The 115343-nt window shown below is 61.7% G+C and carries 116 protein-coding genes, 1 pseudogene and 1 riboswitch (2 of these 118 running past the window's edge); of the genes and pseudogenes, 48 read left to right on the top strand and 69 right to left on the bottom strand.

Features of this window, described 5'->3' with window-relative positions; all coding sequences use genetic code 11:
* Positions 1-439 carry the 5' portion of an FAD-dependent thymidylate synthase gene (gene thyX, locus QMK32_RS14360; RefSeq protein ID WP_283475709.1) on the bottom strand. Its footprint begins 314 nt before the window's first position, so only the first 439 of its 753 coding nucleotides appear in the window; its start codon is at positions 437-439; its stop codon lies beyond the left edge, outside the window.
* A 99-nt stretch (positions 440-538) separates the two neighbouring features.
* Here thyX and QMK32_RS14355 point away from each other — a divergent pair, with 99 nt between their 5' ends.
* On the top strand, positions 539-1012 hold the full coding sequence (locus tag QMK32_RS14355) for a hypothetical protein (protein ID WP_283475708.1): 474 nt from the start codon (positions 539-541) through the stop codon (positions 1010-1012).
* Positions 1013-1014: 2 nt separating this feature from the next.
* On the opposite strand, the gene zwf is transcribed toward QMK32_RS14355, so the two are convergent.
* The 4 genes and pseudogenes from zwf to QMK32_RS14335 all read right to left on the bottom strand — a co-directional run.
* Positions 1015-2469, bottom strand: coding sequence for a glucose-6-phosphate dehydrogenase (gene zwf / locus QMK32_RS14350; RefSeq protein WP_283475707.1), 1455 nt, complete (start codon positions 2467-2469; stop codon positions 1015-1017).
* 53 nt (positions 2470-2522) lie between these two features.
* A complete protein-coding gene (locus QMK32_RS14345) occupies positions 2523-3743 on the bottom strand; it encodes a winged helix-turn-helix domain-containing protein (RefSeq protein WP_283475706.1) in 1221 nt (406 codons plus the stop codon).
* Between the two features lie 36 nt (positions 3744-3779).
* Complete coding sequence (locus tag QMK32_RS14340) at positions 3780-4691, bottom strand: alpha/beta hydrolase (protein WP_283475705.1); 912 nt, start codon at positions 4689-4691, stop codon at positions 3780-3782.
* 191 nt (positions 4692-4882) lie between these two features.
* Positions 4883-5794, bottom strand: a pseudogene (locus QMK32_RS14335) (IS1595 family transposase); the annotation flags it as partial.
* A 297-nt stretch (positions 5795-6091) separates the two neighbouring features.
* Between QMK32_RS14335 and QMK32_RS14330 the strand changes: the two are divergent.
* Both QMK32_RS14330 and QMK32_RS14325 read left to right on the top strand, forming a co-directional pair.
* Positions 6092-6355, top strand: coding sequence for a hypothetical protein (locus QMK32_RS14330; RefSeq protein ID WP_283475704.1), 264 nt, complete (start codon positions 6092-6094; stop codon positions 6353-6355).
* 32 nt (positions 6356-6387) lie between these two features.
* On the top strand, positions 6388-7683 hold the full coding sequence (locus QMK32_RS14325) for an HNH endonuclease signature motif containing protein (RefSeq protein ID WP_502943610.1): 1296 nt from the start codon (positions 6388-6390) through the stop codon (positions 7681-7683).
* Between the two features lie 11 nt (positions 7684-7694).
* Here QMK32_RS14325 and QMK32_RS14320 read toward each other — a convergent pair whose 3' ends face one another.
* Genes QMK32_RS14320 through dapB form a run of 3 tightly spaced genes read right to left on the bottom strand, consistent with a single transcriptional unit; the run spans position 7695 to position 9380 of the window.
* Positions 7695-8147 (bottom strand): flavodoxin family protein, encoded by a 453-nt coding sequence (locus QMK32_RS14320; protein WP_283475702.1) that lies wholly within the window; start codon positions 8145-8147, stop codon positions 7695-7697.
* Positions 8144-8611 (bottom strand): tetratricopeptide repeat protein, encoded by a 468-nt coding sequence (locus QMK32_RS14315; RefSeq protein WP_283475701.1) that lies wholly within the window; start codon positions 8609-8611, stop codon positions 8144-8146. Before QMK32_RS14315 ends, QMK32_RS14320 begins: the two co-directional genes overlap by 4 nt.
* Before the next feature lie 10 nt (positions 8612-8621).
* Positions 8622-9380: a 4-hydroxy-tetrahydrodipicolinate reductase gene (dapB, locus tag QMK32_RS14310; protein ID WP_283475700.1), complete on the bottom strand. Its 759-nt coding sequence runs from the start codon at positions 9378-9380 to the stop codon at positions 8622-8624.
* Positions 9381-9536: 156 nt separating this feature from the next.
* Here dapB and QMK32_RS14305 point away from each other — a divergent pair, with 156 nt between their 5' ends.
* Positions 9537-10328, top strand: coding sequence for an ABC transporter ATP-binding protein (locus QMK32_RS14305; protein WP_442972332.1), 792 nt, complete (start codon positions 9537-9539; stop codon positions 10326-10328).
* Here the strand turns inward: QMK32_RS14305 and QMK32_RS14300 are convergent.
* Together QMK32_RS14300 and QMK32_RS14295 are read right to left on the bottom strand one after the other, a co-directional pair.
* The gene (locus QMK32_RS14300) at positions 10309-11421 is read right to left on the bottom strand and encodes a zinc-binding dehydrogenase (RefSeq protein WP_283475699.1); all 1113 of its coding nucleotides are present in this window, start codon (positions 11419-11421) and stop codon (positions 10309-10311) included. The two genes, QMK32_RS14305 and QMK32_RS14300, sit on opposite strands and share 20 nt — an antisense overlap.
* A gap of 25 nt (positions 11422-11446) precedes the next feature.
* Complete coding sequence (locus QMK32_RS14295; protein WP_283475698.1) at positions 11447-14125, bottom strand: MGH1-like glycoside hydrolase domain-containing protein; 2679 nt, start codon at positions 14123-14125, stop codon at positions 11447-11449.
* A 104-nt stretch (positions 14126-14229) separates the two neighbouring features.
* Here QMK32_RS14295 and QMK32_RS14290 point away from each other — a divergent pair, with 104 nt between their 5' ends.
* The gene (locus tag QMK32_RS14290) at positions 14230-14775 is read left to right on the top strand and encodes a dihydrofolate reductase family protein (RefSeq protein WP_283475697.1); all 546 of its coding nucleotides are present in this window, start codon (positions 14230-14232) and stop codon (positions 14773-14775) included.
* Here the strand turns inward: QMK32_RS14290 and QMK32_RS14285 are convergent, their stop codons facing one another.
* On the bottom strand, positions 14776-14961 hold the full coding sequence (locus QMK32_RS14285; RefSeq protein ID WP_283475696.1) for a hypothetical protein: 186 nt from the start codon (positions 14959-14961) through the stop codon (positions 14776-14778).
* Positions 14962-15119: 158 nt separating this feature from the next.
* Here QMK32_RS14285 and QMK32_RS14280 point away from each other — a divergent pair, with 158 nt between their 5' ends.
* From QMK32_RS14280 to QMK32_RS14190, 19 genes are all read left to right on the top strand, one after another.
* On the top strand, positions 15120-15539 hold the full coding sequence (locus QMK32_RS14280) for a response regulator (protein ID WP_283475695.1): 420 nt from the start codon (positions 15120-15122) through the stop codon (positions 15537-15539).
* A gap of 124 nt (positions 15540-15663) precedes the next feature.
* Positions 15664-16023 (top strand): NADH-quinone oxidoreductase subunit A, encoded by a 360-nt coding sequence (locus QMK32_RS14275; RefSeq protein ID WP_088944297.1) that lies wholly within the window; start codon positions 15664-15666, stop codon positions 16021-16023.
* 60 nt (positions 16024-16083) lie between these two features.
* Entirely contained in the window at positions 16084-16638 is a 555-nt protein-coding gene (locus QMK32_RS14270) for a NuoB/complex I 20 kDa subunit family protein (protein ID WP_084348670.1), read from the top strand.
* Positions 16639-16655: 17 nt separating this feature from the next.
* The gene (locus QMK32_RS14265; protein WP_269303777.1) at positions 16656-17288 is read left to right on the top strand and encodes an NADH-quinone oxidoreductase subunit C; all 633 of its coding nucleotides are present in this window, start codon (positions 16656-16658) and stop codon (positions 17286-17288) included.
* Positions 17288-18589, top strand: a complete 1302-nt coding sequence (gene nuoD, locus QMK32_RS14260) for an NADH dehydrogenase (quinone) subunit D (protein ID WP_088944295.1) — start codon at positions 17288-17290, stop codon at positions 18587-18589. Before QMK32_RS14265 ends, nuoD begins: the two co-directional genes overlap by 1 nt.
* Positions 18586-19413, top strand: coding sequence for an NADH-quinone oxidoreductase subunit NuoE (gene nuoE, locus QMK32_RS14255; protein ID WP_283475694.1), 828 nt, complete (start codon positions 18586-18588; stop codon positions 19411-19413). The genes nuoD and nuoE overlap by 4 nt, the downstream gene beginning before the upstream one ends.
* 1 nt (position 19414) lies before the next feature.
* The gene (gene nuoF / locus QMK32_RS14250) at positions 19415-20713 is read left to right on the top strand and encodes an NADH-quinone oxidoreductase subunit NuoF (RefSeq protein WP_283475693.1); all 1299 of its coding nucleotides are present in this window, start codon (positions 19415-19417) and stop codon (positions 20711-20713) included.
* The gene (locus QMK32_RS14245) at positions 20710-23100 is read left to right on the top strand and encodes an NADH-quinone oxidoreductase subunit G (protein WP_283475692.1); all 2391 of its coding nucleotides are present in this window, start codon (positions 20710-20712) and stop codon (positions 23098-23100) included. Before nuoF ends, QMK32_RS14245 begins: the two co-directional genes overlap by 4 nt.
* Positions 23101-24348 (top strand): NADH-quinone oxidoreductase subunit NuoH, encoded by a 1248-nt coding sequence (gene nuoH, locus QMK32_RS14240; protein ID WP_283475691.1) that lies wholly within the window; start codon positions 23101-23103, stop codon positions 24346-24348.
* On the top strand, positions 24341-24844 hold the full coding sequence (gene nuoI, locus QMK32_RS14235) for an NADH-quinone oxidoreductase subunit NuoI (RefSeq protein ID WP_084348663.1): 504 nt from the start codon (positions 24341-24343) through the stop codon (positions 24842-24844). Before nuoH ends, nuoI begins: the two co-directional genes overlap by 8 nt.
* Positions 24841-25560: an NADH-quinone oxidoreductase subunit J gene (locus tag QMK32_RS14230; protein ID WP_269303607.1), complete on the top strand. Its 720-nt coding sequence runs from the start codon at positions 24841-24843 to the stop codon at positions 25558-25560. Before nuoI ends, QMK32_RS14230 begins: the two co-directional genes overlap by 4 nt.
* Positions 25557-25856, top strand: coding sequence for an NADH-quinone oxidoreductase subunit NuoK (gene nuoK, locus QMK32_RS14225; RefSeq protein ID WP_088944288.1), 300 nt, complete (start codon positions 25557-25559; stop codon positions 25854-25856). The genes QMK32_RS14230 and nuoK overlap by 4 nt, the downstream gene beginning before the upstream one ends.
* A 1-nt stretch (position 25857) precedes the next feature.
* Positions 25858-27729 carry an NADH-quinone oxidoreductase subunit L gene (nuoL, locus tag QMK32_RS14220; RefSeq protein WP_283475690.1) on the top strand — a complete coding sequence of 624 codons (1872 nt, stop codon included), beginning with the start codon at positions 25858-25860 and terminating at the stop codon, positions 27727-27729.
* Positions 27726-29249 carry an NADH-quinone oxidoreductase subunit M gene (locus tag QMK32_RS14215; protein WP_283475689.1) on the top strand — a complete coding sequence of 508 codons (1524 nt, stop codon included), beginning with the start codon at positions 27726-27728 and terminating at the stop codon, positions 29247-29249. Before nuoL ends, QMK32_RS14215 begins: the two co-directional genes overlap by 4 nt.
* Positions 29246-30853: an NADH-quinone oxidoreductase subunit NuoN gene (nuoN, locus tag QMK32_RS14210; RefSeq protein ID WP_283475688.1), complete on the top strand. Its 1608-nt coding sequence runs from the start codon at positions 29246-29248 to the stop codon at positions 30851-30853. The genes QMK32_RS14215 and nuoN overlap by 4 nt, the downstream gene beginning before the upstream one ends.
* A 164-nt stretch (positions 30854-31017) precedes the next feature.
* Positions 31018-32694: a phosphomethylpyrimidine synthase ThiC gene (thiC, locus tag QMK32_RS14205; protein ID WP_283475687.1), complete on the top strand. Its 1677-nt coding sequence runs from the start codon at positions 31018-31020 to the stop codon at positions 32692-32694.
* 79 nt (positions 32695-32773) lie between these two features.
* Complete coding sequence (locus QMK32_RS14200; RefSeq protein ID WP_283475686.1) at positions 32774-33736, top strand: endonuclease/exonuclease/phosphatase family protein; 963 nt, start codon at positions 32774-32776, stop codon at positions 33734-33736.
* 52 nt (positions 33737-33788) lie between these two features.
* Positions 33789-33986 (top strand): hypothetical protein, encoded by a 198-nt coding sequence (locus QMK32_RS14195; protein ID WP_283475685.1) that lies wholly within the window; start codon positions 33789-33791, stop codon positions 33984-33986.
* Between the two features lie 218 nt (positions 33987-34204).
* Complete coding sequence (locus QMK32_RS14190) at positions 34205-34948, top strand: polyprenol monophosphomannose synthase (RefSeq protein WP_283475684.1); 744 nt, start codon at positions 34205-34207, stop codon at positions 34946-34948.
* Here the strand turns inward: QMK32_RS14190 and QMK32_RS14185 are convergent.
* From QMK32_RS14185 to QMK32_RS14165, 5 genes are all read right to left on the bottom strand, one after another.
* Positions 34922-35419, bottom strand: a complete 498-nt coding sequence (locus QMK32_RS14185; protein ID WP_283475683.1) for a WKL family lipoprotein — start codon at positions 35417-35419, stop codon at positions 34922-34924. The genes QMK32_RS14190 and QMK32_RS14185 overlap by 27 nt on opposite strands.
* A 204-nt stretch (positions 35420-35623) precedes the next feature.
* Positions 35624-36883: a M16 family metallopeptidase gene (locus QMK32_RS14180; RefSeq protein ID WP_283475870.1), complete on the bottom strand. Its 1260-nt coding sequence runs from the start codon at positions 36881-36883 to the stop codon at positions 35624-35626.
* Positions 36884-36977: 94 nt separating this feature from the next.
* Positions 36978-39230: a polyribonucleotide nucleotidyltransferase gene (locus QMK32_RS14175; RefSeq protein ID WP_283475682.1), complete on the bottom strand. Its 2253-nt coding sequence runs from the start codon at positions 39228-39230 to the stop codon at positions 36978-36980.
* Between the two features lie 339 nt (positions 39231-39569).
* Entirely contained in the window at positions 39570-39839 is a 270-nt protein-coding gene (rpsO, locus tag QMK32_RS14170; protein ID WP_084348655.1) for a 30S ribosomal protein S15, read from the bottom strand.
* A gap of 115 nt (positions 39840-39954) precedes the next feature.
* Positions 39955-40926, bottom strand: a complete 972-nt coding sequence (locus QMK32_RS14165; RefSeq protein WP_283475681.1) for a bifunctional riboflavin kinase/FAD synthetase — start codon at positions 40924-40926, stop codon at positions 39955-39957.
* Between the two features lie 142 nt (positions 40927-41068).
* On the opposite strand from QMK32_RS14165, the gene QMK32_RS14160 reads away from it, so the two are divergent.
* From QMK32_RS14160 to QMK32_RS14145, 4 genes are all read left to right on the top strand, one after another.
* Complete coding sequence (locus tag QMK32_RS14160; RefSeq protein WP_502943607.1) at positions 41069-41995, top strand: metal ABC transporter substrate-binding protein; 927 nt, start codon at positions 41069-41071, stop codon at positions 41993-41995.
* Positions 41992-42756: a metal ABC transporter ATP-binding protein gene (locus QMK32_RS14155; protein ID WP_283475680.1), complete on the top strand. Its 765-nt coding sequence runs from the start codon at positions 41992-41994 to the stop codon at positions 42754-42756. Before QMK32_RS14160 ends, QMK32_RS14155 begins: the two co-directional genes overlap by 4 nt.
* Before the next feature lie 2 nt (positions 42757-42758).
* A complete protein-coding gene (locus QMK32_RS14150; RefSeq protein WP_269303595.1) occupies positions 42759-43637 on the top strand; it encodes a metal ABC transporter permease in 879 nt (292 codons plus the stop codon).
* A gap of 94 nt (positions 43638-43731) precedes the next feature.
* On the top strand, positions 43732-44409 hold the full coding sequence (locus QMK32_RS14145; RefSeq protein ID WP_283475867.1) for a metal-dependent transcriptional regulator: 678 nt from the start codon (positions 43732-43734) through the stop codon (positions 44407-44409).
* Here QMK32_RS14145 and truB read toward each other — a convergent pair.
* Genes truB through QMK32_RS14130 form a run of 3 tightly spaced genes read right to left on the bottom strand, consistent with a single transcriptional unit; the run spans position 44406 to position 46963 of the window.
* The gene (gene truB / locus QMK32_RS14140; protein WP_283475679.1) at positions 44406-45332 is read right to left on the bottom strand and encodes a tRNA pseudouridine(55) synthase TruB; all 927 of its coding nucleotides are present in this window, start codon (positions 45330-45332) and stop codon (positions 44406-44408) included. The genes QMK32_RS14145 and truB overlap by 4 nt on opposite strands.
* A 42-nt stretch (positions 45333-45374) precedes the next feature.
* Positions 45375-46043, bottom strand: coding sequence for a 4'-phosphopantetheinyl transferase Npt (npt, locus tag QMK32_RS14135; protein WP_283475678.1), 669 nt, complete (start codon positions 46041-46043; stop codon positions 45375-45377).
* Positions 46040-46963, bottom strand: a complete 924-nt coding sequence (locus QMK32_RS14130; RefSeq protein WP_283475677.1) for a metallophosphoesterase family protein — start codon at positions 46961-46963, stop codon at positions 46040-46042. Before QMK32_RS14130 ends, npt begins: the two co-directional genes overlap by 4 nt.
* Positions 46964-47093: 130 nt before the next feature.
* Between QMK32_RS14130 and QMK32_RS14125 the strand changes: the two genes are divergently transcribed.
* The 4 genes from QMK32_RS14125 to QMK32_RS14110 are packed head-to-tail and all read left to right on the top strand — an operon-like array spanning position 47094 to position 49649.
* Positions 47094-47288: a hypothetical protein gene (locus QMK32_RS14125; protein ID WP_084348647.1), complete on the top strand. Its 195-nt coding sequence runs from the start codon at positions 47094-47096 to the stop codon at positions 47286-47288.
* Positions 47289-47332: 44 nt separating this feature from the next.
* Positions 47333-47743, top strand: a complete 411-nt coding sequence (locus tag QMK32_RS14120; RefSeq protein WP_269303586.1) for a TOBE domain-containing protein — start codon at positions 47333-47335, stop codon at positions 47741-47743.
* Entirely contained in the window at positions 47740-48585 is an 846-nt protein-coding gene (locus QMK32_RS14115) for an ABC transporter permease (protein WP_283475676.1), read from the top strand. Before QMK32_RS14120 ends, QMK32_RS14115 begins: the two co-directional genes overlap by 4 nt.
* Entirely contained in the window at positions 48582-49649 is a 1068-nt protein-coding gene (locus QMK32_RS14110) for a sulfate/molybdate ABC transporter ATP-binding protein (RefSeq protein ID WP_283475675.1), read from the top strand. Before QMK32_RS14115 ends, QMK32_RS14110 begins: the two co-directional genes overlap by 4 nt.
* Here QMK32_RS14110 and QMK32_RS14105 read toward each other — a convergent pair.
* The 8 genes from QMK32_RS14105 to rimP form a co-directional block, all read right to left on the bottom strand.
* The gene (locus QMK32_RS14105) at positions 49631-50974 is read right to left on the bottom strand and encodes an MATE family efflux transporter (RefSeq protein WP_283475674.1); all 1344 of its coding nucleotides are present in this window, start codon (positions 50972-50974) and stop codon (positions 49631-49633) included. The genes QMK32_RS14110 and QMK32_RS14105 overlap by 19 nt on opposite strands.
* Positions 50975-50980: 6 nt before the next feature.
* A complete protein-coding gene (locus tag QMK32_RS14100; protein WP_502943605.1) occupies positions 50981-51976 on the bottom strand; it encodes a DHH family phosphoesterase in 996 nt (331 codons plus the stop codon).
* Between the two features lie 5 nt (positions 51977-51981).
* The gene (rbfA, locus tag QMK32_RS14095) at positions 51982-52449 is read right to left on the bottom strand and encodes a 30S ribosome-binding factor RbfA (protein ID WP_283475673.1); all 468 of its coding nucleotides are present in this window, start codon (positions 52447-52449) and stop codon (positions 51982-51984) included.
* Between the two features lie 28 nt (positions 52450-52477).
* Positions 52478-52768, bottom strand: a complete 291-nt coding sequence (locus tag QMK32_RS14090) for a DUF503 domain-containing protein (protein WP_283475865.1) — start codon at positions 52766-52768, stop codon at positions 52478-52480.
* A gap of 125 nt (positions 52769-52893) precedes the next feature.
* The gene (gene infB, locus QMK32_RS14085; protein WP_283475672.1) at positions 52894-55818 is read right to left on the bottom strand and encodes a translation initiation factor IF-2; all 2925 of its coding nucleotides are present in this window, start codon (positions 55816-55818) and stop codon (positions 52894-52896) included.
* A 97-nt stretch (positions 55819-55915) separates the two neighbouring features.
* Complete coding sequence (locus QMK32_RS14080; RefSeq protein WP_283475671.1) at positions 55916-56278, bottom strand: YlxR family protein; 363 nt, start codon at positions 56276-56278, stop codon at positions 55916-55918.
* A gap of 44 nt (positions 56279-56322) precedes the next feature.
* Complete coding sequence (gene nusA / locus QMK32_RS14075) at positions 56323-57333, bottom strand: transcription termination factor NusA (protein ID WP_283475670.1); 1011 nt, start codon at positions 57331-57333, stop codon at positions 56323-56325.
* Entirely contained in the window at positions 57330-57905 is a 576-nt protein-coding gene (rimP, locus tag QMK32_RS14070; RefSeq protein WP_283475669.1) for a ribosome maturation factor RimP, read from the bottom strand. Before rimP ends, nusA begins: the two co-directional genes overlap by 4 nt.
* A 101-nt stretch (positions 57906-58006) precedes the next feature.
* Between rimP and QMK32_RS14065 the strand changes: the two genes are divergently transcribed.
* Positions 58007-58561 carry a hypothetical protein gene (locus tag QMK32_RS14065; protein WP_283475668.1) on the top strand — a complete coding sequence of 185 codons (555 nt, stop codon included), beginning with the start codon at positions 58007-58009 and terminating at the stop codon, positions 58559-58561.
* Entirely contained in the window at positions 58558-58998 is a 441-nt protein-coding gene (locus QMK32_RS14060) for a ferritin-like domain-containing protein (protein ID WP_269303570.1), read from the top strand. The genes QMK32_RS14065 and QMK32_RS14060 overlap by 4 nt, the downstream gene beginning before the upstream one ends.
* 21 nt (positions 58999-59019) lie before the next feature.
* Here the strand turns inward: QMK32_RS14060 and QMK32_RS14055 are convergent, their stop codons facing one another.
* Both QMK32_RS14055 and QMK32_RS14050 read right to left on the bottom strand, forming a co-directional pair.
* A complete protein-coding gene (locus tag QMK32_RS14055) occupies positions 59020-60741 on the bottom strand; it encodes an acyl-CoA dehydrogenase family protein (RefSeq protein ID WP_283475667.1) in 1722 nt (573 codons plus the stop codon).
* 72 nt (positions 60742-60813) lie between these two features.
* Entirely contained in the window at positions 60814-62565 is a 1752-nt protein-coding gene (locus QMK32_RS14050) for a proline--tRNA ligase (protein ID WP_283475666.1), read from the bottom strand.
* A gap of 48 nt (positions 62566-62613) precedes the next feature.
* Here QMK32_RS14050 and yaaA point away from each other — a divergent pair, with 48 nt between their 5' ends.
* Genes yaaA through mgtE form a run of 3 tightly spaced genes read left to right on the top strand, consistent with a single transcriptional unit; the run spans position 62614 to position 65779 of the window.
* Entirely contained in the window at positions 62614-63357 is a 744-nt protein-coding gene (yaaA, locus tag QMK32_RS14045) for a peroxide stress protein YaaA (RefSeq protein WP_283475665.1), read from the top strand.
* Positions 63354-64577 (top strand): DUF2786 domain-containing protein, encoded by a 1224-nt coding sequence (locus QMK32_RS14040; RefSeq protein WP_283475664.1) that lies wholly within the window; start codon positions 63354-63356, stop codon positions 64575-64577. The genes yaaA and QMK32_RS14040 overlap by 4 nt, the downstream gene beginning before the upstream one ends.
* A complete protein-coding gene (gene mgtE / locus QMK32_RS14035; protein ID WP_283475663.1) occupies positions 64532-65779 on the top strand; it encodes a magnesium transporter in 1248 nt (415 codons plus the stop codon). Before QMK32_RS14040 ends, mgtE begins: the two co-directional genes overlap by 46 nt.
* A 21-nt stretch (positions 65780-65800) precedes the next feature.
* Here the strand turns inward: mgtE and QMK32_RS14030 are convergent, their stop codons facing one another.
* The 11 genes from QMK32_RS14030 to mqo form a co-directional block, all read right to left on the bottom strand.
* The gene (locus QMK32_RS14030; protein ID WP_502943603.1) at positions 65801-67303 is read right to left on the bottom strand and encodes an MFS transporter; all 1503 of its coding nucleotides are present in this window, start codon (positions 67301-67303) and stop codon (positions 65801-65803) included.
* Positions 67304-67314: 11 nt separating this feature from the next.
* On the bottom strand, positions 67315-68532 hold the full coding sequence (gene cobA / locus QMK32_RS14025; protein WP_502943602.1) for a uroporphyrinogen-III C-methyltransferase: 1218 nt from the start codon (positions 68530-68532) through the stop codon (positions 67315-67317).
* 11 nt (positions 68533-68543) lie between these two features.
* Entirely contained in the window at positions 68544-70226 is a 1683-nt protein-coding gene (locus QMK32_RS14020; RefSeq protein ID WP_283475661.1) for an ABC-F family ATP-binding cassette domain-containing protein, read from the bottom strand.
* A gap of 16 nt (positions 70227-70242) precedes the next feature.
* A complete protein-coding gene (locus tag QMK32_RS14015; protein WP_283475660.1) occupies positions 70243-71910 on the bottom strand; it encodes a DUF7800 domain-containing protein in 1668 nt (555 codons plus the stop codon).
* Positions 71911-71970: 60 nt separating this feature from the next.
* Positions 71971-72837, bottom strand: coding sequence for an LLM class F420-dependent oxidoreductase (locus QMK32_RS14010; protein ID WP_283475658.1), 867 nt, complete (start codon positions 72835-72837; stop codon positions 71971-71973).
* Positions 72838-72876: 39 nt separating this feature from the next.
* Positions 72877-73263, bottom strand: coding sequence for a cobalamin biosynthesis protein (locus QMK32_RS14005; RefSeq protein WP_283475657.1), 387 nt, complete (start codon positions 73261-73263; stop codon positions 72877-72879).
* Positions 73256-74662, bottom strand: a complete 1407-nt coding sequence (locus tag QMK32_RS14000; protein ID WP_283475656.1) for a cobyrinic acid a,c-diamide synthase CobB — start codon at positions 74660-74662, stop codon at positions 73256-73258. Before QMK32_RS14000 ends, QMK32_RS14005 begins: the two co-directional genes overlap by 8 nt.
* Entirely contained in the window at positions 74656-75276 is a 621-nt protein-coding gene (gene cobO, locus QMK32_RS13995) for a cob(I)yrinic acid a,c-diamide adenosyltransferase (RefSeq protein WP_136169266.1), read from the bottom strand. Before cobO ends, QMK32_RS14000 begins: the two co-directional genes overlap by 7 nt.
* 11 nt (positions 75277-75287) lie before the next feature.
* Complete coding sequence (locus tag QMK32_RS13990; RefSeq protein ID WP_283475655.1) at positions 75288-77222, bottom strand: magnesium chelatase subunit D family protein; 1935 nt, start codon at positions 77220-77222, stop codon at positions 75288-75290.
* A 77-nt stretch (positions 77223-77299) separates the two neighbouring features.
* Positions 77300-77402: riboswitch (adenosylcobalamin-variant (AdoCbl-variant) riboswitch) on the bottom strand.
* Between the two features lie 13 nt (positions 77403-77415).
* Entirely contained in the window at positions 77416-77919 is a 504-nt protein-coding gene (locus tag QMK32_RS13985; protein ID WP_269303551.1) for a GNAT family N-acetyltransferase, read from the bottom strand.
* Between the two features lie 13 nt (positions 77920-77932).
* Positions 77933-79468, bottom strand: a complete 1536-nt coding sequence (gene mqo / locus QMK32_RS13980; RefSeq protein WP_283475654.1) for a malate dehydrogenase (quinone) — start codon at positions 79466-79468, stop codon at positions 77933-77935.
* 161 nt (positions 79469-79629) lie between these two features.
* Here mqo and QMK32_RS13975 point away from each other — a divergent pair, with 161 nt between their 5' ends.
* Together QMK32_RS13975 and mtr are read left to right on the top strand one after the other, a co-directional pair.
* The gene (locus tag QMK32_RS13975) at positions 79630-80670 is read left to right on the top strand and encodes an alpha/beta hydrolase (RefSeq protein ID WP_283475653.1); all 1041 of its coding nucleotides are present in this window, start codon (positions 79630-79632) and stop codon (positions 80668-80670) included.
* Positions 80667-82064 carry a mycothione reductase gene (gene mtr / locus QMK32_RS13970; RefSeq protein ID WP_269303546.1) on the top strand — a complete coding sequence of 466 codons (1398 nt, stop codon included), beginning with the start codon at positions 80667-80669 and terminating at the stop codon, positions 82062-82064. The genes QMK32_RS13975 and mtr overlap by 4 nt, the downstream gene beginning before the upstream one ends.
* 12 nt (positions 82065-82076) lie before the next feature.
* Here the strand turns inward: mtr and QMK32_RS13965 are convergent, their stop codons facing one another.
* On the bottom strand, positions 82077-82643 hold the full coding sequence (locus QMK32_RS13965) for an alpha/beta fold hydrolase (RefSeq protein ID WP_283475650.1): 567 nt from the start codon (positions 82641-82643) through the stop codon (positions 82077-82079).
* Positions 82644-82776: 133 nt separating this feature from the next.
* Here QMK32_RS13965 and QMK32_RS13960 point away from each other — a divergent pair, with 133 nt between their 5' ends.
* The 3 genes from QMK32_RS13960 to QMK32_RS13950 are packed head-to-tail and all read left to right on the top strand — an operon-like array spanning position 82777 to position 84784.
* Entirely contained in the window at positions 82777-83139 is a 363-nt protein-coding gene (locus QMK32_RS13960) for a GntR family transcriptional regulator (protein ID WP_283475862.1), read from the top strand.
* Positions 83136-84092, top strand: coding sequence for an ABC transporter ATP-binding protein (locus tag QMK32_RS13955; RefSeq protein ID WP_283475649.1), 957 nt, complete (start codon positions 83136-83138; stop codon positions 84090-84092). The genes QMK32_RS13960 and QMK32_RS13955 overlap by 4 nt, the downstream gene beginning before the upstream one ends.
* On the top strand, positions 84089-84784 hold the full coding sequence (locus QMK32_RS13950; protein WP_283475647.1) for an ABC transporter permease: 696 nt from the start codon (positions 84089-84091) through the stop codon (positions 84782-84784). Before QMK32_RS13955 ends, QMK32_RS13950 begins: the two co-directional genes overlap by 4 nt.
* An 11-nt stretch (positions 84785-84795) precedes the next feature.
* On the opposite strand, the gene QMK32_RS13945 is transcribed toward QMK32_RS13950, so the two are convergent.
* Both QMK32_RS13945 and map read right to left on the bottom strand, forming a co-directional pair.
* The gene (locus QMK32_RS13945; protein ID WP_283475646.1) at positions 84796-86313 is read right to left on the bottom strand and encodes a cobyric acid synthase; all 1518 of its coding nucleotides are present in this window, start codon (positions 86311-86313) and stop codon (positions 84796-84798) included.
* 60 nt (positions 86314-86373) lie between these two features.
* Complete coding sequence (gene map / locus QMK32_RS13940) at positions 86374-87249, bottom strand: type I methionyl aminopeptidase (protein WP_283475644.1); 876 nt, start codon at positions 87247-87249, stop codon at positions 86374-86376.
* 142 nt (positions 87250-87391) lie between these two features.
* On the opposite strand from map, the gene QMK32_RS13935 reads away from it, so the two are divergent.
* Positions 87392-88261 carry a LuxR C-terminal-related transcriptional regulator gene (locus QMK32_RS13935; RefSeq protein WP_283475642.1) on the top strand — a complete coding sequence of 290 codons (870 nt, stop codon included), beginning with the start codon at positions 87392-87394 and terminating at the stop codon, positions 88259-88261.
* A 47-nt stretch (positions 88262-88308) separates the two neighbouring features.
* Here the strand turns inward: QMK32_RS13935 and QMK32_RS13930 are convergent, their stop codons facing one another.
* From QMK32_RS13930 to dxr, 5 genes are all read right to left on the bottom strand, one after another.
* Positions 88309-90105, bottom strand: coding sequence for a penicillin-binding transpeptidase domain-containing protein (locus QMK32_RS13930; RefSeq protein WP_502943626.1), 1797 nt, complete (start codon positions 90103-90105; stop codon positions 88309-88311).
* Positions 90106-90171: 66 nt separating this feature from the next.
* Complete coding sequence (locus QMK32_RS13925) at positions 90172-91008, bottom strand: GNAT family N-acetyltransferase (protein ID WP_269303532.1); 837 nt, start codon at positions 91006-91008, stop codon at positions 90172-90174.
* A gap of 77 nt (positions 91009-91085) precedes the next feature.
* A complete protein-coding gene (gene ispG, locus QMK32_RS13920; protein ID WP_283475861.1) occupies positions 91086-92225 on the bottom strand; it encodes a flavodoxin-dependent (E)-4-hydroxy-3-methylbut-2-enyl-diphosphate synthase in 1140 nt (379 codons plus the stop codon).
* Between the two features lie 62 nt (positions 92226-92287).
* A complete protein-coding gene (locus QMK32_RS13915) occupies positions 92288-93502 on the bottom strand; it encodes a M50 family metallopeptidase (RefSeq protein WP_283475640.1) in 1215 nt (404 codons plus the stop codon).
* Positions 93503-93508: 6 nt separating this feature from the next.
* Positions 93509-94687, bottom strand: coding sequence for a 1-deoxy-D-xylulose-5-phosphate reductoisomerase (gene dxr, locus QMK32_RS13910; RefSeq protein WP_349307566.1), 1179 nt, complete (start codon positions 94685-94687; stop codon positions 93509-93511).
* 69 nt (positions 94688-94756) lie between these two features.
* Between dxr and QMK32_RS13905 the strand changes: the two genes are divergently transcribed.
* Together QMK32_RS13905 and QMK32_RS13900 are read left to right on the top strand one after the other, a co-directional pair.
* A complete protein-coding gene (locus QMK32_RS13905; RefSeq protein WP_283475639.1) occupies positions 94757-95245 on the top strand; it encodes a DUF1990 domain-containing protein in 489 nt (162 codons plus the stop codon).
* 120 nt (positions 95246-95365) lie between these two features.
* Entirely contained in the window at positions 95366-95635 is a 270-nt protein-coding gene (locus QMK32_RS13900; RefSeq protein ID WP_283475638.1) for a DUF2631 domain-containing protein, read from the top strand.
* Between the two features lie 66 nt (positions 95636-95701).
* Here QMK32_RS13900 and rlmN read toward each other — a convergent pair whose 3' ends face one another.
* Positions 95702-96853 carry a dual-specificity RNA methyltransferase RlmN gene (gene rlmN, locus QMK32_RS13895; protein ID WP_283475858.1) on the bottom strand — a complete coding sequence of 384 codons (1152 nt, stop codon included), beginning with the start codon at positions 96851-96853 and terminating at the stop codon, positions 95702-95704.
* Between the two features lie 348 nt (positions 96854-97201).
* Here rlmN and QMK32_RS13890 point away from each other — a divergent pair, with 348 nt between their 5' ends.
* Positions 97202-97450, top strand: a complete 249-nt coding sequence (locus tag QMK32_RS13890) for a hypothetical protein (RefSeq protein WP_283475636.1) — start codon at positions 97202-97204, stop codon at positions 97448-97450.
* A gap of 57 nt (positions 97451-97507) precedes the next feature.
* Positions 97508-98359 carry an HpcH/HpaI aldolase/citrate lyase family protein gene (locus tag QMK32_RS13885; RefSeq protein ID WP_283475856.1) on the top strand — a complete coding sequence of 284 codons (852 nt, stop codon included), beginning with the start codon at positions 97508-97510 and terminating at the stop codon, positions 98357-98359.
* On the opposite strand, the gene QMK32_RS13880 is transcribed toward QMK32_RS13885, so the two are convergent.
* From QMK32_RS13880 to rpsB, 6 genes are all read right to left on the bottom strand, one after another.
* Complete coding sequence (locus QMK32_RS13880; RefSeq protein ID WP_502943600.1) at positions 98356-99072, bottom strand: class I SAM-dependent methyltransferase; 717 nt, start codon at positions 99070-99072, stop codon at positions 98356-98358. The two genes, QMK32_RS13885 and QMK32_RS13880, sit on opposite strands and share 4 nt — an antisense overlap.
* 10 nt (positions 99073-99082) lie before the next feature.
* Positions 99083-100021, bottom strand: a complete 939-nt coding sequence (locus tag QMK32_RS13875; protein WP_502943625.1) for a phosphatidate cytidylyltransferase — start codon at positions 100019-100021, stop codon at positions 99083-99085.
* A gap of 28 nt (positions 100022-100049) precedes the next feature.
* Positions 100050-100607, bottom strand: coding sequence for a ribosome recycling factor (gene frr, locus QMK32_RS13870; protein WP_269303526.1), 558 nt, complete (start codon positions 100605-100607; stop codon positions 100050-100052).
* Positions 100608-100668: 61 nt separating this feature from the next.
* The gene (gene pyrH, locus QMK32_RS13865; protein ID WP_084348606.1) at positions 100669-101397 is read right to left on the bottom strand and encodes a UMP kinase; all 729 of its coding nucleotides are present in this window, start codon (positions 101395-101397) and stop codon (positions 100669-100671) included.
* 227 nt (positions 101398-101624) lie between these two features.
* The gene (gene tsf, locus QMK32_RS13860; RefSeq protein WP_269303524.1) at positions 101625-102449 is read right to left on the bottom strand and encodes a translation elongation factor Ts; all 825 of its coding nucleotides are present in this window, start codon (positions 102447-102449) and stop codon (positions 101625-101627) included.
* Between the two features lie 107 nt (positions 102450-102556).
* Positions 102557-103456, bottom strand: a complete 900-nt coding sequence (gene rpsB, locus QMK32_RS13855; protein ID WP_283475628.1) for a 30S ribosomal protein S2 — start codon at positions 103454-103456, stop codon at positions 102557-102559.
* Between the two features lie 336 nt (positions 103457-103792).
* Here rpsB and QMK32_RS13850 point away from each other — a divergent pair, with 336 nt between their 5' ends.
* Positions 103793-104305, top strand: a complete 513-nt coding sequence (locus QMK32_RS13850) for a murein hydrolase activator EnvC family protein (protein WP_283475626.1) — start codon at positions 103793-103795, stop codon at positions 104303-104305.
* An 82-nt stretch (positions 104306-104387) separates the two neighbouring features.
* Here the strand turns inward: QMK32_RS13850 and QMK32_RS13845 are convergent, their stop codons facing one another.
* The 14 genes from QMK32_RS13845 to QMK32_RS13780 all read right to left on the bottom strand — a co-directional run.
* A complete protein-coding gene (locus QMK32_RS13845; RefSeq protein WP_502943623.1) occupies positions 104388-105506 on the bottom strand; it encodes a MinD/ParA family ATP-binding protein in 1119 nt (372 codons plus the stop codon).
* 383 nt (positions 105507-105889) lie between these two features.
* Positions 105890-106819, bottom strand: a complete 930-nt coding sequence (locus tag QMK32_RS13840; protein ID WP_283475623.1) for a tyrosine recombinase XerC — start codon at positions 106817-106819, stop codon at positions 105890-105892.
* Between the two features lie 96 nt (positions 106820-106915).
* Positions 106916-107686, bottom strand: coding sequence for a siderophore-interacting protein (locus QMK32_RS13835; RefSeq protein ID WP_136169288.1), 771 nt, complete (start codon positions 107684-107686; stop codon positions 106916-106918).
* Positions 107687-107780: 94 nt separating this feature from the next.
* Positions 107781-108905 carry a DNA-processing protein DprA gene (dprA, locus tag QMK32_RS13830; RefSeq protein ID WP_283475621.1) on the bottom strand — a complete coding sequence of 375 codons (1125 nt, stop codon included), beginning with the start codon at positions 108903-108905 and terminating at the stop codon, positions 107781-107783.
* Positions 108902-110410, bottom strand: coding sequence for a YifB family Mg chelatase-like AAA ATPase (locus tag QMK32_RS13825; protein ID WP_283475619.1), 1509 nt, complete (start codon positions 110408-110410; stop codon positions 108902-108904). Before QMK32_RS13825 ends, dprA begins: the two co-directional genes overlap by 4 nt.
* Positions 110410-110763, bottom strand: coding sequence for a YraN family protein (locus QMK32_RS13820; protein WP_283475617.1), 354 nt, complete (start codon positions 110761-110763; stop codon positions 110410-110412). Before QMK32_RS13820 ends, QMK32_RS13825 begins: the two co-directional genes overlap by 1 nt.
* Before the next feature lie 300 nt (positions 110764-111063).
* On the bottom strand, positions 111064-111402 hold the full coding sequence (locus QMK32_RS13815; protein WP_283475615.1) for a histone-like nucleoid-structuring protein Lsr2: 339 nt from the start codon (positions 111400-111402) through the stop codon (positions 111064-111066).
* 243 nt (positions 111403-111645) lie between these two features.
* A complete protein-coding gene (locus tag QMK32_RS13810) occupies positions 111646-111804 on the bottom strand; it encodes a hypothetical protein (RefSeq protein ID WP_168708264.1) in 159 nt (52 codons plus the stop codon).
* A 10-nt stretch (positions 111805-111814) separates the two neighbouring features.
* Positions 111815-112120, bottom strand: a complete 306-nt coding sequence (locus QMK32_RS13805) for a DUF2469 domain-containing protein (protein ID WP_283475613.1) — start codon at positions 112118-112120, stop codon at positions 111815-111817.
* Between the two features lie 40 nt (positions 112121-112160).
* Positions 112161-112901, bottom strand: a complete 741-nt coding sequence (locus QMK32_RS13800) for a ribonuclease HII (RefSeq protein WP_283475611.1) — start codon at positions 112899-112901, stop codon at positions 112161-112163.
* 14 nt (positions 112902-112915) lie between these two features.
* On the bottom strand, positions 112916-113698 hold the full coding sequence (gene lepB / locus QMK32_RS13795) for a signal peptidase I (RefSeq protein WP_283475609.1): 783 nt from the start codon (positions 113696-113698) through the stop codon (positions 112916-112918).
* 149 nt (positions 113699-113847) lie between these two features.
* Complete coding sequence (gene rplS / locus QMK32_RS13790) at positions 113848-114189, bottom strand: 50S ribosomal protein L19 (protein ID WP_136169295.1); 342 nt, start codon at positions 114187-114189, stop codon at positions 113848-113850.
* Positions 114190-114340: 151 nt separating this feature from the next.
* The gene (locus QMK32_RS13785) at positions 114341-115186 is read right to left on the bottom strand and encodes a hypothetical protein (RefSeq protein WP_283475607.1); all 846 of its coding nucleotides are present in this window, start codon (positions 115184-115186) and stop codon (positions 114341-114343) included.
* 77 nt (positions 115187-115263) lie between these two features.
* On the bottom strand, positions 115264-115343 hold the end of the coding sequence (locus QMK32_RS13780) for a Tex family protein (RefSeq protein ID WP_283475605.1). Its footprint extends 2236 nt past the window's final position; only the last 80 of its 2316 coding nucleotides appear in the window; its start codon lies beyond the right edge, outside the window; its stop codon occupies positions 115264-115266.

Genomic DNA, 115343 nt, shown 5'->3' with positions numbered 1-115343 from the left:
ACAGTTCGACGTAGGCGGCCCGACTGGCGTCGGTAGCTCGTTCGAAGAGCGCTTCCAGGTGTGGGTCACCCTCGATCGCGGGGGGAACGATGACTTTGGCGTCGTTCTCGGGGACGAATCGCTGCGACAGCTGCGAGTAGGAGAAATGCCGGTGTCGGATCAGCTCGTGGGTGCACGACCGAGAGATGCCGGTGATGTAGAAGCTGACGCTCGCGTGTTCGAGAACCGACAGGTGCCCAACATCGAGAAGGTGCCGCAGATACGACGCATTGGTGGCAGTGCGCGGGTTGGGCTTGGACCAACTCTGATAGCAGGCGCGACCGGCGAACTCGACCAGGGCCTGCCCGCCATCGACATCGGTCTCCCACGGGATGTCGGGCGGCCCCGAGAATTCGGTCTTGGCAACCAATTGCACGTTCAGTGACACCGTATTCGGCACCGCAGTTCCTCCACTCGAGCTGGCCCGTCCGTCGGTGCAGCCTATCCATGAACGCCGTGACACCTTGCATGACGTCAAGTATGGCGTCACACTGACGTCATGGAACTGAACAAGCACACTGCCTCGCTGCGCGCCGATCTGCTCGCGGCCGCCGCACTGGGTGACGAACACACGAGACAGACTGCGGAGGCACTCGGCGCAGCTGCCGAAGCGTCGGCCAAACTCATGCTGATGGGCGCGCTGTCGGAATTCGCCGGCGAACTGAACGAGCAACTCGGCGACCGTTCGGTCCACGTCCGACTGGACGGTGCCGATGTCTTCGGAGAAGTCCGAATGTCCCCCACAGCCGCAGATTCGACAGCCTCGGAAAAGGACAGCCCTTCCGAGGACTATCCGACAATGGACGAGGTCACCGGCGAAATGCGCCGGGTGACCCTTCGCATGGTCGAACACATGAAGGATCGCGCCGAGGAAGCAGCCTCCACCAATGGGGTGTCGCTCAATTCATGGCTCTCACAAGCAGTCCAAGGCGCATTGCGCGATCAGATACGCAAGGATCGCAGCGGCTTCTGACGTCACTTCTTCTCGCGCCACGCACGTTCGAACGGCAACCGCCACGCGTGCGGGGCGACGAGCTGATGAATGGCATTGGGTCCCCACGAGCCAGGTGAATACAGTCGCACCGGCGGCGGATCGGCAAGAAGCGGCGCAGATACCTCCCACAGTCGCTCGATGCCCTCCGCCGTCGTGAACAAGGTGTGGTCTCCATGCATGGCGTCGAGAATCAAGCGCTCGTACGCTTCGAGAACGTCGCCGACCCGTTCGGTGTCCTGGATGGAAAACTGCATGGACAATTTGTCGAGCCGCATCCCTGGCCCAGGCCGTTTGCCGTAGAACGACAGCGAAACCTTCGACGCGTCCGCTAGGTCGAACGTCAAGTGGTCCGGCCCCTGTGCGCCGACTCCCGATCCTGCCGGGAACATCGATTTGGGTGGCTCACGGAAAGCAATCGAAATGATCCGTTTCCCTTCGGCCAACCGCTTACCGGTCCGCAGGTAGAAGGGAACCCCTGCCCACCGCCAGTTGTCGATTTCGCACTGAAGTGCGACGAAGGTGTCGGTGTCGGAATCGTCAGCCACTCCAGACTCCGACCGGTAACCGGAATACTGCCCGCGCACAACCTTTTTCGGGTCCAGAGGGATCATCGAGCGGAAGACTTTGTTCTTCTCCTCGCCGATCGCTCCGGGTTCGAGGGCAGTCGGTGGCTCCATCGCCATGAACGCGAGAACTTGAAACAGGTGCGTCACCACCATGTCTTTGAAAGCTCCGGTGGATTCGTAGAAGTTCGCCCGACCGTCCAGTCCCAACTTCTCCGGAATGTCGATCTGGATGTGGTCGATGAAGTTCCGGTTCCAGATCGGCTCGAACAGACCGTTGGCGAACCGGAAAGCCAGGATGTTCTGTGCAGGCTCTTTTCCGAGGAAGTGATCTATCCGAAAGATCTGATCTTCCTCGAACGTTTCGTGCAGTGTGGCGTTGAGGGCTATCGCACTGTCGAGATCGGTACCGAACGGCTTCTCCATGATGATGCGCGATCGTTCGACCAGATCGGCGGCACCGAGCATTTCAACCACGGCGAGAGCAGCTTTCGGCGGAACACTGAGGTAGTGCAGGCGTCTGGTTCCCGGACCCAACTCCATCTCGGCGTGCGCAACAGCGTCGGCGAGCGCCGCAGGCCCGGCTTTCTGCGATACATAGGTCAGCTTGCGTGCGAACTCGCTCCAATGCTCGTCGGAGACCGTGCGGGTGGAGAATTCAACGACCGATTCCAGGGCCATCTGGCGAAACTCGTCACTTGTCATCTCATCCAACGAAGTTCCGACGACACGTATTCGTGGAGCGAGGTCGGACAATGCCAGGTGCATCATCCCCGATAGTAGTTTGCGGCGTGCCAGGTCTCCTGTTGCTCCGAAGAGCACCACGACCTGTGGGGGCAGTTCACTGTCGGATACGGACACTCGTGAAGTCACACTTGCGATGTTCGCACCATCGAGGACATCCCGCTGCCCGAACAGACGATTGACTACACAGCGCGTGCCAGGGCGGTCACGAGGTCGCCGCGTTCACCGATCACGATGGCGTCGAGCCCCAGCCAGTCCGCCATTTCACGCAGGGCCTGCGCCAGCGCAACGGCGATGGGACCGACGGCGCGTTCACCTTCGACGAACGCGCCGAGCACCTGCAGTTCCGAGCGCGCCCGATCACCCTTGAGATCGAGCCGCGCGACCAACTCGTCCCCCATCAGAAACGGGAAGACGTAATAGCCGTGTACCCGCTTGTGTTGTGGGGTGTAGATCTCGATGCGATAGCGAAAATCGAAGATGCGTTCGACGCGCGGACGATAGAAGATCATCGGGTCGAACGGACACAGCAGCGCACTCCCCCGGACGGACCGGGGAATGCGAGCCTCGACATGCAGGTACGCGGGCACGTCCCAACCGCGTACTTCGACGGGTTCGAGAACACCGTCCTCCACCAGTTCGGCGACAGCGGCTTTCGATTGTTTCTGTGAAAGCCTGTAGTAGTCACGAAGATCGGGCTCGCTTGCGATTCCGAGCGCCACCGCAGACTTGTTGACCAATTCCCTTACTGCATCGGCCTCGTTCACCGTGCGAGAAAGGATATCGGGAGGGATCACCCGCTCCGTCAGGTCGTAGTGCCGAACGAAACCAGAGCGAGTGGCAACCGAAACAATGCCGGCCGCGAACAATTGCTCGCACACGACCTTGACGTCACTGCGGTCCCACCACGGCCCCTTGCGTCCAGGACGTTCGACCTCGAGCGCACGCTCGAGGTCACCGGCACTCGACGGCCCGAGATCTCCGATGACAGCAAGAACATCATCGGCCAGCAACGGGTTCCGTTCCAGAACTTTCGCAGCTCCTCCCCAACGACCATGCTCGTACAATCTTGTGCGCCAACCCATCAGCGGCCAATCCTCGACCGGTATCAGCGCGGCTTCATGACCCCAATACTCGACGAGCTTGCGAGGGCGTCGCACAGTATCGGTCCACGCAGCCCGATCGATCACAGTTCGGTCGTACTTGCCGATTCGACTGAATACCGGCGCGTAGTGGGCGCGCACGAGAACCGACACCGAGTCGATCTGGAGCAACTGCGTCTGTGCAATCGCATTGTGCACCGCGCGTGCGGACGCCAGCCCCTCTGTCACGGAACGCGCAGACGCCAACCCCTGCGCAGCCAGGGCGGTGCGGCGTGCCATCGATGCACTCATCTCACGCATGACGCCACTGTGCCACGGGGGTCCGACGACTCGTCGCTAAGGAGTCCAACCATGGGAGCGTGCGATATCCTCCATCGTGGACGCCAGCTGAGTCAAACCAGGTTCCTCGATCGGAAAGTGACCGCATCCGTCCAGCATTACCAGCGATGTCGGCGCGGCGATTCTGTCAAGAAATCGGATGCTCAATTCCGCCGGGGTCCACGTGTCTTCTGCAGGATGAGTCAACGTCACCTTCGGGCCTTGATATTTCTCGGGGGCCACGTGTTCGAATGACATGAAACTGCTGAGAAATCCAAGCGGTAAGGACACTCCACCGCCGAGTGGATCGGTCGCGCATGCCTGCGACAGCTCGCGATTTGCACTCATGTTATCGATGTCCATCAACCACCGCACCGGCACACGGACGCTGCCGAGCACCGCCGAACCCGTCTTCAGCAATCGGGGGGCCATTGGGCCGAGGACACCGAAACGCGCAGCGGCAGATCGAGCATCGGCATCCGATGGATCCAGAAGACAAGTAGCAATGACGTCGGCAACCTGACCCGTTCGGGCAGCGACTTCGTAGGCCAACATACCGCCCATGCTTGCGCCGAACAGAATTAACGGACGCGGATCGTCACGCTTCTCGGCAACTACAAGATCGCACAGCATCTCGACCCAGTCCTCGTATCTCACCTTCCCTCCGTTCTCAACGACTGTCCTGCCGTACAGCGGCATGTCGGGGAACAACACGTCTGCTCCACGCGTCGCAGCGAATGCCGCGAATGGCCACAGTGCGCCTGAATGCCCACCCGCACCATGAATCGCCAGAACTTTGACAGCAGCATCGCTATTGCGCGCTCGAGCAATATGAATTGAGTTGTCACGCCACTGCCAGGTTGTCGAGACCGGTTGGAGGAAATTCTGGTACCCAGCGGGAAAGAACCGCGCATACGCGTCCGACGTCATAGGAGCGAGACTAGACGGACATCACCATCGCTGCCGGAGCCGAACGTGAAGAAGATACCGACTTGGCAAGTGGGCGTGTGGCTGTGGACCTTCAAGAATGTCAGTGGGGAATAATACACTCGAAAGTATGTTCTGCATATCTGCTTGAGTGCAGCGAACTTTCCCGATTTCAGACTCTGCTAAGCCGCGAACAGCTCTGCCAGTGGATGCGGATCGGTGTTGACCGATTGTTGGAGCAGTCGGTAGAAGAGCATTCCTCTGGCGGACGAGGTTCGTCGGTTGAATCGGAACGCGTACTCGTCGAGGTAGTAGGGCAAGTGCTTCTCGCTGATTTTGTGATGGAGCGTGCCCGCCACCCAACGTTTCAGGAGCGAGGCAACCATGTGCACCCCAGGAAGTTCCTGTGATCGGTCTACGGATTCGTAGCCATTGGAGTACTCGTGTCGGTAGCCCATATCTGGCAACCTTCGCATGTATCGCGCACCGTCGGTGCGGAGGAGAGTTCCGGGAACTATTGTCTCGGTAGCGAAGTCGAGAATCTTTAGAGTCCCGGGGGCATCCGACAGACGGAATCGAACTCGTCCGAGTTTGCGTGGACTGATCCGTTCGACGGCAACCATGATCGGCAGCTTTTCCGAACTGGCACCTTGATGCCCCGTCAATACTCCTCCGACGAACGTCTCGTCCAATTCGACGATGACATCCGATCCGCCGAGTTGCTCGCGGTCTGGTCGAACCATCGCGCGGCGAAACTTCTGGAGCCACGCCCACGCCGTTTCGTACGAGCCGAAGCCGAACATGCGTTGAACGGTCAGCGCCGAAACGCCGTTCTTCTGTGAGGTTATGAACCAGGCGGCAGCGAACCATGTCGAGAGTGGAGTGCGCGATCGATGGAAGATCGTGCCTGAGGTGACCGACGTTTTTCGGCCGCAGGCGGTGCACATCCACAATCCTTTTGCGGTGCGCCATGACTCGACTCCAGCGCAGACGGGGCAGATGAACCCCTCTGGCCAGCGCAAATCTCCCAAATACTCGATGCATGCGGCATCGTCGGGGAACCATTCGCGAAATTCTTGGTATGTCCTCGGGTAGTCCGTTCCACCTCGTGGCGAACCCGCCGACTATGCCATCTGACCAGCTTAGCTGCACTTAAGCAGATATGCAGAAAGTATGTTCGAATAGGGGGGGTCGGAGCCGGCACCATCGACGGCAACAGCTGTGTGGCAGGACTGCTCACAGTTGCCGGCCGAGAGCGACATCAAGAGAATATGTGCCGAGTCCGTGTGGTGGAATCGGTGTGCAACGTCGTAGAGATCCGCCTCGCCGATGCCGATGACCGCGGCGACGATCCCGCAGACGCGTTGCGCGATGCGGTGTGCGAGGCAGCATGAGCACTACGCATGTCGTGGCGCCAGATCCGTTCGTTCACCGACACCGGCTTCGCATTGGACCGATTACCTTTGACCGCCATTCGATTCAGTTGCGGAATACTCGACCGGTCGCACGTCACGGTGATGACCTCGGTTCTCGGTTATGCCAGTGATGAGACGATCAAGGCCATCGAATTCGACGCAGTTGCTGCAGCCGCACGCTTCAACGCACCGTCACTCCGCAACAAGCTGTGGCGACTGTGGATGGCGTACAACCCCGACGAGCCGCGGTAGCTCGGGCACTGTCGGCTCGCACAGGTAGAGAGGTGTCGGTCCGGCAGGAAGGAGACGGAACAGCGATCTTGCGCGCGCAGTTGACCGACCTCGAAGGTGCCGAAGCCGACGCTCTGATCGAGGAGATCGCCGGTACCGTGTGCGAGTCCGATCCGAGGTCGCTACGGCAACTGCGTGTCGACGGACTGTTGGCCCTTCTACACAGCGAAGAAGTTCTCGAATGCCACTGTGAACGCGGTGAACAGTGCCCGGCGTACGGCAACACCGACGCACCGCCTCCGCGACGGGGTCCTCTCGTTCAGATCCTTGTCGATGTGCAAACCCTGTTGGGTCTGACCTCGAGCCCGGCTGTCCTGGCGGATGGGACACCCCTCGACGCGGCCCTGGCTCGGCTGGTCGCCAAGGATGCTCAGTGGCAAGCGCTACTGACCGATGTCGTGACCGTCATGACGGCCTCGGGTGTCGCTGTTCCACCCAGCGTCACAGCACCACCCAGCGATACTCCCCGGAGTGGTGGGAATATTCGACGCCCTGCTGCTCTGTTATCGAATTCGACTGTTGGTCAACCCCTCTCGGAGCACCTGATCGGTCGGGGTCGGGTGCGCCGAGGTGGCACCGTCCCCTGCGCTTGTCCCAGAACGTTCAGCCCTGAACGACCGGAAATCAGCGAATCGGTCCGAGCAAAGTTCTCCGCCGAACTACTCACCACCATCGAGAACGACCCGACACTGGCCGTGGGAATTTTTCCCGACGGACACGGTGGTCTTACCTGCCCACCGCCAGGCGCGCTGACGTACAAACCCTCGACCGAGACCGCAGCACGTGTACGAATGAGGCACCGGACATGCAGCTTCGAACACTGCGATGTCCCCTCCACGAAATGCGAACTCGACCACATCGTCCCGTTCGACCACAACAACCCCGAGCGCGGCGGGTGGACTATCGAGACGAACCTGCACCCCGTCTGCACCTGCCACCACCAAGCTAAGACCTCGCGCAGCTGGACTGTCGCCCTTCTGCGGGGCTGCGCGATCCTGTGGACGAGCCGCTGCGGACGCCGCCGGATCTCCCTCCCTGATCCGGGAGTGCTGGGCTTACCCAGAACCCACCGACGCGGAAAACGAGGTTCGGAACCCGAGCCCGATCCGGTCACGGTGACCTGGTGGGAAAAGAACCAATCGCCCGGCACGCAACCACCTACGACCAACGACCTCCGAGACGCCGCGACCGATGTTGCGCGGGTGCGAATCCGAAATCCGCGACGTCGACTCCGCGAACACAGCGCAGTCGTTCGACTACGCCAGCGCGCCAAACCCCCACCGTTCTGAAGACAAGCGGTTCAGCTCATGAGAGTTGCTGCCAGCGTGCCGCCGAGTTCGTAGCAAGAATCCTTGGCGGCCTTGTCCGCTGTGGTCAGTTCCAGTGCCGCGGACACATTTTCCAGCGCCCATCCGGTGGCGATCTTCGCTATCGCCGACACTGCGCCGACGGTGTCGTTGTTGCCGTGAACCCACATGCCGTACGGGCGGGAGGCGACTGCGTCGAGACATGGATAGTAGGTGGTGTCGAAAAAATGCTTGAGAGCACCACTCATGTATCCGAAATTGGCCGGTGTTCCGAACAGATAACCGTCGGCGCCCAGGACATCGGAGATGGTCGCGCCCAGTGCGGGGACGCTCCGAACGGTCACGCCCTCTACGTCGGGATCCCTAGCACCCGCCAGGACCGCTTCGAGAAGCTCACGCGTCACCGGCGACGGCGTGTGGTGAACGACGAGCAGAGTGGCGGTCATCGGTCGGCGGATTCCTGCCGTTCGAGTTCTACTGCCCGCTTCATCGTCTCGCGGGCTCGGCCCCGGTCGCCTGCGTAGTCGTAGGCTCGCGCCAATCGGTAGGAGTTGCGCCAGTTGTCCGGATCTTTCTCCCACTCAGCTTTGATCTGTTGGAAGAGTTCGTCGGCAGCGTCGCGGGCAATCCGACCCGACGGCATCGTCGGCAGATCGGAGACGTCCAGTTCGAGGCTTTCCTCGCGCATCCGGCTGGCCAGATGCTGATGATCGAACCCTGCCTTGAGGGTGGCGCCGACAATCCATACCCCGAGGATGGGCAACAGAATGACGCCTATTCCGAGACCGATGTTGACCGGGCCGCCGGTCTGAATCAGCGACAGTCCGCGACTTCCGAGAAGGTAGAAATAGAAGCCCAGAACCAGCACCATGACGCCGATGATGAGCACAACTTTGGTGGCCTTGTTCATCGCAACCTCGCTACAGATCCAAGAAGGGGTCGAGTCCGACCGTCAACCCGGGTCGTCCGGAAATTTCACGCAAACCGAGCAGGACCCCCGGAGCGAAGGACGAGCGGTCCATCGAGTCGTGCCGGATGGTGAGCGTCTCCCCCTGCGTTCCCAGCAGAACTTCCTGATGGGCAATCAGTCCGGCGAGCCGAATGGAGTGGACCCGAACGCCGTCTACTTCAGCGCCTCGGGCACCGTCCAACTCCGTGGTCGTGGCATCCGGACTCGGGCCTACGCCGGCCTTCTTCCTGGCGTCGGCGATGACCTGGGCCGTGCGGTATGCAGTTCCGGACGGCGCGTCGGCTTTGTTCGGGTGATGTAGTTCGATCACCTCGACCGAATCGAAGAATCGTGCGGCCTGCTCGGCGAAGCGCATCGTCAATACGGCACCGATGGCGAAGTTCGGCGCGATCAGGACACCGGTCCGGGGCGAATTCGTCAGCCATGACCGGACGGTGTCGAGGCGTCCCTCGTCGAAGCCGGTAGTTCCGACAACGGCATGAATACCGTTCTCCACTAGGAACTTCAGGTTGTCCATCACCACGTCCGGATGCGTGAAGTCGACGACGACCTCGGTGACTGCGTCGACAAAGTTCGAAATCGGGTCGCCCTGATCGACCGTGGCAACCAATTCGAGCCCGTCTGCTGCCGTGACGGCATCACAGATGGCTTGCCCCACCTTGCCGCGGGCCCCGAGGACGCCGACTCGAATAGGCGCTTGTGCACTCACGACTGTTTCTACTCTCTTTCGCTGACACTGCTTTCGCTGACACCGACGGCTTCGGCAAGCCTACTGACTTGCGAGGTACCCGTACTACGCCGGTTGGGAATCGGTATTAGTCGGGCAGGCCGCAAATCGGACTCGGTGTCAAGATACTGTCGACCGGTGATTACGGAAAGTGTCGTGCGCGCCCACAACGTCGACCTGGTCAGAGGCGGACGACATCTACTGCGCGGCGCATCGGTGCAGGTCGAGCAGGGGCAGCACTGGGTGCTGCTAGGTGCCAACGGAGCAGGTAAGAGCACGTTGCTGAGCCTGCTCGGCGCGTTCGTGCACCCAACCAATGGCACCGTGCATGTCCTCGGTCACCAACTGGGCCGTGTCGACATGCGCGAGCTGCGCACCCACATCGGTCACGTCGATCCTCGACTGCGTATCGAAGCTCCTTTGACGCTGTTCGAGACCGTGCTCACCGGGCTCACCAACACCCCCGATCTGATCCCGCGATGGTCGGCCACTTCCGAGCAGAAAGACCGGGCCCGATCGCTCATCGCCTCCCTCGGTATCGAGGATCGCAGCGACTCACCTTGGCGCACGCTTTCGCAGGGTGAACGTGGCCGCGCGCTGATCGCGCGGGCACTCCTGTCCAACCCTGCGCTTCTGCTTCTGGACGAACCCGCCACCGGACTCGACCTCGCTGCTCGCGAGCAACTTCTCTCCGCACTCGACAATCTCCGCGCAGAGCACGAATCATTGTCGAGCATCCTCGTGACGCATCATCTGGAGGAGATTCCCAAGTCCACGACGCATGCCGTGCTCATCCGCGACGGCCACATCATGGTCGACGGCCTCGTCGAAGACGTACTCACGACCGAGAACATCAGCGCATGCTTCGACCATCCCATCGAAATCGGACGCAGCAACGGCCGCTGGGTCGCTACTGCTCGTCGAACGTGATGACCTGACGGATGGCTCTGCCGTCGGCGAGTTGGTCCATGCCGTAATTGATGTCCTCGAGCCGGATTCGCGAGGAGATCAGCTTCTCGACCGGTAGCCTGCCCTCGCGGTAGAGCTGCGCATACTTCGGAATGTCACGCTCGGGCACTGCAGAACCGAGATAGCTGCCGATGATCGTGCGCGCTTCGGCGACGAGTCCGAGAGGCGATATCGAGGACCTGGCGTCGGGAGCGGGAAGGCCGACGGTGACGGTCCTACCGCCTGGTGCCGTCGCTGCGACGGCCGCTTCGAAGGCGCGCGCGTTTCCTGCAGCTTCGATCACGATGTCTGCTTTGATACCCAGCTCATGAAGCTCGGCAGGCGAATACGTCCGAGTCGCACCGAGTTCGCGAGCGGTTGCCAGCTTCTCAGCCACTGCATCGACCCCGATGACCTCACCGGCGCCCACGGATACAGCCGTCAGTACAGCGGCCATTCCGACGCCACCGAGACCGACCACCATGATGGACTGGCCGGGCCTGGGCGCACCGGCGTTGAGAACTGCGCCACCGCCGGTCAATACTGCACATCCGAGCACCGCCGCGACGTCCGCCGGAATATCGTCGTCGACGGCTACGACCGATTTCCGGCTCACTACCGCGTGTGTTGCAAATCCGGAGACCCCGAGGTGATGTTTGACTTCCTGGCCCGCGCGCGCCAATTTTCCACCGCCACCGAGTAACTCACCAGCGTTGTTCGCCGCGCTGCCTGGCACACACGGCATCTGCCCGTCGGTCCGGCAACCGGCGCATTCTCCGCATCGAGGTAAGAAGGTCATCACCACGCGGGTGCCGAGTGCGATGTCCTCGACCCCGGACCCGAGCGCCTCGACGCGACCGGCCGCCTCGTGCCCGAGCAACATCGGAACCGGACGTACGCGATTGCCGTCGACCACGGACAGATCGGAATGACACAGGCCGGCCGCCTCGATGCGGACGAGCAATTCGCCCTCGCCGGGCGGGTCGAGATCGAGTTCCGAAATCGTGATCGGCCGAGATTGGGTAAACGGCCGAGACCGTCCGATTTCCTCGAGCACTGCGCCGCGAATCTTCATTTCTCCACTCTAGGACGCTCCGCGCCTACAACGGCAGACGCGGCCTCAGCAGATGCGCCACCAGACCCGTCCATCCGGTTTGGTGGGATGCTCCCAAGCCTTCCCCGGTGTCACCGTCGAAATACTCGTTGAAAGTGGGGTGCACGCTCCACAACGGGTCCGCGCTCGCCTCGATTCGCGCTCCATCCGCCGGACGCTTACCGTTCACCGGCCGAAACAGCGACGCCAACCCGCTGTCGATCAAATCTGCTGCCTGCGTCAAGGTGCGGTGATTGCCGGAGCCGGTGGGAATCTCGATGGTGAAGGATCCGCCGTAGTGACGCCCGTATGCGCGCAACTTGTCGGCCAACAACACGTTGACCGGGAACCAGATCGGGCCACGCCAGTTGGAGTTGCCGCCGAACATGCCGGTGCGTGATTCGCCTGGTTCGTACTCGATGGACAGACTGCGACCGTCGACATCGAACGTGACGCCGTCCCGGTACGACGCCGACAACGATCTTATTCCGTACTGCGACAGGAACTCTTCCGAATCGAACATCCTGGCAAGCACACGCTTGAGTCGTTCCGGTTCGACGAGGGTCAGCAACACTCGAGTTTCGTCACCGTCCTTCCGAGCGAGCAACGGACTGACCATGTCAGGTCGACGGTGTTGCACCCACCGCAGCCGCGCGGTCAGATCAGGGCATTCCTCCTCGACCCATGACGGAATCTCGGTCGCCCCGAGAATCGGGAGCAGGCCGACCATGGAACGTACCCGCATCGGTACCGCGTCGCCCTCTGGAGGCACGAGGACGTCGTAGAAGAACCCATCCTCTTCGTGCCATAGTGAAATATGTTGCGAACCAAATGATTTGACAGCTTTCGCGATCGACAGAAAGTGCGAGAAGAACTTCGTCGCGACGTCGTCCCAGGCATTGTCGTGACGCGCGAGCTCGAGCGAAATCTTGAACATCTGTTGGCAGTAGAACGCCATCCAACTCGTGGCGTCGGATTGTTCGAGCCGAAATCCTGGCGGCAAGGGCGCAGAGCGGTTGAACAAGCCGATATTGTCCATTCCGAGGAACCCACCCTCGAAGATGTTCGAACCCGCCGAGTCCTTTCGATTCACCCACCACGAGAAATTCAACAGCAGCTTGGTGAATACACGCACCAGGAATTCTCGGTCGCGGTATCCGTCGATTCGGTAGACGTGCCACGCCGCCCACGCATGGACAGGTGGATTGACGTCACCGAACTCCCACTCGTAAGCGGGGAGCTGACCGTTGGGATGCATCGCCCACTCCCGGCACATCAACACCAGCTGCTCCTTCGCGAAATCCGGATCGACATGTGCGAGCGGAATGGTATGAAATGCCAAGTCCCACGCGGCAAACCACGGATACTCCCATTCATCGGGCATCGAGATCACGTCCGCGAGAGCAAGATGACGCCAGTGGGTGTTTCGCGCCCTGGCATCGAGCCGTGACGGCGGTGCGGGCTCCCCAACCGGGTCGCCTTCGAGCCATTGCTCGACGTCGTAACGGTAGAGCTGCTTCGTCCACAACAGCCCCGCGTACGCACGCCGAGCAATATGGCGATCATTCTCGTCCAGATCGGATCCGATCACGACGCCGTAGAAGTCGTCGGCTTCCGAACGTCGGTCGGCAACAATGGCGTCGAACCCACGTCCGAAGGTCTGCGCGACCGGCTCGTTGTGAGACAGACGAAGCTTGACCTCGACGGTAGCGCCGGGTGCGATGTCGTCGAACCGAAACCAGAACGCCGACTTCGTGCCCGTCTGTTCAGGGTTCACCGCGCCGGTGTCCCCCTCGACGACGCGGCGGCCGATTCCGTCCTTGCAATACGCGCTGACATTCTCCTGACCCCAGAGCTGCGCCGAGTTCGTTTCGTTGTCGCAGAAGAGGACCTCTGGTTCTCCTTCGGCGCTCAGGTAGTACTTTCCGAGAAAACCATGTTCGGCCACGATTGCGCGCACCCGGCCGGACTGCGATTCGGGAGCAGTCATCTGCGAAAGGGAGCCGCCACGGTCGTCGCGACCCCACGCCCATGTATTGCGGAACCAGAGATGCGGCAGCAGATCCACCGACGCCGCCTCTGGGCCATGATTGGTGATCGAGATGACGATGGCGATGTCGTCCGGGGCGGCCTTGGCGTAGGTGACCTGCACGTCGAAGAATCGGTTCTCGTCGAGAATTCCGGTATCGGAGAGTTCGTACTCCCGCTCGTCTCGTCCTCGTTGCGCGTTCTCCTCACGAAGCTGCCGGTACGGATACTCGGCGTGGGGATAGCGATAGAGCCATTGCATCCAGCTGTGGCTGGGTGTGCCGTCGACGACCCACCAGTACTCCTTGACGTCCTCGCCGTGGTTGCCTTCACCGTTGGTAAGACCGAAGAGTCGTTCCTTGAGGACGGGGTCCTTGCGGTTCCACAGCGCGAAAGCGAAGTTGAGAAACCCGAAACGATCGCAGATCCCGCCCAATCCGTCTTCTCCCCACCGGTAGGCCCGTGCATGCGCCTGATCGAAGGGAAAAGACTGCCAGGCGTCCCCATCGGTCGAGTAGTCCTCACGGACTGTGCCCCACTGACGGCCGGCAAGATAGGGACCCCACTGACGCCATGGTCCGGACACACCGGGCGACTCGGCGAGCCGCGAATGCTCTGCGGTCCTCGGCTTGGGCAGTGGTTCGGTGGCATCGGTCACGGCACCAGTCTGCTACCTCGATGGCACGCTCGCGTACCGATGAGTTTCACCGGGCCCACAGGTCGAACGAGAAGAGCCCTGACAACCACGAAAAGAGAAGATCGATGCGCACACTGACAGCAGGTCTGTTTCACTCCGTCGACGGCGTGGTCGAGTCCCCCGATCAATGGCAGTTCGATAGTTTCGACGAAGAAATGGGGGGTCTGCTGGGGGCGATGATCGAGCGAGTGGACACGGTGATTCTCGGACGAGTCGGATACGAGCAGTGGTCGAACTATTGGCCGACCGCAGGGGACGAGGACGGCTTCGGGGGCTTCATCAATTCGGTTCCCAAGCACGTCGCTTCCAGGACGCTTGCCGGTCCACTTGCCTGGGCGAATGCCTCACTCATCGACGGGGATCTCGATGACTTCGTTCACGATCTGAAGGCATCGGAAGGAGGAGAGATCGCCGTGGTCGGCGGCATTTCCATCGTTCGCCACCTGTTCTTCGCCGGACTCCTCGACTCACTGACGCTGATGACGCACCCTGTGATTGCCGGTTCTGGTCGAAGGATGTTCGAACCAGGTGACCCGCTCACCAAGCTCGAGTTGCGCAGTTTGGGCAGGACGTCCAAGGGCAACGCAATTCTGGAGTACGCGAGAACCTGATCAGGCGCGACAGACTCGCAGCAGTGCAGCGACATCCGTGCGATCGAGGCCTTTGGGGGGTGGATCCTGCAGGAGAATCTCTCGCAATCGGGCCATGAAACTCTGCCGACTCACACCGAACTCGGTCAGCACGTCCTCTGTCGGACCGAAGACGTGCGGAGATTGTGGGGCGTGCTGATCCTGCATCGAAAGTTCCTTTCGGCCGCCTGCCGCTCGGTGGCGACTCTGTTCGACGATCTATCCCCCGACAAGCAAGAAACGTTACACTTTCACCCCAAGTGGAACGCTCTTGGAAACATGAATCGCCCACTTCTCCCACGTCCCCGGTCGTAGCATCAGATCTCGTGACCCCGGCTCTCCGCATCCTCGTGTACAGCAGCAACTCCGACACGCGCGCATATGTGACGACGGCTATCGGCACACGCCCGAAAGCGACACTCGGCGCGTTCGACTATCTCGAAGTCGCATCGGCCCCGATGGTGATTCACCATCTGGACGCCGGGGGCATCGACCTCGCCATACTCGACGGGGAGTCCGCGCCGGCCGGGGGAATGGGCGTAGCGAAGCAACTACGGGACGAGCTCGCACACTGTCCACCATTGGTGGTTCTGACCGGACGACCGGACGACAGATGGTTGGCGGATTGGTCCGGCGCCGACGCCGCAGTGTCACATCCACTGGACCCGTTCGTGTTGACGGAAACGGTCGTGAAACTACTCGAAGACCTACCGAAAGTGCCACCGTCCCAGACTTTCCCCTCGTAGTGGACCCGACACCCTTTCCGCACAGTCCGAAACCGAGACACGTCGGGGCATCGCACCGGTAGGCTGTGTTTCAGCTCACATTCCTACAGGCTGTCCACAGGGCATGCACGGAGGCGCGAACAGCATGAACGAGTACATTCCCATTCTCGTCCTCGGTGCTGTCGCCGTCGCCTTCGCTCTCGTCTCCGTCGTCATCGCCTCGGTAGTCGGACCGAAGCGGTACAACAGGGCAAAGATGGATGCCTACGAATGCGGTATCGAGCCGACAGCTCAACCGATGGGTGCAGGTCGCTACCCCGTGAAATTCTATCTGACGGCGATGCTGTTCATCATTTTCGACATCGAAATCGTTTTTCTTTATCCCTGGGCCGTGCATTTCGACGCACTCGGCGTATTCGGGCTTCTCGCAATGGGACTGTTCGTCGTCAGCGCTGCAGTCGCCTACGCCTACGAATGGCGTCGCGGCGGGCTCAGCTGGGATTAGGTTCGCGACTTTCAGAAACGTTTCGCCACTTTCAGAAACTTTGAATCGGAAGGGTCAGATATGGGTCTCGAAGAGAAGCTACCGAGTGGCTTCCTGCTGAGTACGGTCGAAGGCCTCGCCGGATACGTCAGGAAAGGCTCACTCTGGCCCGCCACATTCGGTCTCGCCTGCTGCGCAATCGAAATGATGGCCACCAGTTCCGGCCGATTCGATATCGCCCGATTCGGTATGGAGGCCTTTCGCGCCTCCCCGCGGCAGGCGGATCTGATGATCGTCGCCGGCCGCGTCAGTCAGAAGATGGCGCCCGTGTTACGTCAGATCTACGATCAGATGGCTGAGCCGAAATGGGTTCTGGCCATGGGGGTATGCGCCTCCTCGGGCGGCATGTTCAATAACTACGCGATCGTCCAAGGCGTCGACCATGTGGTTCCGGTGGACATCTATCTGCCCGGGTGCCCGCCCAGACCGGAGATGCTGCTCGATGCAATCCTCGAACTGCACAAGAAAATACAAGAGATGCCGCTCGGCGTGAACCGCGAAACGGTCGCCCGCGCAGCGGAAGCCGCCGCATTGGCGTCGACACCCACTTTCGAACTCAAGGGGTTGCTGCGGTGACGTCCGATCGACGTGGAATGTTCGGGGTGAAGGGTACCGGTGACACATCCGGATATGGGAGGTTGGTACCACCTGCGCTGCTGCGGGAGAGTGCATCCCGTCCCTACGGCGGGTACTTCGATGCCATCGCCGATGAATTGGAGCGCACGCTTCCCCTGCTCGACACGACGTTCGACGAAGCAGTGGAGGCGGTCGTGGTCTTCCGCGGCCAGCTCACCCTGCATGTTCGACGCGAACACCTTCTCGCGGTAGCGACGACCCTCCGCAACGAACCGGAACTTCGATTCGAACTGTGCCTGGGCGTCAGTGGCGTCCACTATCCCCAGCAGGTCGACCGAGAACTACACGCGGTATTTCCCTTGATGTCGATAACCCACAATCGTCGAATTCGTCTCGAAGTATCGGTCTCGGATGCCGATCCGCACCTGCCGTCGCTGGTAGAGGTCTATCCGACCGACGACTGGCACGAACGTGAAACATACGACTTCTTCGGAATCCAGTTCGACGGTCATCCTTCGTTGACTCGAATTCAGATGCCCGACGATTGGGAAGGCCATCCACAACGCAAGGACTATCCACTCGGAGGAATCCCGGTCGAGTACAAGGGTGCGAGCATTCCTCCGCCGGACCAACGACGGGGGTACAAGTGATGAGCGAACGATCGTTGACCGTCTCTGGGCAGGACTGGGACGACATAGTTGCTGCTGCAGCAGAATCGGCCGCAGGCTCCTCCGAGGAGCGCATCGTCGTCAACATGGGGCCGCAACACCCGTCGACGCACGGGGTGCTTCGACTGATTCTCGAGATCGAGGCCGAAACCGTGACCGAAGCTCGATGCGGAATCGGCTACCTGCACACTGGAATCGAAAAGAATCTCGAGTTTCGAAATTGGACGCAGGGTGTCACCTTCGTGACCAGGATGGATTATTTGTCCCCCTTCTTCAACGAAACTGCGTATTGTCTCGGTGTCGAAAAGCTGCTCGATATCACCGAAGAAGTACCCGAACGCGCGACCGTCGTCAGGGTTCTGTTGATGGAACTCAATCGCATTTCTTCGCACCTCGTCGCTCTGGCTACCGGTGGAATGGAATTGGGTGCAGTTACGGCGATGCTGTTCGGGTTTCGTGAGCGCGAGTTGATTCTCGACGTATTCGAGATGATCACCGGATTGCGGATGAACCACGCGTTCATTCGACCCGGCGGACTCGCCCAGGATCTACCCGAAGACGCCGTGGCTAAAGTACGGGAGTTGCTGAAAACTCTGCCTGTTCGTCTCCGCGATATGTCGAATTTGCTGAACGAGAATTCGATCTGGAAGGCCAGGACCAAAGGGATCGGGTATCTCGATCTGACGGGCTGTATGGCTCTTGGAATCACCGGTCCGATGCTTCGATCCACCGGTCTCCCTCATGACCTCCGCGTCTCCGAACCCTATTGCGGATACGAAAACTACGAATTCGAGGTATGCACGGACACCGGTTGCGACGCCTACGGTCGATACCTCGTGCGGATCGACGAGATGAAGGAATCGCTCAAGATTGCCGAACAGTGCCTCGACCGGCTTCGACCAGGACCGATCATGGTGGACGACAAGAAAATAGCGTGGCCTGCCGACCTTTCCGTCGGACCGGACGGTATGGGTAATTCTGCCGAACACGTCCGCGAGATCATGGACACCTCGATGGAATCGTTGATCCACCATTTCAAACTCGTCACCGAGGGCTTTCGGGTCCCACCGGGTCAGGTGTATGTCGCGGTCGAATCGCCGCGCGGTGAACTCGGCGTCCACATGGTCAGCGACGGCGGTACGCGACCGTTTCGGGTTCATTATCGAGATCCGTCCTTCACCAACCTGCAAGCAGTTGCAGCCACCTGTGAGGGCGGCATGGTCGCTGACGTCATCGCCGCTGTGGCAAGTATCGATCCGGTAATGGGAGGTGTGGACAGATGAGCGAACCCGTTTACGTGCAACTGACCACCCGGGCGGCCCCGTACCCACCGGACACCGAAACTCGGTTGTCTCTGGACGCCGACAGGATCGTCGCCAGGTACACCTCGCCCGGGGATGTGGATCCGGAGATGGCGCGGTCGGCACTACTGCCGCTGCTGCATCTGGTCCAGGCCGAGGACGGGTACATCACCCCGACAGGTATCGAGTTCTGCGCACATCGGCTAGGACTGACCGGTGCCGAAGTCACCGCCGTAGCGACTTTCTACTCCATGTATCGGCGCGAACCAACCGGTGACTATCTGGTGGGAGTGTGCACCAACACGTTGTGCGCGGTGATGGGCGGCGACGCCATCCTCGAAGCTCTCGAGGACCACACCGGAGATGTCGACGACCCCATCACGTTGACTCACATCGAATGCAACGCAGCCTGCGATTACGCACCGGTGGTGATGATCAACTGGGAGTTCTTCGACAACCAGACCCCCGAATCTGCGCGCACCCTCCTCGACGACTTGCGTTCGGGACGGGAGGTCGTTCCGAGCAGAGGTGCGTCGCTCTGCACGTTCCGGGAGACCGAGCGAATACTTGCGGGTTTTCCCGACGAACGCCCGGGCGCGGTAGAGGCCGGTGGTACTGCCGGCGGCCCGACCCTCGCCGGCCTGCAGGTCGCACGCGCACTATCGATGACCGCCCCGACGGCGCACGAGCCCTCGGACGAGGGTCCCGCACCCCTCGGGTCGGCGGATTCCGCCGCAGAGGAAACGACCAAGGACAAGCCCGCGCCTGCACCTGGCGAATCGGTACCTCCCGAGAAGGGAAATTGACGTGCCCCTGACTCCGGTTCTGAGCGACTACTGGGACGACCCGCAATCGTGGACCCTGGAAACCTATCTGCGCCACGGCGGCTACGAGGGCCTGCGTCGAGCGCTGTCGATGCCCGAGGACGACGTCATCGCCACTGTCAAGGATTCCGGTCTTCGCGGTCGCGGCGGGGCAGGCTTCCCGACGGGAATGAAGTGGAGTTTCATTCCGCAGGAGGACGGTAAGGCGCACTACCTGGTGGTCAACGCGGACGAGTCGGAGCCCGGCACTTGTAAGGACATGCCGCTGCTCCTGGCGACACCGCAGGTGTTGCTCGAGGGAATCGTCATCGCTTGCTATGCAATTCGGGCGCATCGCGCGTACATCTACCTTCGAGGCGAGGTGGTTCCGGTACTGCGCAGACTTCATGCCGCGGTTGCCGAGGCCTATGCGGCGGGATATCTGGGACGCGACATCCTGGGCAGCGGTTTCGAACTCGAGGTGATCGTGCACGCCGGCGCCGGCGCCTACATCTGCGGCGAGGAGACCGCTCAATTGGACTCGCTCGAAGGCAAACGCGGGCAGCCTCGCCTCCGCCCGCCGTTTCCTGCCGTCGCCGGTCTCTACGCGCGCCCGACTGTGGTGAACAACGTCGAGTCGATCGCCAGTGTCCCCGCTGTCCTACGCAACGGCGTCGACTGGTTTCGGTCGATGGGGACCGAAAAGTCGCCGGGCTTCACCCTCTACTCATTGTCGGGCCACGTCACCCAACCCGGCCAGTACGAGGCTCCACTCGGAATTACGTTGCGCGAGTTGCTCGGTTACGCGGGCGGAGTCCGCGCGGGTCACACCCTGAAGTTTTGGACACCGGGTGGGTCCTCGACACCGATATTCACCGACGAACACCTCGACGTCGCCTTGGACTACGAAGGTGTCGCCGCCGCCGGTTCGATGCTCGGAACCAAAGCGCTGCAGATCTTCGACGAAACCACCTGCGTGGTCCGCGCAGTGAGACGGTGGACCGAGTTCTATGCGCACGAGTCCTGCGGCAAGTGCACGCCATGCCGGGAGGGCACCTACTGGCTGGTCGGGATCTACGCGCGGCTCGAGACCGGGCAGAGCACACTCGCCGACCTCGATACCCTGCTCGACGTCTCCGACAGCATCCTCGGAAAGGCATTCTGTGCGCTCGGGGATGGCGCAGTCAGTCCGATCACTTCCTCGCTGAAGTACTTTCGCGAGGAATACCTCGAACACCTGGGTAAGCCGTGCCCGTTCGACCCACATCGTTCGACCCTGATGGCGGGAGCACTCACCTCATGACCACCACGACGGAGACCGTGACTGTCAGCATCGACGGTATCGAGGTCCGTGTGCCTGCAGGCACATTGGTCATTCGAGCAGCTGAACTGAGCGGAATCCAGATCCCCCGATTCTGCGATCACCCGCTGCTCGAGCCGGTAGGCGCATGCCGTCAGTGTCTCGTCGAGGTGGAAGGTCAACGTAAGTTGCTCGCCTCGTGCACCACTACGGTGACGGAGGGAATGGTGATCCATACCCAGCAGAGCTCGCCCGTAGCCGCCAAGGCACAGCGAGGTGTCATGGAGCTACTACTCATCAATCACCCACTCGATTGCCCGGTCTGCGACAAGGGCGGTGAGTGTCCGCTACAGAACCAGGCGATGTCCGCCGGCCGTTCCGAGTCCCGATTCATCGAGGTCAAACGCACTTTCCAGAAGCCGATACCGTTGTCCTCGCAAGTGCTGCTGGATCGTGAACGGTGTGTGCTGTGCGCACGGTGTACTCGTTTCTCTCAGCAGATAGCCGGGGACCCGTTCATCGAGTTACTCGAGCGCGGTGCGCTCGAGCAGGTCGGAATTTACGAGAACGAACCGTTCGAATCATATTTCTCGGGAAACACCGTTCAGGTGTGTCCCGTCGGAGCGCTCACCGGCACTGCATACCGATTCCGAGCACGCCCCTATGACCTGGTCTCCACGCCCAGCACCTGCGAGCATTGCGCGAGTGGATGCGCCCAGCGCACCGACCACCGTCGCGGAAAAGTATTGCGCCGCTTGGCCGGTGACGATCCGGCAGTGAACGAGGAATGGAACTGCGACAAGGGCCGCTGGGCATTCGCGTACGCAACCGAACGCGACCGACTCACCACTCCCCTGGTTCGAAAAGACAACGGCGCGTTGGAACCGGCGTCGTGGTCGGAGGCTCTGGCAGTGGCTGCTCGTGGCCTGGCCGCGGCCGGCCGTGACGTCGGAGTTCTCGTCGGTGGGCGGGTGACCCACGAAGACGCATACGCCTACTCGAAGTTCACTCGAATTGTGCTCGAAAGCAACAACATCGACTTCCGAGCGCGGACCCATTCGGTGGAAGAAAGCAAATTCCTTGCTGCATGCGTCGCCGGGCGGTCGTTGTCGGTGACGTACGAGGATCTCGAGCATGCGCCTGCAGTTCTCCTGCTCGCCTTCGAACCGGAAGAGGAATCGCCGATCGTATTCCTGCGCTTGCGCAAGGCCGTGCGAACCCGCGGTCAACGAGTGGTATCGATCGCCCCGTATGCGTCCGCAGGCGTGAAAAAGCTTGGCGCCCAGCTGTTACAGTGCGTTCCAGCCGACGAGGTCGGAGTGCTCGCGGCACTGTCGAACCGCGAAGAGATCGACCTCTTCCGGCAGGCCGGCGCAGTCGTGATCGTCGGTGAACGGCTCGCGGGTACACCCGGCGGACTGTCTGCAGCTCTCCGTTTCGCGGAGTCGACGGGCGCGAAACTTGCCTGGATTCCCCGGCGGGCCGGCGATCGCGGCGCTGTCGAGGCCGGCGCGCTGCCGAATCTGCTGCCGGGCGGGCGCCCGGTGATCGATCAGCGGGCTCGGGCAGAGATGGCCGACATGTGGGGCGTGACCGGGCTACCCGATGCCGTCGGACTCGGCTCGAGCGAGCTACTCGACGCAGTATCCACTCGGTCCCTTCGTGCGCTCGTGATAGGCGGCGTCGAAATGTCAGATCTTCCCGACCCAGCCGCAGCTGCCACGGCGCTCGACAATGCCTCGTTCGTCGTCAGTCTCGAAATTCGAGCCAGCGACGTCACCGAGCGTGCCGATGTCGTGTTTCCCGTTGCGACGGTGGCAGAGAAGGCAGGGACATTCCTCGACTGGGAGGGACGGGCGCGGCCGTTCGAGGCGCCGCTGACCGACGTTCGGGCTCTGCCGGACAGTCGGGTTCTCCACGCTCTGGCCGCCGAGATGGGGCTCGACCTCGGCACCCCCGATGTTGCGGCCATCAGAGCCGAGATTGCAGCACTGCCGACGTGGAAGGGTGAGCCGGCCTCCCCGCCGGATCATCACCCTGCACTCGATACGCACCGTACCGCGGGCATCGGTGAAGCGGTCCTGACGACCTGGCGAATGCTCCTCGATTCCGGACGAATGCAGGACGGGGAACCGCACCTGGCGGGTACCGCACGTCGCCCCGTCGTGCGCCTCTCCGTCGGAACTGCGCGGGAGATTTCAGTCGGCGACGGCGATCTCGTCACTGTGCGATCCGAGAGGGGCACGGTCACACTTCCGCTGGCGATCACCGATATGCCCGATCGGGTGGTGTGGGTCCCGATGCGTTCTACCGGATCCCACGTGCACACCCAGTTGGGATCCGGCACCGGAACCGTTGTGCGCATCGAAGCAGCGAACGAGGTGATGTAGGTGATTCCTGGAATCGGACTCGACCCCTGGTGGCTGGTCATCGCCAAAGCGCTGGCCATCTTCGTCTTCCTCATCCTGACACCGTTGATGGCAATTCTCATCGAGCGGAAGGTGATGGCGCGCATGCAGATGCGCGTCGGGCCGAACAGGGTAGGACCTGGCGGCATACTGCAAAGCTTGGCCGACGGTGTGAAGTTGGCCCTCAAGGAAGGGATCGTCCCCAAGGGCGTCGACAAACCGATCTACCTGCTGGCACCGGTCATTGCCGCCGTCCCGGCATTCATGGCTTTCGCGGTCATTCCGTTCGGCCCCGAAGTCTCGATATTCGGCCGACTGACACCGCTACAGCTCACCGACCTACCCGTCGGGGTGCTGTACATCCTGGCCGTCACGTCGGTGGGTGTGTACGGAATCGTGCTGGCCGGATGGTCATCCGGCTCCACGTACCCCCTCCTCGGCGGACTTCGGTCCACCGCTCAGGTCATTTCGTACGAGATTGCGATGGGGTTGTCTTTTACCGCCGTGTTCCTCCATGCGGGCACCATGTCGACGTCGGGAATCGTGGCAGCACAATCGAACACGTGGTACATCTTCTTGCTGTTCCCATCGTTTCTCATCTATCTGACGTCGATGGTCGGCGAAACCAACCGCGCCCCTTTCGATCTTCCCGAAGCCGAAGGTGAGCTGGTGGGCGGCTTCCACACCGAATACTCCTCGCTCAACTTCGCGATGTTCATGCTCGCCGAATACGTCAACATGGTCACTGTGTCGGCTCTCGCGACGACCCTGTTCCTCGGCGGTTGGCATGCGCCCTTCCCGCTGAACCTGTGGGACGGCGCGAATTCCGGTTGGTGGCCCGTGCTGTGGTTCACCCTCAAGGTGTGGGGATTCCTGTTCCTCTTCATCTGGCTCCGCGCGACACTTCCGCGACTTCGATACGACCAATTCATGAATCTGGGCTGGAAGGTCCTGATTCCGGTGTCCCTGGTATGGATCATGCTCGTCGCGACGGTACGAGCTTTGCGGATCGAAGGCTACGGATCGTGGACGGTCACATTGTTCGTCGCAGGCGCAGTAGTTGCCGCCCTCGCCGTCGTCTCTCTTGTGCGCCGACGGCGACGCAAGCCGCCACCGCCGACCGAGGCCGCTGGTACCTCACCGTTCGATCCAATGGCCGGCGGCTTCCCGGTACCACCGATGCCCGGACAGCATCTTCCGACCGATGACAAGGAGCGAAGCGATGCCTGAATTTCTAGGCCCCGTAGCCGGATTCGGCGTGACGTTTGCGACGATGTTCAAAAAGCCGGTCACCGAGTTCTACCCGGAGGAGAAAGTTCCGACCGCGCGCCGCTACCACGGTCGGCATCAACTCAATCGGTACGCCGACGGTCTCGAGAAATGCATCGGTTGTGAACTGTGTGCCTGGGCGTGCCCGGCCGATGCGATATACGTCGAAGGCGCCGACAACACCGAGGAGGAACGATTCTCTCCTGGTGAGCGGTACGGCCAGGTATATCAAATCAACTATCTGCGCTGCATCGGATGCGGGTTGTGCATCGAAGCGTGTCCGACGAGGGCATTGACGATGACCAACGAATACGAACTCGCGGACGACAACAGAGCGGATCTGATCTACGAGAAGGATCGTCTGTTGGCACCGTTGGAGCCTGGAATGGAGCCGGCCCCTCACCCCATGGCGGACAATGCAACGGCCGCGGACTACTACCGCGGCACGATCCAGTGACCACATCGACCGCCGAGGCCGTCCAATTCTGGCTGCTCGGTGGGTTGGCCGTCCTCGGGGCACTCGCGATGGTGTGCGCCTCCAAAGCGGTGTATTCGGCTCTTTTTCTGGCCGTGACGATGATCATCCTTGCCGTCTTCTATATCGCTCAGGGCGCGATCTTTCTCGGTGTCGTTCAAATAGTCGTCTACACCGGCGCCGTCATGATGCTGTTTCTGTTCGTACTGATGCTCGTCGGTGTCGATTCCGCTGACTCGTTGGTCGAGACCCTGACAGGGCAGCGCCCTGCCGCCATAGCTGCAGGAGTCGGGTTCGGTCTCGTACTGATCGGCGCTATCGGCAACGCATCGGTGGAGTCGGGCAGACCCGATTTTCTCGGACTCGACGCAGCCAATTCGGGCGGCAATGTCGAGGGCCTGGCCGAGCTCATCTTCATCCGTTACCTCTGGGCTTTCGAATTGACGGGCGCACTACTGATCATCGCCACGGTCGGGGCGATGGTGCTGGCCCATCGAGAGCACTTTCACCCCCGTAAGGGCCAACGGGCGTTGTCCGAGCAACGATTCCGCGACGGCACGCATGTGACCCCCATGCCCAGCCCCGGTGTGTATGCCAGACACAATGCCGTCGACTGGCCGGCTCGGTTGCCGGACGGATCGCCTTCGGAGCTCTCGATCAACCCGATGCACCGTGGACACCGAGGTGAGGCGCCATGAATCCGGAGAACTACCTGTACCTCGCCGTGTTGCTCTTCACGATCGGCGCTGCGGGAGTACTGCTTCGACGCAACGCAATCGTGGTCTTCATGTGTGTCGAGTTGATGCTCAACGCTGCCAATCTCGCGTTCGTGACCTTCGCTCGCATGCACGGCAATCTCGACGGCCAGGTCTTCGCGTTCTTCACCATGGTTGTTGCAGCTGCTGAAGTCGTCGTGGGGCTCGCGATCATCATGACGATTTTTCGTACTCGCCGATCCGCCTCTGTCGACGACGCGAATCTGCTGAAGTACTGATATGTGGCTACTACCGACCCTCCCGTTACTGGGCGCGGCCATCCTGCTGCTGTGCGGGCGCCGCGGTGACCGATGGGGACATATCTTCGGCACCGCCGTGGCCTCGGCGTCGTTCGTCGTCGGGGTCATCCTCTTCGTGGAGATGCTCGGCCGAAGCGCCGAGGACCGCGCCGTGAGCCAAACTCTGTTCAGGTGGATTCCCGTTGCCGACCTCCAGGTCGATTTCGGTCTGCAACTCGATCAGTTGTCGATGTGTTTCGTATTGCTCATCACGGGAGTGGGTTCGCTCATCCACATCTACGCGATCGGTTACATGCGCGAAGACCCCGATCGTCGACGATTTTTCGCATACCTCAATCTCTTCTTGGCCGCGATGCTCTTGCTGGTCATGGCCGACAACTTCCTCGGCTTGTACGTCGGGTGGGAGGGCGTGGGCCTCGCGTCGTATCTGCTCATCGGATTCTGGCAGTACAAGCCCTCCGCGGCAGCAGCAGCGAAAAAGGCGTTCATCGTCAATCGCGTCGGTGACATCGGATTGATGATCGCGTTGATGATCATGTTCTCAACGTTCGGTGGCGTGTCCTTTTCCGAGGTCCTGACGGGGACAGATACGGCAAGTGAGTCGGTGCTGACCGCACTCGGTTTGGTGCTGCTTCTTGCGGCGTGCGGAAAGTCGGCCCAGGTGCCGCTTCAATCCTGGCTCGGCGACGCCATGGAAGGGCCGACGCCGGTGTCGGCACTCATCCACGCAGCGACGATGGTGACAGCAGGCGTGTATCTGATCATTCGGTCGGGGCCGATCTTCACCGCGGCCCCGACGGCTCAGACCGCGGTCGTCATCGTGGGCGCCGTGACGCTTGTGTTCGGTGCGATCATCGGGTGCGCCAAGGACGACATCAAGAAGGCATTGGCCGCGTCGACGATGAGCCAGATCGGATACATGGTGCTCGCTGCCGGACTGGGCCCGGCCGGATACACCTTCGCGATCATGCTCCTACTCGCACACGGCTTCTTCAAAGCCGGCCTCTTCCTCGGTGCCGGGTCCGTCATGCAGGGTATGAACGACGAGGTCGACATGCGCCGATACGGGGCGCTGCGGAAGTCGATGCCGATCACCTTCGTGACGTTCGGCCTCGGCTACCTCGCCATCATCGGTGTTCCACCTTTCTCCGGCTTCTTCGCCAAGGACAAGATCATCGAGGTCGCCTTCGGTGCAGGTGGCGCGGCCGGCGTCGTGCTCGGCGTCGTCACCCTGTTCGGAGCCGGTCTGACGGCGTTCTACATGACGCGGGTGATGCTGATGACCTTCTTCGGCACTGCGCGGTGGGCCCCCGATGCACACCCACACGAGTCGCCTTCGGTGATGACCGCTCCGATGGTCGTTCTCGCGATCGGGTCGGTCGGCGCGGGGGCACTGTTGACCGTTGGAGGATCGTTGGCGTCATGGTTGGAGCCCGTCTTCGGCGAAGTCGAGGAGTCACACGCACTTCCGGCCTGGCTGGTGACGTCCATGGCGCTTGCTGTCGTCGCGGTCGGAGTACTCGTGGCGTACCTCCGCTATGCACGATCGCCGATACCGGCCACAGCGCCTGAACCGGTCTCGGTGGTGACGACTGCGGCCCGACGGGATCTGTACGGCGACGCCTTCAACGAGGCCGCTCTGATGCGTCCCGGCCAGAAGATCACCCAGGCCGCGAAAGTATTCGACGACACCGCAATCGACGGCGCCACCGTCGCCCTCGGGTCGATCATCGCAGCGGTATCAACCCGAATCCGCCGCGTGCAAACCGGTTTCGTACGTACCTACGCGCTCACGATGTTGCTCGGCACGGCTGTGTTTCTCGCGATGATGGTGGCGGTGATGGTGTGGTGAATTCCTTTCCTTGGTTGACGACATTGTGGGTGTTGCCGATCATCGGTGCAGCAGCTGCGCTTGCCATGCCGAAAGCACGGCCAGGGTGGGCCAAAGTGTCGGCGCTCGTGGCGTCGCTGCTCACACTTGTCGTGGCCGTGGTCGTGGCGGTTCGGTTCGAGCCTGGAGGCGCAAGGTACCAATTCGTCGAATCTCATTCGTGGATCGAGGCATTCGGTGCCCGCTACGAGCTGGGTGTCGATGGCATTGCCGTGGTGTTGATCCTCCTGACCGCGGTTCTGCTGCCTCTGCTTCTGGTTGCCGGGTGGAACGACCCACGGATCGGACGGTCGGCACACCTGTACGTTGCGCTGATTCTCGCTGTCGAATCGATGGTGTTGATGTCGTTCAGTGCCCTCGACATTTTGCTGTTCTACGTCTTTTTCGAGGCGATGCTCATTCCGATGTACTTCCTCATCGGTGGTTTCGGCGGTAAGCACCGCGCATCTGCAGCAGTGAAATTCCTGTTGTACAACCTCCTGGGTGGACTCGTCATGCTCGCGGCCATCGTCGGGTTGTACGTCGGTACAGGCACATTCGGCTTTGAAGAGATAGCTGCTTCCGCGGCAGCCGGCGATCTCGGAATGTCACCTGGACTGCTCAATGCACTGTTCCTCGGCTTCATGTTCGCCTTCGCTGTGAAAGCCCCACTGTGGCCGTTCCATTCGTGGCTGCCGGGAGCCGCAGTCGAATCGACTCCCGCAACGGCGGTGTTGATGATGGCCGTCGTGGACAAAGTCGGAACATTCGGCATGCTCCGATACTGTCTGCAGCTCTTTCCCGATGCGTCGAAGTATTTCGCACCGTTCGTCGTGACGCTGGCAGTGATCGGAATCGTCTACGGCGCAATCCTTGCAATCGCTTCGACGGATGTCATGCGGTTGATCGCCTACACCTCGATATCTCACTTCGGCTTCATCATCCTCGGGATCTTCGCTATGACCAGTCAGGGTCAGACCGGTTCGACGCTCTACATGGTCAATCACGGAATCTCCACTGCCGCACTGTTCCTCGTCGCCGGGTTTCTGGTGTCGCGCCGCGGCACTCGCGCGATCGACAGCTACGGTGGAATCCAGAAAGTCGCACCCGTCCTCGCCGGTACCTTCCTCATTGCCGGTCTGGCTACTCTCTCACTCCCCGGGTTAGCGCCCTTCGTCAGTGAATTCCTCGTGCTGATCGGAACGTTCACCCGCTACCAGGTTGCCGCAGTCGTCGCGACATCAGCGCTCGTTCTGTCGGCCGTCTACATCCTGTGGCTCTATCAACGGATCATGACCGGTCCACTCGAAAAAAAGAACGCAGATGTGCACGACCTCGTTCCACGCGAGCTGGCCGTGATGGTGCCCTTGATAACGCTTCTGATCGTGTTGGGGCTGTACCCGAAACCGATCCTCGACATAATCTCGCCCTCGGTAGCGACGACGGTGACCTCGGTCGAGACCGACGATCTCACCGCTGACGGACAGGCAGGAATCAGATGACCGGCGACGCAGTTGTGGTGGCCCCGAGTATCGAATACAGCCAGCTGGCGCCGATGCTCATCATCTTCGGTGTCGCGGTTCTCGGAGTTCTCGTGGAAGCATTTTTTCCCAGGTCCGCTCGATATCCGGCCCATGTCGCGCTCGCTATCGGTGGTATCGGCGCGGCTCTGGCAGCGGTTGTCGTGCTTGCGTTGTCCTTGGACGGAAGCGATTCCGCCGGAAGCCTTGCCATGATGGGTTCGGTTGTCATCGACCGCCCGGCATTGTTCTTGCAGGGAACGCTGTTGTTGATCGCGATCCCTTCGGTATTACTGATCGCCGAGCGAAGGGTCGAACCGAGCCTGGGCGCCGCACCCAAGAATGCACTACCACGTGCGGATTCGTTTGCGCCACAAGCCTCGACTGTTCCAGGATCCCTTGCCGAGCAGCAAGCAACGCACGCCGGCGTCGCCCAGACCGAAGTGTTCCCGCTGACGATGTTCGCGTTGGGGGGCATGCTGCTGTTCCCAGCTTCGAACGACCTGTTGACCATGTTCGTTGCTCTCGAGGTCTTGTCGTTTCCGCTCTATCTTCTCTGCGGCCTCGCCCGGCGAAGGCGGTTACTGTCGCAGGAAGCGGCAATGAAGTATTTTCTTCTCGGCGCATTCTCTTCGGCCTTCTTCCTGTTCGGATCGGCGTTGCTGTACGGGTACGCCGGCTCCGTCACGCTGGGTGATATCGGTGATGCTGTGTCCTTGGGCACCGGGAACGACGCCCTGGCGGTACTCGGTACCGCACTGGTGGGAGTCGGTCTCCTGTTCAAGATCGGTGCAATTCCTTTTCATTCGTGGATCCCCGACGTCTATCAGGGCGCCCCGACGCCGATCACGGCTTTCATGGCGGCAGCAACGAAGGTCGCCGCGTTCGGCGCTATGACGAGGGTCTTCTACGTAGCGCTACCGGATCTCCGTTCCGAATGGCGACCAGCGCTGTGGGCTGTGGCAATCGCAACGATGCTGATCGGCGCCATCCTGGCCGTGACACAGACCGACATCAAACGCATGCTCGCGTATTCGTCGATTACGCACGCCGGCTTCATTCTGACCGGATTCATCGCCGTCGACGCTGCCGGACTGTCCTCGACGCTGTTCTATCTGTTCGTCTACGGATTCAGCACTGTCGCGGCATTTGCAGTGGTTACAGTTGTCCGGGACGAGTTCGGTGAGGTCGGCGACATCTCACGCTGGGCGGGCTTGGGTAAGCAGTCACCTTTGATCGCTGGGGTCTTCGCACTGTTGTTACTTGCGTTCGCCGGAATTCCGCTGACCAGTGGATTTTTCGGAAAGTTCGCCGTCTTTCAGGCAGCTGCGCAGGGTGGTGCAGCGCCACTCGTCGTGGTCGGTGTCGTGAGCAGCGCCATTGCTGCGGTGTTCTATATCCGCGTGATCGTGCTGATGTTCTTCTCCGAACCGGATTCCACCGATAGCAGCCGAGCGATTGTAGTGACTCCGAGTGTTGCTACAACCCTGACGATCGGAATCGGTGTGGGCGCCACCATCGTCTTCGGCATTGTTCCCGCGCCGCTACTCGACCTAGCGGACCGAGCAGCAGTCTTTCTGAGTTAGAGCTCTAGCGCACCGAAGAGTTTTTCGAGTTCTGCCTATGTAGGCGTAGTCTTTCGGTGGAAACATACAAAGCACGGGGGCTCTCGCGAACCGAGGGCTGAGATGACGGCAGGCGGCCGTCGACCGAATGAACCTGACCGGGTAATGCCGGCGTAGGGAGAACCATGGCTGACGCCGCGAATTCTGTTGCCAGTACTACCATCACCACGGGTCCAATCCGTGGTAGCTCGAAAACCTATCGCCGGATCGAACATCTCCGTGTGCCGGGGCGCCGGGTGCACCTCTCGAACGGTGAACATCACGATCTGTACGACACCTCGGGTCCGTACACCGACGCCCAACCTCATCTCGATCTCGAGGCCGGCCTGCCGAAGATGCGTGACAGTTGGAATCGTCCGGAACCGATAGATGGAGCAAGTACCCAACTCACCTGGGCACGAGCAGGTTTGATCACCGATGAGATGCGCTACATCGCCGAGCGCGAGCAGATGCCCGCTGAATTCGTACGAACCGAGGTCGCGGCAGGCAGAGCAGTAATCCCGGTCAATCATCGACATCCAGAGTCCGAACCGATGATCATCGGCAAGGCATTCACGGTCAAGGTCAATGCCAATATCGGCAACTCCGCAGTCACCTCATCGATAGCCGACGAGGTGGAGAAAATGGTATGGGCTACCAGATGGGGCGCCGACACCATCATGGATCTCTCGACCGGCAAAGATATCCATGCCACTCGGGAGTGGATCATGCGGAACTCACCGGTTCCGGTAGGTACCGTACCCATCTACCAGGCCCTGGAGAAGGTGAACGGTGATCCGGTCGCACTCACATGGAAGCTGTACCGCGACACTATCATCGAACAAGCCGAGCAGGGTGTCGACTACATGACGGTACATGCCGGCGTGTTGCTGCGGTACGTCCCGCTGACGGCCCGTCGTGTCACCGGAATCGTCTCCCGCGGCGGATCCATCATGGCCGCCTGGTGCCTGGCCCACCACGAGGAGTCCTTTCTATACATTCACTTTCGAGAGCTGTGCGAAATTTTCGCCCGCTACGACATCACATTCTCCCTCGGTGACGGATTACGTCCGGGATCGATTGCCGATGCCAATGATGCGGCGCAGTTCGCCGAGCTACGCACTCTTGGCGAACTGACAAAGATCGCCAAATCTTATGGCGTCCAGGTGATGATCGAGGGGCCGGGCCATGTTCCGATGCACAAGATCGTCGAGAATGTCCGGCTGGAGGAGGAACTATGTGAAGAGGCCCCGTTCTACACCCTCGGCCCGCTCGCGACCGATATCGCGCCCGCCTACGACCACATCACCTCCGCGATCGGAGCAGCAATGATCGCGCAAGCCGGCACAGCAATGCTTTGCTACGTCACTCCCAAGGAGCACCTCGGACTGCCGAATCGTGACGACGTGAAAGTCGGGGTGATTACTTACAAGATCGCTGCGCACGCGGCGGATCTGGCGAAAGCCCACCCCAGGGCTCAGGAGCGGGACGACGCACTGTCGAAGGCTCGCTTCGAATTTCGTTGGAACGATCAGTTCAATCTGGCGCTCGACCCGGATACCGCCGTCGCCTACCATGATGAGACCCTGCCCGCAGAGCCGGCGAAGACGGCTCACTTCTGCTCGATGTGTGGACCCAAGTTCTGCTCGATGCGAATCTCGGCAGACGTCCGCGAGTACGCGTTGCAGCACGATCTGGTAACTCAAGACGATATCGACCGAAAGCTGGCCTCCGACATGGCGGTCAAGTCGCAAGAGTTCAAGGATAAGGGAGCAACGCTATATCTGCCACTCTCCGAGATCGACTCGGTCAGGACGGTATAACGGGACCAGCCCGCGGGCACCCCTGGTCCCGATCACCTCCTTCTCGACCTGTCGGCGCGTTTGTGATTAGGATCCGACAATGCGGACAAGAATTGCAGGCTTCGTAGCCGGGGTGTGCCTGTCGATCTCGGTGTTGGGGTTGCTTGCCTACTTTTCACGGGTCGACAACCGGTATGTCGTGGCCCTCGCATCGTTCACACCATTCCTTGTCTCTGTGTCGGTGATCGGCGCTGTTGTAGCCGCATTCGGACGAAGATGGATCCTCTTCGCAGCGTCGGCGGCTGCTCTCGCGACGGGGGTCGGGCTTTTCGCTCCCTTGTATGCCCCCGGCTCGACCGCCGCAGCATCGGAGGATTCCACTGGCCCGACTCTGCGAATCATGCAGTCGAACCTCATGCTCGGGCTGGCCGATCCCGATCAGATAGTCCGCGAGGTCATCGATCGTGACATCGACATCCTTACCGTCCAAGAACTCACGAGCAGCGCCCTGAGTGGCCTCGACGTCGCGGGTCTGGAAGATCTACTGCCCTACAAGTTCACCCGTCCCACCCCCGAAGGCGGAGGCGGCGCCGGCATCTACAGCCGCTTCCCGCTTGCGAACGAACGGGAACTACCTACTTTTCTGCTGTGGAATCTGTCCACCGATATCGACGTAGGCACCGGCCCGCCCATCCGGGTGTACTCGGTGCACCCCGTCCCGCCCTACCCGTCCCCCACGCCGGTATGGGCCGCGGAAATGGAACTGCTGAAGAAGGAGGTGACGACGTCCGCAGATCTACCGCGAGTGATAGTGAGCGGCGACTTCAACTCGACCTGGTCGCACAGCAGGTTTCGAGACATCGTGGATGTGGGTTACACCGACGCGGCAGAGAGCACGGGTGGCGGTGTCGTCCCTACGTATCCGACAGACAAGGCCTACCCTGCACTCGTCGGGATCGATCACATCCTCAGCCGCGGAATGCAGGCGACATCACTCGAACGGATCACCGTCAACGGCACAGACCATCACGGAGTCGTCGCCGAACTGAAAACGATCGGTTAGCCCTGATGGTCGCGATTGTTGTCGACGGCACCGTTGAGTGCATGATGAACCCATGAGTTCGAACGATCTCTTCGGAGGACCCAAGCGGCTGCTGATCGTCATCGCCGTGGTTGTCGTGGTGACAGTTCTCGCTGCACTCGTCACCTTGATCGTGCGGCAGATACTCGGTCCACCCGAAGGGCCTTCCCCGTACGACACCCCCGAATCCATGTCGTATGTACTGCAGATCACCTCACCTCCCCCGCTGTGACCTGAGCTGGTGAACACCGCACGCTATCGACTTTCGTACGACGTCCGATTCGACCGGCGAGTACGAGGCAGCGACGCGATAGCTAGCGGATGGCCAGTCCGCGAGGGTGAAAGAGATAGACACCGACTACGCCGCTCCGGCTCTCCGATCCGGCGTTTTCATCGACGTCGGACGACTGTGATTTGGTTCTTGCTACCCCGATCACGGATCATACGAGCGTGACTTATCCAAGCGTCGCCCAGAAGACAACCGTTGTCGTACCCACGTACAACGAGCGCGAGAACCTTCCCAAGCTGGTAGGGCTGCTCGCGGATCTGGGCATAGAGAATCTGCACGTTCTCGTCGTGGACGACAACTCACCGGATGGGACCGGACAGGTTGCCGACGAACTTGCCGAGAACGGCCTGCTCCCCCTTACCGTTCTTCATCGCACCGAGAAGAACGGGCTCGGTCGCGCCTACGTGGCAGGTATGTCCAAGGCGTTGGACGACGGTGCGGACATCGTCATACAGATGGATGCCGATCTGTCCCACCCGACCGAAGTGATACCAGCAATGATCGAGACACTGACCACCACGGACGCGGCGGTCGTGCTCGGGTCGCGATATGTGCCGGGCGGTGAAGTGGCGAGCGACTGGCCCTGGCACCGGAAGGCTCTCTCGGCCTGGGCAAACTTCTACGTCAACACAATTCTGCGCTTGAAGGTCAAGGACGCGACGGCTGGCTTCAAAGCTTGGCATGCGAGGACTCTCCGGGCAATTGACGTCTCGTCGGTCGAGAGCAACGGTTATGCCTTCCAGGTGGAGATGAACTATCGCACCGTCCGACGCGGACTCGAGATCGCCGAGGTGCCGATCAAATTCGAGGAGCGCAGCGACGGCGAATCGAAGATGAGCCTGGCAGTACAACTCGAATCGGCACTCGTGCCGTGGAAGCTACTCGCCGGCCGGGCACGCCGCTGACGTAAGCCCGGCAAGTCCGACTAGTGCGCAGGCATTGTCGCGGCTGAGCTTCCACACGCCGTTCTCGGCCACGAAAATCATCGTCGTCGGATTCGGTTGACCACCGATCGTCAATGTGGCCCCGGCGCTCAGTGTTCCATCGCCTAGATCATCGACGCCGGTAATCTCTACGATCGCGTCGTTCGTAACGGCTGCAGTGACGACTTGTTCGATCAATGCGGGGTCTTCTTCTGCACCCTGAACGAATACAGCCTTCTCTGCCGATGGAACCGCTGGATCGAAGCCCCGCTTCAGTTCCTCGTTCAGATCTGCGGCGGACGGAACCGGCGGATACGCGGAAGCTGTGGGGATGGCGGTGGGAACGGCGGTGGAGGAAGCCGAAGGGCTCTCGCCGTCACCGCCATCACTGCATCCGGAGACGAGAGCGGTTACTGCCGCGGCAAGAAAGAAAGGCCCAATGGTGAGTTTCATTCACCGAAACTAACGCAGGAGCGGTCGAATGAACTGATAGACAGCATGATTCACAGAGCCGTCACCGAAGATTCTCACCAGCGTCTTACATATTGCTCGATCAGGTCGCCTTCTCGGCGGCAGCGTAGATATCGACACACCCCTGGCCGGGCATCGTATTCAGCGAGTACGTCACCTGGCCAGGGGAATCGACACCTTCACGCTTCAGCGTACGAGCGACTTGACCGAGGCCGGTAGTTGGCGCACGCTCTTGTACGGTCCGACGACGGCTGCCCCGAACGGCCTGGACAGCAGCACCCGAGCAACCTCGCGTACCTCGTCGTTGGTGACCTGATCGATCCGTGCGAGTGTGTCGGTGATGTCGTGATGGTTGCCGTAGTTGAGTTCACTTCGCCCGATACGGTTCATTCGCGATCCGGAATCTTCCAGTCCGAGAACCAATCCGCCACGCAGAGAACCTTTCGCCCTGGCGCACTCGTCGTCACTGATTCCGTCGGACGCGACGCTTGCGAGCACCTCCCGCACAACCGTCGTCACTTCCGCAAGATTCTCCGGTTGGCATCCCGCGTATACCGAGAACGCGCCCGAGTCCGCGAAGGTATCGACCGAGGAGTACACCGAATACGCCAACCCTCGTTCCTCACGAATCTCCTGAAACAGTCGCGAGGACAAACCGCCGCCCACAGCGGTGTTCAGGACCGACAGTGCCCACCGATGACCCTCGTGTCGACCGAACGCCCGAACCCCGAGGGACAAGTGCGCTTGCTCACTGTCCCGAGCGAAAAATCTCAACTCGGGCCGAGTACGCAGCCGCATTCCCCCTTCACGCCGGGGCACCGAGGTGACTCCCGACTCGAGTTGACCGGCGAATGCCCGCTTGGCCATAGCCACGGTCCGACGATGATCGACATTTCCCGCTACTGCGACGACCATGCGCTCGGGTGTGTAACGACGCGTGTGGAACGAGCGCAGCTGAGATCGAGTCATCGCCTCGATCGACTCCACGGTTCCGATCACCGGTCGCCCGACGGGATGATCGCCGAACATTGCTTCGAGGAACAGATCCCCCAGTAGGTCTTCGGGATCGTCGTCGCGCATCGATATCTCCTCGAGCACCACTTGACGCTCGACATCGACATCGGCTGTGCGACAACGCCCCCGCAGGACCACGTCGCTGACCAAGTCGATGGCCATACCGAGGTCCTCGTCGAGCACGTGCGCATAGAAGCACGTACTTTCCTTCGAGGTGAACGCGTTGAGTTCGCCGCCCACGCCATCCATCACTTGAGCGATTTCGAGTGCTGATCGTGTGGGCGTCGACTTGAACAACAGGTGCTCGAGAAAGTGCGCTGCACCGGCAACGCTGGGCTGTTCGTCGCGCGAACCGACACCGACCCAGACACCGACGGACGCCGAACGTACGCCGGGAACGAATTCGGTGACTACGCGAAGACCACCGGGCAGCGTTGTTCGCCGAACGCCCTGCGACTGCTCGGTGTGATCCGAAACGGCCGAACGGTACGTCCCGAGGGGACGTACCGTTCGGTCCTGAGTCTTCTTACTCAGCGGGTGACTCCGTCGGGACGTCCACTGCCACAGCGGCGTTGTCGTCCTCGACCGGCACAAGGCTGATCTTGCCGCGGTTGTCGATGTCGGCGATCTCGACGCGAAGCTTCGAGCCGACGCTGACGACATCTTCGACTTTGTTGATCCGCTTGCCACTACCCAGCTTGGAGATGTGAACCAGGCCGTCGCGACCCGGAAGCAACGAGACGAATGCACCGAAAGCTGTTGTCTTGACAACAGTTCCGAGGAAACGCTCGCCGACCTTCGGCAGCTGTGGATTGGCGATGGCGTTGATCATATCGATCGCAGCCTGCGCGGACGGGCCGTCCGCTGCACCGACGTAGACAGTGCCGTCATCTTCGATGGAGATGTTGGCACCGGTCTGCTCGGTGATCGAGTTGATCATCTTGCCCTTGGGTCCGATGACCTCGCCGATCTTGTCGACGGGGACCTTGATCGCCGTGACACGAGGCGCGTAGGGGCTCATCTCGTCAGGGGTGTCGATGGCTTCCGCCATGACCTCGAGGATCGTCGTACGAGCATCCTTGGCCTGCGACAGTGCGCCAGCGAGGACCTTCGACGGGATTCCGTCGAGCTTCGTGTCGAGCTGAAGCGCCGTGACGAAGTCCTTGGTTCCGGCGACCTTGAAGTCCATGTCGCCGAAGGCATCTTCGGCACCGAGGATGTCGGTGAGCGCAACGTAGCGAGTCTCGCCGTCGACCTCGTCGGAGACGAGACCCATGGCGATACCGGCAACCGGCGCACGCAACGGCACACCGGCGTTGAGCAGCGACAGAGTCGCGGCACATACCGAGCCCATCGACGTGGAGCCGTTCGAGCTCAGCGCCTCGGATACCTGGCGGATTGCGTACGGGAACTCTGCCTGGCTCGGGAGCACCGGCAACAGTGCACGCTCGGCGAGCGCTCCGTGTCCGATCTCGCGACGCTTCGGCGAACCGACGCGTCCCGTTTCACCGGTCGAGTACGGCGGGAAATTGTAATGATGCATGTAACGCTTGCTGGTCTCGGGCCCGAGGGAGTCGACCTGCTGCGCCATCTTGACCATGTCCAGCGTCGTGATGCCCAGGATCTGGGTCTCGCCACGCTCGAACAGGGCACTGCCGTGTGTGCGCGGAATGATCGCGACCTCTGCCGACAACGAACGGATGTCGGTGACACCGCGGCCGTCGATACGGAAGTGATCGGTCAGGATCCGCTGGCGGACAGACTTCTTGGTGAGGGCGCGGAACGCGGCGCCGATCTCCTTCTCGCGGCCTTCGAACTTGTCGGAAACCTGCGCGAGGATCTGAGCCTTGACTTCGTCGAGCTTGGCCTCACGCTCGGCCTTGCCTGCGATGGTCAATGCTTCGTTCAGGGGGATCTTCGCAGCGGACTCGACGGCCTCGAAGACGTCAGACTGGTACGCCGGGAACACCGGGTAGTCGCCGGTCGGCTTGGAAGCATTGGCTGCCAGCTCCTGCTGCGCGGTGCACAGAGCAGCGATGAACGGCTTGGATGCTTCGATGCCCTCGGCAACGACTGCCTCGTTGGGGGCGGTGGCGCCACCTTCGATGAGTTCGATGACGTTTTCGGTTGCTTCTGCCTCGACCATCATGATCGCGACATCGGCGTCAGCACCCGAGCCCGAGACGATGCGGCCGGCGACGACCATGTTGAACACGGCCTTCTCGAGCTGCTCGTTGGTGGGGAATGCAACCCACTGCTTACCGATCAGCGCGACGCGGACGCCACCGATCGGGCCGGAGAACGGCAGGCCGGCGATCTGCGTGGACGCAGACGCAGCGTTGATCGCGACGACATCGTAGAGATCCGCCGGATTGAGGCTCAGGACCGTGATGACGACCTGGATCTCGTTGCGGAGTCCGTCGACGAACGTCGGACGCAGCGGGCGGTCGATGAGGCGGCAGGTCAGGATCGCGTCCGTCGACGGGCGACCTTCGCGTCGGAAGAACGATCCGGGGATGCGTCCTGCTGCGTACATGCGCTCTTCGACATCCACCGTCAGTGGGAAGAAGTCGAATCCTTCGCGGGGGTGCTTGCCTGCCGTGGTGGCCGACAGCAACATCGTGTCTTCGTCGAGGTACGCCGCGACAGCGCCTGCTGCCTGTTGCGCAAGCCGACCGGTCTCGAATCGGATCGTTCGCTTGCCGAACGTGCCGTTGTCGATGATGGCGGTAGCTTCGAAGATGCCCTCTTCGGCATCCAACGTTGTGGTTTCGGTCATTCTTTTCTTCTCGTCCTCTCGTCTTTGCCGTGCCTACTGAACCTTCTGTCGATTTCTCGGAACCTCGTGTTCCTTCGAACTCCGACAGCGGTGCGAGCGGAGGCGGCCATCGATCGAAGCCGGCCGGACACTTGCCCGACAGGCCACTACCGAAGACCGACGCCACGTCGCCTCAGGCGCACACGGCGATATGCGAATGCCCATGCACTCGCAGTGTTGCTGGTCTATCTGTACTTCGGGTCATACACAGATAGCCAACGAGGACAGTCTAAGCACTGCCTCGTTGGCTTCTGCACTATTGCGGTGACCGCGCACTAGAGCGGGCACGTCGACGTCGAATTAGCGACGCAGACCCAAACGCTCGATCAGCGAGCGGTAACGGGTGACGTCCACCTTGGCGATGTACTTGAGCAGGCGACGACGACGTCCGACCAGCAGCAACAGGCCGCGGCGGGAGTGGTGGTCATGCTTGTGCATCTTCAGGTGCTCGGTGAGATCGACGATGCGCTTGGTGAGCATCGCGACCTGAGCCTCGGGTGAACCCGTATCGGTCGGGTGCAAGCCGTACTCGCCGAGAACGGTCTTCTTCTGTTCGGTGGTCAATGCCACTGGTACTACTCCTGATCACTGACGTCCGCGTGAAAGGGAATTCGAGTGCTCTCGCATGCGAGATACCGAATCGGGTGCAGCCACCACGGACCGCAGCATGCACCAACGTAGGAGACTACCAGGGCTCTAGTTGCGACAGAATCGAGCGGGCTCTATCGGAGTCTCGTCCCATTTCCGCGATCAAGTCCTCGACCGAATCGAACTTCTCCATACCTCGGAGCCGTTCGACGAAATCCACTGCCACATGCTGGCCGTACAGGTCCGCGTTGCTGTCGAGAACGAATGCTTCCACGGTGCGCGTTCTCCCCGAGAACGTGGGGTTGGTCCCGACGGACACCGCGGCCGGTTGCCGTTTGCCCGGCGTCACGGTACCGATCATCGCGCCAGGACCGAGGACGGTGAACCAAGCTGCGTACACACCGTCGGCAGGAATCGCCGAATGCATGGGGGGTGCCACGTTCGCGGTCGGGTAGCCCAGCTGGCGACCTCTGCCATCGCCGTGCACGACGACACCTTCCACCCGATGCGCACGACCGAGGGCCAGCGCAGCCGCAGCGACATCGCCGGCATCGACGCACGAGCGGATGTAGGTGGACGAGAACGTGACCGCGTGTTCCGCCAGAAGGCTCACGCCGTCGACCGCGAATCCAAATCTCTCGCCGACCGCACGAAGCAGATCCACATTGCCCAACGCCTTCTTGCCGAACGTGAAGTTGTCCCCCACGACCACCTCGGCGACGTGAAGGCGCTCGACCAGAATCTCGTGGACGTAGCGCTCCGGGGTGAGCTTCATCAGTTCGGGCGTGAACGGCATGACGAAAAACACGTCTACACCGAGTTCCTCGGCAAGCTCGGCCCGTCTGGTCAGCGTCGTCAGTTGCGCGGGATGCGTCCCAGGCCGGACCACTTCCATCGGATGTGGATCGAATGTCATGAGCACACTGGGAATTCCGCGTTCCCGCGCAGACTTCACCGCGCGGCTGATCAGTTGCGCGTGCCCCCTGTGCACGCCATCGAAAACACCGATCGTGAGAACACAACGGCCCCAGTCGGCAGGTACATCGTCGAGACCTCGCCATCTCTGCACGAGGGGAAGCCTACGGGCCCCCGAGTTCGGGGTCACTTTCGGATCGGTGTGTCGCTCGACTCAGGTATGGACAAACAAATCCGCGTTCTGTCAATATTTCGGTGTGCCAAACTTATTTCTTCGCCAGGGTAGATTTTCGATGATGCCCACGTTGAGCCTTGTCACAGCCGTGGTCATGTCGGTCGGCGCGCTCGCGGGATGCGCTAGAAGTGTCGGTGACGAGAACACTGCCATCACCGAGGACTCCCGCCCGTTGGTCCTCACGACATTCACTGTTCTCGCCGACATGGCTCGCAACGTGGCAGGCGATCATCTCCTCGTCGAGTCGATCACCAAGGTGGGCGCAGAAATTCACGGCTACGAACCGACCCCCGGCGATCTCCGTACCGCCGAACAAGCCGAACTGATCCTCGACAACGGTCTGGGATTGGAATCGTGGTTCGAGAAGTTCGTCGAACGCGTCCCCGCCCCACATGCAGTGGTGAGTGACGGCGTGGAACCTGTCTACATCCGTGCCGACGCATATGCGGGGAAATCCAATCCACACGCGTGGATGTCACCGAAGGTCGCGGAGGTCTACGTCGACAACATCGCATCCGCATTCGTCGATCTCGACCCACTGCACGCCGAGGACTATCGCGCCAACGCCGAGTCCTACAAAGCTCAGCTTCGAGAGGTCGGCAACCGACTCCGCGCCGACCTCGACACACTGCCGCCCAACGAACGCGCAGTGGTCTCGTGTGAGGGCGCATTCAGCTACCTCGCACGCGACTTCGACCTTCAAGAGGCATATCTATGGCCGGTGAACGCCGAACAGGAGGGCACCCCCAAACAGGTCGTCACAACCATCGACTTCGTTCGAGACAACGACGTACCGGCGGTGTTCTGCGAGTCGACGGTGTCCGACAAAGCGCAGCGACAGGTCGCCGAGGACACTGGTGCGCGATTCGGCGGCACCCTCTTCGTCGATTCGCTGAGCGAGGAGGGTGGACCCGTTCCCACCTATCTGGACCTACTGACCTACGACGCCCGCACCATCACCGATGCGTTACTGGGGACACGACAATGAACACGAAGCCCGCTGCACTGACAGTCACCGGCGTCGGCGTTCGGTATCGAGACATCACCGCACTTGTCAACGCGTCGCTGACGCTCGAGGCCGGTCGCGTCTGCGGCCTCGTGGGAATGAACGGGTCCGGGAAGTCGACACTGTTCAAAGCCGTCATGGGTGTAGTGCGACCGGACACCGGCACCATCTCCATCTTCGGCGGAGCCCCTGCCGATGCACGCAAGGCCGGCACGGTCAGCTACGTGCCGCAGAGCGAGACAGTGGACTGGTCATTCCCGATCAGCGTCCGCGACGTCGTCATGATGGGCCGCTACGGGAAACAGAACTGGATGCGAAGTCCGCGCAGCCGCGATCGCTCGGCGGTGGAGAACGCGATCGATCGAGTCGACCTGACCGAACTGGCCGACCGCCAGATCGGTCAACTGTCGGGTGGCCAGCGCAAGCGGGCGTTCGTTGCCAGAGCCATCGCCCAGGAAGCCTCGCTACTGCTCCTCGACGAGCCTTTCGCCGGGGTCGACAAGCGAACCGAAGCCACGATCACCAGATTGCTGCGTGAGCTCACCGCGGCAGGCGCTTCGGTACTCGTGTCCACGCACGATCTCCACGCGCTGCCGGACCTCTGCGACGAGGCGGTCCTGCTGCAGCAACGAGTGTTGATGCACGGAAGACCTGAGGAGGTATTGAAACCAGAGAACCTCGCATTGGCCTTCGGTGTCGATCCACTCTCACGCACTACTTCCCGCACGTCGGAAGCGAGCTGATCATGGACTTCGTCGACTTCTTCGTCGAACCATTGCAGTACACATTCATGCAACGGGCCATGCTCGTGACGGTCACCGCGTCCATCGTCTGTGCCGTACTCAGTTGCTGGTTGGTGCTCATCGGCTGGTCGTTGATGGGCGACGCGGTCTCGCACGCGGTTCTGCCTGGCGTCGCACTCTCATATCTGCTCGGCGCCCCCTTCGCAATCGGGGCACTGTTGTTCGCGCTCGTCGCCGTCGGCGCTATCGGTCTCGTCCGCAACACCACTCTGGTCAAGGAGGACGCGGCCATCGGCGTCGTCTTCACGACATTGTTCGCGCTCGGAGTCGTGCTGATCTCGAAGTTCCCGAGCCAGATCGACCTGAACCACATCCTCTTCGGCAATCTCCTCGGGGTATCGCAATCGGACATGCTGCAAGTGTTCATCCTCGGCGGTCTCGCGCTGCTGGTGATGGTCCTCAAGCGTCGCGACTTCACGCTGTTCGCCTTCGATCGGACGCAAGCGCGTGCGGTGGGTATCTCGCCCACAGTCATCTCGGCGACGATGCTGACATTGCTCGCGTTGACGACGGTCGTCGCACTCCAAGCAGTCGGCGTCATTCTCGTCGTCGCGATGCTGATCACACCGGGAGCGACGGCATATCTGTTGACCAATCGTTTCCGTCGGATGCTCGTTGTCGCACCGAGCATCGCCGTCGGCTGCGCGATAGTCGGCATCTATGTGAGCTTCTATCTCGACGTGTCCTCGGGCGGCACCGTCGTGTTGTCGCAGGGCTTCGTGTTCATCCTCGCCTATCTGTTCAGCCCGTCGCAGGGGTTGATTACCCGCTATTTCCGACGCTCCGACGACGTGGCGGCGAGCCAACCGGCGGGAAGCTAAGCTTTCTCGCGTGGTGGAGCAAACGGTCAGCCCGAACACCGGCGGCAAGAACACTGCAGGAAACAAGACTGCAGCAGACAACCTCGCGGAAGAACTGCAGCTGTCGGCTGTCGCGCAGGACTATCTCAAAGTGATCTGGACCGCCGGCGAGTGGACCGAAGACGCCGTCAGTACAAAGATGCTGTCCGAACGCATCGGCGTCTCCGCCTCGACAGTGTCCGAGGCGATCCGCAAACTGGCAGATCAAGGCATGGTCGACCACGCTCGTTACGGGGCTATCTCTCTTACCCCTAGGGGACGCACCGCGGCCATTGCGATGGTTCGACGTCACCGACTGATCGAGACCTATCTCGTGCAAGAACTCGGCTACGGCTGGGACGAAGTGCACGACGAGGCAGAAATACTCGAGCATGCGGTCTCGGACCTGATGATGTCGCGAATAGACGCGAAACTCGGCTTCCCTGAACGTGATCCACACGGCGACCCGATTCCGTCGGTGGACGGCGACATAGCGTCACCCGAGGCCACGCGCCTGAGCGACTACGCAGACGGCCAACGCGGGCTGGTCGCCCGGATTTCCGATTCCGATCCGGCGATGCTGCGCTACTTCGACTCGGTGGGCATCACGCTCGATCTGCCGATCGCCGTCCTCGAGCGACGCGACTACGCAGGAACGGTGGAGATCGAATTGGACCATCACGGTGCCGACAAGGGTGTCATCGATCTCGGTCAACTTGCAGCCGAAGCGATCTGGATGATCCCGACCCGCTAGCAACCGCGCAAGGTTGCCGGGCGAACGACCAGCACCGAGCTTGCGCGCTTACCTTTTTCTTGCAGCAGAGCGATCGTGTGCCCCGATGGGTCGATCGCTGCATACACGCCATCGATCCCCACGGGATCCAACCATCTCCCCTGGCTGACCGATTCCGCTTCTTCGGCGTCGAGCTGCCGGTGCGGAAAAGCAGTGCGCGCAGCCTCGTCGATGTCCAGGCTGACCCCAGGGTTCTCCGCGAGCTGGTCGAGGGTACGAGCATGCTCCAAAGTGAACGGGCCCACTCGCGTGCGCCGCAGCACGGTCAGGTGGCCGCCGACACCGAGAGCGGCACCGAGGTCACGCGCGAGCGCTCGAATGTAGGTTCCAGAAGAGCATTCGACGTCGACATCGAGATCTACGAAACCGGTATTGGGCACGTCTCGCCGGGCAAGTAGGTCGAACCTCGTCACGCTGACCTTTCGAGCCGGCAAGGTGAACTCTTCACCTGCACGTATCAGCTTGTGGGCACGTTGCCCATCCACCTTGATCGCACTCACACTCGCCGGAATCTGCTCGATGTCACCGGACAGTAGCGCGATCTGCTCTCGAAGCGCCGAATCGCTCGCCTCGTGCGCCGACGCATCCGCGATGGTCTCACCCTCGGCATCGTCGGTGGTGGTACTACGCCCGAGTCGGATCGTTGCCGTGTATTCCTTGGTGGTCAACGCGAGAAGCCCCAGCATCTTCGTGGCGCGTTCGATCCCGAGGACGAGCACACCGGTGGCCATCGGGTCGAGCGTGCCCGCATGCCCCACCTTCCGAGTGTGCAGAAGTTTGCGACAGGAGGCGACGACGTCATGGCTGGTGACCCCTGGTCCCTTGTCCACGATCAATAACCCGGCACCGACGAGGCCGGAGGACAGCTTTCCGCGTGAAGACACGAGAGTTCATTGTGCCAGGCGGCTTCTGCGCCGCGTGGATCGCTAGGTCACTGCGATGGCGGTGACGATCAGACCGTCGGAGACGAGCCATCTGCCATCGAACGAAGTCAGTGGCGGGCCGTCGATGGTTTCACCGGACACGAGGAGTCGAGAATGGAAGGTTCCGGAGACGTCGCCGCCGGAACCGGTGCGATCGAACGTGATGTGCGCATCCTCGAAACCCAACCATCGACCGGTCAATGGTTCCCACGCCTTGTACGTCGCTTCCTTGGCGCAGAACAGCAAACGATCCCAGTGCACGTCCGTATCGACGGACGCGGTGCGTAGCCATATTCGTTCGGCCTCGAGACTGACGGCATCGAGAACCCCGTCGGGTAGTGCATCGTGTGGTTCGGCGTCGATTCCGACGGAACGAACCTGCATCGAATACGCCACGACTGCACCACGGTATCCGTCGCAATGCGTCAGGCTCCCGACCACTCCCCTCGGCCATTGCGGGGCGCCCGAACTCCCTCGCATGATCGGCGCTGGATCCACACCCAGCTTGCCCATCGCCAGGCGGGCGCAGTGGCGCGCAGAGCTGAACTCCCGCTTGCGCTTGTCCACGGCCTTGGCGACCAGATGAGCTTCGAGCGGATGCGGTTCCAACCCCGGCGGGTCGGCGAACAATTCGGCGGCGACGACGCCATTGGGAAGAATCGACTCGATCACTGCTCAGACCTCATCTTCTCGACTTCGGCTTCCATCTCGGGTGTCACCGTGAAGTGTCCGCCCCACTTGTTCAAGGTGCCCTCGGGATACTCCGGCACGGGGAGTATCTGTCTGAGCACGTTGTCGGGCAACCCGCGCCGCTGCCATTCGCGTGGATATCCGACCGAGACTTCCTCGAAGCGCACCCCGTCGTAGTACGTCGTACGAGGGATATGGAGGTGCCCGTACACCGCGCACAGGGCGTTGTAGCGCGTATGCCAGTCGGCGGTCAGAGTGGAACCGCACCACAACGCGAACTCCGGATAGAAGAGCACCTCGGTGGGCTGTCGCACCAGCGGAAAATGGTTGATCAACACCGTAGGGATCGACGGATCGAGGGCGTCGAGTCTGATCCTGGTGCTTTCGATGCGAGCTCGACACCATGCGTCTCGGCTGGCGTACGGCTCACACGAGAGCAAGAACTCGTCGGTGGCGACGACATTCTTCTCTCGCGCGATCGCAAGCCCGTGTTCCTTGTCCACGGCCCCACGAGGGAGAAACGAGTAGTCGTACAGCAAGAACATCGGCACCAGCGTCGCCGGTCCGCCTTCGCCCTTCCACAGCAGATAGGGGTCCTCGGGCGTGACGACGTCGATCTCACGGCACAGATTGACCAGGTACTCATAGCGCGCAGCACCGTGAATTTGCACTGGATCTTTGACCGTCGTCCACAGTTCGTGGTTGCCGGGTACCCAGATGACCTTGGCGAATCGACTTCGGAGCAACTCGAGTGCCCACTTGATGTCGTCGGTTTTCTCCGAAACGTCTCCCGCGACGATCAACCAATCTTCTGGTGACTCGGGGTGAATATCCTCGGTGACCGGACGATTTCCTCGGTGACCGATGTGGATGTCACTCACTGCCCAGAGCTTTGCTGTCACAGGCCGTGTTCCTTCCCGATGAAATGATCTTCTGATCTGGTTGTCGATTCGGTCGACAACCAACACCTCATCTTCCCTTCGGATTCCCGAGCGGTATCGGACAGGGTGCCGGATGAGACACTGTCGACCTATGAACAACTTTTCCGCATCCGAGAAATCCGGCCTCACAGCAGGGCTGGTCCTCACTGTTATGGCCTCCGTTCTAGCGGGGATCGCCTCGGACAACTTCGTCTCTGGTTTTGTGATCACCGCAATCGTGTGTGCGATCGCATTACTCGCGGCAACGTTCCTCGCTCGTTTCGTCAATACCCGTCGACGTCGATAGCTCGCGTCGATCCCTTACGCGCCTGCTGCTCTAGAGTTCTGTTCATGCCGCATTCACGGATTCGAATCAAAGACGCGGCTGCGCTCCTCGGCGTCAGTGACGACACCGTGCGTAGATGGATCGACAACGGAACACTCGTCGCGTACAAGGACAACTCCGGTCGAAAAGTAGTCGACGGTGCCGCCTTGGCTGCATTCGCCCGCGAGCAGGCAACTCCTCCCCCGGATCCGACGGGCTCGGGAAGTTCGGCCCGCAATCGATTGGTCGGGCTGGTGACTGCAGTGACGTCCGACACCGTGATGAGCGAGGTCGAGATGCAATGCGGACCGTTCACCGTCGTCTCGCTCATGAGCACCGAATCGGTGCGCACCCTGGGTCTCGAGCCGGGCAGAGTTGCGGTGGCCGTGGTCAAGGCGACAACGGTCATCGTCGAAGCAGGACTCGAAGAACAATGACCGCGACTGTCGAGGTGAAACCGACGCGCTCCGGAAGGGGAATACGCGGCGGCAACGAGGTCCGAGTCGGTCTACCCAGGTGGATCTTCGTCCCCGCAGCGTTGGGTGTGTTGTTCGTCGTCACCCCGTTGCTGGCCATTCTGTTGAAGATCGATTGGCCGAACTTCATCGCCCTCGTCTCCTCGGAGTCATCACGAACGGCATTACTCCTCAGCCTCCGGACGGCAGCAACGAGCACCGTCGTGTGCATCGTCATCGGTATACCGATGGCACTGGTGTTGGCCCGATCGGAGTTTCCTGGTCAGTCCATCCTCCGAGCGTTGGTGCTGCTTCCCCTCGTCCTTCCACCGGTCGTCGGCGGAATTGCATTGCTGTACACCTTCGGTCGACTCGGCCTCCTCGGCGAGCAACTGGAGGCGTGGGGCATCGGCATCGCATTCTCCACGACTGCAGTGGTGCTGGCCCAGGCCTTCGTCTCGCTCCCCTTTCTGGTCGTCAGCCTCGAAGGAGCATTGCGCAGCACGGGACGCGGATACGAGACCGTCGCCGCCACCTTGGGTGCGCGTCCGACGACAGTGTTGCGCCGGGTGACGCTCCCGCTCGTTCTGCCTGGACTGGTGTCGGGGGCCGTTCTTGCATTCGCGCGCGCCCTCGGCGAATTCGGTGCGACGTTGACCTTCGCTGGATCACTCGAGGGAGTCACGCGAACCCTGCCATTGGAGATCTATCTGCAGCGTGAAACCGATCCCGACGCCGCAGTGGCGCTCTCGCTCCTGCTGATCGTGGTGGCGGCAGTAATCGTCGTTGCCGCCCGTGGGCGCCGGTTGGCCGGGGCGCTGTGAGCTCCATCCGCCTCATCGCCGAAGTCGCCGAACGAAACCTCGACTTCACCCTCGATGTCGACGACGGCGAGGTCATCGCGATTCTCGGACCGAACGGGGCCGGCAAGACTTCGTTGCTTTCGCTCGTGGCAGGTCTGCTCCGGCCCGACTCCGGACGAATCACCATCGGTGACGACGTAGTCACCGACACCGCCGGACGCACATTCGTTCCAGCGCATGCCCGTGGCGTGGCCACGCTGTCACAGAACGCCCTTCTGTTTCCTCATCTCGACGCCGAAGCCAACGTCGCGTTCGCGCCCCGCAGTCGGGGGGTCGGTCGTCGCAAAGGAAGGGAGATTGCACGAACCTGGCTCGACGCAGTCGATGCACTCGACCTTGCGGATCGACGGCCGTCACAGCTCTCGGGTGGGCAAGCACAACGCATAGCTCTCGCTCGCGCGCTCGCAGCGCAGCCTCGAGTACTACTCCTCGACGAGCCGATGGCCGCATTGGACGTAGCTACCGCACCCGTTCTGCGCCGATTGCTTCGAACCGTCCTGCGTGAGCAACGACGCACCGCACTCATCGTCACTCACGACCTCCTCGATGCGCTCGCCTTGGCCGACACGATTGTGGTCGTGCAGGCCGGCCGAATCGTCGAGCGCGGACCGACCACAGACATTCTCACCTCACCACGCAGTGAATTCGCCGCTCGGATCGCCGGGGTGAACTTGGTTCTCGGCGCTGCAGATTCTTCAGGTTCGTTGAGTACCGCGCAGGGCCTGACGATTCACGGACACAGTACGACGCCATCGGGTGCCGAGGCAGTAGCTGTCTTCAGCCCGTCCGCGGTAGCAGTGCATCTGACCGAACCGCATGCCAGTCCGCGCAACGTACTACCCGTCACGATCGCCGCGATGGACGTGTACGGCGCAACGGTTCGTGTTCGGGGTACCCACGGCGGCCAGAGTCTCGTGGCGGACGTGACGGCAGCAGCGGTCTCGGAATTGGACCTGTCGCCTGGCATGGAGGTCTACTTCGTCGTCAAGAGCCAGGAAGTTGCTATTCATCCGGCCTCGCGTTGAATGTCGGCGCCCCCCAGCGCCCACCGACCCGAGAGCGTCCGCAGCACCACCGCGATCGCCCGCAGCGACACGAAAACTCCGAGACCGACCCAGATTCCGGTCAATCCCCAGTCCAGCACCAGCGACAACCAGATGAAGGGTAGAAAACCCAGCAGGGCACATACCAGTGTGGCGGTCCGGAGGAAGGCTGCGTCGCCGCTACCCAACAGAACTCCGTCGAGGGCGAAGACGATTCCGGCAATCGGAATGATGGCGACGAATATCCACCAGATCGCGTGCATCTGACCCACCACGGCTGGGTCTGCGGTGAACAGCTCGGGGATCACCCGCATACCGGCCGCGAACATCGATGCCAGGACGATCGCGAACATGGTGGACCACGCGGTCAATCGCCAACCCAGCTTGGTGGCGCCACGGACGTCGCCTTTGCCCAAAGCAGCACCGACCAGTGTTTGAGCCGCAATGGCCAAAGAGTCGAGAGTCAACGACACGAGATTCCACAGCAGCAGGACAACCTGATTGGCAGCGACAGCGGCCGCTCCGAACCGGGATGCCACTGCTGCAGCAGACAAGAAGCACGCTTGAAACGCCAAGCTACGCAGGACGAGATCGCGACCGAGAATCAACTGCACTCGCATCACCGACCACCTGGGCCGAAGCGGAACCCCCGCACGCGAAATCGCGGCGATGAACAGACACCCAGCGATCGACTGCCCCACCAGATTCGCCACCGCAGACCCGAGAAGTTCCATCCGCGGAAACCCGAGCAGACCGTGTACCAACATCGGGCACAGCACGCCCGAGACCAACAGCCCGAAAACTACGAAACGGAGCGGCCTCCTGGTGTTCTGGACACCCCTCATCCACCCGTTGCCCGCCATCGAAATCAGGATGAAAGGAACACCGAAGACAGCGACCCTGAACCACGCGGCAGCTTCATCGGCAATCTCGCCGCCGCCACCGATGACAGAGAGAACCGGAGCCGCCAGAATCTGCATCACGGCAACGATCGCCACACCCAGCGCAACGGCGAGCCACGTCGCTTGGACGCCCTCACCGACCGCGTCCTCCTCGCGTCCTGCACCGTGCATTCGAGCGGCACGCGCAGTTGTGCCGTACGAGAGAAACGTCAACTGCGTGCTGACCTGAGTCAGAACCAGACCGCCGACGGCCAGTCCAGCGAGCGAAAGCGCACCCAGCCTGCCCACCACTGCCGCGTCGAAAAGCAAGTAAAGCGGCTCAGCCGCAAGAACACCGAGTGCCGGGAGGGCCAAACCGAGAATTCTGCGCGGAGACGCCTCCGCCGAAGCAGTCGATTCGACCAAGATCGATCAACCGAGTGCGGCGATGAGGGACGCGACGACGTCGGACTTGGAACCAGTAGCTGTGTACCCCGAAGCTTTACGATGGCCGCCCCCACCGAGAGACGTTGCCACAAGGGAAACGTCGACCTGTGTCTTCGCGCGCAACGATACCGTCCAGTCGTCACCACTCTGCTGTTTGAGTACCGCCGCCACCTCTGCTTCGGTCGCAGTGCGGACGATATCGATGACACTCTCGATCTCTTCCGAGCGGAGGCCGGCGGAATCTTCGCGCAGGATCGCGGTATAGACGAGCCCGAGTCCGCCCGCCGCGTCCGGAACCAGCTCTGCCGCTCCGAGAACCGATCCCAACATCGGCAACCACGCGAACGGATGCGTATCGAGCAACTTCCTCGTCAGCGCAGCCCCATCGATACCGGTCGCAAGAAGACGTTCGGCAAGAGTATGAGAGCCGGGCTGAACCCACCGAAACGATCCGGTATCGGTGACAAGACCGGCAAACAAACATTCGGCCAGATCTCGATCGATGTCGACACTCCATGCGTCGAACAGCCGAGCGATTACCGCGGTGGTCGACACCGCGTTCTCGTCGACCACGTTCCAGGTGCCGAACCGAGTATTGGACCGATGATGATCGATAACGAGAGTTGCGTGTGCAGCATCGATGCGGTCGGACAGCGCCCCGAGTCGCCCCTTGCTCCCCGCATCGACCGTGACCACGAGATCGACGTCGACTCGGACGTCGCCGGCCGGTACCAAGAGCTCGCGGCCCGGTAGCGCGTCCATCGACCCCGGCAGCTCGGCAGGTGTCGCAAACGACACCTGCACGTCCACTCCACGACGCGAAAGAACCAACCCCAGTGCGAGACCGCTACCGATGGTGTCGGCATCCGGCTGGATGTGACACAGCACGGTGACGGATCGGGCAGCCTCCAACAGTTCTATCGCATGAGCGAATTCGTCCTGCGTCTCTGCCACAGGCCGGGCCCCCGGAGTCGTCGTCACCTCTATCAGCCCACGTCGGTCGACTCGGAACCGTCGACCGTCTCCCGCGGCGCCTTGTACGGATCGGCCTCACCCGCAGGCTTGGCCGAGGCTGCCGCCCTGGCGACTTCGCTGTCGGCGAGGCGTGCACGCTCGAGGAGATCTTCCATATGACGCGCAGTGTCCGGAACAGTATCGGTCACGAACGTCAATGACGGTGTGAAGCGAACACCGGTCCCTGCACCGACTTTCGACCGAAGTACACCTTTGGCTTTCTCCAACCCCGCAGATGCAGCCTGAAGATCCGGGGCCGTATCCAAGTCTTCGCCCATCACCGTGTAGTACACGGTTGCGTCGTGCAGATCCGCTGTCACCTTGCAATCGGTGACGGTCACGAACGCCAGACGGGGATCTTTGATCTCATGATCGATCGCCGTGGCGACGATGGCGGCAATTCGCTTGGCGAGCTTGCGAGCTCTCGCTGGATCCACCATGTCAATCACGCTCCTCATAGGGTCCGAGTCAGTCCTCGGGACCGAAAATTCTTCTTCTGACCGCCAACAATTCCAGATCTTGCCGATCCGCGATATGCCGTTCGCATTCGTCGAGCTTGTCGTGCAACCCGTCGATATCCGGACCGGCAGCCGCAATTCCGAACAACGACCGCCGAAAACGCCCGAGCTCGCCCGTCTCCGCGGCCGAAACCCCGAAGCGGTGTAACTCCGTGAGAACCGGATCGACCTTCGAACGCTTCTCAACGAGCGAACGAACGTCGCCCAACAACACGTCCAACTCGAGCGCCCCCAGATACACGCGGCCATCCTTACTCAGGTTCGAACGAAGAGCCGGCGGCGGTACTGACATACCGCCGCCGGCTCCTCGATCCAATGCAGTGTTACTCCCCAATGCTCCACTACGGCACTACTACTGCGAATCGACTAGTCGCGAGCCTTTTCACGGAGCTCGTACGCCTCGACGACATCGCCTACCTTGATGTCCGAGTACGTCACCGTGAGACCGCATTCGTAGCCCTCGCGCACCTCGACCACGTCCTCCTTTTCCCGCCGAAGCGAGGAAATGGTGACGGTCTCGGCAACCACCTTGTTGTCACGCAGCAGTCGTGCTTTCGCATTGCGACGGATAGTACCCGAGGTGACGAGACAACCAGCAATACTTCCGACCTTCGAAGAACGGAACATTGCACGAATCTCGGCTTGGCCGAGCGCAACCTCTTCGTAGACGGGCTTGAGCATGCCCTTAAGTGCGCTTTCGATCTCGTCGATGGCCTGGTAGATAACCGAGTAGTACCGGATGTCGACGCCTTCACGGTTGGCCAGCTCGGTGGCCTTGCCCTCCGCTCGAACGTTGAATCCGATGATGATCGCGTTCGATGCCGACGCCAGGTTGACGTTTGTCTCGGTGACGCCGCCGACACCGCGGTCGATGACGCGCAGTTCGACCTCATCGTCGATCTGGATACCGACCAGTGCCTCTTCGAGAGCCTCCACGGTTCCCGAGTTGTCACCCTTGAGGATCAAGTTCAGCTGTGAAGTCTCCCTCAACGCTGCATCGAGATCGTCCAGGCTTATGCGCTTACGAGACTTCGCGGCAAGCGCATTGCGCTTGCGAGCGTTGCGTCGATCGGCGATCTGACGGGCAATGCGATCCTCGTCGACGACCAACAGGTTGTCGCCTGCACCGGGCACCGACGTGAAGCCGATGACCTGCACCGGACGGGACGGCAATGCCTCGATGACATCTTCGCCGTGCTCGTCGACCATTCGACGGACGCGACCATAGGCATCACCGGCGACGATCGAGTCACCGACACGCAACGTTCCACGAGCGATGAGCACGGTCGCAACCGGTCCACGACCACGGTCGAGGTGCGCCTCGATGGCGACACCCTGAGCGTCCATGTCCGGGTTGGCACGCAGATCCAGTGAGGCATCTGCTGTGAGCAACACAGCTTCGAGAAGTGCGTCGATGTTGGTGCCCTGCTTCGCCGAGATCTCGACGAACATGGTGTCGCCGCCGTATTCCTCGGCCACAAGTCCGTACTCGGTCAGCTGCTGCCGGATCTTGTCCGGGTTTGCGCCTTCCTTGTCGATCTTGTTGATCGCCACCACGATCGGGACATCTGCAGCTTGCGCATGGTTGATCGCTTCGACCGTCTGCGGCATGACACCGTCGTCGGCTGCAACAACCAGGATCGCGAGGTCGGTTGCCTTGGCACCTCGAGCACGCATGGCCGTGAAGGCCTCGTGACCAGGCGTATCGATGAAGGTAACCAAACGCTCGTTGCCTTCGAGTTCGGTAAGCACCTGGTAAGCACCGATGTGCTGGGTGATGCCACCGGACTCGCCTTCGCGGACCGTGGTGTTTCGGATCGAGTCCAGCAGTCGCGTCTTGCCGTGGTCGACGTGACCCATGACCGTGACGACGGGAGGCCGCTGCTCCAAGTCCTCTTCACCGCCGGCGTCCTCGCCGTAGGTGAGGTCGAATGCGTTGAGCAGTTCGCGATCTTCGTCCTCTGGGCTGACGACCTGAACGACGTAGTTCATTTCGCCGCCGAGCAGTTCGAGAGTCTCGTCATTCACGGACTGAGTGGCTGTGACCATCTCGCCGAGGTTGAACAAGGCCTGTACGAGTGCTGCTGGATTCGCATCGATCTTGTCCGCGAAATCCGACAGCGACGCGCCGCGGGCGAGACGGATGGTCTCACCGTTGCCGCGTGGCAACCGGACGCCGCCGACAGCGGGTGCCTGCATGCTCTCGTACTCGGCGCGTTTTGCCCGCTTCGACTTGCGGCCACGACGAACTGCTCCGCCGGGACGACCGAAAGCACCTGCAGCTGCACCACGCTGACCTGGACGGCCACCGCCGCCGGGACGACCGCGGAAGCCACCCGCGGGAGCTCCACCTGCGGGAGCTCCACCTGGAGCACCCGGTGCGCCGCCACCGCGGTAACCACCGGCACCTGCTCCACCGGGACGACCACCTGGAGCACCGCCGGGACGGCCGCCGGGGCGACCTGCCGCTGGGCTCGGACGTGCCGAACGGGTCGGCATCGCGCCGGGGTTGGGACGAGGAGGCATGGAACCCGGGCTCGGACGAGGTCCGCCAGGGCCCGCTGGGCGAGGGGCGCCCTGACCAGCCGCGGCCGGACGTGCACCGCCCGGGGCTGCCGGACGAGGTCCACCCTGACCCGGAGCAGGTCGACTGCTACCGCCCGGGCGTGGTGCGCCCGATGCGGGACGCGGGGCAGGACGCTCGGCGGGAGCGGACGAATACGGGTTGTTACCGACACGCGGAGCCTTGGGGCCCGGCTTGGGGCCGGGTGCGCCAGGCTTGGGACCTGCCGGGGCAGGCGCCGCTGTGGCCTCTGTAGTGGCGGCGGCCGGTGCTGCGGGAGCTTGCTCTGCCGGAGCAACTGGAGCCGGGACGGATGGTGCCGGGGCGGCCGGTGCAGGCGCCGGGGTCGATACCGGCGCTACGGGAGCCTCAGCTGCGACTGGAGCTACTGGTTCCTGTGCCACGGGAGCAGCAGGAGTCGGGCGCGGGGTCGGCTTCGGTCCGGGGCGAGGTCCGCCGGGCTTGGCAGCCGAAGCAGGCTTCGGCGCGCTGCCACTGGCCTGTTCGCCGCCGCCACTGGCCTGTGCGCCATTGGGAGCACCGGTGGCCGGAGCGGTGTCCGGCTTTCCGGCCGGGAAGGATTCACGGACACGACGCGCTACTGGCGCCTCTACCGTGGACGATGCGGATTTGACGAACTCGCCTTGCTCTTTGAGCCGTGCGAGTAGTTCTTTACTGGTGACACCGAGTTCTTTAGCCAACTCGTGTACGCGGGCCTTACCTGGCACTGCTCTCCTCACTGAGAGGCCGAGCGAGGAATGGTGCCCGCACGACCTCGGGTTAACTCCGATGGACGTTCATCGTTGGTGCTTCACGGTGTGCTCATCAGTGCTGTTGCCTGTTCTTCTCGAGGGGTGAATCTCTGTCGTCGACTCCTTCGAGAAAGGAGACGACCGCTGACGAGTCGGTAGATCCCGACACGCGTAGCGCTCTACCGAATGCACGGCGCCGTTCTGCATTCTCCAGACATCTCGGGTCGAGATGCAACCATGCACCTCTACCGGGAAGCCTGTGGTCGAGATCTGGCACGATCACCGATTCCGTGGAATCTCGATCACGAACCACAACTCTCAGCAGACCGGCGGCCGGAGCTCGCTCCTTGCACCCGACACATGTTCTCACCGGCTGACGGACTGCCGCCGAACCGATGCTCTCATGACTCAGGGCAGAGAGTTCATTCCGAACCATCGACCACTCTACCGCTGTATTGCCTCGAACTCCGCATTCCACCCTTACGCGCTGGTGGACTCGGGTGCCGTGGCCGCGTCGCTGCGGATATCGATGCGCCAGCCGGTCAGCCTGGCTGCCAGCCGGGCGTTCTGTCCTTCTTTACCGATCGCGAGCGACAGTTGATATTCCGGGACGACCACACGCGCGGCACGAGCCTCGGCATCCACGACCGTGACCGACACAACCTTCGACGGAGACAGCGCATTCCCGACGAAGGTCGCGGAATCATCGTCGAAGTCGATGATGTCGATCTTCTCACCGGCCAGTTCGCTCATCACGTTGCGCACTCGCTGACCTATCGGCCCGATGCACGCACCCTTGGCGTTGAGACCCGACACCGTGGATTTGACTGCGATCTTCGATCGGTGACCGGACTCGCGCGCAACAGCGACGATCTCGACCGACCCGTCGGCGATTTCTGGAACCTCGAGTGCAAACAGCTTGCGCACGAGGTTGGGGTGGGTACGCGAGAGGGTGATCTGCGGTCCGCGCTGCCCCCGGGCGACTCCGACCACGTAGCACTTGATTCGTTCGCCGTGCTCGTAACTCTCACCTGGCACCTGCTCTGCAGGCGGCAGCACACCGTCTGCGCCGTTCGCATCGCTGCCGATCCGCACGATGATCGTGCCCTTGGCATTTGCTCTGGTGTCCCGCTGAATGACCCCGCCCACGATCTCACCCTCGTGCGTCGCATACTCGCCGAACGAGCGCTCGTGCTCGGCGTCACGCAGACGCTGCAGGATTACCTGCCGGGCCGTCGTCGCAGCGATTCGGCCGAACCCCTGAGGGGTGTCGTCCCACTCCGAAATGGTGTTGCCGTCACCGTCGATCTCTTTCGCCATCACTCGCACCGAACCTGTCTTGCGATTGACGTCGATCCACGCATGGGGCTGATGGCCCTCGGTGTGCCGGTAAGCGGTCAACAGGGCGGACTGAATCGTCGAGATGACGGTTTCGATCGACACCCCCTTGTCCGCTTCGATGGCGCGTAACGCCGCGATGTCGATATTCACTTGTCGGACCCTTCTTCCGGTGTTTCCACGTTCACTATCTCGTCGTTGTCAGCAGGAGCAGGCCTACCGTCGACAACGCCGCCCGCCAGCTCCATCTCGTCTGCCTTCGGCTTCGAGAATTCTACTTGCACAACAGCCTTCACAACATCATCGAGCTCCACGACTCGGGTCGCGAGAACACCCTTGTCACGAGTGACCACAGTGAGCGATCGGCCATCGAGGTGACCGACACGTGCGTCGAACTTTTCGTTCTCCAACTTGAATCGGACCACCCGTCCGCGTGCGCGCCGCCAATGGCGATCCTCGGTGAGCGGACGATCGACTCCAGGAGTGGTTACCTCGAGGGTGTAAGGAGCATCACCGAAATCCGACACCGCGTCGAATATGTCGGAGATCTCACGGCTGAGCGACGGCAACGTGTCGAGGTCGATCCCCTCATCGCGATCGACCATGATGCGTACGGCACTGTGCTTACCTGCCGAGACCACGTTGACATCTTCCAAATCGAACCCACTGCTGGTCACCAGGTCGGACAGGAGTGCGATGACCCTCTCCTTGGACGGAACAGGCATCGTTGCGAAAACTCCTCGTTCAGTTGTGGTCGGACCCCACCAACAGTGTGATCGAATCCGTATGTGGCGAACGCACAGCCTAACGCCAACGGGAAGCGTTCGTGACCAGCCTGGGTGCACGAGATGCAGAATGCACCTGGCACGATGTTCCCGTGTCGACGTTCGCTCTCCCCCGCACCCTCAGCCGCCGTGGCGCACTGCGCTTGACCGGTGGCGCCGCTCTCACCGCAGTCGGGCTCGCCACGACTGCCGGATGTTCCTCCGACACCGACCCCGACCCGCAACTCGACACCCTCACCAGCCACCTCCGACTTGCGCGTCGCGACGCAGCCGCCGCAGGCGCCCTGATCGCGCTTAGCCCCACCCTGGCCGGGCCCTTGAGCGTCGTCCAGACGGAACGAACGGCACACGCCGACGCCCTGTCCGCTGAAATCGATCGCGTGGCGGGTCACACCGCGGAAGAGAGCGCAACCACGTCTACCACATCGACACCGGTTGCAGTGCCGCCACCGACCATGGAGGAACTCGAGGCCGATCTCAATGAATCTCAACGGGGCGCAGCGGACTCGGCGAAAAGCGAATCCGGTTATCGCGCAGGCCTGCTGGGGTCGATCAGCGCAGCCTGCGCCGTCGAACTGGCGGTGGTGTTGCCATGAGCGATCTCGGCATCGAACAACAAGCACTCGTCGACGCGTTGAACGCCGAGTACGCCGCGATCTTTGCGTACGGCGTCGTCGGCGCATTCTCGAATCCGGCCCGTGGGGGCCTCATCGCGGCGGACGCTGCAGCGCACCGCGCACGTCGAGACGCAACCCTCGATGCGTTGCGCGCCGCGAGCGTCACCCCACCGCTTGCCAGCCCGGCATATTCCATCCCGTTTCCGGTCAACGATCCCGTCACGTCGGCGCAGCTTGCCGCCCAGGCCGAGATCGACACTTCGATCGCGTGGAGGTCGGTCATCGAGCGCAGCGAGTCCGGCCCCACGCGGGAGACCGGAGTCACTGCGCTCACAGAAGCCGCGTTACGACTGGCGAACTGGCGTGAAATCCTGGGTGTAGCTCCGCCGACCGTCCCGTTCCCCGGTCAACCGTGAACCGCTGCCGACTCGGCTGAGTCAGCCCCTCATTTCGTACGCGCCGTCGTAGGACACTATTTCGGACCACACTGCGTCGAAGCGAGCGAGATCGACCACCGGCTTGCGGATCGCGGCAAGCGCCCACGCCTGCTGTGCCTCGGTAGAGGACGGCTTACCGTGCAGAGCAACTGCGTAACCGGAGAAGTCACGAATTTGAAAGTCGAAGATCTGATCGAGCAACTCGGTGGAGACCTTCTCGGCCGATTCCAGAATCAGGTGGCCGTAGACGACCAACGAGAACAGGTGCCCCACATTGAGTAGGAAGTCCAGATCCTTCTGCTGGGCTTCATCGGGTGCGGTGTCGGTCAGGAACGTCTTGAAGGCCGAAGCCTGCTCGTAGAACCGTGCCACGTTGGGAACATGTGAAAATTTTTCGTACGTCGACTCCCAGTCGTGGAATCGCACTTTCCCCGCTCCGCGTGCGGGACCCTGAGCGAAGAAGAACGCGTCGTCGGAAGCGTCGTCACGCGTGTCGACGTCGGGGTAGACCATCGGGGCGAACATGTATGCCGGCATGAACTTGAGCATGAGCGCGACGTTGACGTGCACCGTGCCCTCGAGCTTGGGAAGGGTTCCGATCATCTGTGCGGCCTCGCGAAAGTACGTGTTCTTCTCGTATCCCTTCGCTGCGATCACATCGTGCAGCAACCTGACCACGGTCTCGCCTTCGGAGGTCACCTTGGCCTTGGTCATCGGGTTGAACAGCAGGTATCGCCGATCCTCGAGGCTTGCGGACCTGAAGTAGTCGACTGCCCGCCCACTGAAGAGCTTCATCGCGATCAGTCGCGAGTAGGCGTCGACGAAACTTGCACGCACATGCGGAAATTCGGTAACCCGGTTGCCGTAGAGAACCCTGTTGTGCGCGTGCGTGATCGATTCGTAGAACGCGTGCTCGGTGATGCCGATCGAACCCGTGCAGAGGTTGAACTTACCGACGTTGACGGTATTGAGAGCGGCGGAAAACGCGTCTGCACCAATGTGCAAAATGTCCTCGGCTCGGACCGGGTAGTCCTCGAGGGTGAACGTGCTGACGAACATTTGGCCGTGAATCACGTTGTCACGTAGAACATATTCGGGATGACTACTGTCCGCGACGAAGAACACGTAGGCATCCGCCCCATCCAGATCGGTGCGGCGACCGAACACCGAGACCATGCCTGCGACGTTGCCGTTGCCGATGTAGTACTTCTCCCCCGACGCCCGAAACGCGACGCCCTCTTCGTCCGAGGGCCGCAGCAACATATCCGTCGAGTAGACGTCGGCACCATGGGCGCGCTCGGACAGCCCGAACGCCATCACGGACCCGCCGTCCAGCGCTCGCGCTGCACGGCGCTTGGCCTCCTCGTTCTCGCTCATCCAGATCGGTCCGAGTCCGAGTACGGTGACCTGCCAGGCATACCAGTAGGACAGTCCGTAGAAGCCGAGGACTTCACTCAGGGCAGCATTACGAGAGGCATCCCAACGCTTGTCGGAGTCGCCCGCGGCATATGCCGCCGGCGTCGAAAACGTCGCGAACAACTTCTCCTTGGCAACAAAGTCGAGGAAGTCGCTGGTCCAGACGGCTTCGAGGTCGTCGGCGAGCAATCTGGCCTTGCCTCGATCCTCGAACCAGTCGATCAGCGATCGCAACTGGCGCCGCGTTTCGTCGTCGAACTGGGTCGGATCGTACGTCGCGGGATCGAACAACGTGAGGTGGGCCATGTGGTCACCTTTCCTAGTCGGCTGCCCCGAAGCTACCAGTCAGTAACAGACCCGAACCGCCGAACCACACGATCACAATTTTCCACGTACCGTTTCGACGATGTCGGCGACAGCAGTCTCGGTATCGAGGTCACGGCTCTCACCGGTGAAGCGGTCACGGAGTTCGACCTTGTCCTCGGCCCATCCCCTACCGACGACGACTACGACCGGCACTCCGATAAGTTCGGAGTCCTTGAACTTGACGCCCGGCGATGCCTTCCGATCGTCGAAAAGCACGTCCAGGCCTTGCGCGTCGAGTGCCGCCACAATGGACTCGGCACCGGCACGTGCCGCTTCGTCCTTGTTGGCGATGACCAAGTGCACGTCTGCCGGAGATACTTCTGCCGGCCAACGCAGCCCCTTGTCGTCGTGCATCTGCTCGGCGACGACGGCGACCAGACGCGAAACGCCGACGCCATAGGAACCCTGGACGAGGCGAACGGGCTTGCCACTCTCACCGAGTACATCGACCTTGAAAGCGTCGGTGTACTTGTAGCCGAGTTGGAAGATATGGCCGATTTCGATTCCGCGCGCACTGACCAACGGGCCGCGGCCGTCCGGCGACAGGTCACCATTGCGTACCTCGGCGGCTTCGATGGTGCCGTCCGGGGTGAAGTCTCTTCCTGCCACCAGGCCAACTACATGCTTGCCCTTGATATCAGCACCGGTGATCCACGACGTACCGTCGACGACACGGGGGTCGACGAGGTAGCGAACGCCGTTGGCCTGCAGCGCACGTGGTCCGATGTAGCCCTTCACCAGGAACGGATTGGCCTCGAAGTCCGCGTCGGTGAGCAGCGCGAATTCGGCAGGCTCGAGGGACGCTTCGAGGCGCTTCTCGTCGACCTCACGGTCGCCGGGCAGGCCGACCGCGAGCAACTCCCACTCCCCTTCTGCGTTGCGCACCTTGAGCAGAACGTTCTTCAACGTGTCCGCGGCGGTGACTGTGCGGCCAAGATCGACCGAATTGGCCCACTCGACCAACGTGGCAATGGTGGGTGTGTCACCCGTCTCGTGATCGACGGCGGCAGGCTGCCCCTCGATCGGCAACGATGGCGGCGCGGGAGTCGTGACGGCTTCTACGTTCGCCGCATACCCCGACTCGATGCACCGCACGTATGTGTCCTCACCGATGTCGCTCTCGGCGAGGAATTCCTCGGATGCACTTCCGCCCATCGCGCCGGATGTCGCCGCCACGATGACGTACTTGACCCCGAGCCGAGCAAAGATCTTCTGGTAGGCCTCGCGGTGTGCCGCATAGGACCGCTTCAGCCCGTCCTCGTCCATGTCGAACGAGTAGGAGTCCTTCATTACGAACTCGCGTCCGCGCAGAATGCCCGCGCGCGGGCGTTCCTCGTCGCGATACTTGGTTTGGATCTGATAGAGCGTGACCGGGAGGTCCTTGTACGAGTTGTATTCACCCTTCACCATCAATGCGAAGAGTTCCTCGTGGGTGGGACCGAGCAACATGTCGTTGCCCTTACGGTCCTTCAGCTTGAACAGTGCGTCGCCGTAATCGGTCCATCGATTGGTGGTCTCGTACGGCTCGCGCGGCAGCAACGCCGGTAGCGAGATCTCCTGCGCACCGATCGCGTTCATCTCTTCACGAACGACTCGTTCGATCTGGCGCAGCACTCTCAGGCCGAGCGGCAGCCAGGAGTACACACCCGGCGCGATACGACGAACGTAACCTGCACGAACCAACAGCTTGTGGCTGTCGACTTCGGCGTCGGCGGGGTCGTCACGAAGAGTGCGGAGGAAGAGCTGCGAAAGACGGGTGATCACGGGGTACGAGCGTAGTCGGTGCTCTGCGGGTGGGTAACGTTGCTCCCCGTGCTGATTCTGCTGCCCCCATCCGAGACCAAATCGGACGGCGGCGACGGCTCGCCCCTGGATCTGGAAGTTCTCTCGCTACCCGAGCTCGATCCGCTCCGACAGAAGCTGGCGGACGCGCTCGTGGAGCTGGCCGCCGATCCCGAGGCATCGAAGGCCGCGCTGGGTCTCGGACCGACCCAAACCGGAGAAAGCGAGCGTAACGCCGCCCTGTGGCGTTCCCCCACAACACCCGCGCTGAGCCGCTATACCGGCGTCCTCTACGACGCTCTCGACGCGCGTTCGTTCACGAAAGCCGGTCGTGCTCGGGCGGCGGCAAGGTTGTGGATCGGATCTGCATTGTTCGGGGCCATACGTGCATACGATCCGATTCCGTACTACCGACTGTCCGGTGGATCGACGATCCCTGGCTTCGGCACCCTTCGGTCGTATTGGAAGCCCGAGTTGGCGGACGCGGTGGCTGCGCAATCCGATGGACTGGTCGTCGACCTTCGTTCTGGTACGTACCAGCAACTAGGCCCGGTGCCGGGCGCCATCACGGCAACGGTTCTGACCGAGAAACCCGATGGCAGCAGATCTGTGGTGAGCCACTTCAACAAGCATCACAAGGGCGTCCTGGCGCGTGCGCTGACCCTGACCACTGCCGAGCCGAAGAACGTGCGTGCGGTGGCCCGAGTTGCCTCTCGTGCCGGTCTGAGCGTGGAAGTCGCATCGGCGACCGAACTGATCGTCCTCACCAGATGAACCCGGTCCCGGATCTACTCCGACAAGGCGCCGACGTGTCCTATGGCAAGAGTCGGGATCTGCGGCGCGTGGATGAAGTCGTCGATCGTCTGATCGCGTTGGAGGACCACGATGCCTCGGCACTGGCATCGTTGGCGCTGACGAACATGATCGAGACGATGTACGAGGCCGGCTGGCAACCGTTCGACCTTCTGCATGTCGTCAAGCGTCAGCAGACGCTCGCAGTGTCCTCGCTCGCTGCTGCGGTCCTGCTTCACCAATCGGATCTGACGAACTCGCGCGATCGGGCGCCCGAGAACTGGGTCGACCAACTCTCCGACATCTGCGCGGCCTATCCGAAGTCTGCGGGGCCACTGACGGCCTCACCGAGTTTTCTTGCTGCACTGCTGAAGTCGAGTGGCAAAACGGATTACATTGCCGCCAACGATCAGTGGATTGCGGTACTTGCGCTGCTGGGCCAATGGCAGACGCTTCCGCAGTGGCCCCGAATCGGACCCTTTCCGTCCCAGTGGCCGGTTCGGCGGGCCGGCCGAACCGCGAAGTCCGGGCCGGCGAGCGGATCTCCGAACACCAAGATGCTCGGCAAGATCCGTGGCCTGCTCGCCAAGGCCGACGCCACCGATTTCGAGGAAGAGGCGGAGACACTCACCGCCAAAGCGCAGGAGTTGATGACCAGATATTCCATCGATTCGCTGTTGCTGACCGAAGGAAATGTCGATGTGATCAGCAGACGACTACATGTCGACAACCCCCACGCACCACCAAAAGCCCAACTGCTACATGCGGTGAGCACGGTCAACCGAGTCAAGAGCATCTGGGATCCGGAGTACGCGATTGCAACGCTCGTCGGATCACCCGTCGACATCGAGCAGACGGAGATCATGTTCACCTCGTTGCTGATCCAGGCGACACGCTCACTATCGCACTCCCCCATAGCCAAACGACGTAAAGGTTCTGCCTCGGCAGCATTCGGCAAGGCCTTTCTCTATGCATACGGGGTCAGGATCGGCGAACGGCTCGGCGAGGCCGATGCGCACGCGGTGGAGGAAGCGTCGGAACAATCCGGCAACCTACTACCGATACTGGCGGCTCAGACGGTCGCTGTGGAGCAAGAGTTCGACCGACTTTTCCCACGAGTGCGGACCATGCGCGGTCCGAGGTTGGATGCCGAAGGATGGGAGTCGGGGCACGCGGCAGCGGACGACGCGGATTTGGCGTAGCGAGACGACATTCGTTTCACGAGTACCGCGTACAGCAGGCCGTCCGAGCACCGGGTACAGCCTCGGTTCGCGGAGAGCTGTTCGGCGGTCTACGCGAGAACGACGTGATCACTCTGTTCGAGGAACTCGGCTCCGAGAACCGAGTCGAACTAGTCGACGAACTGCCCTCTAATGTCGCACGCCGCCTCATGCAGGGCTTGTCCGCGAGCGAACGAGACTTGACCGCGCCCATGCTCGGGTATGCGAAGGGCTCCACCGGAAGGCGGATGAGTCCGGAATACATCCGCGTCCACGCAGCGACCACTGCTCATGAAGCGCTGGAACAGGTTCGCGAAACCGGATCCGAAGCCGAGTCGGTGTATCTGCTGCCGATCACCGACGAGAGCCGACGTCTCATCGGTGTCGTGACCCTTGCCGATGTTGCCACCGCCGATCCCGCAGATCGGGTCCAGGATCTCGCGACGGCGCAGCCTGTGGTAGCGGCAGATATGTCTGCTGAGGACGCCGCGCGCATGTGCCTGGAGTACCGGAGCCCGGCTGTCGTCGTGGTCGATTCCGAAAATCGTCTGATCGGGATTCTCACCATCGAGCAGGCTGCTCGCATCATCGAAGAGGCAGAGGACGAGGACGCCGCGAGGGCAGGCGGATCCGAACCGTTTCGCAGGCCGTATCTCGGTACGCCGGTCATGTCGATCGTGCGATCTCGCATTGTCTGGCTGTTGGTTCTCGCACTGTCGGCAATCCTGACCGTGCAAGTGCTCGAGGTGTTCGAGGACGCGCTGGCAGCGGTGGTGACTTTGGCGTTGTTCATTCCTCTGTTGACGGGTACCGGCGGCAACACCGGGGCGCAGGCTGCGACGACGGTGACACGCTCACTGGCCGTCGGCGATGTGCGTCCACGTGATATCGCCGCAGTGCTGTTTCGGGAGGTGCGCGTCGGTGCCACGATGGGCGGAATGCTCGGGTTGCTCGGCTTCACCATCGCCGGGCTGGTCTACGACTGGGATCTGGGGTTCGTCATCGGGTCGACCCTGTTTGTAATCTGCACACTTGCTGCGACAGTCGGCGGTGCGATGCCGCTTCTCGCGAAGAAGATCGGCGTCGATCCAGCGGTCTTCTCGACGCCGTTCGTTTCGACGTTCTGCGACTCCACCGGACTCGTCATCTACTTTCTCATCGCCATGAGCGTCCTCGGCGTCTGACCGCGGACTGCGCATCGACGGCTACGTCGACAGCACATCTTCCTGCGCAGCCTGGGCTCGAGCAACCTGCTGCGGGGTGAACTTGATGAAGAACGCGGCGAGTCCCGCGACGACCGCAGCCACTGCACAGCAGAACAGGGCGAACATGTAACCGGAGCTCAGTGCATCGAGTTGGGTTTCGTTCATCAGGGTGGCCGGGCCGGTGGTTCCGCCGAGGGAGATTGTTCGCGAGGTGACCAATGCACCCACCACTGCCAGTGCAACGGGACCACCCAAGGTCTGAGCCACCAGAGCGATTGCTGTCAATGGGCCGATCTCGGTTGCGCGGACGCCGGCGATGGCACACAGCGGCAGCGGTATCGACGCCATACCGACGCCGAAGCCGATCCCGATGACCGGGAAAAAGATTCCAGGGAAGTACGACGAGTCTGCGTTCATCGTCGCGACCGAGAACAACAACCACCCCACCATGATGGCGCTGCCCGACATGACCAACCACCGGGGCTGTATCCGAACTACGAGCTTCGAGGTGATGAACGCTGCAGCACCCAAACCGAATGCGAACGGAACGAACGCCAGACCTGCGTTGAGTGGGCTGTAACCGAGGATGTCCTGGACGAAAAGCGCAACGAACGCAGCGAGGCAGAACATCACTCCGCCTGCGAAGAAGATCGCGACGAACGTGGCCACACGGTTCTTGTTCGCGAACAGAGAGAACGGCAACAGCGGGTTATCGGCCCTCCGCTCGACGACCAGGAACAGTCCGAGCAGTATCAGTCCGCCGAGCAGTGAGCCGATGACGAGCGGGCTCGACCACCCCAGTTCGGTTCCCTCACTCAAGGCAAGCACGACACCCGTGCAGCCGAGCGTGCCGAGGATCGCGCCGGGGAAATCGAGGGCAAGCCGAACGCCCGCAGTTTCCTTCAGCGACACCATGGCCAGAATGGCGATTGCAATGCCGATGGGCACGTTGATGAGGAAGATCCAGCGCCACGAAACCTGGGTCAGGGCGCCGCCGATGATGAGGCCTGCGATGGACCCGACGCCGGTCATCGCCGCATAGATCGCGATTGCTTGATTCCGAACCGGTCCGGGCGCAAAGGTCGTCGCTACCAAGGCGAACGCCGTCGGCGACGCTACTGCCGCTCCAACCCCCTGCAGGGCACGCGCAGCCACCAACGTTGCCTCGTTGATGGCCAACCCACAGAGAAGAGATGCCACGGTGAACAGGACGACGCCACCGAGGAACATTTTCTTTCGACCGAACGCATCACCGAGTCTTCCACCGAGAAGCATCAGTCCGCCGAAGGCCAATGCGTACGAGGTGAGAACCCAGTTGCGGCCGGCATCGCTCAAGCCCAGATCCGCCTGAAGTGGCGCCAACGCCAGGTTTGCCACCGTCCCGTCGAGAACCACCATCAGCTGAAGGCCGCTGAGCACGATGATCGCCAGGCCGAAAGCCCTGGTCGTCACCGGGTACACGATGTCCGTCGTGGGCGCTGCGGGCTGCGATTGGTCAGGCACGGGAGTTCACGTTACCGAGGGTCTACGGAGAAACCCGCAACGGTTCCAATTACGACAATTGCCGGTGGGCGAATTCCCTCTTCTTTCACGCGCCGGCCCACCGTCGCGAGATCGGCTCTGACCTCACGCTGAGTGCGCATCGTCCCCTCCTGCACTACCAGCACCGGCGTCGAGGCAGGTCGTCCACCTTCGATGAGCACCGCAGCGAATTTGTCGGTGCGTTCGACCGCCATCAGGAGCACGATCGTGCCCTTCAATCGTGCGAGCGCTCCCCAATCGACCAGTGAGTCGGGGTGTTCAGGGGCGAGGTGGCCGCTCACGACCACGAACTCGTGGGTGACGCCGCGGTGCGTTACCGGAACGCCTGCCGCCGACGGCACCGAAATCGCGCTTGTAATTCCGGGGACCACCGTCACCGGTATCCCGGCCTCGGCAAGTGCCTCCAATTCTTCGTATCCGCGACCGAACACGTACGGGTCGCCGCCCTTGAGGCGGACAACGAACTTGCCGGCCTTGGCTCCATCGATCAATGCTTGATTGATCGCCTCCTGTGCCATTGCGCGGCCATACGGAATCTTCGATGCATCGATGACCTCGACGTGTGGGCCCAATTCGGCAAGTAGCTCCGGTGGCGCCAGACGGTCGGCTACGACGATGTCGGCATACGCCAGGAGTCGGCGGCCGCGGACGGTGATCAGATCGGGATCTCCCGGACCTCCGCCGACGAGGGCCACGCCGGTCAGTGGAACGTGCGCCGAATCGGTGATCAGCCCCGACTGGAGAGCTTCGAGAACTGCGTTGCGCACCGATGCCGAGCGCCGGTGCTCACCGCCGGCCAAGACGCCGAGAGTGAGTCCGTCGTAATCCGCAGATGCCGGGGTGACGGCGGTTCCGTCTCGAGCGATGTCGGCGCGAACGCAGAAGATCCTCGACTTCTCGGCTTCGGCCACGATCGCTGCATTCGTCTCGGCCTCGTCGGTGCAGGCGATGGCGTACCAGGCTCCGTCGATGTCGCCAGGGGCGAAGTCACGCAGTTCCATCGTCACCTGACCAGCGGTTGCCATCGCTTCGACGGCCGGAGTCGCAACCCGGGTGATGACGTGCACTTCGGCGCCGGAAGAGATCAACAGGGGCAGTCGCCGCTGCGCGACGGTCCCGCCGCCGACCACAACGACGCGTTTGCCTGACAGATTCAGGCCGACGAGGTAGGGAGAATCAGTGGCATCCACGAGAGCAAACGCTACCGCGCCCGCGCGACTCGGGTTTCGTCCCATACTGGCTCGTCGGATTCGTAGACGTGACCGTCGGATCCGAAGACCAAGAACCGCTCGAAGCTGCGGGCGAACCAACGGTCGTGGGTGACCGCGATGACGGTCCCCTCGAATGCCGCGATGGCGTCTTGGAGGGAGTCCGCCGACATCAGATCGAGGTTGTCGGTGGGCTCGTCGAGAAGCAAGAGCGTCGCACCGGACAGCTCGAGCAACAGGATCTGAACGCGCGCTTGTTGGCCACCGGACAAGTTGTCGTAGAGCTGTTCGGCAGCACGGGCGAGTCCGTAGCGATCGAGTGCCCGACTCGCTGCCTCGCGACCCATGCCGTCACGATGCTCGTTGCCCAGGTGCAAAATGTCGAGCAAGGTGTTGCCGTTCAAGTCGGGACGGGTGTGGGTCTGAGCGAACAACCCGGGGCGCACGCGAGCGCCCAGAACTGCAGTCCCCGTGTGAGGGACCGGATCGAGGACGAGTTCGGTGACCGGTTCGTGCTCCCGTTCTGGATCGGTGCCTCCTGCGGCCAGCAACCGCAGAAAGTGCGACTTACCCGAACCGTTGGACCCGAGAACCGCGACTCGGTCACCGAACCAGACTTCGGCGTCGAACGGTTTCATGAGCGACGTCAGCTCCAGAGCGGTGCATACCAGCGCGCGTTTCGCGGTGCGACCGCCGTGCAGTCGTACCGTGACCTTCTGCTTGACCGGCACCGCTTCTGGTGGGCCGACGTCTTCGAACCGCGCAAGCCGCGTCTGGGCAGCGTGATAGCGGGCGGCGATACCGTCGTTGAACTTCGCTTTCTCCCGAAGGCGCAGGACGAGCGCACGGAGTTTGATGCGCTCTTCGTCCCACCGACGACGAAGCTCGTCGAGTCGGGCATTTCGATCCTCGCGAGCGTCGTAGTAAGTCTCGAACCCGGCGCCGTGCACCCATGAGGTCGCGCCGTTGACTCCCGGCTCGAGCGTGATGATCCGGGTCGCGGCGTTGGCGATGAGTTCACGATCGTGGCTGATGAAGAGGACCGACTTGTCGGACTCGCGAATGGTCTTCTCCAACCACCGTTTGCCCGGTACGTCCAGATAGTTGTCCGGCTCGTCGAGCAGTAGCAACTGATCCGGTCCTCCGAACAGGGCTTCGAGAACGAGACGCTTCTGTTCGCCGCCACTGAGAGTCGAAGCCGCACGCCACTTCGCCCGGTCGAACGACATCCCGAGCGCGGCCATCGTCGCCTTGTCCCAGAACGGCTCCAGGTCGTACCCGCCGACGTCGCCCCAATCCGACAGCGCGCTGGCGTATTTCAGTTGAGTCTTCTCGTTGTCGACGTCGATCATCGCGTTCTCGGCATCGTCGAGTGCTTTCGCTGCGGCACGGACCCCCGGCTGCGAAACGGACAACAGCAGATCCTGCACCGTCGAGTCGTCGCGCAACTGACCGACGAACTGGCGCATCACTCCGAGCGAACCCGAGCTGGCAACGTTTCCGTCGTCGGGTGCGAGATCTCCGGCCACGATCCGTGTCAGCGTGGTTTTTCCAGTGCCGTTCGGACCGATGAGAGCGGCCTTCGCGCCGTCTCCGACTCGAAAACCGACCCCGCTGAGCAATTGTCTGCCGTCGGGAAGAAAGTAGTCGATGTCGGTGAGTTCGAGGTGAGCCACGGGGACAAATCCTATGTCACGGCGCCAATACGATCTTTGCCGTTGTCGTCAGGATTTGCTTTCGGGCCGAATCGAGATGCGCATGCTCGACGCGGAGCCGCGCTGAATCTCCTTCCGTGGTGAGCAACATGACTCCGTTGTCGAACCATGGACCGGCCTTTGCTTCCCAGTGGACATCGTCCGGCCCCACGCGGGCAGCGCGGGCGAGCTTCTCCATCAGGGTTGCAACGGGCCGTTTGATGGCCAACCGGTTGACCGCCCGAATCGGCAGATTCAATGGGTTACGGAACGGCGACATCGTGAGTTGGTAGGTGGCCGGGACCTTCTTCCCCCCGACACCGAAGTCTGCACACGCTACATAGGAACAGTGCACGTCACCCGACAACCATAGGATGCTGGCCGGTGGATTCGTCGACCTGGACAGCTCGCGCGTCAGAGTTGCCATGTCCGAGAACGAATTACCGAACGCTGCCCAGTGCTCGAGATCGAGCGCGATACGCAGCTTCTCTGCTACCCGGGCCGCCCTCTTGCCCCAACTCCCCTGCGCTACAGCCTCGTTCCACTGTTCCAGGTGATGCAACGCGGGCAACATCAAGAACGGCAGGGAAGATCCGAACAGAAGATGTTTGGGCGAGCCTTCCAGCGCACGCTCTCGGACCCAGGTCCATTCGGCTTCGTCCACCATCGCCCGGTCGTTCGGGTCGAGATTGCGCGAGCAGCGAGAATCGATCATGAGCAGTCGGGTGTCGCCGAAGTCGCGGTAGAAGCTCCACCGTCCAGCCGCCGGGTCCCGATCGACCAGCAATGAGAAGTCCGAAAGTAGGCGTTCACGCGTGGCGTCGTCGGCGGCCGTTCGTACGGCCTCGTACAACTCGTCGCGCGCGAGTTCTTCGGGTGAGAGATTGCCCAGATGCTGATAGACCCAGTACGAGGAGAATGCACCGACCACGCGATCGTTCCACCACGGCCGGGTTTCTATGTCCTTTCGCCAGGACGCAGACGAGTTCCAGTCGTCACGCAGATCATGGTCGTCGAGAATCATGCACGACGGGACGCTGGCCAACAGCGTGCGCACCGGCTCGGCACCCCACGATTCGTGGTAGAGCCAGGAGTATTCCTCGAAATCGCAGATCTCGTTCTCGGCATCGGTACCCCGTGCGCTGTCAGGCCCTTGCCCGCCTTGCCGTCGCGCGTGGAGTCTTTCCAAGATTTCGGGTGACGGATCGTCTGCGTACACCTGGTCACCGAGTAACAGCAGCGCTTGCGGCCATTCCGAGGGATCTTGGGTGGACATTCGATTACCCAGACCGGCAAGCGCGTCGGCACCGATTCGACGGAGCGAGTCGTCACCGTAATTGTCACCCCGTCGACATGATCCGAATGCGAAGGTCACGGGGCCGACAGGATCTCCGGTGTGAACAGCCGAGGTCGCGCCCGATTCGGGCCAGATCCTCATGTCGTCGAACGTCACGTCGTACGTGATCGCGGTGTTCGCCGGCAGACCTGTCAGTGCGACCAATGCGTAGTGGTGGCCGTACACGCCCCAGGTGCGCGCTTCCCCCACCACTCCGACGGCGGTACGCACAGCCACTGTCCCGGGCACATCGAATTCGAACCAGAACGTCGCCGAGTCGACACCGACATAACGGACGAGTGGGCCGAGTACGAGCGAAGAAGACTTCATAGTGCCTACAGTGCCTGTACTCGGACGCTCACGCCACCGCTTACGGTCGCTACGGGCATCTCAGCTGTCCGCGACGGCCAATCGATCGGTCAACTTCACAGCGAGACGCTCGAGATATGCGAGGACCTCGGGCTCGGATCTGTCGGGCATTCCGTAGACCACTTCACTCACGCCCATTTCTTCCCATCTCGCCAGCTTCTCTGCGTCGGGCTTGAAGTCGAGCACGACTATGTATGGCGAACCGTCCCTACCGCCGTCGCGCCACAGCTGCTGGAGCCGAACGACCCTCGACTCGATATCCTGCTCACCGGGTGTGGTGATCCAACCGTCGGCCGACCGAACGATCCACGCAAAGTTCTTGTCGGTACCGGCAGCACCGACGAGCGTCGGGATATGGCGTCCCCCAGCGGGTTTCGGCCATGCCCAGCTCGGACCGAACTCGACGAACTCACCCGAGAACTCGGCCTGCTCCTGTGACCACAGTGCACGCATCGCGTCGAGATATTCACGGAGCATGGTCCGTCTCCTGGCAGGGGGCACTCCGTGATCTACCAATTCGTCGACGTTCCAACCGAACCCGACTCCCAAAACGACACGGCCACCACTGAGATGGTCGAGCGAGGCAATGGTTTTGGCAAGCGTAATCGGGTCGTGCTCCACCGGTATTGCGACAGCGGTGCCCAATGCGATTCGGTTCGTCACCGCAGACGCTGCGGCCAGCGACACCCACGGATCGAGAGTTCGGGAGTATCGATCGTCCGGTAACGAAGAATCACCCGTCTGCGGATGCGCCGCTTCACGCTTGACGGGGATGTGTGTGTGCTCCGGTACGTAGAACGAGTCGAATCCCAATCGCTCGCCCGCCGCGGCCGCGGCCGCAGGCGTTATTCCACGATCGGAGGTGAACAGAACGAGACCGAAGCGCATGCAACATTAGAACGTGTTCCACTCGGCCGCGCAAGGCTTCTATTCCTCGGGCACCGCTGCTAGCGCCACCGCAATGGTCACCGAACCCACCTTCGTCTTGCCCAGAATCAGCGTGCCTCCACCGCTTCCCAATAGTGCTGCGGCCTCTGCCACGCTCGGGGTCCCGACGGCGTCGTCGACCAGTAAGGACGGAGCCGGCACGACAACGGAAGCCAATTGCGCAGCCGTCCACACGCTCAGCGGCACTGAAAGCGAACGAGCAAAGGACTCCACTATGGCGTGCTTTCGATCCAGGGTCGCAACTGCGACCACGGTCCAGTGCGGCCTGGCGACAGAAGCGAACCCGACCGCGATATCGGAGCCCGTCGCAGCTGCCGTCGTGCCGACTCCGACGACGACCGATTCGGCGCGGCCCGATTCAGACATCGGCAGGCACGAACCGGTCACACGCCTCGACGAATCTCCGAACCGATCGAGGACTCCCCGCAGCGTGTGTATGCAAGTACGATGCATGAACACGGCCGTGGACGAACCCCTCTCGAACGATGCGTTTGCCGGCAGCTGCGCTCGGGTTCTGCCAACCCCACGCCGGTGTGAGTTCGGCCGCGAAGTCGACGAGCGCAGTCCGATGAAACTCGTGACCCGACACCCGAGTCTCCGCCTCGAACAACACCGAATCACCCAAGGCGACCGCATCGCGGTAGCCGAGTGTGAGCTGCGATCCGAACCGCGCTTCCGCATCGATGACTCCGGCCATCGCGTGGCCGTCGAGGGATCGCGCCAGGTACAGCAAACCTGCGCATTCTGCGTGGATCGGCAATCCGGCAGCCGATGCCCTGCGGATATCCGCCAGCAGAGACTCGTTCGACGCCAACTGCTCGGCATGTTCCTCCGGAAACCCGCCCGGTAGCACGACACCCGCCGTACGCTCCGGCAATCCGTCGGTGAGGGGATCGAACACCACCACCTCCGAACCCGCAGCACGCAACAGTTCCACATGCTCGGCGTAACCGAATGTGAAGGCGGGCCCCCCGGCCACGGCGACGACGGCTCCCGACCCGCTCGGCTCACCCACTTCGTCGATCGGATTCCAGGCGGTACCGGTGACCGACGATCTTGCCAACGCCCGGACGGCAGCCAGGTCGACGTGGTGTGTTACCAGTTCTGCCATTGCGTCCACTGCTGCGCCGGCTCGGCTCCCGTGTTCGAGCGCCGTGATCAGCCCCAGGTGCCGTGACGGGACCGCCAGTTCCGACATCCGCGGTAGTGACCCGAGAACGGGAACACCGACACGCTCACACGCCTGACGCAGAACTTCTTCGTGCCTCGGGCTGCCGACGCGATTCAAGATCACTCCACCGATCCGCACCGACGGGTCGAACGTCGAGAAACCGTGCAGCACAGCGGCAAGACTTTGACTGTGGCCGCGTGCATCGACGACGAGGACGACCGGTGCGCCGAGCATCGCGGCCACCGCTGCTGTCGACCCCTCCGCGGAAGCCTGTCCGGCACCCGTCATGTCGATCTTGCCGTCGAAGAGACCCATGACTCCCTCGACGATCGCGATGTCGCATCCGGCACTCCCATGGAGGAAGAGCGGACCTATGCGCTCTCGCCCCACCATCACTGCATCGAGATTGCGACCCGGCAAACCCGTTGCCAGAGAGTGGTATCCAGGATCGATATAGTCCGGACCCACCTTGAACGGCGCTACCCGGTCCCCCATGGCACGAAGAGCAGCCATCATCCCGGTGGCAACCGTCGTTTTTCCGCTACCCGATGCGGGCGCAGCGATCACGACGGCGGGAGCGGGACGGCTCACCATTCGATACCGCGCTGACCTTTTCGGCCCGCATCCATCGGATGCTTGACCTTGGTCATTTCGGTGACGAGATCGGCGGCGTCGATCAGCGCCTGCGGTGCATCACGTCCGGTGACGACGACGTGTTGGTTACCCGGTCGGTTCACGAGCACCTCGACGACCTCGTCGATGTCGACCCACCCCCACTTGAGTGGGTAGGTGAATTCGTCCAACACGTAGAAGCGGTGTGTCTCCTCGCTCAATCTCCGAGAGATTTCGGCCCAGCCTTCAGCAGCTGCGGCGGCGTGGTCGACATCGGAACCCTTCTTACGCGTCCAGGACCACCCCTCGCCCATCTTGTGCCACTCGACGGCCCCACCAGTGCCCTGCGTCTCATGCAATTCGCCGAGCAGTTTGAACGTCGATTCCTCGCCGACCTTCCATTTCGCACTCTTCACGAACTGGAACACTCCGACGTCGAATCCTTGATTCCACGCGCGAAGTGCCATCCCGAAGGCCGCCGTCGACTTGCCCTTGCCCGGACCGGTGTGCACTGCGAGAAGTGCTTGATTGCGGCGCTGACGCGTCGTCAGGCCGTCGTCGGGAACTGTTCCCGCAAGTGGTACTCCCTGTGGCATTACTCGTCCTCTCAGGCCGCTGCGCGGACGACGGCAGCAACGTGCTCTGCAGAAAGGTCGGCGAGCCGCACGTAGCCACCCTGTAAATGCCCGGCGAAATCGGCTGCCAGTCCGAGGCGAACCATGCCCGATTCGCAATCCACGACGACCGAAGCAGTGCCGTCGGCGGCCAGACGCGACGCAGCGATACGTGCGCGCCCGACCGGATCGATACCGCCCGTCGCTCGCCCGTCCGTCATCGCGACGACGAGCGCACGGCGCAACGGATCTCTGACCTTCTCTCGAAGGACGACCTCGCGGGCCCGCAGAAAGCCTTGTGCCAGTGGCGACTTGCCACCGGTCTTCATTCTGCGCAAGCGTGTGACTGCGACGTCGACGCTCGACGTCGGCGGAAGAACCAACTCGGCTTCACACCCTCGAACAGTGATCACCGCAACCTTGTCGCGCCGCTGGTATGCATCGCGCAGTAGCGACAGCACTGCTCCAGTCACGGCGGACAACCGATCGCGGGCGGCCATCGATCCAGATGCGTCGACAACGAACACGATGAGGTTGCCTTCTCGACCTTCACGAATCGCCCCGCGTAGGTCCGCAGGCTCGAGTCGGAACTTTCCGGATGTTCGTCCGCGCGCGACTTGATCCTCGGCTGCCGCGAACAATGTCCCGATGAGGTGAAGTCCCTTGCCACGCTCGGTGGTCGGGCGCACGACCCGCCCCTGCGCAGCACGCGACCGGGAGCGACGCCCGGGTGCTCCCTCGCCGACGCCGGGAACTTCCATCAACCGCGCGCGAAACTGCGATCCGGGCGTTGCGGCATCTCGGTCACGAGATCCGTTGCCGGACGGTGGATCCGCCTGGTCCGGTGTCGGTGCACCGCCCCCGTCGTCATCCGGGTCCGGTCCTGAAACGGTTGGATCGGGATCGGTTGGATCGTCGGACTCCTGGCCGGAATCCGATTTCGGGGAGTCTGCCTGTGCGGAGTCTGCCTGTTCTGCAGCATCGCGCATGGCATCGTCGAGTGCACTCTCGTCGATACCCGGCTCGTCGAACGGGTCACGCCTGCGCCGATGGGGCAATGCCAATTCCGCAGCGACCCGCACGTCCGACTCCTCGACCTTCGGGGAACCTCGCCATGCCGCGTGTGCCGACGCGGTTCTTGCCACTACGAGGTCCGCTCGCATCCCGTCGACGTCGAACGATGCACACAACGCAGCAATTCGACGAAGTTCGGTGTCGTCGAGCTCCACCTGATCGAGTACGACTCGAGCCGCGACGATGTGTGCGGCGATGTCCGCGTCCTCGTCGGCGTAGTGAGCAGCAAACGCACGGGGGTCGCGCTCGTAGTTCAGCCGACGTCGTACGACGTCCATTCGGATGTCGACGTCACGTGAGGCAGCGACCTCTACGGCGAGCCCGAAGCGATCCAACAACTGTGGTCGAAGTTCGCCCTCTTCAGGATTCATGGTTCCCACGAGGACGAATTGCGCGGGATGGGAATGTGAAACCCCGTCGCGTTCGATATGGACGCGCCCCATCGCAGCCGCGTCGAGCAGAACGTCGACCAGGTGATCATGCAGAAGATTCACCTCGTCGACGTACAGCACACCCCGATGAGCGGCGGCCAACAGTCCCGGCTGAAATGCACGTTCTCCGTCTCGAAGCACCTTCTCCAGATCGAGCGATCCGACCACGCGGTCCTCGGTCGCGCCGACCGGAAGCTCTACCAGTCGGGCCGGCCGTGTCACGCCATCGTCCTCGATGTCCGGAAGCAGCGTCGCGAGTGCACGTACGACAGTGGACTTCGCCGTCCCCTTTTCACCGCGGACGAGAACACCACCGATTCCTGGGTGCACCGCACACAGGATCAACGACAATCGAAGCTGGTCTTGGCCGACTATCGCGCTGAACGGATAACCGGGTTCTGAAGATCCAACGGCCTGCTGCACTTTCGATCCCCTTCATTCCTCGGTTTCCGCGCCGAGGACTTTCGATGCCCACCGAAGAAGTGGACAAAGTAGTTTCGATGCTGTGCGGTGATCTGGCTCACGAGGCTGCCGACAATCGGCCTACTCGTACACAGTGGCGGGACCGCGCCTGAATCACACAGGACTTCCCCGCATCAGCTCCGTTGGTCGAACCCTACCGTCGTTCGACGTTACTGCCGCCCGACGCCTCGCCCCAGGGGGTTCCGCCGCCACGACGCATGGGCGTATGCGGAATTCCGTCTTCGAGAACTTCCTCACCGTCGGGCAGGAAGCCGTGTTTCGCGTACATGTCCACCAGGTAGCTCTGTGCATTGATACGACACGGAGAGGAGCCGACCTCGGCAAGTGCAGCGCGCAGGATGCGCGTGGTGTGCCCCTGCCCCCGCGCCGACCGCTGCGTGCACAGCCGCCCGATGCGGAAGGCCTTCTCGCCGTCGTCGTGCTCCTCGAGCAGACGCAGTGTGCACACCACTTCGCCGTCACGTTCGAGCCAGAAATGCCTCGTCTCGGTGAGCAGGTCTCGACCGTCGAGTTCGGGGTAGGCGCACGCCTGCTCGACGACGAAAACCTCGACACGCAGCTTCAACAGGTCGTACAAGGTCTTGTTGGACAGGTCCAAAGCCCAGGAGCGCTTGAGGGCAGCAGCTTGCGTAGTCATAGGCCTGTTGCTATCACAGGCCGGTGCGCTGTGCGAGTTGGGAGGACTCGTCCAGCTCGAGCGCACGCGAGGTCCAGTCGAAAATCTCGCGGAACAGTGAACGATCCTCGGCCAACTTGACTCCGAGCGAAGGCACTATCTCCTTGAGCTTGGGCTGCCATGCCTCGTAGCGGTCTCCGAAGCATCGCTGCAACACATCGAGCATCGCCGGTACCGCAGTGGAAGCACCAGGCGATGCACCGAGCAGTCCCGCGATCGTCCCGTCTGCAGCGTTGATCACCGCGGTGCCGAACTCGAGAACTCCGCCGCGGCCCTTCTTTCGAATCACCTGGACTCGCTGCCCGGCGGTGACGATCTCCCAGTCCTTGTCGAGAACCTTGGGTGCGAACTCGCGAAGCGTTTCCACGCGATCGGCCTGCGACTGCGACAGTTCGCTCAGTAGGTACTTCACGAGTCCGAGCTCGGTGACGCCCACGCCGAGCATCGACATCAAGTTCCCCGGCTTGACCGACGAAGGTAGATCGGTCAGCTTTCCTTCCTTGAGGAACTTCGGCGACCATCCTGCGTACGGACCGAAGAGCAAACCGGGCTTGCCCCCGATGACACGTGTATCGAGGTGTGGCACCGACATCGGGGGCGCACCGACCGAGGCCTTGCCGTACACCTTGGCCGAGTGCCGCTCGATGAGCTCGGGGTTGGTGCAGCGCAGCCACTCACCGCTGACCGGGAACCCTCCGAAGCCCTTGATCTCGCTGATGCCCGACTTCTGGAGCAGATGCAAAGCACCGCCACCCGCGCCGACGAACACGAACTTGGCGTTGACCGTCTTTTTGGATCCGGTGCGAAGGTTTGCCACCTTGACGTCCCACGTTCCGTCCGACTGCTTCGAGATGTTGCGCACGTCGTTTCCGAAGTGCACGGTGGCGCCGGCCCCGGAGAGGTAGTTCAGAAGTTGGCGTGTGAGCGCACCGAAGTCGACGTCGGTTCCGTTGTCGCTCCAGTTGAGCGCGACGGGATCGGAGAAGTCGCGACCCGCACCCATGAGCGGAAGTCGACGCGTGAACTCGTCCGGACTGTCGATGTACTCCATACCTTCGAACAGTGGATTCGAAGCCAGGGCGTCGTATCGAGCCTTCAAGTACTTGGTGTTGTCCTCACCATGAACGAAGCTCACGTGCGGGATCGGATTGATGAAGTTCTTCGCGTCGCTCAGTATGCCCGTTTCCAGGCTGTGCGCCCAGAACTGACGAGAGACCTGGAACTGCTCGTTGACGTTGAGCGCCTTGGCGATGTCGACGGAACCGTCTTTGTTCTGCGGCGTGTAGTTGAGCTCGCACAGCGCGGAATGGCCGGTGCCGGCGTTGTTCCATGCGTCACTGCTTTCGGCGGCAGCGGCGTCGAGTCGCTCGTACACATCGATCGACCAATCGGGTTCCAACTGTCGAAGCAGTGCCCCGAGAGTTGCGCTCATGATTCCGGCGCCGACGAGCACCACATCGGTTTTCACTCGCTTGACCTGCTCTTGATTCGAGCGCTGTTCATTTGACACTGGAGATCGACTTCCTTGTTCGTGAGTACTCGCGTGAGGAAACTCTGCTCAGGTGACGGCTACATTACCCGGCCGTAGATACCCGACTCGAAGCGCTTTCAAGCCCTTCTTCGATTGTGCTCTCGAAGTGCGCTTTGCACCTGCTACTACAGTTGTGATCTGTGACTACCTGGGTACCTGATGTCCTCGGCGATGGCTACGAGCAGACCACCATCCGCCTCGGTGAAGATCCGGACGGTGAAGGGCAGGTCGAGGCGACTCTCGTTCGATACCAACCCGCAGATGCTCCGTCCTTCGATCGAGCGGTGATCTACGTCCATGGCTTCACCGACTATTTCTTCCAACAGCACCTGGCCGAACATTTCGCAGCCAAAGGTTATGCGTTCTACGCGCTGGACCTGCGTAAATGCGGAAGGTCTCTGTGTGAAGGCCAGACACCGCACTTCGTGACGGATCTGGCGTTCTACGACGACGAGTTGAACGAAGCGCTCTCGCTGGTTCGCAGGGAGCCGAGCGGCAAGTCGGTGTTGCTCCTCGCTCATTCCACGGGCGGGCTGATTCTTCCTTTGTGGCTCGATCGCTTGAACCGTCAGGACGGCGGCACCACCGGCCTCGGTATCGACGGTGTCATCCTGAACAGCCCTTGGTTCGACCTTCAGGGCCCCGCGGCGGTCCGTAGCGTCGGCACAACCGCGATCGGCGTCATCGGCAAAGTCAAGGCCAAGACGGCGTTGCCCGGTATGGGTCTGGACACCTATGGCCTCTCGCTTGCTGCCTCCGAGCACGGTGAGTGGGACTACAACCTTGACTGGAAGCCGCTGTCCGGCTTCCCCATCACGTTCGGCTGGATCCGCGCGATCCGTCACGGGCATGCAAAGCTGCATCGAGGTCTCGACATCGGCATTCCTTCGCTGATTCTACGATCGAAAGTGACGCACTTCTCCCGCAAGTACAGTTCCGAGATCGACGCTGCCGATGCGGTGCTCGATGTTCGTCAAATCGCGCGCTGGGCAGGCTGCCTGGGCGATCGTACGACGATCGTCCCCATCGAGGGCGCCCGCCACGACGTCTTTCTTTCACAGGACGTACCGCGGGCACGGGCACTCGGCGAGGTCGACGAGTGGCTCGAGTGGTTGCATCGAAGTGAGCACATCGAACGAGATTCCGGACGAAACCACAACGAGCTAGGGACAATTTCGTGAGCAGTCAGGCAACCGGTCGTCATTTCGACATCGCGATCATAGGATCAGGTTCGGGCAACTCCATCGCCGACGAGCAGTTCTCGGACAAGACGGTGGCAATTTTCGAAGAGCATTCACCGTTCGGAGGCACCTGCCTCAACGTCGGTTGCATCCCGACGAAGATGTTCGTCTACGCGGCCGAGGTCGCGCAGACGATCCGAGATTCGGCACGCTACGGAATCGACTCCTCGATCGATCGCGTCCGCTGGTCCGACATAGTCGGCCGGGTGTTCGGACGTATCGACCCCATGTCCGAGGGCGGCAAGAACTACCGCGAGAGCGGTAGCCGGAACGTCACCCTGTTCTCCAGCCACGCGTCGTTCGTCGGGCCCCGCACGATCGACACCGGCGCCGGCGAAGTGATCACCGCCGACCAGGTCGTCATCGCCGCTGGATCCAGGCCGGTTGTGCCTCAGCAGATACTCGACAGCGGCGTGCCGTTTCATACCAACGACGACGTCATGCGACTGCCCGAGTTACCGGAGCATCTCGTCATCCTCGGATCAGGCTATATAGCAGCAGAATTCGCGCATGTGTTCGGCGCGCTCGGATCCACAGTGTCGATCGTCGCCCGCAAGGGCGCACTGCTGCGCGGTCTCGACACAGACATATCGGATCGATTCACCGAACACGCCCAGAAGAACTGGGACGTCCATCTCGATTCCGGCGAGGCAAAGGCGATCTCCGAGGGCGACAACGTCGGTCTCGAACTCTCCGACGGCACCCGAATCCTCGGCGACGCTCTACTCGTCGCCGTCGGACGCGTGCCCAACGGAGATCGCCTCGACGTGGAAAAGGCCGGTGTCGAACTCGAAGAGGACGGTCGAGTTCGAGTCGACGAATACGGTCGCACGAGTGCCGAGGGCGTCTTCGCACTCGGTGACGTCTCGTCCGCTTTTCAACTCAAACACGTTGCCAACCACGAAGCGCGCGTAGTGCAACACAATCTGCTGCACAATGCCTGGCAGGACACGACGAACCTATGGAAGCACGACCACCGGTTCGTGCCCGCGGCCGTATTCACGCATCCTCAGATCGCCGAGGTCGGCCTCACCGAGGATCAGGCTCGCAGTGCAGGCCTCGACATCACCGTCAAGATCCAAAACTACGGTGACGTCGCGTATGGCTGGGCAATGGAGGACCAAGAAGGCTTCTGCAAGATCATTGCGGAAAAGAAGACCGGCCGCATACTGGGCGCTCATGTCCTCGGCGCTCAGGCACCGACGGTCATTCAGCCGCTCATCCAAGCCATGAGTTTCGGAACCTCGGCCCTCGACATGGCTCGCGGACAGTACTGGATTCACCCTGGCCTGCCCGAAGTGGTCGAGAACGCACTGCTCGGTCTCGACGTGTGAGGGTGCTCCGCATCACCAAGGGTTGGTGCGGAGCGCGATTTCGGTAGCAAGTTCGGCTGTTGCATCGCTCGGGATGTTGCCCACACCGTCGAGCTGGACGACCCTGAAGTCCGAATAGACCAACCTTCCGCTGCCGTCCGCACTCGCTCGTTTCAGCGAACTGCCGATCACGATCGTGGTCGGCAGTTCGACGGGCGAGCAGTCCGAAGCGCGGACGACCCCATCCTGATCTGCGACGGCCGGGTGACCGCGGTCGCATGCGACAAGGCTCGCGAATCGGCCGAATGTTCGGGCCGCCAGCGTCCACGCCAGTTCAGCGCCCTCTCGATTGCCGACGAGGTGCACCCAGGGCAACGACAGTTCGTCGAGTATTGCCACCATGGCATCGCCGTCGAGCCCTCGCGCATCCTCCACTGCAACGGTTTTCAGGTCGGAATTGTGCAGACGCTCGGATACTCCGTCGAATACGTCGGGGCGATCATCCAGACCCGGAAGCAACAGCACGACATGCCTGGATTCCGGTCCGGCGATACGCACCGTGCGAGTCCCGCCGGCCGTCGATACCTGCTTGTACTCCATGGGATAGGACGCTACTGCACGTCCTATCGGAAACATTCGCAACCGCCGAGGCATTGCGCTCGCGTCACCGAAGCTCTACGGTTAGTTACATGAGTAATGAACCACAGAAGCAACGAAGCTCGTGGAGACACCATTGATGGACGAGGGCCGACCTCTCTTCATCCAGATTGCCGAGATGGTCGAGAACTCGATCATCGACGGGACCCTCGTCGAGGAAACCCAGGTGCCCTCGACGAACGAGTTGGCGGCATTCCATCGCATCAATCCAGCGACAGCGGGCAAAGGCCTGGCAAAACTCGTTGCCGACGGCATCCTCTACAAAAAGAGAGGCATCGGCATGTTCGTCACGAACGGCGCACGGGATGCGCTTCGATTTCGACGACGAGACGACTTCGCACGACAGTTCGTCGAACCGCTCATCACCGAAGCGAACAAGCTCGGCATAGACCTCGACGAGTTGAAAATCATGCTCGACAAATGGGAGGAAGAAACATGATGGACCGTCATGATCTCAGCGTGGTCGACGACACCCCCGTCATCGCCTCGGCCCGAAATCTGACGAAACGATTCGGCGACTTCACCGCGGTCGACGGCGTCAGCTTCGACATCCGAGAAAACAAGATCTACGGACTTCTCGGACGAAACGGGGCAGGCAAGACGACCGTGATGCAGATGCTCACAGCGCAAAGCCGCCAATCATCCGGCGACATCGAAATATTCGGCAGTCGCCCGTACGAGAATGCATCCGCACTTGCGAAAGTCTGCTTCGCCAAAGAAAGCCAGAAGTACCCGGACGACTTCAAGGTTCGTCATGTTATCGACTGTGCGGCAAGGCTTCTCCCACATTGGGATCGACAGTTCGCAGAGGAGTTGATGAGCGACTTCGATCTACCTGCCGGCCGTAAGGTCAAGAAGCTCTCACGCGGCATGCTTTCCACGCTCGGGGTCGTAATCGGATTGGCGTCACGAGCACCGCTGACCTTTTTCGACGAACCGTATCTCGGACTCGATGCCGTTGCCCGCCACATGTTCTACGACCGACTTCTCGCCGACTACTCGCAGAACCCTAGAACGGTCATCCTGTCCACACACCTTATCGACGAGGTCAGCGATCTTCTCGAACACGTGCTCTTGATCGACAAGGGCACAATCGTGATCGACGCTGACGCGGAGGACCTACGCCAGAGCGCCTTCGATCTCTCCGGAACCGCCGACGCAGTGGACCGATTTCTGGGCGACCGCCGTGTATTGCATCGAGAATCGCTCGGGACCTTCGCACGAGTGAGCATCGAGCGTCAACTGTCCTTCGAGGATCGCTCACGAGCAGCATCACTCGGGATCGCGGTCGAGCCGTTGTCTTTGCAGCAGTTGATCATCCGCAACACCACCGCACCCGGCAGCGATTCGATGAAGGCATCGGATCCGACCGACAAGGAGTCGGCATCGTGAAACGAACTCTGAACGTCGCTCGAATGCACGCCATCGCATGGCCGTTGATCATCGGCTGGCCACTGGTAGTGCTCGCCATTTCGTTCGTCATCAGCTACACGATCTTCGCCCTCGTGCCCACAACCAACAACGAATATAACTTCACCGGATCCGTCTTCTCGATGTACGGGTTCGCCATCGGGTTCTACATCCAGGCCGTTACCCAGACGTTTCCTTTTGCGCTCGGAATTAGTGTCACTCGTCGAGAATTCTTCGATGCCAGCGCACTGGTAGCCCTCGTCCAATCAGCAGTTCTGGCAACGCTGGTGTACGTTCTCTCGATCATCGAAGCGGCGACAGGAGGCTTCGGGATCAAACTCCGAATGTTCGGAATCTTCCGCTATGCGACGGACGATCCGGCTCTGCAATGGCTCGGCATCTTCACCACTGTGTTGCTCGTCGCTGCGATCGGGCTTGTGGTCGGTGTCGTCTACCAGCGATATCGTGTCACCGGGATCTTCGGGCTCGGCCTGGCCTCGATCGTTCTCCTCGGAGGAGGCGCAATTGTGGTCACCTGGCAGCGGTGGTGGCCCGAGGTCGGCGACTTCTTCGTCGACACGCCCCGAATTCTGCTCCTGGTCGTCATTCCACTGGCGCTGACCGCAATCCTCGGGCTTGCAGGGTGGGCCGGACTCCGCCGAGCGACCGCATAGATCTCGCGCTGCTAGTTCGCGTCGACGCCGCGTTCGATCACGGTCATCACGGCGTCGACGTCGACGTTGTTCTCGACCAGATCCGCCAACAGGTCGAGTTGCTCCTCACGCAACCCAGCCACCGAAGTGTCCGCTGCTACGACAAAATCATTGCGTCCAGCACGAGCGGCCGCCCATCGGAGGACTTCTCTACGGAAGCAATCGGATTCGAGCACACCGTGCCAGTGCGTACCCATGACGGCCTCCCGCACACTCCCCTCCGGTCGGCCGTCACGATATCGAAACAGTGGCGTATCGCCACTGTGCGCGACGCGTCCGTGATGAATCTCGTAACCCGTGACATCACCGACGCCGAAAAACGGTGATTCCCCGTCCACGCCCGCAAGAACCTTGTCGCTCTCGAACTCGATATCGAGATCGAGTAATCCAAGTCCCGAAGCCCGAACATCCGCGGATTCGATTCCATCCGTAATCGTTCGACCGAGCATCTGATAGCCGCCACAAATTCCGAGAACCGGACGTCCAGCCTCCACCCGGTCGCTGATGGCCTCGGCCAAGCCAGTTTTCCGCAACCACTGCAAATCCGACAGTGTCGCTTTGCTGCCGGGAACGATGACCAGATCGGCGTCGGTCAATCGCGACGGCTCGGTCACCCAGTTGACCGAAACCCCAGGCTCGCACGCGAGTGCCTCGACATCAGTCGTGTTGGAAATCCGAGGTAGCCGCACGGCAGCGACACGCAACCACCGCGCCCCCACTGGCGGACGTGGCCTACCCACCGGGGCGTCCGCGACGACACCGAGCGAGTCCTCGGCATCCATCCATAGATCGTCTGCGTAGGGAACCACCCCATAAGTGGGCCTACCCGTCAAAGTTTCGAGCTGGACGAGTCCAGGGGCCAGCAACGACGGATCGCCGCGAAACTTGTTGATCACGAAGCCTGCGATCAACGCCTGATCAGCCTCGTCGAGTATCGCCACCGTGCCGTAGAGGTGGGCCAACACTCCCCCACGGTCGATATCCCCCACCACTATGACCGGAAGCCGTGCAGCCGTCGCCAACCCCATGTTCGCGAGATCCGTCTCGCGCAGATTGATTTCCGCCGGAGATCCAGCCCCCTCACAGATCACGAAATCGAAATCCCTGCGAAGCGAATCCAACTCGGCAGCGACCACAGCACGAAGCGACTGACGATGCTCGACGTAACTCGACGCCGATACATTCGCGACAGCGCGACCCCGAACCACCAATTGCGACGTCCGATCGCTCCCCGGCTTCAGCAATACCGGATTGAAACGCACACTAGGTTCCAGACCACAGGCACGCGCCTGAAACGCCTGCGCCCGCCCGATCTCTCCACCGTCCAGCGTCACCACAGAGTTATTCGACATGTTCTGTGCCTTGAACGGTGCAACCGACATACCTCTGCGTGCCAACAACCGGCACAAACCGGCGACGAGAACACTCTTACCCGCATCCGACGTCGTCCCAGCCACCAACAACGCGCCGCCGCGCCCCGCTCCACTCACAGCAGTCGGCTCATTCCGCAGGCTCCACTCACGGCAATCGGTTCATTCCGCAGGCTCCACTCACGGCAGCGTGAGGATCTCACTACCGGTCTCGGTGACCACCAAGGTGTGCTCGAACTGCGCAGTCCACTTCCGGTCGTGGGTGACCACCGTCCAGCCGTCGTCCCACATTTCGGCGTTAATCCCACCGAGATTGATCATCGGCTCGATGGTGAAGGTCATCCCGGGCTCGATGATCGTCTCGACCGACGGCTGGTCGTAGTGCAGAACGACGAGGCCGCTGTGGAACGTGGTGCCGATGCCGTGGCCGGTGAAGTCCTCCACGACGCCATATCCGAAACGGTGCGCGTACGACTCGATGACTCGGCCGATCACATTGAGCGCCCGACCCGGCTTGACTGCTTTGATTGCCCGCATCGTCGCCTCATGAGTCCGCTCCACCAGCAGGCGTGCCTCCTCCGACACATTGCCGGCGAGGAAGGTCGCGTTGGTATCGCCGTGCACTCCGTCGATATATGCCGTGACATCGATATTCACGATGTCGCCGTCCTGAATCACCGTCGAGTCGGGGATACCGTGGCAGATGACCTCATTGAGAGAGGTGCAGCACGACTTGGGAAAACCCTTGTAACCCAACGTCGACGGGTAGGCACCGTGGTCGATCATGTACTCGTGAGCGATCCGGTCGAGCTCGTCGGTCGTGACCCCGGGCGCTACCGCCTTGCCCGCCTCTTGCAGTGCCCGCGCAGCGATCTTGCTGGCAACACGCATCTTTTCGATGACCTCGGATGTCTGAACCCAAGGTTCGTTGCCCTCGTTCGCCGTCGGCTTCCAGGCATACTCGGGGCGTTCGATCGAATTCGGCACGGGCAGTGTGGGCGACACGACGCCTGGCACGAGTGGCTGACGTGGCTTGCTCTCGGCTTTCACAGACATGGCCTCAGCGTATGCGCTGTACATCGGCGTATGTGTAGTCGGTCCCCGGACCGACCGCGCATGTACCGACCTCGATGCGCCATCTATGATTCAGATCACTGAAGTTCGGAAAAGGAACTGATGTTTTGCGAAAGAGGTGACCATGCCGACCACCGACGTGCTGCGCCCGCGAGACGGTGATGCGCTTCGCGCAGAACTGCGGCAAATCGTGGCATCGTCCGGAGTGCCGGTGGTGTTCGGCGGTGAAGTGTCCGCCGGCAACACCTTGTATCTGAGCGAATTCCACGGCACCCGTACCAAGGGACTGGATGGACTGTTGATCCCGAGTAGATCCGGCCTCGGCGGTCGCGTCCTCGACCAGCAACAACCTGCGGCTGTCAGTGACTACGGAAGCTCGCAGTACATCACGCACGACTACGACCGACCCGTTCTCGGCGAGGGCCTGCGCTCCATCCTCGCTGTTCCGGTCGTCGTCGCAGGCGCCTCACGCGCAGTCATGTACGCAGCTGTCCGCGAACGCGGCCCCATCGGCGACCGAATTGCCGAGATGATGGTGAAGGCATCTCGACGGCTGAGTCACGAGATCGCCATCCGAGACGAGGTGGATATTCGCCTCAGATTGCTCGATTCCAGTGCCGGCGCGCAAGCCGGTTTCACCGGGCACTCGGCGGCCACCGCGGAATTGCGCGACATCTACGCGGAACTGAGAACGCTCGCGAGTACGACGTCCGATGCGTCTACTCGCGCCGAGCTGAGAATGCTGTCGGACCGAATGGCGGAGTCGCTTCGATCGACGGACCAGCAGCCCGACACCGAGGTCCGACTCTCGGTTCGCGAGATCGACGTCCTGGCCCAGATCGCCCTCGGATGCACCAATGCCGAGACAGCGCAGCGGTTGTCACTCGGTCCGGAGACAGTCAAGTCGTACCTTCGCACCGCCATGAACAAGACGGGCGCCAGGACCAGACATGAAGCAGTGGTCACCGCGCGGCGCCGCGGGTTACTGCCCTAGTAGTTCCCCTAGTAGTTCCCCCTAGTAGTCGCCCCTAGTAGTCCCCCCTAGTAGTCGAGGGGCAACTGCTCGAACATTTCCCTGGTGACCGCCACCGCGTTGTCGGAGCTTCCGCCGCGAACGACGAGGGTCGCGAATGCCAGGTCACCTCGGTAACCGACGAACCACGCGTGCGAACCGCCCTCGACCTCGGCCTCCCCCGTCTTGCCGTACACCTCGCCTTGATCGGCGATCCGCTCGGCGGTACCACTGGTGACGACCGAGCGCATCATCCCTCGAAGCCCGTCGACCATCAGCGGCGAAATCGGTGGATGGTCGCCCTCGATCCGGGTTTCCCGGCCCACGATCAGATTCGGTTCCGGCGTCGATCCGTGCGCCACGGTGGCAGCCGCAAGCGCCATTCCGAACGTCGAGACCACGACCTTGCCTTGACCGAATCCGTCCTCGGTGCGCTGGACCAATTCTTCGGCCGGTGGCACCGACCCGGAATCGGTAGGCAATCCCACGACGTCGTAGTCCGGACCGACTCCGAACTGTGACGCTGCCACGGTGAGCGCGTCAGGTTCCATTTCGCTGGCGAGCTTGGCGAAGGACGTATTGCAGGAGCGAGTGAACGCGGTTCCCATCGATACGTTCCCGAGTGCGAATTCGTTGTAGTTCGGGATGCTGCGTTCGCCGATCTCGATGCGCCCCGGGCACGGCACCGTCGTGTCCGGCGTCGCGAGTCCCGACGATATGGCAGCGCCGGCTGTGATGATTTTGAAGGTTGACCCGGGCGGGTAAAGCCCGGCGGATGCAACAGGACCGTCGCGATCGGCTTCCTTGTTCTGGGCAACTGCAAGAATCGCCCCCGTGGACGGCTGAATTACCACCATCATGGCTTGTTCGATCCGCGCGTTCACCGCATTCTGTGCTGCCACCTGAATGTTGCGATCGAGGCTGATGGACACCGAGGGCGCGGGTTGCGAAGGAGTGTCGGTCAGTACGTCGACGTCGACCCCGTTCCGGTTCACCGTGACCACGCTCCACCCGGCTTTACCGTCGACCTCGTCGATGACGGTTTTCTTCACCTGAGAGATCAAATCGGGGGCGAACGTCGGATCGGTCGTGAGCAGATCGGACTCGCCGGAGACGGTCACTCCCGGAAGTGCTGCCAGCGACGCCGAGACGGTCTCGTAGTCCTCGGCGCGGAGCAGGGCAACTGGATAGTCGCCCTTGGTCGATGTCGCCGACTCTACGATGCTTTGCGCCGAGATACTCGAATCGAACGGCGCGAGAATGGATGCCAACCCGGTCGCGGACGAAACGATGTTGCCGGATTCTTCAGCGTTCACCTTGACGCGGTGCACCACACCGGGCACCAGGACGTCCGACCCCGACCTCTCGTTGACGCGTGCCCGCGGTGGCGACGTCGAGCGCAATTCCATGGTCTGGGTGTCACCGAGCCCCGGGTGAATATCGGTCGACGTCCACCGCACTCCCCAATTGCCGTCGGCGCGGCCCATTTGCAGTTCTCCGTCGTAGGACCAGACTCGGTCCTTGGGAAGGTGCCATTGGTAGGTGTAGCCGACCAGCGCTGTGTCACCATCGACGCGCACCGAAGTCGTACGGGCATCCATGGATTCGGCTTGCAGGTTCTGCCAGGTATCGGCCAACGCTTCTGCCGCCGATTCGGGAAGATCGGTCTTCGCCGAGGCCGCTTCGATGTCGTTCGAAGCGAAGGCCGCCAGAAATTCCTGAGCTGCAGGTTCGGGACCATCCGGTGCGGGGGTACACCCAACGGCAGTTCCGACGACGAAGACACACACCAGTGCTGCCACCGCGGGTCGTCGAACGCGCCGCATATCCGAGAACCTCATCGCGCTCATCGTAGTTCGGCGAGAGCGCGCGCGAGCGTAGCGAATCGCGCTCTAGTCCAGAAGGACTGTGGTGAACGTGGCGACCTGCTCGAGGCCGATACGGCTGTACGCGCGGCGCGCGGGCCAATTGAAGCTGTTGACGTACAGGCTGGCGATACGACCGCTGCGCACCACGGAGTCGACGACGGTGGCCGTACCCGCCGATCCGAGGCCCTGCCCACGGTAGAGCGGGTGCACCCACACACCTTGAATCTGACCGACCGATGCGGACTGCGATCCGACTTCGGCCTTGTAGATGACTTGTCCGTCCTCGAATCGCGCCCAGGCTCGGCCAGCGGCGATGAGACTGGCGATCCGACGGCGATAACCCCTACCACCGTCGTTTGCCTGTGGATCGACACCGACTTCCTCGATGAACATAGCGACGGCCGCACTGAGGTAGACGTCGAGTTCGTCCGCGTGCACAAGTCTGACCAGTGGGTCGGGCGGAAATACGGAATACGTCGATGTCGCCAGCAATGGTTGCTCGCTGCGCAACTCGCGCGGGGCACCCCAGTCGGGTTCGAGCATCTCCCATAGCGGCAACGTCAGTTCAGCGCGGCCGACAAGCGAAGAGCACATTCGCGGACCACGACAGGCACGGTCGGCGAACGATCGCAGATCATCGACCGAACCCAGAAGTGGAACGAGATTGGCACCGTAGAAACACAAGGACTCGTCCGGGCCACCTCGACTCCACATCTCGCCGTGGAACGATCGCGGGTCGAGCCCCGAATCCTGCACTCGCGCGGCGATCATGCACGAGGCAACCGGGTCGGCGTCGAGGACACGGAGAACTTGCGCCGTGTCCTTCCCACTCAGTGGCTTCGCGCCCAGGAGTTTGAGCACTTACGCCACCTCCTCGACCAACGCATCCACTGACATAGAAGACCAGATTGCCAGACTTACGTGCAGAAGTGTGACAATCAGCTGACCGTCACGACAGGGGTGCCTGCATCCGCACCCTCATCATCTTCGAATTCTTCGGCGATGCGCATTGCTTCCTCGATCAAGGTCTCGACGATCTGAGCTTCGGGAACCGTTTTGATGACCTTGCCCTTGACGAAGATCTGCCCTTTGCCGTTGCCGGACGCCACGCCGATATCTGCATCCCGAGCTTCACCGGGTCCGTTCACCACGCACCCCATGACCGCAACCCGAAGTGGGATCTCCATGCCGTCGAGCCCGGCGGTGACCTCGTCGGCGAGCTTGTATACGTCTACCTGAGCGCGGCCGCACGACGGGCAGGAGACAATCTCCAGCTTGCGTGGGCGGAGGTTGAGCGACTGAAGAATCTTGTTTCCGACCTTGATTTCCTCGGCCGGTGGCGCGGAGAGCGACACTCGAATCGTGTCGCCGATCCCACGAGAGAGCAACGCCCCGAACGCCACCGCAGATTTGATGGTGCCCTGGAATGCGGGTCCGGCTTCTGTCACTCCGAGGTGCAGCGGATAGTCGCACTGCGCAGCAAGTTGTTCGTAGGCAGCGACCATGACGACGGGATCGTTGTGCTTGACCGAGATCTTGATGTCTCCGAAGCCGTGCTCCTCGAACAGTCCGGCTTCCCACAACGCCGATTCGACGAGCGCCTCGGGTGTGGCCTTGCCGTACTTGTCCATCATCCGTTTGTCGAGCGATCCAGCATTGACGCCGATCCGGATGGGAATGTTGGCCTCGCGGGCTGCCTTCGCGACCTCTTTGACACGCCCGTCGAACTCCTTGATGTTGCCGGGGTTCACACGAACGGCTGCGCAACCGGCATCGATCGCCGCAAAGATGTACTTGGGTTGGAAGTGGATATCGGCAATGACCGGTATCTGGCTCTTCCGGGCAATGATGGACAGCGCGTCGGCATCCTCTTGTGTGGGGCATGCCACGCGAACGATGTCGCATCCCGACGCCGTCAACTCTGCGATCTGCTGCAGTGTGGCGTTGATGTCGTGGGTCTTGGTTGTGGTCATCGACTGCACCGAGATCGGGTGGTCACTGCCGACACCGACGGTGCCGACCTGCAGTTGACGAGTCTTACGTCGAGGAGCGAGTACGGGAACCGGCGGCGCCGGCATTCCCAATCCGACTGACACAGTCACTTCGTTGCCTTCTTCCCTAGCTATGAGCACGAGTGTATCTAGAACAATCGGATCGGGTTCACGATGTCCGCCGTGAGAGTGAGCAACATGTACGCGCCACCGATCACGATCACCACATACGTGACGGGCATCAACTTCATGTAGTCGACAGGTCCACCATTCGGCAGACCACGACGCCTGCGGAAGAAATTGCGGATCCGCTCGTAGATGGTGACGGCCATGTGTCCACCGTCGAGAGGGAGCAGCGGCAGCAGGTTGAAAATGCCGAGGAAGAAGTTCAGGCTCGCGAGCAGCAGTACGAATACCGGCCACAACGACCTCTCCACCAGTTGCCCACCGATCACGCTGGCCCCGACCACACTGATCGGTGTTTCCGGGTCTCTGACCCCTCCGGTGACCGAGGTCCACAAGTCCGCGACCTTGCTCGGCATCTGCACCAGCCGGTGTGCAGTCTCGACGAACATGTCGCCGGTGAACGCGAACGAAGCAGGTATCGCCGCGAGCGGGTTGTACTGGGTCGGATAGAAGTATGCGAGTTGAAGGCCCACCGCGCCCACGGTTGTCGACTTACGCCCGGTCTCGGTGCCGTCGCGTACCCAACGCTGGACTTGCTGGATCTGTACCGGAAACGTCAGCTCACGCCCATCACGTTCCACGACGAAGTCTGCGGTTCCGGATAGAGGCTGCGTGGCTGCGACGACATCGGAGAAGTCTGCAGTCGGAGTGCCGTTCACCGAAACGATGACGTCACCTTCACGAATACCCGCTGAAGAGGCCGGACTGGGTCCACTGCACTCCGGGTAAGTGAGATCTTCGTTCTGGGTCGCGGTCACACAGGGCATCTCGCCCACCATCGCGTCGCTCGGCTGATTGAGATTCGGCAGTCCCCAGCCCACAGCGAGCGTGAAGATGAGCAGGAAACCGAGAACGAAGTTCATCGCTATTCCGCCGAGCATGACGACGAGACGCTTCCACGTCTTCTGCCGATACATCGCACGCTCGACCTCGTCGGGCGCGAGCTCGTCGATCGCGGTCATCCCGGCGATGTCACAGAAACCGCCTGCCGGTATCGCCTTGAGTCCGTACTCCGTCTCACCCCGCCGAAAAGAGAACACCTTCGGACCGAAGCCGATGAAGAAGCGTCGAACCTTCATGCCCGTAGCGCGGGCGGTCAACATGTGGCCGGCCTCGTGCAGGGCGATGGACACCGTGATTCCCAGGGCGAACAGAATGACGCCGAATGCGAACACCATCTACGTTTATTCCTTCTGATTCAAGAGTGCGCGGGCCTGAAGACGAGCCCAGGAATCGGCTTCGAGTACCTCGTCCACGGTAGTGGGAGTGGCAGTCCACTCGCTGCTGCCTGCCCCGAGGACCTCCTTGACGGTGTCGACGATCCGTGGGAATTCGATACGGCCGGCGAGGAACGCCTCAGCGGCGACCTCGTTCGCGGCGTTGTAGACCGCCGTCATGCAGCCCCCGAGAATCCCCGCCTCACGCGCCAGTTGGACAGCCGGAAACACTCGATCGTCGAGCGGTTCGAAATCCCAGGAAAACGCGGTTGTGAAATCGAGCGGGCGGGCAGCATTCGCCACCCGGTTCGGCCATCCCAATGCGAGCGCGATCGGCAGACGCATGTCGGGCGGGCTCGCCTGCGCGATCGTCGATCCATCGAAGAAGGTGACCATCGAATGCACGATCGACTGCCGATGAACCGTGACGTCGATCCGCTCGTATGGGATACCGAACAGCAGATGGGTCTCGATCAGTTCGAGCCCCTTGTTCACCATCGTCGCGGAGTTCAGCGTATTCATCTGCCCCATCGACCAGGTCGGATGCGCCGCTGCCTGCTCGGGAGTGACGGATTTCAACTCCGCCTCCGACCAACCGCGGAACGGGCCGCCCGACGCAGTCAACACCAGGCGCTCCACCTCCTCGGCTCGGCCACTTCTAAGGCACTGCGCAAGAGCAGAATGTTCGGAGTCCACTGGGACTATCTGCCCGGGAGCCGCAGCCCTGAGGACGAGCTCCCCGCCCGCGACCAACGATTCCTTGTTCGCCAGGGCCAGCGTCGCTCCGGATTTCAACGCCGCGAGTGTCGGCTCCAGCCCTCGCGAGCCCACCAAAGCGTTCAACACGACGTCCGCCTCGACCGACTCCACGAGTTCGGTGACGGCCCGATCGCCGGTAAGGACGTTCGCCAGTTCCAATTCGGCACCCGCATTCGGGTCTGCGACCGCGACGAAAGAGACACCGGTATCGCGGATCTGACGTCCGAGCAGGTCTATATTGCGACCGCCTGCAGCGAGCCCGACCACCTCGAACAATTCGGGATTGGCAGCGATCACCTCGAGGGCTTGGGTTCCGATGGAACCGGTGCTGCCCAGGAGCAACACCCGGACAGGACGCGATACTGGAGGTGTTCGATGCTCGGGCACTCGTTCATTGTTCCTGATCGACTCTGAGAGTCACCTGTGCGGCCGCCATCCGTGGCACGCTGGGCTCTCATGGAGCTCACCTATCCCGAGATCGGCGGCACCAAGGGCCGGATGCCCGCCGGCTACCACCATCTCGATCGTCGAGTACACATCGGCACCGGACGCGACGCATTCGAAGCAGCAGCCGACGCCCTGTCGGGATGGCAGATGCATCGAAAGTCGGGACTCGGGGTCGACGCGTCGACCCCGACAGCCGAGGCGGACACCGTCGTCGTGCTGACGCTGGGTCGGATTCGGATTCCCTGCCGCGTCGTTTACCTCATCGACTCTCCCGATCGACGGGGTTTCGCATACGGCACCCTGCCTGGGCACCCGGAGCAGGGCGAGGAGTGCTTCGCCGTCGAATTCGATCCCACGAACGACGCCGTCTTCGCGCACATCCGCGCGTTCTCACGACCCGGTCGCTGGTTCACTGCACTCGGCGGACCTGTCGGAAGATGGGTCCAGAAACTCTTCACCGACAGGTACCTGGCCGCGTTGCGCACGTACGCAGCATGACTTCTTCACCGCGTCAGCTACTCGCGCCCCTACTCGCTACTACTGCCGGTCGTATGCCAAACTAGGTGCGCACACGCATGCCGGACTTTCGGCTGCACCCTGACCCGAGAGGATCGACCGGTGGCACAAACCGAACTGGACCCCGCTTCGTACGACCCGGTCGAGTACACCCATGAGGACATAGCCGAGGTGCCCTCGGCCAATTGGGGCTGGAGCGGCGAGTCGAACAAGGCGATGCGGATCGCCGCGATCGGCGTCGCGGTCTTCCTGCTGCTCATGATCCACGGAAACCACACAGGCGAGATCGAAGACCTGTACCTCATCGGCTTTGCCATTGCGCTCGTCGGCATCGTAGTTCGCGACATCGTCGTTCGCCGGAAGCCGCGATAGCACGCAGAACCAAAAGAACCCGATAGCTGCTCGGCGCAGCTATCGGGTTCTTTTTTGCGCTACTAGTCAGTTCTCAGCGGCGAGCTGACCGCAAGCGGCAGCGATCTCCTGACCGCGAGTATCACGGACGGTGCACGAAACACCTTGCGCAATAACTCTTCTCACGAATTCACGTTCGACGGGCTTCGGGCTGGCATCCCACTCGCTGCCCGGGGTCGGGTTGAGCGGAATGAGATTGACATGCACTCTCGATCCGAGAGCCTTGTGCAGTTTCTTGCCCAGCAGGTCCGCGCGCCACGGCTGATCGTTCACATCTCTGATCATCGCGTACTCGATCGACACTCGACGACCGGTCTGATCCGCGTAGTATCTCGCCGCCGACAGCACTTCGGCCACCGACCACCGGTTGTTCACGGGCACGAGGGTGTCCCGCAACTCGTCGTCCGGAGTATGCAGCGATACTGCAAGCGTGACGGACAAGCCCTCGTCGGCGAGTTTGCGAATAGCAGGTGCCAGACCAACGGTCGATACAGTCACCGACCGCTGCGACAGGCCGAGCCCATCGGGCGCAGGCGAGACGATCTTGCGCACAGCGGAGACGACGCGCTTGTAGTTGGCCAAAGGCTCACCCATCCCCATGAACACGACGTTCGACAGGCGGCCTTCGCCTCCGGGCACGGCGCCGTCACGTAGATCCGCCGCTGCCGATCGAACCTGGTCGACGATCTCGGCAGTGGAGAGGTTGCGATCGAGTCCAGCCTGCCCGGTTGCGCAAAACGGGCAGGCCATCCCGCAACCGGCCTGACTCGAGATGCATAGCGTCGCCCGATCCGGGTACCGCATCAGGACGCTCTCGAGCAGCGTGCCGTCATTGGCCTTCCACAGCGTCTTCCGGGTGTCGCCGTCGTCACACGACAAGTGCTTGATTGCCGTCAGCAGTGGCGGAAACAGATCTGCTCCGACCTTTTCCCGGATCGCTGCAGGAAGGTCCGTCATTTTGGTCGTATCCGCTTCGAGCCTGCCGTAGTAGTGGCGTGCAAGTTGGTCGGCACGAAAGGCAGGCAACCCGAGATCCTTGACTGCCGATTTCAATCCTTCGCGATCCAGGTCAGCGAGGTGTCGTGACGGCATGCCGCGACGGCGATCCGCGAACACCAGCGGCAGTGTCGGCCTCGTCCGCGGGCGGGCGCTCTCGGCTGTGGATTCGTCGGCGGTCATAGCAGAATCACTCATAATAAATCCAGTGTCCCACTACTGGGCACTTCTCTCCTATTCAGCGCGCAGTTTCCAGCCCCACAGCGAGGGGTAACCGAACGGCAGCAGCTGGACGCATTCGACAACCCGTGGGCGAACGAATCTCACAAAGTCCACACCCAGAGGCGACGGCACCGACGGAACGTTCGCAGACAAGTTCACAGACAAGGGAGCCGTCCCCACGACTCTCGGCGAGACCTCTCCCACAGCGCACCCGACCCAGAAGCGGTTCGCGACACCTGCCCGCCGACGGGGACCTCACCGGACGATGTTGCGCATACCAAAGCGGCTGCTAGCTGGACCGGGCTGGTCGTGGGCGCCCTCATCCTGATAATGCCGCCGATCTTCATCCTGCAGAACCTGGACTCGGTACCTGGCAACATCTTCGCCCGGCCGCTCGACTTACCGCTCGGCGTCGGTCTGCCTCCTTCGGCCCTCGCGTGGCCTTGGTCATGGCTCTCGTGGGAGGGGTTCGCATCCTCGAGGTCAGGCGTGCAGCGAAACGCAAGTAAAGTAACCCGCGGTGAACAGAATGCACAGAACATGGCAACGCCGTACTGAATCGATAATGTCGGTCGTGCCCGATCTCACCGCAAGGAGCCCGACGTGACCACTTTCATGGAGACCCCAGTGACATTTGGCGTAGCACCGGAACGAGCACGCTCGTGGTTGCTGGTACCCGCTACCCAGCCCGAGGCATTCGCGACCGCAGCCGCATCGGAGGTGGACGCGGTGATTCTCGACATCGAGGACGCTGTGGCACCGCATGCAAAGCCTGCGGCACGCGACGCCGTCGTCGCGTGGCTCGAAGCGGGCAATTCGGCTTGGGTACGCATAAACGACGCGACCACGCCGTTCTGGGCAGACGACCTCGAAGCACTCTCCGGCCTTCGCGGCTTGGCAGGCATCATGCTCGCGAAGACCGAGAGCGGCGGCCAGGTCGATGCCACGGCCGCACGAGTAACAGCTGGGACACGCATACTTGCTCTGGTGGAATCTGCAGTCGGCCTCGAGGCGACGCCCGAGATCGCTCGCGCGCAGTCCACTTTCCGACTGGCCTTCGGCAGCGGCGACTTCCGTCGCGACACCGGGATGAGCGACGAACCGCTCGCCATGGCGTACCCACGCTCACGGCTGGTGGTGTCGAGTCGCGCTGCACGCCTTCCCGGACCCATCGACGGCCCGACGCTGACCGCCAACGACAGTATCCTGGCTCGCGATTCGGCCCTGACCGTCTCGATGGGCATGACCGGAAAGCTGTGTATGCACGCGGAGCAGGCCCCCGTCGTCAACCGCGTGCTCGCTCCAGCCCCAGGAGATGTCACCTGGGCCGACGAGGTCATCGACATGCTGGGCATCGATGGCGTGCACGTGAAGGACGGCAGCGACCTGCCGCGCCTTGCCAAGGCACTCAAAATTCGCGAAGCAGCAGGAATCTTCGGCATCACGGCCGAGAACAACCCCGCTTAAATCAGTTCGAGTCCAACAGGCTTGGGTCGGGAGTGAACTCGATATCGCACATCGATACTCAGGCCGGGGATGCTCCGAGCAGCCCTGGCCGCTGTGCGTGCCGTGAATTCGATACCCAGTACCGCATCCAGGGTCGCCCGATCAGCGAACTCCCAGCGAGTATCTACCCGGGTCAGATCGAAACCCTGGGCTGCGAAGAACGATTCGACGGCCGCACAATCGTAATTCGGTAGGTCCGCCCGCATCCAGTCACCGTAGGGCGATGCCCCGAGGTCGAGGTCCACCACGACGAGCGTTCCGCCAGGCCGGAGCACACGCATCGCTTCCGACACACCGCGGCCGCATCCGGGCCCGAAGAAATAAGCTGTACGCGCGTGCACGATATCCGCCGACGCGTCAGCGAGCGGCAACGCCTCGGCACTGCCCGACACGACCTCTACGTTCTCCAGCCCGAGAACTCGGGTCCGCGCCGCATCCACCAGAGGGCCATGCGGCTCGACACCCACGACTCGGTGAGCACGCGAGGCGAACAGCGGCAGATGGAAACCGGTGCCACATCCCACATCGACGATGGTCCGGCCGTCCCAGGGCGCGATCCTCTGCAGTTCCGCAGCTATACGCCCGTCGACATCCTGAGCACGATTCTCCGACTCGTAGACCTCGGGCCAATGCCAGATGTTGGGGCTCGGAATCGAGCGAAACTTCGGAGGCATCATCGGTATGTCAGAGAAGGACTGTGAAGATCAACCACGCGACGAACGCCGACGGCAGAAGCGAGTCGAGGCGATCCATGATGCCGCCGTGGCCCGGCAGCAAGGTCCCCATGTCCTTGATCCGAAGATCTCGCTTGACCTGAGATTCGATGAGATCGCCCAGCGTTCCGGTCACCACGAGGACCACGCCGAGCAGAACACCGATCATCGAGTTCGCATCGAGAATGAGTGTGACAGTGAGCAAGCTGCCGATGACACAGAAAAGAAGTGACCCAGCAAGTCCTTCCCACGACTTCTTAGGACTGATCGCGGGCGCCATAGGATGCTTACCGAACAGCACTCCCGCGACGTAACCGCCGACATCCGAGCACACGACGGCAATGAGAAACACCAGAACGCGGCCTGCGCCGTCATCCTGCAGAACCATCAGTACCGCGAAGGATGCCAGCAGGGGCAGCCAACACGCCACCAGGATGGTGACCGCAAGTTCGCGAAGATAGTTTTTCGGCGCCGAACCGAGGCCCTGCTGCAGCAGCAGCCAGACCATGCACACCAGAACAGTGCCTGCGGTAGCGCTCAGCACGCCGGTGGTTCCCCAGGGCCAGCCGAGCCAAATTATCGCTTGACCACCCACGATCAACGGAATCCGCGGAACGAGCACTCCGGCTTCACGAAGACGCCTCGCCACCTCATACGTTGCGATAGCGAGCGCGACTGCAACAACGCCGATCCAAACCAACGGCGCGAACACCATGATCAAAATCAGCGAGATACCCAAGCCACCGCCCACCGCAATCGCGGCCGGCAGATTACGACCCGCTTTGCCCGTCGCCTTCGGCACCGACACCCCTATCGCCTTCGGTGCCGACTCCCCTGGCGTCGACGGGTCGGGTACGGCAGAGCCCAGTGGCCGTTCCGATCCCACCACGACGCCATCTCCTTGCTTCATCATTTATTGTCCGACTCTTCCGGGGGAATCAGACCTCCATCAAGTCCGCTTCTTTACGCTTGACCAATTCGTCGATCGACACCGTGTACTTCGAGGTGGTCTTGTCGAGCTCGTTCTCGGCCCGTAGCACCTCGTCTTCGCCCGCCTCGCCATCTTTCTGAATACGCTTGAGCTCTTCCATCGTCTTTCGACGCACATTGCGGATCGACACCTTGGCGTCTTCACCCTTGCCCTTGGCCTGCTTGACGAACTCGCGGCGCCGCTCCTCGGTCAGCTGCGGAATGCTGATACGAATGAGGTTGCCGTCGTTCGTCGGGTTCACACCGAGATCGGAGTTGCGTATCGCAGTCTCGATCGGCCCGAGCTGTGCAGGCTCGTACGGCTTGATCACTACCATCCGGGCCTCGGGGACACTGACACTTGCCAGCTGGGTAATTGGCGTCGGGGAACCGTAGTACTCGATCACAATGCGGTTGAACATGCCCGGATTCGCCCTGCCGGTTCGGATGGAAGACAGATCGTCGCGGGCAACGGTGACCGCCTTTTCCATCTTTTCCTCGGCGTCGAAAAGCGCTTCGTCTATCACGGCTTGACCTCCATCGTCTTTGCTGATGATCCAGCATGTTCGAGTACGTGCTCGGAAACGATCACGATGTGACCAGTGTTCCGATCTTCTCACCAGCGACAGCGCGTGCGATATTCCCTTGGATGAGCAGGTTGAACACCATGATCGGCATCTGATTGTCCATGCAGAGACTGAAGGCGGTGGCGTCGGCGACCTGTAAGCCTTTTTCGATGACCTCACGATGGGTGATCGATTCGAACATCGTTGCGTCAGGGTCGAGCCGCGGGTCGGCCGAATAGACGCCGTCGACGGCCTTCGCCATCAGCAGCACCTCGGCCCCGATCTCGAGTGCACGTTGCGCCGCCGTCGTGTCGGTCGAAAAATACGGCATACCCATGCCCGCGCCGAAGATGACTACTCGGCCCTTCTCGAGATGGCGGCGCGCGCGCAGCGGCAGATAAGGCTCGGCGACTTGTCCCATCGTTATCGCGGTCTGTACACGGGTGGCCACACCCTGCTTTTCCAGAAAATCCTGCAAAGCAAGACAGTTCATCACAGTTCCGAGCATGCCCATGTAGTCGGAGCGGGAACGGTCCATTCCCCGCTGCTGCAGTTCAGCACCCCGAAAAAAGTTGCCGCCGCCGATGACGACAGCGACCTGAACTCCGGTGGCTACGACCTCGGCAATCTGCTCGGCAACGTTGGTGACGACGTCAGGGTCGAGACCTACTTGGCCTCCTCCGAACATCTCTCCACCCAGTTTGAGCATCACTCGCTTGAATCCGGGCCTGTCGGTGGCGGGATCGGTCATAACTCTCCTCGGTTCTCGCCGGTCGATTGCGCACGGTGAATCAAGGGCCCCCAAAGGCACCCAATACCCATATCCTGCCTTATCGAGGCCGCCACGGACTAAACACCCGGCTCACGTGACTCATCGTGGCGTGGGGTGGGGTGCCGCGGCAGCAAAATGAAAGAAGCCGTCCGCTCGACCGAAGTCGAACGAACGGCAACCTCAAAAAATCTGCTCGGTATCCGCTATCAGCTTGCGCCGACCTCAAACCGAACGAAGCGCGTGATCTTGACGCCGGCCTCGTCGAGGATTGCCTTCACGGACTTCTTGGAATCCTGAACCGACGACTGCTCGGTGAGCACGACATCCTTGAAGAATCCGTTGACACGGCCTTCGATGATCTTGGGGAGTGCCTGCTCTGGCTTGCCCTCTTCGCGAGCGGTTTCCTCGGCGATACGACGCTCGGAGGCGAGGATGTCCTCAGGAACCTCGTCACGCGTGACGTACTTGGCCTTGAGCGCGGCAACCTGCATCGCAGCACCGCGAGCAGCCTCAGCAGCGGCCTCGCCCTCACCCGTGTATTCGACGAGAACGCCGACAGCCGGCGGCAGATCCGCGCTGCGCTTGTGCAGGTAGATCGCAACCGGGCCGTCGAACGAGGCAACTCGTCGTAGTTCGAGCTTCTCGCCGATCTTGGCCGACAGCTCGCCCATCGCCGCGTCGACGGTCTTGCCGTCGAGCGTCAGTGCCTTCAATGCCTCGACGTCTGCAGGCTTGCCTTCAGCGGCAACAGCAGCAACCGAGTTCGCGAATGTCTGAAACTCTTCGTTCTTGGCCACGAAGTCGGTCTCGGAGTTGATCTCGAGTAGCACGCCGCCCTTGGCGACGACGAGACCTTCGGCGGTGGACCGCTCGGCACGCTTGCCGACGTCCTTGGCGCCCTTGATGCGTAGTTGCTCGACGGCCTTGTCGAAGTCTCCCTCGGCCTCGGCTAGAGCGTTCTTGCAGTCCATCATTCCGGAGCCGGTGAGCTCACGGAGCCGCTTTACGTCAGCGGCGGTGTAGTTCGCCATGTTGAGCGAGCCTCCTCGAATGCTGTGGGTGGGCAGAGCGTAAAAGTTCTCGGATACCGAAGAAAAGGTCCCGACAGGCGTGGGTCACGCCTATCGGGACCCCTCGATCAAGCCTGTGTTGCTGGTGCTTCTGCGGCCGGTGTTTCTGCTGCAGGTGCTTCAGCGGCAGGCGCGTCAGCATCGGCAGCGGGTGCCTCTGCTGCAGCTTCCTGCGTCTCAGCCGCTGCGGGCGAAGCCTGTGCAAGCTGCTCTAGCTCCCACTCTGCGAGTGGCTCGCCTGCACCGACCTCGGGCTTCGCATCGGTAGCGGTGTTGAGACCCGCCCGAGCCTGTACGCCCTCGGCCACTGCAGATGCAACGACCTTGGTCAGCAGTGCTGCAGAGCGGATTGCATCGTCGTTGCCCGGGATCGGGTAGTCGACGACGTCAGGGTCGCAGTTGGTGTCCAGGATCGCGATGACCGGGATCTTCAGCTTGCGAGCCTCGCCGACAGCGATGTGCTCTTTGTTGGTGTCGACGATCCAGATGGCCGAAGGAACCTTGGCCATGTCACGGATTCCGCCGAGAGTGCGGTCCAGCTTGGTCATCTCACGCGTCAGCATGAGGATTTCCTTCTTGGTGCGTCCCTCGAAGCCACCGGTCTGCTCCATTGCCTCGAGCTCCTTGAGGCGGATGAGACGCTTGTGGACCGTCTGGAAGTTGGTGAGCATGCCACCGAGCCAGCGCTGGTTCACGTAGGGCATACCCACGCGAGTTGCTTCAGCGGCGATGGACTCCTGAGCCTGCTTCTTGGTGCCGACGAACAGAACCGTGCCACCGTGGGCGACGGTCTCTTTGACGAACTCGTAGGCCTGATCGATGAAGGTCAGAGTCTGCTGCAAGTCAATGATGTAAATGCCGTTGCGGTCGGTGAAGATGAAACGCTTCATCTTCGGGTTCCAACGACGGGTCTGATGTCCGAAGTGTGTGCCGCTGTCGAGCAGCTGCCTCATAGTTACTACAGCCATGGCTGAATAACTCGCTTTCGTTTGCCGGTTGACGCAGAGTGTCGTTCGACCCCTGCCCTGGCGACCGCTGGTTGCCGAACCCACTCGAAAAAAAAGTGGGACCGTCGACAACCGGGTATGTGGCTTCCATTGTCGAAATGGCTGCCTCAAGACGCGGACGCGCGAAGTCGACCCGTGCGGACACAGGTCGCTCCGACAGTGTACGGCCTGAAAGCCGCAGCTCATAACCAGGGCGGAGGTCAAGGGACGAAGAGATATGTGGACAAAACTTCACTCCGTCCACAGGCCGGACAAACGGCACCCTGGACAATTGCTCGAACCGACATCCTGAACACCATGAAAGTCCTGGCAGCAGCCCTCGTGATCGCGCTCATCTCGGCCGCCGTCGGCCTGGCCGACGCCTCCCCGGCCGGGGCCTCCCCTCCGACCCCTTCGCAAGCATTTCGCTGGCCGTTGTCGCCGCGACCGGCAGTGGTCACCGCTTTCGACCCTCCCGAGCATGACTGGCTCCCGGGCCATCGCGGCGTCGACCTGGCAGGGAGCTCCAACCAAGCAGTACACGCAGCAGGGCCTGGCACAGTCGTATTCGCGGGCCGAATAGCAGGAAAACCCGTGGTTTCGATCGACCACCCAGGTGGACTTCGCACCACCTACGAACCGGTGACCTCGTCGGTCCACGCCGGAATGCGGGTCAGAGCCTCAGAAGTTGTCGGCACGCTCGAACCAGGCCATCCCAGCTGCAGGGAAGTGTGTCTGCACTGGGGTGTGCGACGAGGCCGGGAGTACCTCGACCCGTTGGCGCTGGTCCACTTCACACCGATTCGACTCAAGCCTCTTCACGCGAATTAGCTCGAACGAGGTTCGACGACAACCGAATTCGAATGGTCCCACGATGCGAGAGGCAAACCTGCGTGAGCAGGCCGCACCCGGATCAGCGCCAACTCGGACCCGAATGCCGTCCGGATGCTGCCGGGAAGTCATCAGCCACCATCGCCGCAAGCTCGACGAATGCGGAGCGTGTCTGCGGACGAAGAAGGTCCAGATCGACCACGGCCCCCTCTGCCAAATGCTCGTCGAACGGTACGACGAGCACTGCGCGGCACCGTTCCAAGAAATGCTGAGTCAGCAAGTTCATATCGATTGCGGAAGAACCAGGCCGAACCGAACTGATCACGACCACTGTGCGCTCGACCAGGTGCCCATAACCGTGCAACTGAAGCCAATCGAGCGTGGCCGCTGCGCTACGCGCGCCATCGACAGCGGGTGAGGAGACGAGCACGAGTGCATTTGCCAGTTGCAGCACGCCGTTCATCGCCGAGTGCATGATGCCCGTGCCGCAGTCGGTCAAGATCAAGTTGTAGTAGACCTGGAGCATATCGATGACGGAACGGTAGTCCTCTTCGCCGAACATCTCCGATGCCGCAGGATCACGTTCTCCGGCAAGAACTTCCAATCGACTCGGCGCCTGAGAGGTATGCGCACGAATGTCGGAATAGCGTCGAATGTTGGGAGCATCCGCCAGTAGATCGCGCACTGTCGACGAGGTCTGACGCGGAACCCGTTCACCCAGAGTTCCGAAATCGGGGTTCGCATCGACTGCGATGACGCAATCACCACGCAGCGACGCGAAAGTAGACCCGAGGCCCAGGGTCGTCGTCGTCTTGCCGACACCCCCTTTGAGCGAAAGAAACGCGATGCGATAGTCACCCAGGACCGGTTGCCTTATGCGCTCCACTTGGTTGCGGTAGCGCTCCTCCGCGGTCGATTCACCTGGATTGATCACCCCACCGGTAAGTCGATGTACACCCTTGCGCCAGCCCGACGACGAAGTGCGCCGCGGACGCTTGAGAAGCGTGTCGGGAGCAAGATCCTGGCTGGTCGGCTGGTACTGCGCTCCGAAAGGCTGATTCGGCCCCGGTGTTGCACCGAAGGCCGGCTCACCAGGCGGATATCCACTGGGGTTCTGAACCTGCTGAGAACGGGCGGCAGAAGGACCCGACCACGGTGGGGTCCAGTCATCGACGCGGCCGTTGCGAACAGGCTCGGGAATTACTTGCGAAGGTGGGGTGTAGCGCGGTGGCGACTGGCGATCGGCCGACCGACCAGATTGCCACGGAGGTACCTGCCGGTCGTCGGCCGCGGGTTCGCCGCTGCTCGAACCCGAGTCAGCGGACGATGCCTGTGTCCACACCGGCTCGATCGGCGAGGAGTTCGATCGAAAAGGATGACCAGAATTCGACTGGGCACGGATCGACCACGCGGCGCTGGCGCCTTGGGGTTGTTCGCGGTCCACGGTCCCCCCGTATCCGGATTTCGACTTCAGCTTTGGACTCCACAGCAGTTTTCGAACTGAGCTGCAGTTACGCAACACAATACTTTGCGTGCGGTTTGTTTCGCCACGACGCTACCAAACTCGCCAGTAACTGGCGTTGCTCACGCTCGCGGATGCGCTTGGTCGTGTACCGCCCGCAATCGCTCCACCGACACGTGAGTGTAGATCTGAGTGGTTGCAAGGGATGCATGCCCGAGCAACTCCTGCACCACCCGAAGGTCGGCACCGCCCTCGAGAAGGTGGGTGGCCGCGGAGTGGCGCAACCCATGCGGCCCGATGTCGGGCGCACCAGGTACCGCCGACACGACCTCGTGCACAGCGGTCCGGGCCTGGCGGGGATCTATACGTGCGCCTCTGCGACCCAGCAGCAGCGCACGCCCCGAACGATCGTTCAACAGCGCCGGACGCCCGTGCAACGACCAAGCCTCGAGGGCATGCGCCGCCGGAACTCCGTATGGAGCCGAACGCTCTTTGTCACCCTTTCCGATCACTCGGACCACTCGTCGACCGGTATCGATATCGTCCAGATCGAGTCCGCACAGCTCGCCGACTCGGATTCCGGTGGCGTACAACATTTCCACTATCAGGCGATCTCGCAGTGCAAGTGGATCCAGCTCTGCCGCTCCGGTTTGGGCCTGGGTCAGCGCCTCGGAGGCTTGACTCTGCTTGAGAACCGAGGGCAGTGAGCGCCGGACCGCCGGTGTTGCCAAACGCAGCGCTGGATCGGAGGTCATGCGGGCACTACGAGTGAGCCATGCGGTGAAGGCGCGAGCCGAAGACGTTCGTCTGGCCATCGACGTTCTAGCGGATCCGTGCCGAGCCTGATCCGCCAGCCAGGACCGGAGTACCCGCAGATCGAGGTCGGCCAGCGTTGCCGACGCGTTACGTCGGATGAGATGGCGGAGCAACGACTCTGCATCGGCCACGTATGCGCGCACGGTGTTGACCGATCGATTGCGTCCGATTTCGAGATGCTCGGCATACTCCTCGAGGTGTACGCGCAACGTCGGTGGGAGCTCGTCGTCGGCCATTCACACAGCCTTACCGCTGCACTGAAGGGGAGCAACCAGCCGCGCCGGACATCCCAACTGGTTTATCCGCCGAGACGCGACGTCCATCGCTCGCGGTCACGCTTCGGCCTCGGCCAACTCACGCTTCCACACGCGGAAGGTCTCCTCGGTGCGCCCCCGTCTCCAATAGCCGGAGATCGAGGCCCACTCGGCAGGAACACCTCGGTCCTTACGCACGTAGCCACGCAGATTGTGCATCACTGCCTGCGCTTCGCCATGAATGAACACCTGAGCCTGGCCCGGTAGCCATTCGGTGTTTCGAACGGCCTCGATCAGCGGTGAGTTGTCCCCGGCCTTGTCGTCACCGACTTCGCCGGAACCGGCCCCGCGGTGAATCCACGTGACGTCCACGAGCGCAAGCGTCTCCATGTAGATTTCGTCCTTGCGGTCCGACACCTCGACGAACACCTTCGCAATCGCATCTTCCGGCAGTGCCTCGACCGCAGCGGAGATGGCGGGGATAGCAGATTCGTCGCCGGCAAAGAGATGCCAATCCGCCTCTGGACGCGGCTTGTAAGCGCCGTTGGGGCCATACAGGCCGATGCGGTCGCCTGCCTTCGCGTTGGCCGCCCAAGGTCCGGCAATGCCCTCGTCACCGTGGACGACGAAATCGATCGCAATCTCGCGAGCATCGACATCGACGGAGCGGACCGTGTAAGTGCGCTTTACTTCCTCGTCCTCCGAGCCGAAGGCGAGCTTCACGTACGAGTCGGTGAAATCGACCGGTTGGAAGTCGTCGAATCCTGGATCGCCGAGATACACCCGTTGCATGTGCGGTGTCAGTGATTCCGTACGGAGGACGGTCAGGACGGTTTTGCGTCGTGCCACTTTTCAGCCTTTCCGAGCTGTTGACATAGTTTTACTGCCTAGAAGAGTAAGTGTTACCTAACACCCTACCGTTTCCGGCAGTTCCTCGGATTGTTCACGTGCGTGCCACCCGGGACCACCCGGTCTCGTCACTGGCCACGAACCCGTCCAGTTCCAACAGAGGCAATACCGATCGAACAGTAGCCAGAGGCAACGAGGACACATCGGAAAGTTCACGCGGCGATAGCGTTCCGGACGCAGGTAGCGCCTCGTACACCAACAGCGCCGACTCGGACAGTGCATCGATCTCGCGAAACATCGAGGGTCTACCCTCGTCGGTCTCCCCAGCCATTCCTGCTTCGGCGACCACGTCGTGGGCATCGGCAACCAAACACGCTTCGCCTTCACGAATCATTCGGTGGCACCCCTTCGATGCCGCCGACGTCACCGGACCCGGAACCGCAAGTACCGGCCGTCCGAGTTTGCGAGCCCACCCTGCTGTGTTGCGTGCACCGCTGCGCCAACCGGCCTCCACGATGACCACAGCCGAGCCGAGGCCTGCAACCAAACGATTGCGAGCGAGAAAGCGATGTTTGGCCGGCGTCGTGCCGGGGGCGTACTCACTGATGACGGCCCCCGTCTGGGCGATTCGGTGAAGCAAGCGGGAATGTCCCGAGGGATATGCTCGATCGATTCCGCACGCGAGTACGGCCACCGTCGAACCACCCACGCCCAATGCTGCTCGGTGAGCGGCCGCATCGATCCCGAATGCCGCCCCCGATAAAATCGTCCACCCGTCGATTGCCAGATCTCCGGCAATCTCGGCAGTCACATGCTCGCCGTACGACGTGGCGGCACGCGTACCGACGATCGATACGGCTCGTTCCGTCAACTCCGCAACCGAAACTGCACCGAGAACCCACAAGGCCAAAGGTGCACATTGATCGTTTCCTACTGGCATCCCAGCGCCGTCGAACGCGAGAAGTCGCCACATCGGCCACTCGTCGTCATCGGGGGTGATGAGCCGACCGCCCTGGGATGCAACAAGATCGAGATCCGCTTGTGCAGTGTCGATATGCGAGCGAACCTGTAGTCGCTCACCAAGGGCCCCACGGGAGACGGCATCGGCGGCGCCCTCGGGACCTGCCTCGGCTGCGAAGTCGCGAAGTACTCGATGCGGCCCCTGAGCAACGCGCGAGAGGTACGCCCAGGCCAGGCGACGTGGATCGTGCGTGGTCACCTCGTCCCCCTGTCTCGAAAGTCCAAAGCGGCTCCCACCTCTCCGATGCCTGGCATGTCTCCCCCAGCCAGATCGTTCAAAGTCCAGGACACACGAAGTGCACGATCCGCACCTCGGGCGGTCAGCGAACCATTACGAAGCGCTCTCTCGACCGGCACCAAGGCTTCACGCGAGAGCGTGAACTTCTGCCGCAGCGCCGGCCCAGGAACCTCGGCGTTCGTCCGCCACCCGTATTCGCGCCAACGTTCGGCGGCCTGCTCGCGTGCAGCGATGACGCGGGCGCGCACGTGCTCGGTGGTCTCTCCGAGCTCGTCCGTCAAAGCACCGGTCGCAACCCCCATCATGGCGATGCGCAGATCGACGCGGTCGAGAAGCGGACCGGACAGCTTGCCGAGGTACTTTCGCCGAACCATCGGCGCACAAACACAATCGGCATTTCTGGCCGGTGCACATGGGCAAGGATTCGCAGCCAACACCAATTGAAAACGTGCCGGATACCGAGCCACGCCATCGCGTCGCGCAATCCTGATCTCACCATCCTCCAATGGAGTTCTCAACGCCTCCAACACTTTCAGGCCCATCTCGGCACATTCATCGAGAAATAGGACTCCCCGATGCGCTCGGCTGACTGCACCTGGTTTCGCCATTCCGGTTCCCCCGCCGACGAGCGCACTCACCGACGTCGAATGGTGCGGCGCGATGAAAGGAGGCGAAGAAATCAACGGCCGCTCTGTCGTCAACAACCCGGCAACCGAATGAATTGCGGTCACCTCCAATGCCTCCGACTCGGTCAGTGGTGGGAGAATTCCTGGAAGTCGTTGTGCCAACATCGTCTTGCCGATTCCCGGAGGGCCGGTCAGCATGACGTGATGCGCACCGGCCGCAGCGACTTCCAATGCCCACCTCGCCTCGGACTGGCCCACTACCTCGCTCATATCCGGATACGCCACCTCTTCTCGGAATTGCCCGGGAATCGGTCGACTCAGTTCGACTTCCCCCCGCAGCCATTCGACGACTTCCTTCAACGAACCTGCTCCGAGCACTTCGATACCGTCGACAAGACCTGCTTCTGCCAGTGCCGTCGTCGGCACCACCACTCGTGACCACCTCGCACGTTTGACAGCCAACACGCCCGGCAGAACGCCGCGCACCGGACGAAGTCTGCCGTCCAATGCCAATTCGCCCAGGAACACGGTCCTTTCGAGCGATCGCCGCGGGATCTGTCTGGCTGCATCCAGAACCGCCAACGCAAGACCGAGGTCGTAGACGGAGCCGACTTTCGGCAAAGTAGCCGGGGACAATGCCAGAATCACCCGAGAATCCGGCCAGCTATTGCCAGAATTCGTTACGGCCGCTTTTACTCGATCTCGTGACTCGTTCAACGCTGTGTCCGGGAGTCCTACTAAATGAACTCCCGGCAATCCGCGACCGATATCTGCTTCGATCTCCACTACTTGGCCATCCACACCGGACACGGCCACCGAGAAAGCGCGACCCAGTGCCATCAGAACACCCCACGCAAGTGTGTCACGACCGGATCGGCACCCCGTGCCATCATGATGGCGACCACGTCGAAACGTAGTCTCACCCAGGGGCTGTCACGGTCATCCAGCCATGCGAGCGCGAGCTTACGTATCCGCTGTTGTTTCGCGTATGTCACCGACTCCGCCGGTGTTCCGTAACCGGTCCCCGAACGCGTTTTCACCTCGACGAAGACGAGAACATCACCCTCACGCGCAACTATATCGAGTTCCCCGTACCGGCAACGCCAATTTCTCTCGACTATTTCCATTCCGCTATCGACCAGGCGCAGAGCGGCCAAAGCCTCCCCGCGCGCCCCCAAGTCAGAATTGGACATCGCACTCCCCCACGGTCGTCGGTTCGCCGATTTGTCGAACCCGCAACCGACGATGCGCCAACGATGGACCCCCGATTCGCATCCCCGCAGCTCGAGAATCACCCTGTGTACAAGCGAATCACCTGTGGACTACCACTCAAATTGAACTCACCGGGCGGCCCACGTGTCGTACCCGTGTGCATGGCACTACATGGCACTGCACCACTGGAGGCACCCAGAAACAAAGCAATGCCCCGACCTTCCCGGTCGGGGCATTGCTCTAAGTCCAGCTACGTGGATGAGATCTCTACGGGGATGAACTCAGTGCGCTGCTTCGTACGCTGCTTGCACGTCCTGACTGATTCGACCGCGTGCGCTCACGTCATAACCATTTTCCCGAGCCCATGCGCGAATGTCCTGCAGATCGGCCTTGCCACGAGCGGAAGCCGATGAAGTCTTACGTGCCCGACGACCCGATACTTTCTCTGAATGCTCGATCCAGAATGCCAACTGCTCGTGCAGTTCGTTTGCATGTTTCAGGTTCAGGTCGATGCTGTACTGGTTGCCACCGATACTGAATTCGATGGTCTCACCCTGTCCGTCCTTGATGACCGAACCGTCGACATCATCGATCATTTGGACGAGTGTCTTGCGTGCCATGTCCGAACCTCTAACAGTCGGGGGAAGTGCTTATAGAGCCGTTTCTACCACCATTTGGCTCATTCTCCCAACATTGGACACAAATCCACAGCAACGTTTCAGCTTCCATATCGAGCAAATTCAGCCGATTTCGAGACATTCACTAAAGAAGTGAGCAACCATTCCCGTTGTCCTGCAATCGATGTAGAATTGACGCTCATACTATTCGACGACCGATTGCGTGCGATTCACTGTACCGAAAAGCTACTGCTGCACAATCGACCACAAAACCTGACCGAGTACGAAGCACAGCGCGGCTGCGCCGATCAATTGCGCACACATGACAAGTGTCTTACGTGAGCGTCGCCGGCCGACGAGATACGTACCGGCCGCAATCAACAGCAGCCACAGGGTTACCGACACGGGAAATGGCCTACTCGGGCAAACGCAGGTCGGTCTTTTCGAGTTCCTCGATGTTGACGTCCTTGAACGTGATCACCCGAACATGCTTGACAAAACGTGCCGGTCGGTACATATCCCAGACCCAGGCATCGGACATACGCAGTTCGAAATAGATCTCGCCGTCCGCGTTATGCGGAATGAGCTCGACAGAGTTGGCGAGATAGAACCGGCGCTCCGTCTCGACCACATAGTTGAATTGACCGACGATGTCCCGATACTCCCGATACAACGAGAGCTCCATCTCGGTTTCGTACTTTTCGAGATCCTCGGCACTCATCGGTTTCTTCTCATCCTCCGTCGGCTGGCATGAAGTTCAATCATCGCGCATTGCGTTCATCGCAGTCCATTCGGCCCAGGACCGACGCTACTTCGTCGGTCCTGGCTGCCGCGGCGGCCACGACGTTCGCGTAGGACATTCGGTGTTGGGAGCACGGTCCGAGTTCCGACATTGCTACCGCATGAGCTCTGGTGCTGTAACCCTTGTGTACAGCGAAGCCGTAACCAGGGATTTCTGCGTCCATCTCGACCATCACTCGGTCTCGCGATACCTTGGCGAGAACACTGGCCGCCGCGATACATGCAGCAGTCGCGTCGCCGCCGATCACCGGGAGCGACGGAACCGGCAGTCCAGGAACCCGGAATCCGTCGGTCAGAACATATCCGGGCATCATCGCAAGCCCTGCCACAGCTCGTCGCATTCCCTCGATGTTGGCGACATGGACACCGATTCGATCGATCTCATCGGCGTCGATGAACACCACGCTCCACGCGAGCGCCAACCGTTGGATCTTCGGAAACAGCTCTTCACGACGCTTCTCGGTCAGCTTCTTCGAATCATTCAGATCGGCAAGTGCCGGGTGCGCTTTCCCCCCGAGCACACAGGCGGCAACAGTCAGCGGACCGGCACACGCACCCCGCCCCGCCTCGTCGACACCTGCCACCGGCCCCAGTCCATTGCGGTCGAGTGCAGACTCCATCGTTCGCAGCCCCGAGGAACGACGAATAACAGGACGCGGTGGCCACGGCGGACGACTTCGTGATCGACTCGTACTACTCATTGCCCGAGTTCAGCTCATTGTCCCTGGATGTCGGGCGAGTCGAGGGTGCCGAACCGCGATGGCGGGAGTGCGATGAGGAACGCCTTGCCGATCACGTTGTCGACCGGCACGGTCCCCATCAGCTCGTCCGAGACATGGAACCGTGAATCGGCCGAATTGCTCCTATTGTCACCCATGACCCAGACGTTGCCCTCGGGCACGGTTACAGGCGCAAAGCAGCGACCGGACTTCAGCTCGGTATCGCAGGTCATGACGTCAGGGGTGAACGGGAAGTCCATCTGAATATAGGGTTCGTCGAGCGGCTTACCGTCCACCAGCACACGCCCCTGAGCGTCACAGCACTCTACGGTCTGTCCCCCAGTGGCGATCACTCGTTTGACGAGATCGTTTTCGTCCGGTGCGACGACACCGATCAGCGAGCCGACTTCCTGGGCGCCACGGATTATCGCGTTCGACGACCGAGTGGAGGTGAATTCGCTGTTCCACGAATCAGGACCGCGGAAAACGATGACGTCGCCCGGCTTGGGGTCTCCGAAGCGATAACCGATCTTCTCCACGACGATACGGTCCCCGGTGCAACCAGCGCAGCCATGCAGTGTCGGTTCCATCGACTCGGACGGAATCAGATACACGCGTGCAACGAACGTCTGGAGCAGGAAGCTCAGAACCAACGCGACGAGTATGAGTATCGGCAGTTCACGCCAGAAGGATCGAGGCTTTTTCTCGCGACGCGTCTCTTCCGACTTCTCACTGTGCGAGTCGGACGGCCGGTTCGGATCCTGCTGGGAATCTGCCACGGCACTAGATTAGCCGCAGTCTCTGTGTGGTTCGAACAGTGCACCGACGCGTGCCGACGAAACGAGCAAGGGTGATGAGGACAAGAAAGCGCCGCACCGCCCCGAAGGACGATGCGGCGCTTTTCGAAGCTGGGCGGAAGTGACCGCAATCAGCGCTTTTCCTTGATCTTGGCAGCCTTGCCACGAAGGTCACGGAGGTAGTAGAGCTTCGCGCGACGAACATCGCCACGAGTCAGAACCTCGAACTCGGCGATGTTCGGGCTGTGAACCGGGAAGGTGCGCTCGACACCGACACCGAAGGAAACCTTACGGACGGTGAACGTCTCACGAACGCCACCACCCTGGCGACGAATCACGACGCCCTTGAAGATCTGAATGCGCTCTTTCGAGCCTTCGATAACCTTGACGTGCACGTTCAACGTGTCGCCTGGGCGGAAGTCAGGAATGTCGCTGCGAAGCGACTTGTTGTCCAAAAAGTCCAGAGTGTTCATCGGTAGGTCCATCCTTGCGTTCTTCGCACGAGCAGAGGAACCGAGCGGTCCCGCGAACGGAACTCGGCTGGTTCGTACTCCGATTAGGGTTGTGCCTTGCACAGGCAACCCGCCTATTGTGCCAGAGATAGACCCCGGTTGCGAAATCGTGTCACTCTGCAGAGGCCATCGGCACCGGAGGTGACGCCGCCGGACGAACCTTCCTGTCCAGTTCGGATTCCGTCGCGTCGACGGCGTGGCCGATACTCGGTTTCCCCGCAATGAGGTCTTGAAGGTAGATCTTCGCCCTGATGGTCGGACGTCTGATGGTGCGCTCGCGCCGAAGTGCTCGCTCCATTCGCTTGGGCCTGCTCGTGTAGTACCAGCGTGCCCAGGGCGCTCCGGGCCTGCTCAGCCGGATCGCACCGACGTAGAGAATCGGCGCTACGAACAACCCGATCAATCCCGTCCATATCTTCCCTTTGAGCACGACGACTGCGCATACAGCGAGGTGGAAGAAGGCCAAAGCTGTGTACCCGGCCCTCACCCAGGGGTTTGGGTCGCGGCGAATGTCGGTGACGTTCAACAGTTCGAGTGGGTGAAATCCGAGCAGAAGCAGCCCTGTTGCCGCCGTCGCGACGAACACCGCATCGATCGACGTTCGGCCTTGTTCGGACCAGTAGACATCCTCGAGATAGAAGATCAGTGCGAACTCGTCGAGCACAAGCGCCGCGCCGACCCCGAACAACGAAGCAAGTGCGGCGCCCGTCTCGGTCGTTCCGTCCTCGTAAACCGTGATGAGTGCAACGCCGGCGACGAGCATCAGCACGATCCCGAACACGACGTGATGGATGTGCCGACCACCGGGAGTGATGTTTCCCGGCCACCACTTCACCTGCGCGCGGATCAATCGAACGCTGAGCCGAATGACAGCGAACCCGACCAAGAAACCGACTAGGAAGCACAGGAGCGGGAGGCGTCCGTGCTCGATGATCTCCCGACCCAGCCACTCACTCACCGTGGCCCACCCTTCTTACAACCGGTTCGACATCTGTCGAACATGCACGATCCTGAACTGGTTCACTGCGCCGAACTCTATTTGCCGAATCCTGCGTTCCGGAGCGCGTCTGCCATGGAGCCGGCCGCGGGAGTACTGGTTTGGCGCCCGGCCCCTC

Origin of the sequence: Rhodococcus sp. H29-C3, assembly GCF_030063405.1 — a bacterium.
Lineage (GTDB): Bacteria > Actinomycetota > Actinomycetes > Mycobacteriales > Mycobacteriaceae > Rhodococcoides.
The sequence above is the reverse complement of the archived record's forward strand: the minus strand, read 5'-3'. Positions and strand labels throughout refer to the sequence as shown.

Excerpts from the sequence above, each read along its gene's own strand:
- QMK32_RS13825 (WP_283475619.1), bottom strand. The coding sequence starts at position 110,410 with ATGGCACTGGGTCGCGCTTTCTCGGTGGCCGTGTCCGGTGTGGATGGC.
- QMK32_RS13985 (WP_269303551.1), bottom strand. The coding sequence starts at position 77,919 with ATGACTACGCAAGCTGCTGCCCTCAAGCGCTCCTGGGCTTTGGACCTG.
- QMK32_RS14060 (WP_269303570.1), top strand. The coding sequence starts at position 58,558 with ATGAGCGATCTCGGCATCGAACAACAAGCACTCGTCGACGCGTTGAAC.
- QMK32_RS14285 (WP_283475696.1), bottom strand. The coding sequence starts at position 14,961 with ATGCAGGATCAGCACGCCCCACAATCTCCGCACGTCTTCGGTCCGACA.
- QMK32_RS14125 (WP_084348647.1), top strand. The coding sequence starts at position 47,094 with ATGAACAACTTTTCCGCATCCGAGAAATCCGGCCTCACAGCAGGGCTG.
- ispG (WP_283475861.1), bottom strand. The coding sequence starts at position 92,225 with ATGCCGGCGCCGCCGGTTCCCGTACTCGCTCCTCGACGTAAGACTCGT.
- rplS (WP_136169295.1), bottom strand. The coding sequence starts at position 114,189 with ATGAACACTCTGGACTTTTTGGACAACAAGTCGCTTCGCAGCGACATT.
- QMK32_RS14275 (WP_088944297.1), top strand. The coding sequence starts at position 15,664 with ATGAACGAGTACATTCCCATTCTCGTCCTCGGTGCTGTCGCCGTCGCC.
- QMK32_RS14315 (WP_283475701.1), bottom strand. The coding sequence starts at position 8,611 with ATGAACAAGGCCACCAAAGTTGTGCTCATCATCGGCGTCATGGTGCTG.
- QMK32_RS13930 (WP_502943626.1), bottom strand. The coding sequence starts at position 90,105 with ATGCGGCGCGTTCGACGACCCGCGGTGGCAGCACTGGTGTGTGTCTTC.
- QMK32_RS14010 (WP_283475658.1), bottom strand. The coding sequence starts at position 72,837 with ATGCGCTTCGGTCTCGTTCTGTTCACCTCCGATCGTGGAATAACGCCT.
- QMK32_RS14195 (WP_283475685.1), top strand. The coding sequence starts at position 33,789 with ATGAGTTCGAACGATCTCTTCGGAGGACCCAAGCGGCTGCTGATCGTC.
- QMK32_RS13850 (WP_283475626.1), top strand. The coding sequence starts at position 103,793 with ATGAAAGTCCTGGCAGCAGCCCTCGTGATCGCGCTCATCTCGGCCGCC.
- QMK32_RS13965 (WP_283475650.1), bottom strand. The coding sequence starts at position 82,643 with ATGGAGTACAAGCAGGTATCGACGGCCGGCGGGACTCGCACGGTGCGT.
- QMK32_RS14000 (WP_283475656.1), bottom strand. The coding sequence starts at position 74,662 with ATGGTGAGCCGTCCCGCTCCCGCCGTCGTGATCGCTGCGCCCGCATCG.
- nuoK (WP_088944288.1), top strand. The coding sequence starts at position 25,557 with ATGAATCCGGAGAACTACCTGTACCTCGCCGTGTTGCTCTTCACGATC.
- QMK32_RS14005 (WP_283475657.1), bottom strand. The coding sequence starts at position 73,263 with ATGTCTGAATCGGGCCGCGCCGAATCGGTCGTCGTCGGAGTCGGCACG.
- nuoD (WP_088944295.1), top strand. The coding sequence starts at position 17,288 with ATGAGCGAACGATCGTTGACCGTCTCTGGGCAGGACTGGGACGACATA.
- QMK32_RS13800 (WP_283475611.1), bottom strand. The coding sequence starts at position 112,901 with ATGAGTAGTACGAGTCGATCACGAAGTCGTCCGCCGTGGCCACCGCGT.
- rimP (WP_283475669.1), bottom strand. The coding sequence starts at position 57,905 with ATGCCTGTTCCGTCCAAGGAGAGGGTCATCGCACTCCTGTCCGACCTG.
- QMK32_RS13885 (WP_283475856.1), top strand. The coding sequence starts at position 97,508 with ATGGAGACCCCAGTGACATTTGGCGTAGCACCGGAACGAGCACGCTCG.
- QMK32_RS13815 (WP_283475615.1), bottom strand. The coding sequence starts at position 111,402 with ATGGCACGCAAGACACTCGTCCAAATGATCGATGATGTCGACGGTTCG.
- QMK32_RS14330 (WP_283475704.1), top strand. The coding sequence starts at position 6,092 with ATGTCGTGGCGCCAGATCCGTTCGTTCACCGACACCGGCTTCGCATTG.
- QMK32_RS14150 (WP_269303595.1), top strand. The coding sequence starts at position 42,759 with ATGGACTTCGTCGACTTCTTCGTCGAACCATTGCAGTACACATTCATG.
- map (WP_283475644.1), bottom strand. The coding sequence starts at position 87,249 with ATGTCTGTGAAAGCCGAGAGCAAGCCACGTCAGCCACTCGTGCCAGGC.
- QMK32_RS14290 (WP_283475697.1), top strand. The coding sequence starts at position 14,230 with ATGCGCACACTGACAGCAGGTCTGTTTCACTCCGTCGACGGCGTGGTC.
- QMK32_RS14175 (WP_283475682.1), bottom strand. The coding sequence starts at position 39,230 with ATGACCGAAACCACAACGTTGGATGCCGAAGAGGGCATCTTCGAAGCT.
- QMK32_RS13880 (WP_502943600.1), bottom strand. The coding sequence starts at position 99,072 with ATGCCTCCGAAGTTTCGCTCGATTCCGAGCCCCAACATCTGGCATTGG.
- QMK32_RS14185 (WP_283475683.1), bottom strand. The coding sequence starts at position 35,419 with ATGAAACTCACCATTGGGCCTTTCTTTCTTGCCGCGGCAGTAACCGCT.
- QMK32_RS13905 (WP_283475639.1), top strand. The coding sequence starts at position 94,757 with ATGGAGCTCACCTATCCCGAGATCGGCGGCACCAAGGGCCGGATGCCC.
- QMK32_RS14115 (WP_283475676.1), top strand. The coding sequence starts at position 47,740 with ATGACCGCGACTGTCGAGGTGAAACCGACGCGCTCCGGAAGGGGAATA.
- QMK32_RS14320 (WP_283475702.1), bottom strand. The coding sequence starts at position 8,147 with ATGACCGCCACTCTGCTCGTCGTTCACCACACGCCGTCGCCGGTGACG.
- QMK32_RS14340 (WP_283475705.1), bottom strand. The coding sequence starts at position 4,691 with ATGACGTCGGACGCGTATGCGCGGTTCTTTCCCGCTGGGTACCAGAAT.
- rlmN (WP_283475858.1), bottom strand. The coding sequence starts at position 96,853 with ATGACCGCCGACGAATCCACAGCCGAGAGCGCCCGCCCGCGGACGAGG.
- QMK32_RS14080 (WP_283475671.1), bottom strand. The coding sequence starts at position 56,278 with ATGGTTCGGAATGAACTCTCTGCCCTGAGTCATGAGAGCATCGGTTCG.
- QMK32_RS14200 (WP_283475686.1), top strand. The coding sequence starts at position 32,774 with ATGCGGACAAGAATTGCAGGCTTCGTAGCCGGGGTGTGCCTGTCGATC.
- QMK32_RS13955 (WP_283475649.1), top strand. The coding sequence starts at position 83,136 with ATGATGGACCGTCATGATCTCAGCGTGGTCGACGACACCCCCGTCATC.
- QMK32_RS13915 (WP_283475640.1), bottom strand. The coding sequence starts at position 93,502 with ATGGTGTTCGCATTCGGCGTCATTCTGTTCGCCCTGGGAATCACGGTG.
- QMK32_RS14015 (WP_283475660.1), bottom strand. The coding sequence starts at position 71,910 with ATGAAGTCTTCTTCGCTCGTACTCGGCCCACTCGTCCGTTATGTCGGT.
- QMK32_RS14160 (WP_502943607.1), top strand. The coding sequence starts at position 41,069 with ATGCCCACGTTGAGCCTTGTCACAGCCGTGGTCATGTCGGTCGGCGCG.
- nuoE (WP_283475694.1), top strand. The coding sequence starts at position 18,586 with ATGAGCGAACCCGTTTACGTGCAACTGACCACCCGGGCGGCCCCGTAC.
- QMK32_RS13840 (WP_283475623.1), bottom strand. The coding sequence starts at position 106,819 with ATGGCCGACGACGAGCTCCCACCGACGTTGCGCGTACACCTCGAGGAG.
- nuoL (WP_283475690.1), top strand. The coding sequence starts at position 25,858 with ATGTGGCTACTACCGACCCTCCCGTTACTGGGCGCGGCCATCCTGCTG.
- QMK32_RS14040 (WP_283475664.1), top strand. The coding sequence starts at position 63,354 with ATGAACCCGGTCCCGGATCTACTCCGACAAGGCGCCGACGTGTCCTAT.
- QMK32_RS14270 (WP_084348670.1), top strand. The coding sequence starts at position 16,084 with ATGGGTCTCGAAGAGAAGCTACCGAGTGGCTTCCTGCTGAGTACGGTC.
- pyrH (WP_084348606.1), bottom strand. The coding sequence starts at position 101,397 with ATGACCGATCCCGCCACCGACAGGCCCGGATTCAAGCGAGTGATGCTC.
- thiC (WP_283475687.1), top strand. The coding sequence starts at position 31,018 with ATGGCTGACGCCGCGAATTCTGTTGCCAGTACTACCATCACCACGGGT.
- QMK32_RS13875 (WP_502943625.1), bottom strand. The coding sequence starts at position 100,021 with ATGAAGCAAGGAGATGGCGTCGTGGTGGGATCGGAACGGCCACTGGGC.
- mgtE (WP_283475663.1), top strand. The coding sequence starts at position 64,532 with ATGGGAGTCGGGGCACGCGGCAGCGGACGACGCGGATTTGGCGTAGCG.
- tsf (WP_269303524.1), bottom strand. The coding sequence starts at position 102,449 with ATGGCGAACTACACCGCCGCTGACGTAAAGCGGCTCCGTGAGCTCACC.
- rpsB (WP_283475628.1), bottom strand. The coding sequence starts at position 103,456 with ATGGCTGTAGTAACTATGAGGCAGCTGCTCGACAGCGGCACACACTTC.
- QMK32_RS13820 (WP_283475617.1), bottom strand. The coding sequence starts at position 110,763 with ATGTCCAATTCTGACTTGGGGGCGCGCGGGGAGGCTTTGGCCGCTCTG.
- nuoI (WP_084348663.1), top strand. The coding sequence starts at position 24,341 with ATGCCTGAATTTCTAGGCCCCGTAGCCGGATTCGGCGTGACGTTTGCG.
- nuoN (WP_283475688.1), top strand. The coding sequence starts at position 29,246 with ATGACCGGCGACGCAGTTGTGGTGGCCCCGAGTATCGAATACAGCCAG.
- QMK32_RS14155 (WP_283475680.1), top strand. The coding sequence starts at position 41,992 with ATGAACACGAAGCCCGCTGCACTGACAGTCACCGGCGTCGGCGTTCGG.
- QMK32_RS14300 (WP_283475699.1), bottom strand. The coding sequence starts at position 11,421 with ATGAAGATTCGCGGCGCAGTGCTCGAGGAAATCGGACGGTCTCGGCCG.
- QMK32_RS14055 (WP_283475667.1), bottom strand. The coding sequence starts at position 60,741 with ATGGCCCACCTCACGTTGTTCGATCCCGCGACGTACGATCCGACCCAG.
- QMK32_RS13935 (WP_283475642.1), top strand. The coding sequence starts at position 87,392 with ATGCCGACCACCGACGTGCTGCGCCCGCGAGACGGTGATGCGCTTCGC.
- QMK32_RS14120 (WP_269303586.1), top strand. The coding sequence starts at position 47,333 with ATGCCGCATTCACGGATTCGAATCAAAGACGCGGCTGCGCTCCTCGGC.
- QMK32_RS14245 (WP_283475692.1), top strand. The coding sequence starts at position 20,710 with ATGACCACCACGACGGAGACCGTGACTGTCAGCATCGACGGTATCGAG.
- cobO (WP_136169266.1), bottom strand. The coding sequence starts at position 75,276 with ATGCCACAGGGAGTACCACTTGCGGGAACAGTTCCCGACGACGGCCTG.
- rbfA (WP_283475673.1), bottom strand. The coding sequence starts at position 52,449 with ATGGTGGATCCAGCGAGAGCTCGCAAGCTCGCCAAGCGAATTGCCGCC.
- QMK32_RS14355 (WP_283475708.1), top strand. The coding sequence starts at position 539 with ATGGAACTGAACAAGCACACTGCCTCGCTGCGCGCCGATCTGCTCGCG.
- QMK32_RS13805 (WP_283475613.1), bottom strand. The coding sequence starts at position 112,120 with ATGAGTGCCGAGGATCTCGAAAAGTACGAAACCGAGATGGAGCTCTCG.
- QMK32_RS14265 (WP_269303777.1), top strand. The coding sequence starts at position 16,656 with ATGTTCGGGGTGAAGGGTACCGGTGACACATCCGGATATGGGAGGTTG.
- QMK32_RS14345 (WP_283475706.1), bottom strand. The coding sequence starts at position 3,743 with ATGCGTGAGATGAGTGCATCGATGGCACGCCGCACCGCCCTGGCTGCG.